The organism is Nodosilinea sp. FACHB-131 (genome assembly GCF_014695395.1).
Taxonomy (GTDB): domain Bacteria; phylum Cyanobacteriota; class Cyanobacteriia; order Phormidesmidales; family Phormidesmidaceae; genus Nodosilinea.
The window spans coordinates 169,344-279,676 of sequence record NZ_JACJOF010000007.1; the positions used below are offsets into that span (position 1 = coordinate 169,344).

The following is a 110,333-nucleotide window of genomic DNA, read 5'->3' on the forward strand; positions in this document are numbered from 1 at the left end:
ATCGCAAACAGCATAGTACGGCATGAATTCACCTAACTCGCCCAGGTTCAACCAGCTGCTCGAAACCGCCCGTCAACCCCAGTCGATAGCAGCGCTGTTGTCCTTGGGGTTTCACGTAGTGTTGTTTGCTGCTGGTCCCTCCTTTTCTAGCTTAAGTGCCACCGCTATGGGAGAAGGGGATTCAAGTTCAGAAGAGCGGCGGGTCCCGTTGATTGAGCTCACCCCCGAGGAGCAAAATCGTCTACCCGACTTTTCGACCCCCGCCTATTCTCTGGACGGTGGAGACGATTTACTGAGTTTGTTTCCTCCCTCAAGCAACAGCCTACCCCTTGAGCCTGGTTCAGACTTTGGTGCGTCCTTGGCGATCCCTGCCCCTAGGTTGCCCTCTAATCCTTTTCCTTCAGGTATCTCACCCTATACCTCCCCTGGTCGTTCCTCTATAACGCTGTCTCCCCGCCGTACCCCTTTCCCTGCTTCACCCAACAGGAGCGTGATCCGTCGCCCTGTTAGGCCTCCTGCTGGAGATGCACCCCAAGGCGCTTCGACGCCAACCACTACTTCTCCAGAAAATACCAGCGAAAATGGGGCTGCTGATTTAGAACCAAATCAGGCTAATGGACAAGGCACCGATGCCACCAGTGCTCCGCTAGACCCCACGAATCCTGCCGTTCCATCAGCAGGACAAGAGACCGAGCAAGCTAGTGAACTACTAGCCAGGGTGGAGTTTGACGATGCTCAAACCAGCGCCAATGAGGTTGAAATTGCTAAGGCAGCCTGGCTGCAATCCGTGCAAGAAAAATTAGGAGATGCGGTCACTGAGGCCTCTGAGCCTATTGTTCTTAAAGTTCCCTACAGTGGCCGGCTCTGCCTATCTCCTGAACCTGCCGATGGGCTACTGGGAGTAGTTGGCTTACCCGGTGAAACTAGCGACAGCCTTGAATTGCAGACTACAGTGCTCAAAAGCACCGGTTACCCGTTCTTAAACCAAGCTGCTGAACAGGCCCTTCAAGACCTTCAGCAACAAAACACGGATGACAGCACCTTGGCAGCGAATACTTTGTATCAGGTCAATGTAGAAATAGAGTATGACGACCAAAACTGTATCAGTCGTGAGGCTCTTCTACAATCGCGCACCGCTGCATCAGAAGAACCCAGTAACTCAACAGCTGAGTGAAAGCCTCTCAGAGGACTTCGACTGATTTTACAAAGCGATAAATGGTTAACTAGCTATTGATGGCCTTTCACCCCAGCGACTGAGCGCTGGGGTGAAAGGCCATCAATAAGCATCTGTTCAATCTCACCGATGGCCGACAGGCATGCACCTATTTTTGAGGTGCGAGTACAACATCAGCATAGGTTCCGGATCGGGCTACTGTACCTTTGTCGAGAACGTAGATGCGATCGCAGTGCTCAATCGTTGATAACCGGTGGGCAATGATAATTAGAGTTTTAGAGCCAGCTAAAGCCCTAATCGATTCACTAATTAGCCGTTCCGTTTCGTTATCTAAAGCAGAAGTTGCTTCGTCTAACACGAGAATTTCTCTTTGGTGGTAAAGTGCGCGGGCAATACCAATGCGCTGGCGTTGCCCGCCTGAGAGACGCACTCCACGCTCACCTACTGCAGTGTCAATACCGTTTGGCAAGTCTTGAACCAATTCCTCAAGCTGTGCTGCTTTGATTGCGTACCATAAACGCTCGTTGTCAATCTCAGCTTTTGGAACCCCGAAAGCAATATTCTTCTCAATAGTGTCGTCGGTCAAGAAGATAGACTGAGGTATATAGCCAACTAGCTTTCTCCAGTTCGGCAAATCACCATAAATTGATTTTCCGTCGAGAAAAATATCGCCACTCTGAGGAATCAGGAGGCTTAACATCACATCCACTAGAGTTGTTTTCCCTGCCCCAGATTGACCTATGAGCCCAATAGACTCTCCCCGCTTGATCTCCATTGAAACACCCACCAGAGAAGGTTTTGGAGAGCTAGGGTACTGATAAAAGATATCGGAAATCTTCAGGCTCTCAGAAAAGTTGGAAGGATGTTTATAGTCAGGAGTATAGGAAGAGCTTGCTAGCAATGAGGGATTTTCGTACTTGCTGAACTCATTGTTATCAATTTCCTTCAAATCTAGGTACATCATGTCTAGACTATGGGCTGAGTTCCGCAGCTTACCAATGCACTCTGCCAAGTTGCTAGCAGCTGGAATTAACCTCAAAGAAGCAACAGCAAATACACCCATACTAGCAATTGCGGCCTGAAAATCCTGCCCTATAAGGAGCTGGGAGACACAGACAAAACCAACAATAGCTGTTATTAAAAGAGTCTCAATCATTGTTCGCGGTACAAATTGAGCACTCTGAAAGAGAATTTCTACTCGAGCTTCCTCGTGTACATGCTCTTCTAATTCCTTACGGAAATAATTTTCGCAACCAAAGACTCGAGTTTCCTTGATACCTCCCAATCCATGATTGACAGCCTTGATGGTTTCTTCCCGGGCAATGGTCGATAGTTTGCCCCACTGTTTTAATCGCTTCACCAAGAAAGAGAAGACTACAAAAGCGGGAAAAAGCGCAGCTAGTGAAACAATTAACAATAAACTGTTAGTCTTCGCCATCAACACCAAAAGCGTAGCAATTACAATAGCATGGGAGACCGATTCCACCATAGGCAAAGAAACCATGAAGCAGAATCGATGCGTTTCGTTAGTTATTTTATTAATATAGTCCGCAGTATTTCTTGTTAAATGAAAATCGTAAGGAGCAAGCAAATAGGTATTAAAAAGACGTTCTTGAACAGCGGCCCTCTGATCAAAGAGAACTTTGTATGAGTAGCGCTTGCTCAAGAAGTAAATAGCTCCTTTTAGCAAAAAGATAACGATAATAAAAATTCCGAACCAAAGAACGAGCCTTTCAAAGCTGGTGAATCCAAAAACTTGATAGATCCAACTAAAGGTATCGCTTTGCTGAACAACTTTTTCTGCGTCACCTGCCAAATTCAGAAATGGGCCAATTAAGCCTATCCCAAAAGCCTCTAAAAGGGATGTGAGCAGAAAAATGCCAATTAGCCAAATTAATTGCCGCTGGTGCCCAGAAAAAACATAAAGGAATTTTTGAAAATAACTCACTACTTCTCCCTCAAAATAACTGCTAAATGCCCTAACTGAATTAGCCGAGCAAAAGTACTTGACAAACCCTCTGTACTAAGGACGTAGCAGAACAAACGATCTATCGTTTAGATGCCTATGATGTTTGACCCAACAATTATGCAATTGATTGTGACCTAAGCTATGGGCGGAAAAAACCTGCTAGATATCCCACTATCATAGTACCCAAATCTCGGTAAAGATAGATTGAGTAAGGCAAATTATTCATGCTGCTAGGAAAACACTTTAAAGAAGCTTCACAGCATCTTCCTGTTTATCCAGATCTATCCTCAGAAAGTTTCTCTTGCACTGATCTTCTGCCGGGAAGGGAAAGTTCATTATGCTAGCTTCTCATCGTACTTACAAAATGAGCTTTATGAATGAAAGCAATTGGTAAAGGAAGAACCTTGCCATAAAATCGTGTAATCTAGGCTCTTGTCAAGCCTTTCAACTATAAAATTTCATCAGATATTTATACTACACCTCGCCGTATAGGATATACCCAATAAAAGGCTAATGCTCATCCATATCTAATATAATTGTTTCTAAATAGATTTCAGAAAACGTTGTAGTGGAATAGCTACGTAAAACACCAAAATTTGTTCCCATATTGTTTGTTAAAGCACTTGACGCCATGCAAGCTCAAAAACTTACCCTTAACGGTAATACCGTAGTATCCGGAAAACAAATTGATTTTGCGGAGACATGCTTTGCAATTTTCTATCTTCTATTTTTTGCAGGCGCTTTTGGCTTTGGAGCAGATCTTGCCGCAGCTCCGGTTATTCCAACACCGATTATTACTTTAATTCGATACGCTGCCTATGCAGTTGTTTTGCTGCTATTGTCACTGCGCCCTATTGAAACACTGAAGACGGCTCTTAGTAACAAATGGGCATTGGGGCTGATTTTCATCACTTCCATCTCCTTTCTATGGTCCTATAATCCCTCAGTCACGATAGATTCTATCTGGAAAGAATTTGTTCCAATGTTTTTGTTGAGTCTTTATATTGCCTCTAGATTTACGCTAGAGCAGCAATTTAAGATAATTCTATGGGTTTTGGTCATAGTATTTCTGGAGAGCGTGGCTCTAGCGGTTGCTATGCCAGGAGTAGGCCGTCATATTGAAGGTCCTTTTATCGGCAGCTGGAAAGGAGTGTTTGCGCAGAAGAATCAGTTTGGTGCGCACTCAGCAATGACTTTAATAGCTCTCTTTATGCTAGCCAACTATGCCAAAGAGAAGCAGAGATGGGCGCTAATACTCCTTGGAGGATGTTTTGCGGCGTTACTTGTTAGTAGTTCTGTCACAGCATTAACTCTTTCTTTTGTAGGGCTGATGCTAACAGTTTTTTATCGTCGCTTTGCTTGGCTAGGCAAACGCTCAGTTCTACTAGGTGTTTTGTTTGTGCTAGTTTCAGTGAGTTTCTTTTATGTTTTGTTCTCTAATTGGGTAGATATTCTTGATTACTTTGATCGAGATCCTACACTATCCACACGAACGCTCATTTGGCATCTTGTTATTAGTGCAAAGATCCCAGGTAGCCCATACCTCGGATATGGAAGAGGCGTATTTTGGGATTCAGTCGGTTTAACAACTGGCTTCGAATCTTTCGCTTATCACGTTCCACCTCATGCGCACAACGGCTTTTTAGATCTTATTCTAGATGTTGGTTTTATTGGATTCTCGTTCTTTTGTGTTACATGGTTTATGACCTATGTTAGGGCAGCAAAGCTTGCCTATGACCGAAAAGAAGCAGCTTATCTATGGCCTCTTTTATTTCTGTCAATGCTTGTTTTGTTCAATACCTTTGAAAGCTATCTGGCTCGTCTAACCACCTTGTATTGGATCCTTTTTATTATCCTGGCTTTCTCTCTAACCCCAAAGGTTTTCGCATCAAAGGATTAGAGCATTTTTATATCGCTTTAAATTGATACTCTTTTGAGAGTATCAATGCTTAATTTGTCTCCTTTCCTTTGGATAGCCGATGGAAGAAATGCTCCAAAGGTTCTATGCGAACATCGAAACTGATGAAGTGTTATAGCGCTGACCGCTGTGCTTAGAACACAGATCATTGTTGCTGGCAAAAAGACGGCGCACTAGTGTAAAGCTATCGCGACCCAGAGCAACACAGAATGTCTTGGCTGGGCTGGCGGCTATATCAGATATACTCCAATATCGGACGTCAAAAAAGAACTCCTTGGTTAACCAAGGAGTTTAGTGTAGTAGAGTGATTTCTATTAGCTCACCAGTATTGATCCAGTAAAATCCTTGAATTTTAGGTAGGCCAATTACATAGAGTTAGCTCTCTTCAAGGTAACCTTGCTTTAACGCAGTTATTAGTCATCATTAAAGATGTTAAAGACATCTAGAATGTTAAAGATGCCACCTAAAGGAGCCAAAATTGGAGTTAGGGCTCGGTTTATGGTGTCAATACCGACTAGGTAACCTTTCTTAGGTACTAAAATCACATCTCCGTCCTGAACTTGATAGTTGTCTACCAAGCTGGAAAGGTCTACTCTTTGTTCTTCGACTTGTCCCGTTTCTGAAAGTCGAACAAGGCGGACTTCTCCTAAGGCTGCATCAGAATTAGGGCCACCAGCAGCAGCGATCGCGCCAGCTACCGAACTGTTTGGTTGTATCTGAACTTCCCCTGGTTGGACTACGCCATCGCCAATGACGCGCACTCGAACATTGTCTGGTGCAATGCTTGAACTCGCTACTAAAGATGGATCAATCTCAGCTCCGGGCTGTGCCTTAGGTACAAAGATAGAATCTCCGTCTCTGAGCACCAGGTTGTTGCCTTGACCACCACTGGAGATTGCATCCCATAGGTTCACAGAAAGATCCTGCGACTGACCATTTGATAGCTGTCGTCGGACAATAACTGATCGGATATCTGCTGTGCGACGTATTCCACCAGCAGCTACTAGGGCCGAAGATAGGGTTGGTGTTGTTGTCGCTGCTGTAATCCGGGCGTTTACGTCTAGCTGTGTTTCAGCTGAGGTTAAGCTACTCAGTTGTACAGGTCCAGGGCGATAAACCTCACCGGCTACATCTACAACTACTGGGCGCAGAGCCGTCAAGCTGACATTGACGACTGGGTTTACCAGATAGGCATTGAGCCCTTGAGTAATTTCTTGGGATAAGTTGTCGACAGTTTTTCCTGCTGCTTGAATAGATCCCAAAAATGGAAAAGGCATCGTGCCATCAGGTAAAACTACCCGCGAACCCGTGAACTCCTCGTACCCAAAGACTTCAATAGCAATCTGGTCACCTGCTCCTAAAATATAGTTTCCAGGAGCAGGTGAAGCTGGCAGCTCAATAGTTGGAGAATTAAACTCTGTTGATTGTTGAGCATTTACTGCCTCAATTGGAGAATCAAACTCTACCGATTGTTGAGCATTTGCTGCCTCTAAGCCCCACATGCAACTGTGAGCTAATGCTGCTGAGAGCGAAATTAGCGCAATAGAAAGTTTATCTAGTTTCATAATCTTAAGCAATAAATCTAACGAACCGTTGTTTGCATTTCTGATAGCGTTGTCTTTCCATACTCGCCAGCTTTAATGCGAGAGACATAATCGCCGTGCTCGTTATTGATATCTACTCCATTGGCAACTACGCCTAGGACGTTTGCCTGTGACCGTTCTAGGAAAGACTTGGCTGCTAAGGCATTTGCGGAGTCTACTTTGCGAGGTCTCAGCACTAGCAGAACGCCGTCAGACATACGCCCTAGCACAGCTGCATCTGCCGCCCCTAGGAGCGGTGGTGTATCAATTAGAATGTAGTCGTACTGCCGCTTCATCTGCTGGAGCAAATCTGCCATTCGCTCAGAATCCAGGATGGCTATAGGGTTAGGTGGAAGAGCACCAGCCGTCATGAGAGTTAAGTTCTCAGAAATTTGGTGGATAACGTCTTGCTGGGTTTCTTCTCTAATTAGTACTTGACTTAAACCAGCTCGGTTAATAACATCCCAAATGTGGTGCTGAGATGGAGAACGAAGGTCAGCATCAATCAGTAATACCTGTTTACCTGACTGAGCCAAAGTGGCAGCTAGATTGGCTGAAACTTCAGATTTACCCTCTTCAGCAACTGAACTGGTAATTGCGATGACGCGATGAGGGGTATCAGAGCTAGTAAATTTCAGATTTGCCTGAAGCATCTGAAAAGCTGCCGAGACCATGGGTTGATTCCTATCGAGGGCAGGAACGTAGGCGGCTCGGTCAAGTCTGCCAGCAAGGTAAGCTGTAGAGCCTTCGCTTTCAGATTTTGTACGAAACTTAGGAATTAACCCAAGTAGAGTGTAACCCAGCAACATCTCGCCATCCTTGGCAGTTTTAACTGATTTGTCGACCAAATCTAGGAAAAAGGCGCAAGCAATGCCGAGCAAACTACCCAGAAAGGTTCCGACGACAAGGGCTGGAACAAGTAGGCTACCAGCGTCTTCTGCAGGTTCGGCCCTTTCCAAAATTTCGGCGCTGCCGACAGTCTGGTTTTCAGCTAGCTGAGTTTGTTGAAAGGCTGCTAAAAGATTTTCATAGTTTAGCTGAGCTGACTGAAGGCGCTGAGTCAATTCCAACTGGCGCTTCTCAAGGGCTGGAAATGCCTGAATTCTCTCGGCATAACGATTTCGAGATTCAACTAAACTTTGCAGCTGACTAGCCAAGCTAGAACGGTTTACAACTGCTGTAGCTAACTCTGTTGTGAGCTGTTGATCTAGAGGGCTCATCTGTAGATTGCCGAGACCCGCAAGCTCAGTTGTTCCTACGATGTCTTCAACTCGTTCACTGAGCAGGCTTTGCAGTGATTCTACTCGGCGCTCTAAGTTGATAACCGTGGGGTGAGTCTCTCGATAGAGACTACGCTGACTTGCCAACTCTGCTTGGGCTAGCTGTAAATCTGCTAGTGCTTGCTGAACAGCCGTAGACTGGCTTAAGGTTTCGATCTGTTTAGCTTGCTCTAATGGGATTGCTAATTGTTCTTGTAACTTGCTTGCCTGAGTGTTAGCACTGGCAAGAGTAGAAGATACATCGCGAATTTGGGTGTCTAACTCAGCGATCGCAGTAACGGCTACAACGGCTTCGTCTTCAAGAACAACAATGCCGTTAGCATCCTTAAACTGCTGCAGTGCTGCGGCTGAACGGTCTAGGTCTGCTTCAGCAATAGGCAGTTGCCGCTCAATGAACTCTCTGGCTGTAGCCGCCTTTAAGCGGTTGCTGAGAATGTCTCGTTCCAGGTAGGCATCCATTACTGCGTTGACAACGGTAGCAGCCTCATTAGGATCGTCGGAGCTGTAGGAAATTTGTAAGATGTCTGCCTGTTCTGTAGACTCTACTTTGAGTTTGGCACTTAGATCCGCTGGCTTTAGAGGCAAGCCGTCATCGTCTGTAAGACCCAGATTGTCAATAACGGATTCCATAACTGCAGTTGAAAGCACAACAGAACTTTGGTTCTGCAGGTTGTTTACTGAGAGAGGGAGTTCTCTAATATCTGTCCCTACTCCAGTCAATGTTGGCGTAAGGTCCGGCCTAACCAGTATGCTGCCATCCGCGCTGTAAGACGGATCCCGTGTCAGGGCAAAGAGCACTGAACCTGCCATACAGGTGCCTAGCACAAGAGTCGCTGGCAACCAGCGCCGTTTCAACACTAGCCAGTAGCGTTGTAGGTCAATTTCTTCAACGTAATCTTGGTAGGTCTTGTTAGTCATAGACGAATAGAAGTGAGATACGCCTGAAAACAATCTGGTTACTTACGCAAGGCGGTAAGCTACTGCCCCATTCCACCTAGACAACTCGATTGCTTAGACTACAGGTTTTGACTTGCAGTCGACCACATTAAGTGGATATGTCTAAGTCGCCTTAGAGGTGAACGCTGGTAGGTTTGAATAATGAGTCAAAGACTCGTATAACTACCTATCTAATTTAAATAGATGCTTAAACCCTTTACGCAAGCATATCCTATGGAAGCAGTTGCGGGGGAAGGGGCATTGAGCTGTCTAGCACTGTCTTAACAATGATGACGATTCTATGATGCCCAAGGCTCATCAGGAACTTGATTCAGGAATTCTGCTCACTCAAGTACTGAGTTAGGCTGCTTATTTACTTAACACTCTCGTAGTCCTGCAAGGCCCAAGCAAATTCGGTGAACAAGACCCATCTACAGAAAATAGCCTGATGACTAAGACATCAGGCTATTTCTTAAGACCTAAGAGCTGCGCCTATAGGAGACTAGTAACTTGCTCAATAACACCGCCTACAGAGATGTTGCTTAGCCTGGCTCCCAGGCATAGCTGAAAGTTGTGCAAGAGGTTTACGGATTGGTAGTGACAGCTTTCTTGTAATCGCTTCACAGAAGCAAACCTTATGCTAGACCCTCAATAGGCATCCTGAAGCTCATAGAAGTCAGGAGAAATATAGTCTTTACGAAGTGGCCAGCCAACCCAGTCCTCAGGCATGAGTAGCCGTTTTAGGTTGGGATGACCTTCGTAAAGGATGCCATACATATCATAGCTTTCTCGCTCTTGCCAATCGGCTGCCTTCCAAATCCAATACACCGAAGGTACTCGAGGATTGCCACGAGGCAAAAATACCTTAACTCTGACTTCTTCGGGATTGTCGATGTTGTCGTCCAGTTTTACCAAATGGTAAAAACTCACCAATTCCTTGCCCGGACCATCATCGTAGGCTCCTTGGCACTGGAGATAATTAAAACCATAGGCATATAGAGCAGTACAAATTGGAATGAGAAACTGCGGTTCTACCGTAATTATCTCTATTCCTAGATGATCGCGGGGCATTAACCTATGGTCAAACCCGTTTTCGGTTAGCCAACTGGATACAGCACCCGCCTCTACTAGAGGTGCTGCCGATGCTTCACCAGTGGGCTCCGGCTGCGGAGATGATGCTTGGGAGTCTTCTTCAGCCATTTAAATCTCCTTATCCTCGGGAGTCAGCTCCGCCACAGTCTCAGCCATGGGCATCCCCATAGCTTCCATGAGCTCCTTGGGCGGCACGGTATGGGCACCTGTCTGTAAGTACTGACCGGTTAAGATTGCAGGCACTGCTTTAAGCTGATGGCTGCGCTCGTAAAAACGATGGGTTTGCAGGGTATAAGCACGGTCCTGCATAGATTCCGTAGCTACTTTCTTCCTGAGTTTAATGATGGCATCGATAATTGCCTCAGGTCTGGGAGGGCAGCCAGGGATATAAACATCGACAGGAATTAGCTTGTCAACCCCACGCACCGCCGAGGTAGAGTCGCTGCTGAACATGCCGCCAGTGATAGTACAGGCTCCCATAGCAATAACGTACTTGGGATCGGGCATTTGCTCGTAGAGCCGTACAAGGGCAGGGGCCATCTTCATGTTGATGGTGCCAGCGGTAATAATCAGGTCGGCTTGACGGGGACTAGCTCTAGGCAACAACCCAAAGCGATCAAAGTCAAAGCGAGAGCCAATCAGCGCTGCAAACTCAATGAAGCAGCAGGCTGTGCCATAGAGCAAGGGAAACAGGCTGGATAGCCGACACCAGTTGTAAAGATCATCAACTGTAGTCAAAATGACGTTTTCAGACAGCCCATGGGTTACCGCAGGCGGTGCTGAAGGATTGGCAAGCCTTTCCCCTGGGGCCAGAGAAAGTGGATCGGCGGCTGAGGGGGGGGTCATGACCATTCCAAGGCTCCTTTACGCCAAGCGTACACAAGACCAACGACCAAAATAGCAATAAAGATCAGTGCTTCTACGAATGCTAACAAGCCCAGCTGGTTAAACGCTACCGCCCATGGATACAAAAAGACGGTTTCTACGTCGAAGATAACAAAGACCAGCGCAAACATATAGTAGCGAATGTTGAACTGAATCCACGCGCCACCAATAGGCTCCATACCCGACTCGTAGGTGGTTCTGCGGGCAGGACCTCGGCTGACAGGGCGCAACAGCTTGGAGGCTGTCAAGGCTGCCACTGGCACCAGACAAGATATGAGTAAGAAGACTAGGAAATATTCGTAACCAGATAAGACGAACACAGGTTCACCACCCTAGAAGGCTATTACACACAGTGCGGTCTGAGGACTTAGCAGTCCATGCGCTTCAGGTGTATTCTAAGGCATTTAGCTGAAAAACTAGGGTCAGAGTTGATTTGGCGATGGGAGATTGGCTGTGCGATCGCAAACTTAGCCTAGTGGTTAGCCAAAAATTTGGATGGCCCAATTGTGTCATAATTGTTTACAACGAGCATTTTTGCCCTGCACGTTGTCTGGCGAGCTTTTTCTGGTCACAAGGGACGGACCATGGAGGATTCTCGACCGCCTTGGTAACTCTTGATTGAATTTTAAGGTGCCTTAGTCCTATGAGTGTTGAGTCTGATCCTTCGGCTAATTCATCTGAATCTGTAGATCTGGCTGCTACTTCTGAAGGGGCTGACGGCCTTGAAGACAGCCCGGCTGAGGTGGTCGTCCTTTCTCCTGAGGAAATGGATTGCTATGAATGTCGGTCCTGCGGCTACTCCTATGAGCCAGTGAAGGGTGACAGTCGGGCTAAAATCCCTCAAGGCACTGCCTTTGAGGATTTACCCGTGAACTGGCGCTGTCCGGTGTGTAGTGCCCCGAAGAAGCGATTTGCCAACATTGGCCCAGTTAACTCTCCCTCTGGCTTTAAGGAAAATCTGAGCTACGGCTTGGGCGTGAATCGGTTGACTCCTGGCCAGAAAAATATTTTAATTTTTGGCGCTTTGGCCGTAGGGTTTCTATTTTTTATCAGTCTCTACGGTTTGAGGTAGTGCCGTAAGCGCTTCTTTGGAAGTGTCTCAAGGGTAAAGAGCTTGCTCTACGCTGATTTGACTTGAGTGTTGTTTAGGAAGTACGGGTTCAATTATCTATGCACGCTGCGTTCGACTGGTTAAAGCGAGGCCTAGTGATGCTGGTGGCGGTGTTGGTAGCAACCGGCTGCTCTAGTTATTTTTTGGCGGACGCAGATGTGCATCCTTGGGAAGTGATCCAGGTGCCGGTGAAGTCTACTCTGTCTGACATTGCGTTCACTCAAGATGCCGACCACGGCTGGATTGTGGGCAGCCGGAATACCTTGCTAGAAACCCAGGATGGCGGTAGCACCTGGCAAGTCCGTGAGTTGGCCTTGGAAGATCAGGCCTATACGTTTACCTCCATTGATTTTGCCGGTAATGAGGGATGGGTAGCGGGCCTCCCGTCGGTCCTCTTGCACACCGGTGACGGGGGGAAGACCTGGGAAAGCGTGCCTTTGAGCAAAGAACTGCCGGGTTCACCCTTTCTAGTCACGGCTATTGGCAACAAGTCGGCTGAGATGGCTACCGACATTGGTGCGATCTACCGCACAGAGGACGGCGGCCGTACCTGGAAGGCTTTGGTGCAGGGGGCTGTTGGGGTGGTGCGGAACATGGTCCGTTCTGACGACGGTCGGTATGTGGCGGTGTCGTCCCGAGGAAATTTTTACTCTACTTGGGCGCCGGGACAGGAGCAGTGGATTCCCCACAATCGCCAGAACTCAAGGCGTTTGCAAAACATGGGGTTTGACAGTGATGGCAAACTCTGGATTATTGCCCGCGGTGGCCAGGTGAGGTTTTCGAACTCTCGCTCCTCAGACGACTTCACCGAGGCGCTAAGCCCTGAGGCTGGAACGAGTTGGGGTCTGCTAGACATGGCTTTTCGCAACGCCAATGAGGTTTGGGTGACTGGTGGTGGTGGTAATCTGCTCTGTAGCTTTGACGGTGGCGAGACTTGGCTGAAAGACAAATCTGTTGGGGATGTGCCATCTAACTTTTATAGAGTGAAGTTCTTGGGACCGGAGAAGGGCTTCATCTTGGGTCAGGATGGGACCATTCTCAAATATCGGCCTGAGGTTGTCTAAGGAAAGTTGGGAGAACTTCGCTGAAATAGCTTGTTAGGGTTTCCGGGGTTCTCTATGATTAGGTTAGATTCTTCGTGTTCAGAGAGGAGACGTTGATATGGCAGGTTCTACAGGCGAGCGCCCCTTTGGCGACATCGTAACGAGTATTCGCTACTGGATTATCCATAGCATCACCATTCCCATGTTGTTTATTGCGGGCTGGCTCTTTGTGAGCACGGGTTTGGCGTACGATGCCTTTGGCACGCCTCGCCCCAACTCCTACTATCCCGACAACCAAATGCAGCTGCCGATTGTGAGCGATCGCTTTGATGCGAAAGATCAGATCGACATGTTCTCAAATCGATAACGTTTTAGTATTCCAACGTTTGATTGAACCTATGCAAAGCAATACTCCGAACGAGCCCATTTCTTACCCGATCTTCACCGTGCGCTGGCTAGCTGTGCATACCTTAGGGGTACCCAGCGTGTTTTTCCTAGGGGCGATCGCGGCAATGCAGTTTATTCAACGATAAGAGAAAACCATGGATCGTAGTCCAAACCCGAATAAGCAACCGGTAGAACTTAACCGCACATCCCTATATTTGGGGCTGCTGCTGGTTTTTGTGCTGGGTCTGTTGTTCTCTAGCTACTTCTTCAACTAGACCCGCAAACTTGCCTCAGATAGGCATGGCTGTGGTGCTCAGACTGTGTTGAGTTTCTGACCCGATTAGTAGGAGGTGGATATTATGCTTCAGAGTGGACGAATTCCGTTGTGGATCGTGGCGACTGTTGCCGGTACTGGTGTGCTGGTGGTGGTGGGTCTGTTTTTCTATGGTGCCTACGCTGGCGTAGGGTCTGCCATGTAGCTGCTTTGAGCAGGTTGAGATTAAAGGCTGGGACAAGTTGAGCTAGACTCGCTTGTCCCAGCCTTTTAAGTAGGTCTAGGGGAGATCTAAGGGCGATCGAGGGCGCTGACGTAGCGCTGCACGAGGTAATCAATGCCCGTAATCGCCGTGCCTACGACAACGGCATAGGCACCCAAATCAAGGGCTTGCTTGGCCTGGGCTGGGGAGGCAATGCCGCCTTCACAGATGACCGGCACAGGGCATTGCTTTACCAAGGCTTTGAGTAGGTCAAACCCAGGCGGGGTATCGGTTTGGGTCTCTGCGGTATAGCCAAACAGGGTAGTGCCGACGCAATCGGCTCCGGCATCGATAGCCTTTAGCGCGTTGTCGAGGGTATCAACATCGGCCATGACCGCGTAACCCAAACGCTGGTGAATTTGCTGAATCAGCTGATCTAAGGTCTCGCCGCCGGGGCGGCGGCGTTGAGTGGCATCAACGGCAATGATATCGCTGCCAGCCTGGGCTACGGCCTCGGCGTGGTGAAACTGAGGGGTGATGTAGACCTCTGAGGGCGGCATCACCTGCTTCCACAGGCCAATGATGGGGGAATTGCAGCGGGCCCGTACGGTTTGGATGTGGTTGGGGGTGTCGATGCGGACCCCGACGGCTCCACGGTTGAGGGCGGCTTCGGCCATAGCTGCGATCGCCGTCGCATTGTGTAGGGGCGAGTCAACAGGTGCCTGGCACGATACGATTAGCCCGCCCCGCAACGATTCCAAAATGTTCAAGGTAGGACGTACTCCACAACAGCGCTATCTAGTTTGATCTATGGCAACTCGGATTTCAAAAACCCTGCTGGTAGCCTCCATTGGTCTGCTGGTCTTGGTGATCGTGCTCAATAACCTGACGGACTACAACGCCAACTTTAGGTACATTCAGCACGTGCTGAGCATGGATACTGTGTTTGAAGATAGTCAGTTAACCTGGCGAGCTGTGACCTCATCCAGCCTGCAGAAAGTTGCCTATGGGGTGATTATAGGGATTGAGTCGGCGATCGCCGCTCTCTGTCTAGGCGGAGCCGTGCGCCTGTTGAAAGTTGTGAATTGCGATGGCATCACCTTTAACCGGGCTAAGGCTACGGCCACCTGCGGGCTGACCTTGGCGTTTCTATTTTGGTTTGTGGGCTTCATGGTAGTGGCTGGGGAGTGGTTCACCATGTGGCAGTCACTGGAGTGGAATGGACAACAGCCCGCCTTTCGCTTTATCGGCTGTGTGGGTTTTGTGCTGATCTATCTCAGCCTGACTGACGGTGATCTGCCTGAGTAGGTTGGGCTGGAATGGAGGACGGGCGATCGCATCTCCAACCGCACTTTGTACGCCTAGGCGAAGCCCCATTACACCTTAGCCAGCGTCACCTGTTCCGCTTGGTCTTGATACTTGCCGCGACGGGTTTCGTAACTGACCTGGCAGGGCTCACCTTCAAAGAAAATCAGCTGCACCACTCCCTCGCTGGCGTAGATGCGACAGTCGGCACTAGAAGAATTGGAAAACTCTAGGGTCAGGTGACCACGCCACCCGGCTTCAGCTGGGGTTAAGTTAGCAATGATGCCACAGCGAGCGTAGGTCGACTTGCCAATACAGATCACGCTGATGTTATTCGGGACAGAAATTTTCTCCAGGGCTACTCCCAACCCGTAGGAGTGGGCCGGCAAAATGAAGTAGCTACCGCTCTCATCAGTTTTAAGGGCAGTGGGTTCTAAATTGGCAGGGCTAAAATTCTTGGGATCAACTACCGTACCCGGAACATGGCGAAAGATCCTAAATTCGGCAGGAGATAGCCGAATGTCGTATCCGTAGGACGACAGCCCATAGCTAATAACCGGCTGCCCTAAGGGATTGTCAGCGTTCTCCAGCTGCCGCACCAGGGAAGGCTGAAACGGCTGAATCATGCCATCCTTGGCCATTTTGTCGATCCAGGCGTCGTTTTTAATCATGGGAAAAAGTTACGGCTAGGGCAAGAAGTTACGGCGAAATTCGGTCACCTGGTCGGCTACCGTGAGTAGCGGATCTGGCATGTCGGGGCCGGTGAGGATGACATCGACTTGAGGAGGGCGCTGCTTGAGAAAGTCTACAACGTCCTGGGTAGGAATCAGACCGTAGTTCACGGCTAGGCTAAGTTCATCAAGCACGATAAGCCCATAGCGACCTCGGGCGACCACCGCTTTGGTGTGAGACCACAGGTCTTGAATAGCCTGCTGCTCGCTGGAGCTCACCACTGGGTCGTGAATACAGCGCGGCATATCGGCGCGAATCCAGTCTAGATTTTGGCCAAACTGCATGGATTGATCAGGCCCCTGATGAATGCCTCCCTTAAGAAACTGCACGATCAGCACAGCCTTGCCCTGGTCAGCGATGCGCAGAGCCTGCACCATAACATTGGTAAAAAAGTTGCGGTGTACGGCGGTGAAGACCTGTACGGTGCCCTCTACCGTCTGTAAAAGCGGATGGCGAACGAGCGAGGTAGGGGACGGCGCTAGGGAAAGAGGTTTGATCTGAGAGACCATGGGCTAGTCCAGCGGGGGCAAGAAATGGCAGTTGTCCATTAACCACACCAGCAGCAACGTAGGTTACGTTCCTGAGCTGGGTTAGTTGGATAGTAGGGCTAAATATAGCGTGATTCCCCCAATGTGAATAGACAAATTACTCTATATGCATCCATAAAGTGCGTATGTACTGTGGTTTGGCCGTGATGGCTCAGCCCGATGATTATCCTCTGGAACCTGCGCTTGAGGAGGTGAAAAACCCGCTTACTCTAGGGGAGTCTGCTGTATTCTAGGGAGGGCATTGGGGGCACCTTGTATGGCTTGGCAACGTCCAGATGGTCGGCAACCTCACGAGCTGAGGCCAGTGAGTTTTGAACGCCAATTTACGAAATTTTCAGCGGGCTCTGTACTCACCCGCTGTGGCCACACCCAGGTGCTCTGCACCGTGTCTGTGGAAGAAGGGGTGCCGCGGTTTTTGCAGGGATCAGGTCGGGGCTGGCTGTCGGCTGAGTACCGCATGTTGCCAGGGGCTACCCCCCAGCGGCAGGCTCGCGAGCTCATGAAGCTGTCGGGCCGCACCCAGGAGATTCAGCGTCTGATTGGGCGTAGCCTGCGATCGGCTCTTGATTTTGAGCTGCTGGGGGAACGCACTCTTCTGGTAGACGCCGACGTGCTTCAGGCCGATGCAGGAACCCGTACGGCGTCGATTACCGGAGGGTATGTGGCCCTAGCCGATGCAGTGCAGGGCCTAGTCGCGCAGGGATTGCTGGCGCGATCGCCCCTAGTGCACGGCGTTGCAGCTGTCTCTGTTGGCTTGATTGAAGACAACGTCTTGCTCGATTTGCAGTACGACGAAGACGTGGCGGCAGCCGTAGACTTCAATCTGGTGCTCAACGAGGATCTCAACATCGTTGAGGTTCAGGGTACGGCCGAAGAGGGTAGTTTTAGCCGTCAGCAGATGAACCAGATTCTAGAGGTGGGTGAGCTGGGTATTAAGCAGCTCTTGGCGGCTCAGCAGGCAGCATTGCTGTAGGTACCCCACTTGAGTCAATAGCGGTTTTATCTAGTGCTGCCCTGCTGAAACTGGGCGGTGCTCAGAGTTGCGATCGCCAAGGGGCATTTCCTTCCTAGAGCGAGAGAGTAAAACGAGTTCCTATCGTTAAGAAACGCATCAAGACTATCGGCTGAATTTTGCCCTTGGGCAGTCTGTAGTTAGGCCACAGTCTGGAATCGTTTTTTCTCGTGCAGGAAGGTTTGCCATGACATCTATAGATGCGTTTTCGATTAAAGAAATCACGGTGAGTCGGCAATCTCCGGGAGAAGAGCGCCAGGCAGCCCTACACCAAATCTATGCACAGGTGCTCGAACGCCAGCCCTACGGATTTGAGCGCAAACAGCTCGCCAAAATTGAGGCAGAGTTCTTGCGAAATAAGATTGGCGTCAAGCGATTTCTGCGTGAGCTAGGCCATTCTGAGGTGTATCTCAATGAGTTTTACTACAATTCTTCTAACCTAAAATTTATTGAGCTGTGCTTCAAGCACTTTATTGGTCGTGCCCCTAGTGGACAGGTAGAAATGCATCGCTACTGCGACACTTTGATGCGTCAGGGTGTCAAGGCGATGATCACTGCTCTGCTCGACTCGGAAGATTACAGTAAGCATTTCGGCTGCTTTACCGTGCCCCATGCCTGGGCTGAGGACAGCTATCCGTCTCCTAGAACGTTTTGGGAAACCGAAGTGCTGCTGCATGAGCTGCACGGTCGGCGCGGCTGGATTGTGCCTACCATGACCTGGCACAACCTTCAGCTCAACTGCGACGGCGGCAGCTGTAGTTTGCCGGGGACATCAACCCATTCAGGCCAGACTCTGCGGTCAACCGCGGGGGCTACAAGGGCCGTGTCAGGAGCAGAGGCGCTGCACCAGGTGCTAAGCACGATGGGTCCTCAAGATTTGGAAGCCTTTGCCGCCACCCTCTCTGCCACTGAGCGCGACAAGCTGCGCCACCTGCTGATGCAGACTACTCGCTAGGTAGACGCGGTGCCCCGATCGCTGGGCTGCATGTCGCCATACTGGTGGTTCGAAGCTCCAGTATGGCACTAGTGCTCTAGCCTGCGAATCCTTTCTAAATTCGCGCGGGTGTTTTACTTAAACTGGCGTTGGGTGCTGCCAGACGACGCAGGATGCGGCAGCCTGATAAGGTCCAAGGGAACATCCTCCAGCTTGCCACCGCCGCCTAGCAGCGCTGTCTTTCATTAGTTGCTAACCAGCGTGGCGGTAGCTCTCAGCTGTCTAAACAAAAGGGCGGGTTCGCCCCGGGTCATTTAGGGTGTTAGTCGAGCAAACTTTTTCTTGCCCACCTGCACCACTTTGCCGATCAGTTCAGCGGGGCTAACAAACTCCTGGTTAGGGTCGGTCATCTTCTCGCCGTCGAGCTTCACGGCACCTCCCTGAATCTGGCGGCGGGCCTCGCTACTGCTGGCGCACAGCGGTGTAGACCCTACCAAATAGAACAGTTTGGCCGGAAAATTGATTTCGGCCAGGGAAAACTCGGGCACCCCAGCCGCAGGTTCACCGGTGCCTTGAACGAGGCTGATAGCGGCCTGCTGCGCCTGCTGCGCCGCTGTTTCGCCGTGGAATTGGCGGGTGATCTCTAGGGCCAGCAGCTTTTGGCGATCGCGCGGATTCTCGGGCAGGGTATCAAGTGCGAAGGGCGTCAGCAGCTCAAAGTAGTCTCGAATCAGCGCATCGGGCACCTTTTCGAGCTTGGAGTACATGCTCAGGGGATCCTCCTGTAGCCCCACATAGTTGCCCAGGGATTTCGACATTTTTTGGATGCCGTCGGTGCCCAACAGCAGCGGCACGAGCAGGCCAAATTGGGGCAGCAGGCCAAAGTGGCGCTGCAAATCGCGCCCGACGGCAATATTGAATTTTTGGTCGGTACCGCCTAGTTCCACATCGGACTGCACCGCTACTGAGTCATAACCCTGCATCAGCGGGTAGAGAAACTCATGGAGAAACACCGGATCGCCCTTGCCGTAGCGCTCGGAGAACCCTTCCTTGGCCAACATCTGCCCTACGGTCATGGTGCTGAGCAACTCAAGAATTTTGCCTAGGTCAAGGGAAGACAGCCATTCAGAGTTGTAGCGCACCTCCAGCCGACCGGGTGTGTCGAAATCGAGAATGGGGCGCACCTGCTCCAGGTAGGTCTCGGCATTGGTCTTCACATCTGCTTCTGTGAGCTGGCGACGCACCTCCGACTTGCCAGTGGGGTCGCCGATGCGGGCGGTGAAGTCACCAATAATCAACACGGCGGTGTGGCCAGCATCCTGAAAGGCGCGCAGCTTGCGGACCGGAATGCTATGGCCTAGGTGAATTTCGGCGCCGGTGGGGTCAATGCCCAGCTTGACCCGCAGGGGGCGATCGCACTTCAGCAACCGCTGCGTCAGGTTTTGCTCTGGGTCGCTAGAGTCGGGCTGGTGGGGAAAGACCTCGCTGATACCCCGATAAATGCTCTCAAATTCAACCGGGGAGGAGCTGGGGTTAGCCTGGGTCATAGTGAAAACTGAGTTTATGGAATAGGGACGGCGGGCTGGTATTGCCCAGGGGCCAGAGAAAACAGGTTTAGGGACCAAGGCCACTGACTTATAAATTGTGGCAAAAGTGGCCCTTAGCTTCTCCTTATAACCATCTGTAAGGCTAGGATAGGCGTGCCTGCGATCGCCCTCAAGCAGTCTTTAGGGCCACTGCTGACGCTCACTTACCTAGAGGGTCATTATAATGGCCTAACCGTCACCTACCGACGGCCATCTACACCCTACAAAATAGCCCTCCATCGCTACGCCGCACCGTCGTTCTGTAAGCAGCCTTTAAGAGCCAACGTGTCAACCAACACCATCCGCCGCAAAAGCCGATCCCAGCCTCAGCCCCTGCGCCGAGCACCCAACGCGCTGAAGTATGTTCAAGACGTAGGGCAGGTAGCGGCGGCAGCCCTGCTCGGCACCACCATGATTGCCAGTTCGGTACTGGCGGGCGGACTGGTGGGCCTGGCTATCAGCTTTCGCAATTTGCCTGACGTGCGGGTACTGCGCAACTACGTGCCCAGCGAGACCAGCTATATCTACGACATCAACGGCACCCTATTACACAGCCTCCACGACGAAGCGAATCGCGAAGTCATCGACCTCGACGAGATGTCGCCGCACCTCAAACGGGCTGTGCTAGCGGTAGAAGACAGCTATTTTTACTCCCACAACGGCATCAACCCCAGCAGCGTGGGCCGGGCCTTATTAGCCAACGTAGAAGCCGGAGGGACGGTAGAAGGCGGCTCGACCATCACCATGCAGCTGGTGAAAAACCTGTTTCTCACCCCCGAGCGGGCCGTCAGCCGCAAAGTGGCGGAGGCCGTGCTGGCCCTGCGCCTAGAGCAAATCTTCAGCAAAGACGAAATTCTGGAGATGTATCTCAACCAGGTCTACTGGGGCCACAACAACTATGGGGTTGAAACCGCTGCCCAGAGCTACTTTAACAAGTCAGCGAGAGACCTCACCCTGTCCGAAGCAGCTGTGATGGCGGGCCTGATTCAGGCTCCAGAAAGCTACAGCCCCTTCCAAAACTACGAAGCCACCAAGGAGCGCCAGGCCGTCGTGCTTAACCGCATGCGCCAGCTGGGCTGGATCTCCCCAGACGAAGAGGTAGCTGCCAGGGATACGCCCCTGCTGGTGGGCGAAGTGAAATCATTCCGCACCAGTATTTCTCCCTACGTTACCGAAGCAGCGGTTCAGGAGTTGAAGCAGCGCTTTGGCAACGAAGCGGTGGTGAAGGGCGGCATGCGAGTGCAAACCACCGTCGATCTCAACATGCAGCGCATGGCCGAGGCCACGGTGCAGCGACACAATGCCCGCATTAGCCACATCGCTGATCAGATGGCTCTAGTGTCTATCGACCCTCGTACCCATTTTGTGAAGGCTATGGTGGGCGGGGTCGACTATCAAACCAGCCAGTTCAACCGGGCGATTCAGGCGTACCGCCAGCCGGGCTCAGCGTTTAAGCCGTTTGTGTACTATGTGGCCTTTGCCACGGGGCGCTATACCCCGGCTAGCAGCATTGCCGATACGCCGGTCAGCTATCCCGATGGCTATCGCTACTACAGCCCCAAGAACTATGACAGCAGTTTTATGGGGAATATTCCCATTCGCACGGCGCTAGAAACCTCGCGCAACGTGCCAGCGGTGAAGCTGGGCCAGGCGGTGGGAGTGAACCAAATTATTGAGCTGTGCCGCACCCTTGGGATTGACAGTCCGATGCAGCCGGTCACCTCGCTGCCCCTAGGTGCCGTAGATCTCACCCCCATGGAAATGGCCGGAGCCTATGCCACCTTTGCCAGTAATGGCTGGCACTCTGAGCCGACCTTTATCGTGCAGGTGAGCGACAGCAGCGGCAATGTGCTACTGGACAACACCCCCCAGCCTCAGCTGGTGCTTGACCCCTGGGCAGCTGCGTCGCTAACCGATGTCTTGCAGGGAGTAATTGCTCGGGGAACCGGTAAAGCGGCTCAGATTGGGCGACCAGCAGCGGGCAAAACCGGCACCACCGACTCCCAACGAGATGTGTGGTTTGTGGGCTATGTTCCCCAACTCTCGACCGCCGTGTGGATTGGCAACGATAACTACTCGCCGATGCGCTCTGGTACTACGGGTGGCACCTATGCTGCGCCAGTGTGGCGGGACTTTATGCAGCAGGCTCTAGCCAACACGCCGGCCGAAAACTTCAAGCGACCTTCGGAATTTGTGCAACCCTAAGAACAGTTAGAGATTGGCTTCGTCGATTTGGGCGAGAACGCGATCGCGAAATTCCGGGTCGCTGTTGGCGAGCCCCAGCAGTTCCCAGTAGGCAGAGAGGGTGAGCCCATTGGCCTGAATCAGATCGAGGGCTGCGGCCTGAATCTCCTGCTGCATCTGGCGCGATTCGGTGTCGGTCTCGGCTCGCTGCAAGCCAAGTTCGCGTGATTCAATCAGCTTGACAACGGCCATGTAGGCATTAACAAAGCGGCTAACAGTTTCTGAGGGAATATCGTTGGCGTCGGGCTGGGTAGGGGAGACTGCTGGCGCTGGTACGTCTGCCATTGGTAATGAGGAGACAGCCAGAGCGGGGGTACCCATACCCAGCAGCAGCAGGATGACTGCGCCCACATACACCACCCGCTGCATCAGGCATTGGCTTTGCCTCCCTGTTTTGCCCCGCTGTTTTAGACAACGAACGCAGGGCTCAACAGCAGCAGTCATCCACTCAAAACCCATAGACCGACGGCTCAGAACGCGTTTCACCAGCCTACCCGAAACCAGATGGCCTATAGTGGTACTAAGCCTAAGCATAAATACATAATGACGAAGGAAACGGACTGCCATGGCAAGCGATGATACGGCTCCAGTGCCTGGTCAAGGGAGTCTCTCTGACCGAGAGCTACAGATCGTTGAGCTAGTGGCATCGGGGCTAACTAACCAAGAAATCTCAGAGAAACTGGAGATCAGCAAACGCACGGTCGACAACCACATCAGCAATATTTTGACCAAGACCGCCACGGGCAACCGGGTGGCTCTGTTTCGCTGGGCGCTCCAGTCGGGCAAGGTCTGCATCGACGAAGTTAACTGTTGCCTACTGCCTGAAGTCAAGGCCGAGAGTCAGGAGGCTTAGGCACCGCCACCGGCCAACCTCAGGCTATGATGGGTGTTCTGTATTGCCCATTGAGAGCGCCTGCCCCGTTATGGAGTCGATTCAATCGCTGCCCGGAACCGAAGACATTTTGCCCAAGGCGCAGTTTGTCGGCCAAGACCTAAAGGTGGCCGACATTCATACCTGGCAGCGGGTAGAGGCGACGGCGAGAGAAATTTTGGGCCGAGCTGCCTACCGCGAAATTCGCACCCCGACATTTGAAGCCACTGCTTTGTTTGAGCGGGGCATTGGCGAAGCTACCGATGTGGTGGGCAAGGAGATGTACAGCTTTAAGGACAAGGGCGATCGCGGTTGCACCCTGCGCCCTGAAGGTACCGCTGGGGTCGTGCGAGCCTACGTGCAGCACAGTCTCTATGCTCAGGGCGGGGTACAGCGCCTCTGGTATACCGGCCCCATGTTTCGCTACGAGCGTCCGCAAAAAGGTCGCCAGCGTCAGTTTCACCAGGTGGGAGTCGAGGTGCTGGGCAGCGCCGACCCCCGCGCTGATGTAGAAGTGATTGCCCTGGCTACAGATATCTTGCAGGCTTTGGGCCTTAAGAATCTGACGTTTTACTTAAACTCGGTGGGCGACAGGAGCGATCGCACCCGCTACCGCGAGGCTCTGGTTACCTATCTCACCCCCTATGCGGCAGATTTGGATGAGGATTCGCGCGATCGCCTCACCCGCAACCCCCTGCGCATTCTCGACAGCAAAGACGAAAAAACCCAGGCCATTACCCAGGCGGCCCCCAGCATTTTGGACTACCTGGGCCCTGACTCTAAGCGCCACTTTGATCAGGTGCTGGCCCAGCTCAATGCCCTGGGCATTGTCTACGAACTCAACCCACGTCTAGTCCGAGGACTCGACTACTACACCCACACCGCCTTTGAAATTCAGTCAAGCGATCTAGGGTCTCAGGCCACGGTGTGCGGCGGTGGCCGCTACGACGGGTTGGTGGAAGAACTGGGTGGGCCGTCTACCCCGGCGGTGGGTTGGGCAATTGGGCTAGAGCGTCTTACTCTGCTGCTCGAAGCCCTGGAGCAGGGTAAGGCCACGGCTCCAGATATCTATTTAGTCTCTCGCGGTGAGCATGCCGAAGCCAACGCCCTACAGCTGGCCCAAAAACTACGCCATCGAGGAATAGCGGTAGAGCTAGATCTCAGCGGTGCGGCCTTTGGCAAACAGTTTAAGCGGGCCGATCGCAGCGGGGCCGCTGCCTGCCTAATCATCGGTGACGACGAGGCGGCCCAGGGCACTGTACAGATTAAGTGGCTGACATCAGGCGATCAAACCAGTCTTTCTCAGGCAGCGTTACTTAGCGATACCGACGGTTTTTTGCGGCAGCTTCAAAGTCGAACATAGGAACATTGGAGGCCAGATCAGTCTGGCTCCTCTCGGAAAGGTGGGGTTTTCCGTCGCTTGGAAGACCCCACCTTTCTGAGAAATTCGTTACGATTATTCACATTGGTATTTTCTGCCCAACACCTAATTTATTTGCTGGTTGTATGCCTGACACCATCACAAAATTGGCCTACCAAGCCTTTCAACAGGGTAAGAGCTACTTTGGGCTAGCCCACAAAGCCGTTAGCACTCAGGTTATGCAGACGGTCAGTCCGCCCAAAGATCTGCAAACTACGCCCTTAGACCTGAAATCTCTGCAACTCCTGCAGCAGCGCATGGGTGAACTGCTAGAGCGCGACTGGCAAGATGCAGAGGCCGGAGTTTATCCCAAAGAGCTGCTGTTTGATAATCCCTGGGATGCCTTCTTTCGGTTTTATCCTTTAGTTTGCCTCGACCTACCCCAGATCTGGGAGCGGCTGAACAAGCGCGACCATCACAGTTTTTCTGACGACATCGACACAGCCGGGTATCCCAAGTACTACCTGCAAAACTTTCACCACCAGACCGACGGCTACCTGAGCGATATGTCGGCTAACCTGTACGACCTCCAGGTAGAGATTCTCTTCAACGGCACCGCTGATCCCATGCGCCGTCGCATTCTCGCTCCTCTGAAGCAGGGCCTAGCGGCGGCTGGCGTTGAGAACGGGGCTAAGGTTTTGGATGTGGCCTGTGGCACGGGTCGCACCCTCGGCATGATTCGCGATGCTCTGCCCAAAACGTCGCTCTATGGGGTTGACCTGTCGCCCGCCTACCTGCGTAAGGCCAACGAAAATCTGTTGACTAAGCCAGGAGTATTGCCGCAGCTTGTGCAGGCCAATGGTGAAAACCTGCCGTTTGTGGATAACTACTTTGATGGCGTCGTGAGCGTCTTCTTGTTCCATGAATTGCCGGCAGTGGCGCGGCAGAATGTAATCAACGAGATTTATCGGGTGGTGAAACCCGGCGGCACTGTGGTGCTGTGTGACTCGATTCAGCGGCTTGACTCCCCTGAGTTTGAGGCGGCAATGGAGAATTTCCCGGCCATGTTCCATGAGCCTTACTATCGGCACTACACCACCGATGACCTCAATCTGCGCCTGACTGACGCAGGGTTTGAATCGGTCAGCAACCAGGTGCACTTTATGAGCAAGTACTGGGTATGCCGCAAGCCAGTGACGGCCTAGGCACGGAGCCAACTGAATAAGGCTCGCCAAGGCTTCGGAGCCCTCGATTATTCGGGGGCTTTTTTATCGGGAATGCGCCACAGATAAAGCACCGAATCTTCTTCGGAGGGTTGTAAGTGCAGGGTGCGGTGGGGTGCCCAGTCGCCCATATCAAACATGTGGGTGACGATGCGGCTGCCAGGTCGCAGCTGGGCCTGGAGCCGAGGCCGCAGGCGCAGGTTGAGGTGAGGCAGTAGATAGATGAAGACCACCGTGGCGTTGCGGAGATCGGTTGCAAACAGGTTTTCCTGCTGGAAGGTGAGGCGATCGCCTACTCCCTCTTGCTCAGCCCTGGCCTGAGCCTGTTGCAGCAACGCCGCATCCACATCGATGCCAACCCCCCGAACGCCGTAGTCTGCAGCCGCCCGAATTAGCAGCCGCCCATCGCCACAGCCCAAGTCGTAGACCACATCGCTGGGGCTCAAGTCGGCTAGCTTGAGCATGGCCACCGTGGCATCGACGGGGGTGGGTATAAAACCAATGTCGGGACGGGACGCTGTCATCAGGCAGGGTTAAGGGTGGCCCAGTGGGTCTGGATATCCTGGATGGTGAACAGAGCCTTGAAGGGTAGACCGTGACTTTGATAAAGTTCAGCCCCGCCCTGCTGGCGATCGACTAGGGCAAGAATTTGATTAACTCGATACCCAGCTGCCTGGAGGCGATCGACGGCTTTAAGGGCTGATTGGCCGGTGGTAACGACGTCTTCAAGCACGGTGACAGGGCTGCCCAAAGGTAGCTCAAGCCCCTCAATGTAGGCGCGGGTGCCGTGTCCCTTGGCCTCTTTGCGAATGATCAGCGGGAAGAGGGTGGGTTGGCCCGAGGGGGCTGGGTGGCCATTGCCATAGACACTCACCAGACTCACCGCCGTGACCAAGGGATCAGCGCCTAGGGTGAGCCCGGCCACCGCTACGGTTTCTGGCGGTACGAGGTCGAGCAGGAGGCGGCCGACCATCAGTGCCCCTTGGGGGTGCAGCGTCACCAGCTTGCCGTTGATGTAATAGGTGCTGCGCTGGCCTGAGCTGAGCACGAAGTCACCCTCTTGGTAGGCACCGCGGCAAAATAGGTCGAGCAGGGGCGATCGCAGCTCATCGGTCTTGAGGCTGAGGAGGGTGGCGATGGGCACATCAATCAAAAGCTGATCCATGGGTGAGTAATTCCTTTAAAAATGCTCCGGTTTTTTGCGATCGCGCTATAAAGGACATGCACTGGGTGATCGGTGCGGCTGAGTTTCGCGTGATCGGAGGGCCTTGGGGCTCTAGATAGTGCGAGGCTTGGGGTTTGAGCACCACCAGAATCGCACCAATCCAACGAGTTGAGGAGGCTTGGCCATGGGCATTCAATTAAATCATATTTCTGGGCTGACGCTGGCGCTGCTAGCCGCTGCCGTTGTTGTGGCTCCGGCAGGGCAGAGCCAGGAGACCCCCCAAACCATTCCCGAGGCGATGGACGAGCTGACCACAACCTACTCAGGCGATTTCTTTAGAAATCGAGGCATCACCCGTCAGGCCAAACGGCTATTTGGCCTTGACTTTCCCGATCGATCCCTCGACTGGGATGGGAATGCCACGGCGGCGGCGGTAAGAGACATTTTGCTGTTGCAAAACACCTCCGATCCCACCATTCGAGTGCCCGACTTGGCGAGCCCTTACACGACAACTCTGCTCACCCAGCCCAGCAGCACCGTGCCCTACGTTGGGTCTGAGTTTATTTTTGAGGATTTTTAATCGCTGAGCGGGCGTTTCCCGCTAGGCAGGTTCAGCGTCTAACTGCCTCCGAAAGGTACTTCGATAACGAGTGCTAATCCAGGGTGCAGGAGTTGAACCTGCCTAACGCGAATTATGAGTTCGCTGCCTAATCCGCTCGGCCAACCCTGGGATTTATGACCTTACCCGATGGTAAAACATGTCCTATTGTAGGGCTTGAGCCCAAAATCAGATCTTAAAATTTTGTTTGAGGCTCAAACCCTATAATTAAGGTGCGTCTAAGTCTGGTTCAGACTAGCTTTGTAAAGTATTTTTGTTTTAAGGTTTTACCCTGCCCCTGCCATGAACCCTGCCGTAGCGTTTACGTTGATCTTGCTCTCGCTGATGCTTGGCTCTGGGGTGGTGAGCGCGTCTTGGGGGTTTACCTTAGGGCGACAGGCGCTAACCGGTGTGCGTCAGCCAGAAACTCGACCGACTAGTGGTTCTCCTGTAGCCCGCGAGGCGGGTGCAGCAAGCCACGGAAATGTGGTTTTAATCAACGAGGCTGAGGTTTTGGAGCAGGTAAAGGCTCGCGTTAATGGCGGTGGCCAGTAGCGTTTAGGCGCTGGAGCATGGGCGTTTTACCTCATTTATCAACCGTCTTTATCCCTGAGCAGCTGCCTGCTGCTGCGATCGCGTCTCGACTGCTGGCGGTGTTGCTGCTAATTAGCATCAACGCCTTTTTTGTGGCGGCAGAGTTCTCGATGGTGTCGGTACGGCGATCGCGCATCAGCCAGCTGGTCTCCCAGGGGGATGTGCAAGCGAAGACGGTGCAGCAACTCCAGCGCAGCCTCGATCGCCTGCTGTCGACGACTCAGCTGGGTATTACCCTATCAAGTCTGGCCCTAGGGTGGGTGGGCGAAAGCACGATGGCTGTCACCCTGGCCTTTTGGATTACTCAAACTCCCCTGAGCGCTGACCAGAGTGAGGCTCTGGCCCACGCGCTGGCGATCCCGGTGGCCTTTTTCCTGGTTGCCTATCTGCAAATCGTGCTGGGAGAGCTCTGCCCCAAGTCGGTAGCGATGCTCTATCCCGAGCAAGTAGCCCGGTTTTTAGGCCCTCCCAGCCTGACCATTGCGCGGTTGTTCAACCCCTTCATCTGGATCTTGAACCAGTCGACCCGGCTGCTGCTGCGGCTGGTCAATATTCAGTACAGCGACCAGGTAACCTACAGCCGCCTCACTCCCGAAGAGCTTCAGCTAATTATTCGCACCACGGCCGAAACCCCAGGTTTAGAAGCCGAAGAGCGCGTGATCCTTAACAACGTGTTTGAGTTCCGCGACGTCACGGCTGGGGAAATCATGGTGCCCCGCACCCAGATCAATGCCATTCCTCTAGCGGCGACCTTTGGTGAGCTGATCGAGGTGGTAGCTGACACCGAGCATTCTCGCTACCCAGTGATGGGTGACTCCCTAGACGACATCCAGGGCATGGTCGAGCTGAAGCAGTTTTTGCAGCCTCTGGCTCACCAGCAAATCAACGCTGACACCCTCATCCGGCCCTGGGTCAAGCCCGCCCGCTTTGTGCCCGAGTACACGTCCCTGCATGAGTTGCTGGCCACGATGCAGCGCACCGGCGAGGAGCTGGTCGTGGTGGTCGATGAATTTGGTGGCACCGCTGGCCTGCTCACCCTGCGTGATTTGACCACTGAAATTATTGGCGAAATCCACGAGCCCGACAGTGATACTGAGCAGCCCGTGCAGCTGCTCGAAGACCAGTCGTACCGTGTTAAAGCCCATACCGATCTTGAGGAGGTCAATACGCTGCTTAACCTCACGCTACCCTACTCAGACGACTACCAAACCCTGGGAGGGTTCTTGATCTATCAGATGCAAAAAATTCCCCATGCGGGCGATCGCCTGGTGTTTGCCGATCGCGAATGGGTGGTTTTGTCGACCGATGGCCCCCGCCTCGGCGATATTTTGGTGCGATCGCTCGATCTGCCCCCTCCGTCTGGACGCGGGCCTAATGCTTCAGCAACGGCTGCCACCGACTCCGATGGCTTTCTCCTCAGCTAACCTCACCTAGACAGCTTAAGAACTGCCACAGCTTACTGAGCACCCTGGCTCAGTCTCGGTATGGTGAATGGAACGGCGAGAAAATCAAGAAACGGTCTGCTAGACCGCGATCGCGCTATAAATCCGTGGTTCTCCATCAAAGAATGTCGCTATTCTTTACAGTGTGAAGCATTGTGATAGTATCTGAGTAATTTTACCTGGCCGTCTCAGTTCTCCACTCGCTCTGACGTTCGCACTAGATCAACTGTCGGCGTATCTTTGTCTCCTAGAGGAAGGACAGGCGTGCAAAACCCCATATTGTCATCTGCCTTGAACATGCACCTATCGCGAAATTTGCCCGATCCCATCCGCGTTGGCGTTATTGGTGTAGGTAATATGGGCCAGCACCACACCCGCGTGCTGAGCCGCTTCAAAGATGTCGAATTGGTGGGTGTGTCTGATGTCAACGTAGAGCGAGGCCTTGACACCGCTGGCAAGTATAGAGTGCGGTTTTTTGAAGACTACCAAGAGCTGCTCAAGCACGTCGATGCCGTATGCGTGGCCGTACCCACCCGACTGCATCACACCGTGGGTATGGCCTGTTTGCAGGCCGGGGTCCATGTCTTGATCGAAAAACCCATTGCCGCCAGCATTGCTGAGGCAGAATCGCTGGTGAACGCGGCCGCCGCCGCTAACTGCATTTTGCAAGTGGGGCACATCGAGCGATTTAATCCCGCCTTCCAAGAGCTCCATAAGGTACTCAAAACCGAAGAACTGCTGGCCCTAGAGGCCCGCCGGATGAGCCCTTATTCCCAGCGGGCCAACGATGTGTCGGTCGTGCTTGATCTCATGATCCACGACATCGACCTGCTGCTGGAGTTGGCAGGCTCTACGGTTTCTACCCTAACCGCCAGCGGCAGTCGCGCCTCTAATTCGGGTTACCTCGACTACGTCACCGCCACCCTGGGCTTTAGCAACGGCATTGTGGCCACGCTGACCTCCAGCAAAGTGACCCACCGCAAGATTCGCAGCATTACAGCCCACTGCAAAAACTCCCTTACCGACGCCGACTTTCTCAACAACGAGATTTTGATTCACCGGCAAACTACCGCCGACTGCTCCACCGACTACGGGCAGGTGCTCTACCGCCAGGATGGCCTGATTGAAAAGGTCTACACCAGCAATATTGAACCTCTCCACGCCGAGCTGGAGCACTTTGTGAACTGCGTGCGCGGCGGCGAAAAGCCCTCGGTCGGTGGCGAGCAGGCCCTCAAGGCGCTGCGCTTAGCCAGCCTGATTGAGCAGATGGCCCTAGACGGCAAGCCCTGGCATCATTTTGACCCCACTGCCCTCGGCAAAGAACTGACGGTAGCTGTATAGGTTCTAGCGTGACTCAACTAAGGCACTACTTTAATGGGAGTGCCCACTTTGACATGGCTATACAAGGTGTTGATGTCGGCTTCGAGCATGCGCACGCAGCCGTGGGAAACGGCCTCGCCGATTAGGGTTTCCTGGTTCGTGCCGTGGATGCCGATGTGATACTGCCCCTCCACCAAGAAGCCAATCCATCGGGAACCGAGGGGATTGCTAGGCCCAGGACCAATGGCTTCTTTGGTAATCGGGTGTTGCCACACCGGGTTGGTGCGCATGTCGCGGATCGCAAATTCACCCGCTGGGGTTTCCCAGTCGTCTTGGCCAATGGCTACCAAAAACTCGCCCCGCACTTCGTCGTTTTGATAAAGGGTGAGCCGTCGCCGACTGAGGCTGATGACCACGCGAGTGTTAGCGGTCATGAGGGTGTCTGGGGCCTGGGTAATGACCGTGGTGAGTCGCACTAAGCGGGTGCTGGCGAAGGGTTCTTCAAACTGCCAGCGAGAGCTAACCTGGTCTTGCCAGGCCCCAGCAGCCAGCAACCCTGCTGCGCCGTAGCACAGCACCATGAGACAGTGATTTAGGGGAGAGGGCGCATCCATCGGGTTGGTGTAGTCTCCCGGTACTCTTTTCCAGCATAACGCCATCACCTAGGGGCAGAGTGCAGTCCCGACAAGTGATGCTGAGGGTTGATATGATGAAAGCGCAAACACAAGGTCGGGGTTGGAGACGGTGGCGGTAAAACCAGAGTGGCTACGGGTTAAAGCGCCTCAGTGGGAACGGGTGGGCGAGGTCAAGGCAATTTTGCAAGACCTCGGTCTCAACACCGTCTGTGAAGAGGCTTCGTGCCCCAACATCGGCGAGTGTTTTAAGGCCGGTACGGCCACATTTCTGATTATGGGACCGGCCTGCACTCGCGCCTGTCCCTACTGCGACATAGATTTTGAGAAAAAGCCCCAGGCGCTTGACCCCACCGAGCCCCTGCGCCTGGCTGAATCAGTGCGGCGCATGAAACTCAACCATGTGGTCATCACCTCGGTCAACCGCGACGATCTGGCCGATGGTGGAGCCAGCCAGTTTGTGGCCTGCATTGAGGCGGTCAAGCACACGACCCCAGACACCACTATTGAGGTGCTGATCCCTGACCTGTGCGGCAACTGGCAAGCGCTGGAGACGATCCTGGCGTCTCGGCCCCATGTGCTAAACCACAACACTGAGACGGTGCCTCGACTCTATCGGCGAGTGCGGCCCCAGGGGGACTATGGGCGATCGCTCGAACTGCTGCGCCGCAGCCGCGAACTAGCCCCCTGGGTCTACACCAAATCGGGGTTAATGGCGGGTCTGGGTGAAACCGACGCCGAGGTGCAGCAGGTGATGGATGACCTGCGGGCTGTAGACTGCGACATTTTGACCCTGGGGCAGTATCTCTCACCGGGGCCAAAGCACCTGCCCGTGGCAGAGTTTGTCACCCCGGCCCAGTTTGACGCTTGGCGACAGGTGGGTGAGGCTAAGGGGTTTTTGCAAGTGGTATCGTCGCCGTTGACGCGCAGCTCATACCACGCCGAAGACGTACAGCGGCTGATGGCTCAGAATCCCCGTTAGATCTGCGATCGCTGCTGAGATTCTAATTGGCCTGTGGCATTAGACCTGGGCATCTTAGGTGAATCGAATGGAACCGCGAATTCTGCGCTGCCGTCAAAGGGATGGCAGGGTCGTCTATCGCCGTTAAGCATTCACCTCAGGAGATACCCATGCACCGATGGAAACAGGTTTTAGGCACTAGCTCGACGAGCATTGCCCTACTGGCGGCGGTAGGGGCAGGATTGCTGCCGGTGGCAATAGGGCCAGCGGCGATCGCCCAACGCCCGCCGGTCACAGTAGCCCAGGCCGATGTGACGATCGCCCAGGAGATTTTGCGCCTGGTCAACGTCGAACGCCAGCGGGTCAATGCGCCGCCCCTGGTGCTCAACGACAAGCTCACCACCGCCGCCCAGCGCCACGCTCAAGATATGGCCACCAGCCGCCGCATGAGCCACACCGGATCTGACGGCTCAACCATGCGATCGCGCATTGACGCCACTCAGTACAACTGGTCAACCATCGGCGAGAACGTCGCTATGGGGCAACCTACCGCCGCCGCCGTCATGGCTGCGTGGATGAGTAGCCCGGGCCACCGCCAGAACATTCTCAATCCTGCCTTTACTGAGCTAGGGGTAGGCTATGCCACGGGGGCAAATCGCCCCTACTGGGCTCAAGTGTTTGCCAGACCGCGCTAGGCCTCACCTAAGGAATGTCTTTGAGGGTAGGCTAATGCCAACCTAGACCAGTGGCCAGGATGAGTGTTCTACATGCAATAGCATCGTTATCGCTTGAGTACTCATCCAGCCAGAGCCGCTTTTGAACAGGCTTCAACGGTATACCAGGCTACAATGTTGCGCCATATGAACAAAGGTTAAGGATGCTTATTAACTGCTTCGCTCCCTTTTGTTGGGGTTGCACTATGTAGTTGGGATGGTAAGTAGATATCCTTATTGCCATCCAACCATTGGAGGGCTATTCCATGACCACTACAGCATCTAATTCGACCCTGACTCGGCATTACACCTTAGACGACATTCGCGATGAGGCTAAGCAGCTCGTAGAGTGCGGCACACTAGATCGTTGTCAGCCCATTTGTGCACTGTGTGGCTACATTGCCGCCCGAGAGTGGCCGTTTATTGAGGCTGAACTGGAAAATCACGACTACGGTCTGCGCGATCGCATCGGCGATCTGATCCCCCACGAAACCTGGAGCAATGACTAACGACCTCTGGAACCATAGAGGGTAGTTGGGCGCTTTCCAGGGCGATCGCTGCGCGAATCGCTGGGGCTATGCACTAGCCAGTGCTCACCCACCTGGTTAAGGGCTGCCATAATGGGCTGCACTTCCCGCCCTTTGGGGGTCAATGAGTACTCGACCCGTGGGGGAACCTCAGGAAACACCGTTCGCTTGACCAAGCCGTAGCTTTCTAGCTCCCGCAGCCGAGCCGTAAGGGTTTTGGTACTAATGCCAGGCAGGGCCGACAAAAACTCGTTAGTGCGGCGGCTGCCTTGAAACAGCTCTTGCAGGATGAGAATGGCCCACTTGCCGCCAATATATGACAACACCAGATGAACCGGACAATCGAGCTTCGTACCGTTAAATGTGTGAGGCATAGGCATCACTCCGGTATGGGTGTCATTTTCCATTGTGAAGGATTATTCCGGGGATGTTGGTTACTCTGGCACTGAATGCCAAGAATTTAAGCTTCTTTTTAGATCGATCCCCAAGCCGCTTAGACAAAGCTGCAATCAACCCCTGGGGACTTGGCTAAAGCAATTCTGGCTGCACCTAGGCTAGTAAGAAAGTAGCTAAGCTCTTGGTCAATAACGGTCTGAGGGCCTAGGGCTTTTGTCCCTCCTGAGCTTGCCCGTTCAGATCAGTACCTAGGCAGTCAGCCTGCAAAAATTAGGGATGATAAGGTAGTCGTACGCCGTGCTAGCCTAGGCTTTCTGCTTAATTTTTTGGTTTCTAACTCCTACCAGGTGTGGCCATGTCGTCCCAAAAGCCTTTCCGCAACCCCAATCGTTCTTCTGGGTCGGAGCCTCGCCAAAATGCTGAGGGTTACCGAGGTGGCAGACCCCGCCAAGGTGGCGAGGGTAAGCCCCGTTATGACAGCGATAAACCTCGCTATGACAGCGGCAAGCCCCGTTCTAAGGATGACAAACCTCGCTACGGTGAGGGCAAACCCCGCTACGGCGACGAAAAGCCCCGCTATGACAGCGATAAACCCCGCTTCAAAGACGACAAGCCTCGCTACGAAGGTGGGAAGCCCCGGCAAGGGGGCGACAAGCCCCGTTATGGGGATGAGAAACCCCGCTATGCTGGCGACAAGCCCCGCTTCAAAGACGACAAACCTCGTTATGACAGCGGTAAACCCCGCTTTAAGGACGACAAGCCTCGCTACGAAGGTGGGAAGCCCCGGCAAGGGGATGACAAGCCCCGCTATGACAGTGGCAAGCCTCGCTTCAAAGACGATAAACCTCGCTATAGGGGCGACAAGCCTCGTTACGAGGGCGACAAACCTCGCTATGGCAGCGATAAGCCTCGTTATGAAGGCGGCAAGCCCCGCTATGACGAAGGTAAGTCTCGCTATAAGGGCGTTGACCGTGCTGCCGCTGCTCCACGCTCGTTTGGAGTTGGCAGCCAGGGGGCGGGGGATGGCGACGATGTGCAGGACGAAACCGATTTGATCTACGGTCGTCACGCTGTGGAAGCCGCTCTCCAAACTCAACGGCCCCTAAATCGCGTGTGGGTTAACGATCGCATCCGCTACGATCCCCGGTTTTTACCGCTGATCGATGAGGCCAAGGCCAACGGCGCAGTGATTGATGAAGTAGACACGATACGGCTCAACCAGATCACCGGCGGCGCTAACCATCAGGGGATCGCTGCCCAGGCCGCTGCTCACACCTACCACGATCTCGACGAGATGATCGAAACCGCCCTAGGAGCGGCTAAGGTGCCGGTGATTATTGCCGCCGACAGCATTACCGATCCCCACAATTTAGGAGCGATTATTCGCACTGCCGAAGCTCTGGGGGCTCAAGGGATCGTGATCCCCCAGCGGCGAGCGGTAGGGGTAACATCAACCGTGGCTAAAGTGGCTGCTGGCGCTCTCGAAAGTCTGCCCGTGGCGCGGGTCATTAACCTAAAGCGCGCCCTCGATGCCCTCAAGGAAAAGGGATTTTGGATCTATGGGCTGTCCTCAGAAGCGAGTCAGCCGGCGCACCGCACCACTTTTGACCGCCCAACGGTAATTGTGGTCGGGTCTGAGGGCAGCGGTCTCAGCCTCACTGTGCAGCAGAGCTGTGACACGCTGGTATCAATTCCATTACGAGGAATGGTTCCTAGCTTAAATGCATCGGTGGCTACAGGCATGGCTCTCTATGAGATCTATCGTCATCAATGGGTGGCCCAGGAGCAAATATCCTCTTTGCAAAATCAAAAGCAAGGCAGTATAACCAAAAATGGTGCGGCGTTGCCTAAGAATGGTCTAGAGCCGTAGCTATCCCTTGAGAGACATTTGAAACTAGGCAGATAGGCAGAAGCTATGAACAACCTTTTAGGTCGCATTTTTAGTAGCATTTTAGGCCCGAGCAAAGCCTGGTGGGTCGAAATTAAGACCAGTCAGCCCGCTTGCACCTACTACTTTGGCCCCTTTGATAGCGAGTCTGAGGCCCACAGTGCCAAGGGCGGCTACGTCGAAGACTTGGAGCAGGAAGGGGCGCAAAACATTCAACTGGTAGTTTTGCTGTGCAGCCGCCCCAAGCAGCTCACGATCACCGAGGAGTGGGATACTCCCGTAGAAGAATTTTCGACCCCTGCCCTTAGCGGTCAGCCCTAGGAAACTGTAGTCATCGCCAAATCGGTGAGGACATTCTGCCTAACCCCTTGAGTCATTGCTATAGGTCAATACGCCGCCCCAGTTCTTGCCAGTGGTAATGACTCGTGTGCAAAACGCAGTGGCTAACGCTATGAATCAGTCGCTTAGAGTTTTCCTCCAAAAACGTTATAGGGCAGAACGCATACTCATTTTCTAAGCCTGTTGTGCTTAAGCTCTAGACAGCTATGGCATTTGAGCGGGCTTATCTCGATTGGCTGTCAGTGTTTCGCAGCGTTAGCTCAGCTTCGTGCCGTTCTAACCAGATGTCAATATCGGCTAGCAATTGATCTGGAATTTCCCAGGGCAGCAGGTGGGCCGTGTTGGGGTAGCAGTGGCTTTCTGCCCTAGGCAGATGGTCAGCGGTTTCGAGGCTGGCCTGGGCAGTGATGTGGCAGTCGTCTGCTCCACAGAGCACTAGGCAGGGCACGGCGATCGCCCCTAGATCGGGTAGACGGTTATAGCGGCGGCCTAGGGCGCGGTTGAGGGCACGGTTCGCCAGGGGCGAAGTGCTTAAGTAAGCCCAAAAGCCTTCCTTTGCCAGACGGTGGTAAGCGTGGGGGGTATGCTGCCGCAGCAGGTATCGGTAGAGCGATCGCGGCCCCAGCCCATAGCGCACCAGCCCATTGCCAGGAGCGATCACATTCAGGATTGATCCCAGACCGGTGTTGACCAGCTCCAGCCAGGTGGTGGGTGGGTGGGCACCCACGGGGCGGGCGGCCGTGGCAATGAGAATCAGCCCCGCCACCCGTTGAGGGTAGCGCAGTGCCAACTCCATCGCCAAAATGCCTCCCAGCGACCAGCCCAGCACCAGGCAGCGATCAATGCCCTGGGCATCGAGCAGCTCTACTAGATCTGTGAGGCTGTCGTCGAGGTCGAAGGGCGATCGCGTTTGGCTAGCGCCGTAGCCCCGCAGGTCAGGGGCTATGGTCTGGTAGCGATCGCTCAACCGTTCTATAAACACTCCCATGGTTTTGGCCGATCCCGGGTGCCCATGCAGGCAAAGAATAGGAAAGCCCTTGCCCTGGATGGCGCAATGAAGTTTCATGATGTCTGGCGATCCCCGCTGTAGCGCACCCAATTCACCATAGCCCGGCTAGGCGGGATGCTGCTAAATAACCTTGAGTTGGCGCTTAGCAAGCCGGCTTTAGTCTAGGGCTTTAGTCTTGGGCGGCAGGAGCGGTGGTAGCTAGCTCCGGGGTGGAAGCGGGCCGGCCCATGCAGAGTTCAGCGGCATCGTCTTTGCTTAGAGTGCCTAGATCAAGGCTGGGGTCATTCGGGCTAGAGGGGCTGAACTTTGGCAGTGATGCTAGCGAGCCCTGAGCTTCAGCCGCAGTGGGCAAGAACTGACCACTAGGCGATAGGCAGTAGGCGATCGGCAATCCCTTGGCGGGAGTATTGGCTGTCGGAATCAGGTGAACTGTTTCGGGATCAACCTGGCTTTGGTGATGTAGGACTGGCGCTGCACCGTCCCTCAAGGCAGTGGCTTCAAGCTGAGCGGTTGGGTTGGGGAGAATGTCTGCCGGGTCAGCCTGTGAGGGCGCGATCGCCGCTTCTTCCGCCAGCGTGACCCTTGGGGTAGAGCTGACCTCAGCTGCCGATGGGGTCGGTTGAGGAGAAACGAGCTGAGGCTGAGGGGGGGCCGCGTTGAGGGGTAGGCTCTCGGGAAGGGCTCCGGAGGGAACCGCTGTGCCAGTTGCCGCCCCTGAGCGGACCGACTCCCACAGCACGGGCGACTGACCGGCTGGGCCAGGGTTGACCGCCGCTGACGCCACCTGGCTCTGGTGGTCGGCGGTGCCTGTCTGGCTAACTGGGCCTGGGGTAGGGGTCAGGGCTACGTTGCCGCTGGATTGATGGGCAACAGACTGGGCGGTCTGGGCTGGGGATGCTGTTCGCAGAGCATTGACGGGTGCCGGGTTGCTGATAGCAGCGGCATTAGGCGGGCTGCTAGGCTCAGAAGGTACGGCATTCTGACGGACAGCAACCTGAGGAGTTGTGGTTGCTCCAGGGATAGGGTCTGCTGGCCGGGATGCCACAGTTCCTCCGTGAAGCCTAGTGGTAGCGCTAGAGGTCTCTGCTTCGGCCTGGGCTACGGTCAACACGGGAGCCTGCTGTTGGGGTCGGGCGCTATAGCCCTGGTGCCCGAGTGGGGCAATGGGATAGGTGCGGGCTACGCTGGCCGACTGTGCTGGGGCCAAAGCGGCGCTGCTGAAACTAGGAGTATTGACGGGGGAAGGGTTTGCCTCGGGGGCAATGGGTGTAGGCCGAGAGGGTGCGGGCAGAGGGGTGATCCCCTGTGTGTTAAAGGTGTTGCCCTGGGTAACGTTAAAGGCTGGATTTTCCGCAGCTGCTGTTGGCTGAGAGAGATTGGGACGGGCTAAGGCTGCCGGTTGGGGAGCGGTCGCCAGCGGGGTTGACGACGATAGGCGAGCACCCTGCTGGCCCCGCAGGCGCTGTAGCCGATCGCGCAGGGCTGCCGCCTGAGGGATGTCGCCATTGTTCCTAGCTGTGGTAGAAGCCGCGCCCACAGCCGGGTTAAGACGATAGCTGCCTTGAATGACCTGACGAGGGCGCACTTCGGGGCGGGCCATGGGGCTAGAAGCTGTGGCTGTGAGCCCTGGTTGAGCCTTGATTTCGGCGGCGTCCCCATCGGGGGGAGCCGTGCTCGGGTTAGGAGAGCTGGATTGTTCGGCACTACAGGCCGCCAAAGCCAGTAGCCCGCTGCATGATGCTAGAGCCCAGACACGCATAACTCAGATTTTCCTAGGATTGGTCAGACTGTCTTGGTTCTCTCTACGGCGATCGCCCCCTCGATCAGCACATTCCTGGGGCAGAAGTGTAAAGATTCTGTTGCATTCCGCTATGGTGACATTACGCAAAATTTAAACGTTGTAAAGCAGGTCTTACCTAGTTATGCGAGGTGAACTAGCGGCCCTAACGGCGGCCTTTCTGTGGGCGGTTGCCACGGTGGTGTTTGGGCAGCTAGGCAAGGCGCTGTCGCCGCTGGTGCTCAACTTGGCCAAGGGGGCGATCGCCCTGGTGCTGCTCTCCCTCACCCTGGTGCTGATTGGCCAGAGTGCGGCAGGCCTGGATCGTCAAGCTGTAAGCATTCTGGCCCTCAGTGGCGTGATTGGCATTGGCTTGGGCGATACGGCTTACTTTGCCGCCATCAACCACCTCGGTCCTCGGCGGGCGCTGCTGCTCGAAACCTTGGCTCCGCCCCTGGCCGCCCTGCTGGCCCTGGTGTTTTTGCAGGAAACCCTTAGCGGTCGCGCCTGGCTGGGCATGGGCCTCACCCTGACCGGAGTGGTTTGGGTCATTGCTGAGCGCGTGCCGGGGGCAGCCTCTGTCCGAGCCGATTACCAAGGCGTGCTGTATGGGGTGCTGGCGGCTCTGGGGCAAGCCACCGGGGCGGTGATGTCGCGGGCCGTGCTGGCCGGTACTGAGGTTGCCCCCATGTGGAGCTCACTACTGCGGCTGGGGGGTGGCTTCGTTATCATTGTGGGAATTTTGCGATCGCAGGGGCCAGTAGTGGGGCAGCTCAGGCCCCTGCGATCGCCCAAATTGCTAGCCGGGGTAGCGCTGGCGGCGGGCTTCGGCACCTACCTGGCGATTTACCTGCAGCAGATGGCGCTGAAATATGCCGCTACTGGTGTCGCCCAGGCGCTAACCTCTACCAGCCCGCTGTTTGTGCTGCCCCTGGCGGCGGCCCTGGGCGATCGCGTCAGCCTACGGGCAGTGGTGGGGGCAGTGGTGGCCCTACTGGGCATCGGCATTCTAGTGAATGGCTAGGCAAAACGCTTAAGCCAGGGCGTTATCGGGGCCGGTTTGGGGTGGGCCGATTAGCTGGCTCAAATTCTCAGGGTCAACGGCGTAGGCAGCCCCAAACCCCATCACAAACCGCCCCGCCTGGGGGCTGAGGCAAAAAATTTGAAAGTCATCGAGCGACCGCAGCATGGGGATAATGTCTCCAAAGCGCTGCTCAAAGCGATCGGCCACCGCGTCCCACGTGGCGGTACCTCGGGGCAGCAAGCTGGCCTGGCAGTCGTAGGCAATGCGCTGCCGGGCAAACGCCTGAGGGGCAACTGCCTCATCTTCGATCAGCAGAATGCTCGCTAAACCACTGGTTTGCAGGTTCGCTGTGTGGGCCGACAGGCCACTGGTGAAGATATAGATTTGGTAGTCTGCGTCCATCACATAGGGCGCGTAGCTGGCGTGGGGCAGCCCAGCGCTGTTGACGGTGCTCAGCATCAAGCTGTGTACCCGGGCGGGCAAGTCTTGGTAGGCCGCTAAAACCGCTGCAAAACTAGGCATTGGCGAATGGCAGTAAGCTATAGAAACAACGGATTGGGGCTGTGCCGCAGCGGCGGCTTAGCGCTACAGTAATTGAGTTTTGGCACTCTGGATATTATGTCGCGTTTATCTCGTCAAGTTCAGCCCGCTGAAGCCTACCTAGGCAAACTGACCCCGGCTGATTGGGCGACGCTAGCCAAACGCGATGTGTTGGTGAAGGGCGGCAAGGGCCAGTACGGAATCATGGCGGCGACCCCCGTGTCCCACGCCATGGCTTGGAACGTGCTGACCGACTACGATAACTTCTACCAATTTTTGCCAACGGTGGTGAAAAGCCGCGTAGTTGAAACTGACGGCGATCGCACCGTGGTCGAGCAGCTCGATCGCCGCCGCATTTTGCTCTCCACTATGGAATCAACGGTGCTGACCGAAAATTTGGAGCTAGACGGTCAGCAGATCAGCTTCCGACTGCTCAAGGGCAACTTGGAGTACATGTACGGGCACTGGCGCATCGATACCGCCACCCTAGCGCCGGGCACTGAGCCGGTGCGGTTACTCTCGCAACAGGTGCGAGCCGAAGCGGATGTCGGTCCTTTTAAGTCAATGTTCTATAACCTGTTTGAGGCTGGCTTAGTTGACACCATCAAGGCTCTGCGTGGCGAGATGGAGCGCAGAGCCGCTTCGCCTAATCTTTAGGAAACATAAAGTCTTAGGCATTTTTACGCAGATCAGAGCAAAAAGGTCGACGGCCGCCGCAACTTGTTCGATACTTAAAAGCAATGATCCCCAACGCTTTGCGATATAAGCGTTAGGGTAGTCTTATCAGAGCCTAAGCCAAACTCAAGGCTGACTCCTTACAGTTTGTAATGTTTATCCGGATGCAATTGTTCCGGGAATCCTACGAAGTGATTGTAAGGAATTCATAAAGACCCCTTAGATTGTGACCCTAGCTATGGGTACTCTCAAGGAAGGTGAAGGTGCTGCTGCCGGCTAATCGTTCTTCTGGTCGTTTGATTCTGGTCTTTGGGACATGCAAACTCCGCTTTCCACTAACCTCAGCCGCTACGCCCCAGCCGTCGATCATTTGCTGTTCTACAAGATCGTCCCCGATGCCGACGGCATCCGGTTGCGCATTTGGGAAAGTGCCACTGACCTAGATCAAAGCCCATCTCCCTACCTCTACATCCTCAATCTGCGGGTAGAGTCCATGGCAGAGGCTAAGAAGCGCTTAAAGGCTCACTTGGCGCTCAACGGGGGAACTCTATCCGTTGGTCAAGAGCTGCCTCAAAAAGGCAAAGTCAAACTTCTGCCCTATCCCACTTGGGATGGCACTGAAGGCATGGAAGACAGCTACTAACGTACTCCGGCGGACCAAGAGACGAATCTATCTTTGGTTATAGATCGCTAGGTCTATAGACCTAGGCCGGTTAGCTGTTCCAGTTAACTGGCTATTCCTGGCGCACCTTGAAGGAGCGACCGCTCCACACCTGCTGCGCTGGATAGTAGCTGGCTACTAGGGCGATCGCCATCCACCACAGCGTACTGATTTGAGGCCGATACATTACTGTGTCGGCGATGCCCTGGCCGAGGATGCCGGTGATCGAGGCGATCGCCCCCATCAGCCAGTAGCCCTGCTGATCCTGCGTGGCCCTCAGTCGCTGAAGCTGCACCCAGCCCTGATGGAAAATCAGCAGCAGCAGCCATAGAAACGCCGTCAACCCAATGATGCCCCCCTCGACCAGCACCTCTAAAAAGACTGAGTAGGCACTCAAAGCGGTGTAGCGAGGCCGCTGAAAGAGGGGATAGATTGCATTAAAGGCGTCATTGCCGGGGCCGATGCCCAAAATAGGGCGGGCGTAAATCATGTCGATGACGGCAGCCCATACATTCATCCGGAAGTTATTGCTGCTGTCGGCTCGACCGACAAAGATACTCAACACCCGCGCCCGCAGCGAATCAACCGAAATTACCCCTGCTATGACTACCGCCGCTGCTCCACCCAGCAATAGCGGCAGCGCCCAACGCTTCCAGAAAGGCGAAAACCAAATACTCCAGTACTGCACCACCAGCGTCATCAGCACAAAGCCCGCGATCAAAAAGCCAATCCAGCCGCCGCGGCTGAGGGTCAAAATCAGGCATAGCGTGTTCACTAGGGTGGCCAAAATGGCTAGCCCCTTTGGCACCCAACGAGGCCAGGCAAACACGGCCGCAGCACTCAACATCACCCCTGGAATGAGGTAGCCTGCCAACAGGTTAGGGTTGCCCAGAAAGCTGTACACCCGCGTCACATCGGCCACTGCCGAGTTGCTGTCTACCCAGGTAGCCAGGGCGGTCGCCCCAAAAAAATATTGCCGCAGGCCGTATATCGCTACGGGTAAGGTGGTCAGAATATAGGCCAAAATCAGTAGGCCCCGGGCCTGAGGCCGCCGCGCCACCCGCGCAATTAGCAAAAACAGCAAGATATTGAGCGTCAGCTTGATCAGCCCGCTGACGGCTGCCCCCCGCACCGGCGAAAAAGCCGTGGCCAGCACCATCACTCCCCAGTAGACCGCCACCGTCAGGTGAACCGGCGACAAGCCCGCCCCGGCTTCATCGGTGAGGGTGAGCAAGGTCCACAGGGCTGCCGCCTCCAGCAGCAGCACCCCAATTAGCGTGGTCGAGACGTAGGGAGCCAGGGCAAACAGCAGCACCACAATAGCCAGGCCAATCCAGTCGCCCCAGCGCAGCAGCCAGCTGCCCTGCCGCCACCGCCGCAGCGGGGCCAGCAGCCGGTGGATCAGGCTGGCATCGCGCCACTGTTCTAGGGCAAAACCAGAGAGGGTGAGCTGTTGCCAAAAGTCAGTCAGCATCGGATATAGGAGGGGCGATCGCCGATAAAATCCCTCCCATCATGCCAAGCTTTGACCGAGTTGACGCACTTGATTAATTTCTATCGGCAGCGAAAATTTGGGTGTAGGGTGCAAGGTATAGGGTTCAAGGCGGCGCCCTAGACCCTATACCTCGCGCTCTGAACCATTAAGAAACCGTTAGGAATAGGGGATCGTTTAGGGGACACACAATGTTTTGTAACTGCCCTGTAGCTTTAACTAAGGGTTAATGCCCGGCTCAGAATCCCCTGCTTACAATGGGGATAACACCAGAAATCCCCTTTTGCCCCCAAATTTCAGGAGAAACCCATGGCCAGCCTCTTAGAGCAGCTTCGGCAGATGACCGTTGTTGTCGCCGACACCGGCGACATTCAAGCCATTGAGAAATTTACCCCTCGCGACGCCACCACCAACCCTTCACTGATTACGGCGGCGGCGCAGATGCCCCAGTACCAGGCCATTGTTGATGACACTCTGCTCAAGGCTAAGGCCGATGCCGGGGAGGGAGCGTCGGATAAAGACGTGGCTAACCTGGCCTTTAATCGCTTGGCGGTCGCCTTTGGTCACAAAATTTTGGGCATTATCCCCGGCCGGGTTTCTACCGAGGTCGATGCTCGGCTCTCCTACGACACCGAAGCCACGGTGTCCACCGCCCGCGATATCATCGCCCAATACGACAAGCTGGGTATTACCCCTGAGCGAGTGCTGATCAAGATTGCCTCCACATGGGAGGGCATCAAAGCCGCTGAGATTTTGGAGAAAGAGGGCATCCACTGTAACCTGACCCTGCTGTTTGGTATTCACCAGGCGATCGCCTGTGCCGAAGCGGGCACTACCCTGATTTCTCCGTTTGTGGGTCGCATCCTTGACTGGTACAAAAAAGACACCGGTCGCGAAGAGTACCCTGCCCCCGAAGATCCCGGCGTGCTCTCGGTAACCGAGATCTACAACTATTACAAGAAATTTGGCTACAAGACTGAGGTGATGGGAGCCAGCTTTCGCAATGTGGGCGAAATCACCGAGCTGGCGGGCTGTGACCTGCTGACCATCTCACCCCAGCTGCTAGCCAAGCTCGACGAGACCCAGGCCGACCTGCCCCGCAAGCTTGACCCTGCCAAGGCCGCGTCGCTAGATATTGAGCAAATCTCCATCGATGAAGCAACTTTCCGGTCGATGCATGAGAGCGATCGCATGGCCACCGAAAAGCTCGACGAAGGCATTAAAGGGTTTAGTAAGGCCCTCGAAACCCTAGAGGGCTTGCTCGCTAACCGTTTGACCCAGCTCACCGAGAGCAATAGCACGACCGCTACCGCTCGGGATGACCAGTTTGACCTATTTAGAGCCTATGACTTAGACGGTGACGGCTTTATTACTCGGGAAGAATGGCTCGGCACCGATGCCGCCTTTGATGCCCTTGACCTTGACCACGACGGCAAGCTTTCTTCCTCAGAGATTGTGGCCGGACTGGGGCCTGCCTTTGAGGTTGCTTCGGTCTAACTTTTGGGGATTGAAATAATCCAGACCTCTGAGAATCCGAGGTTTTCTCGTCGTCGATACGGGCATGAGAAAATCTGAGCTGGTTAGCGATCGCCAGCTGAACCCTAATGCAGGGTTCGGCTGGCGATTACTTTTACTTTGACCAGTTGCCTAGCCCAATATTGCCAGGCTGGGAGTGGCTCTGCCAGGGTGTTTCCGCAAAACCGTATTGAACGCTACAGCTTGCCGCGCCCCTACCCCAGTATTGGTTAGAGCTACTGGGCTGCTTTCTATCCCTGAGAGAAGGCCCTGCCCCATTCCTATTGCTGTGCTGACTGGCCACCCAGGCACCCTGTAGAGATGACCCCCAACCCTGGATTTTTAGGAGGCCCCTGGTGCTATTTGACGCCTACGACCCCGGCGACTTTTTTGACGAACTGTTTTTAAGCCAGGGCCAGCCTCGCCCCGAAGCCGAGCTGCTGGTGCGGCGAGTCAACGTCATGTCGTTGGTAGAGCTACAGCAGCGGCAAAAAGCGGTGCAAAATGCTTTATTTAAGCTAGGTGTCACCTTTAATGTCTACAGCGACAACCAGGGCACCGAGCGCATCTTTCCCTTCGATGTAATTCCGCGCATCGTGCCGGGACACGAATGGGAATGGATCGAAAAGGGTCTCAAGCAGCGGATCTACGCGATCAACTGCTTTATCCACGACGTTTACAACGATCAGAAAATTTTGAACGATGGCGTGATTCCGCGCCATGTAGTGGAGTCGGCTCCCGGGTTTCTCAAACCCTGCATGGGCCTCAACCCGCCCAACAACATCTGGTGCCACATCACCGGCACTGACCTGGTGCGCGACAAAGAGGGCACCTGGTACGTGCTCGAAGACAATATGCGCTGCCCGTCGGGGGTCTCCTACGTGCTCGAGAACCGGCGGGTGATGAAAAATACTTTTCCCCACCTGTTTGCGGCCATGGATATTGCAGCGGTGGATGACTACGCTAGCCAGCTGCTGGAAACCCTGCTGAACCTGGTGCCCGAGACGCTGATTAACCCTCGGGTAGCGGTGCTCACCCCCGGCATGTATAACTCGGCCTACTTTGAGCATTCCTTTTTGGCCCAGCAGATTGGCGCTGAACTGGTGGAAGGGCGCGATCTGGTGGTCTCAGACGGCTACCTCAAAATGCGCACCACCAAGGGTCTGGAGCGGGTCGACGTGGTGTATCGCCGCATCGATGATGACTTTATAGATCCCCTGGCCTTTCGGTCCGACTCGCTGCTGGGAGTGCCGGGGCTGATGGAGGTGTATCGGGCTGGGCGGGTGGCGATCGCCAACGCCTTGGGCACCGGCGTCGCCGACGACAAGCTGATCTATGCCTACGTGCCACAGATGATTCGCTACTACCTCGACGAAGATCAGCTGATCCCCAACGTGCCGACCTACCTGTGCGAAGACGCCACCCAGCAGGCCCACGTGCTCGACCACTTAGACCAGCTGGTGGTCAAGGCCACCAATGCCTCCGGCGGCTACGGCATGCTGGTCGGTCCCCACGCCACCGCAGAGGAGCGGGCAGAATTTGGCGATCGCATCCGCGCCAACCCCCGCGGCTATATCGCCCAGCCCACCCTCTGCCTCTCGCGGGTGCCCACTCTGATCGACGGCAGCTTCGAGGGCTGCCATGTCGATCTCCGGCCCTACATTCTCTACGGCCAGGATGTCTACGTGAACCCCGGCGGCCTCACCCGAGTTGCCCTCCAGCGCGGCTCTCTGGTAGTAAATTCCTCCCAAGGCGGCGGCAGCAAAGACACCTGGGTCGTGAAATCCATCGATCCCAACGCCAAATTGCCCATTCAGTTTGGCGGAGTGTCTGTATAGGCGAGTGAAGGCCCAAAAGAACCTTGTCACTCCTAACCCCACCTACCCCCTACCCTCCGACTCCCTACCCTCCAACTCTCTACCCCCTCACCCCCATGCTGAGCCGCGTCGCCGATTCGATCTACTGGCTAAACCGCTACGTGGAGCGGGCCGAAAACGTGGCCCGCTTTGTGGACGTAAATCTGAACTTGCTGCTGGATGCCCCTCCCGGCATGGAGCAACAGTGGGAGCCTCTGGTCAGAACTACCGGCGATCAGGCGCTGTTTAAGGCCCGCTATGAAGATGCCTCGGCGGAGAATATTCTAAGATTTCTCACTTTCGATCGCGAGTACCCCAACTCGATCATCTCCTGCCTCAGGTCGGCTAGAGAGAATGCGCGATCGGTGCGGGAGATCATTTCTTCAGAAATGTGGGAGCAGGTAAATTCGTTTTACCTAATGGTGAATGAGGCCGCCGATGGCGGGCTGCTGTCAGAGCTGCACAACTTTTTCCCGGAAGTCAAGATGGCCAGTCACCTGTTTGCTGGGGTGATGGATGCCACCATGGCCCACACCGAGGGCTGGCACTTTGGCCAGCTGGGGCGACTGCTGGAGCGGGCCGACAAAACCGCCCGCATTCTCGATGTGAAGTACTACATTTTGCTGCCTTCGGTAACCGACGTGGGCTCGCCCCTAGACGACTTGCAGTGGATTGCCCTGCTCAAGTCGGCCAGCGCCTACGAGATGTATCGCAAGTGCCAGTACCGCATTACCCCGCGCGGGGTGACGGAATTTTTGATTCTCAACCGGGAGTTTCCCCGCTCCATTCAGTTTTGTCTGATCGAGGCGGAGCGATCGCTCCATCAGATCTCTGGCACCTCAATGGGCACCTGGCGAACGGGTAGCGATCGCGCCCTTGGTCGCCTGCGCTCTGAACTCGACTACCTCACCATCGACGAAATCACCCAGCGGGGCCTGCATGAATTTCTCGACGATCTGCAAACCCGGCTCAACACCGTCGGCAAGCAAGTATTCTCTGACTTTTTTGCCCTAGAGCCAGCTTCACTGCCCTAGCGCACCAGCACCAGCAGCAGGCTCAGCAACAGTAGCCCACCCAGTGCCATTAGCCCCGGATGATTGCGCAGCCAAAACCTTATTTGCTGACCAAACGCAGGGGTGGGCAGCGCCAGATCTTCAGCCGGCTTGACCGAGCGATAGAGGGTGCAGGTTGTGGCCTTAGGGCGCTGGGGGAAGTTGCAGGTGTCGTCGGCGTCGTAGAGGCAGGTAGTGCAGAGAGCCTCATCCCCCTGGGTGCGGTGCAGCGTCATGCCGGGGTGGCCGTGGGCCTTGAGGGTCAGCTGGCAACGGGGGCACTGAATTGTGGTGGGTTCGATCGGGGCTTGGCAGCGGGGGCACGAAAGCATAGCAACGGGGGCAGCGTCATACCGTCAACAACTATGGCCGTATGCTAGCGCAGGCCAACCCCTACTAGACGGCGAAACAGCCGGTACCCAACCCGCACCCAGTCCAACATAAAGTAGGGCATCCGCAAGCCCAGGGGGCGAAAAAAAGGCCGATAAAGCCACCAATAGGCACGTTTTACGTCCTGCCAAGCCCGGTCGGGCGCTGAATTTAGGAAATCGGACACATCAACTACCACCCCACGCCCTTCGTGCTGCATGACGTTGCGCCCGTGGACATCGTGGGGAAACAGCCCCCGCTGGCGGGCGTAGGCCAGGGCGGCATCAATGTCTCGAATTACCTGGGGCGGAATGTCAAGGCCCCGGTGCAGCGAGTCGTATAGGTTCACTCCGGCCAGGCGCCTCAAGATTAAAAAGGGAGTTTCACTGAAGTAGCACTGCGAAAAAGCGGGATGCTCGCCCAGGCGGCGATAGACCTCCACCTCGGCCTCAATGCCCGGTCGGCCCGGAGCGTAGACTTTGACGACCTGCTCGGGATAGTCGGGGTGCGCAAAAACGGCAGCATAGTTGCCAGTCCCTAGGCAGCTCCAGGGCGTTGGCAGCCGATACACTACGACTGGATCGCAGGGGTCGATACTCTCGAGGTGTAGGTTTGGCAGTAGCTCTTCGCGAACGCGTTTTACTAGCGCCTGAATCGGATCCAGCATGGGGTGAAATGAATTTGCCGGTTAGGGAGAAGGGTAGCGCCGCACCTGGTATTCGCGGGCATCGATCATGCGGTAGGAAAAATTCACGACGGCGTCAAACTGCTTTTCGATCGCCTCTAAATCGGCTTGAGGAATGGCCTTCCACTGCTCGCGAGTTTGCCAGCGCACGACATACACCACCTGGTCGAGCAAATCGGGCGAAATCCACACTTCCTTGGAGATAAAGCCGGGATACTGGCTCAGAGCGGCTGTCCAGATCTCGTTATCGACGCGAACAAAGGTTTCACGGTTTTCAGGATCGACCGCAAAGGTGAGCCATTCAATCACCACTAGGATGCTTCCTCCATCAGACGCGCAATCCGTTCTTCAAAGTAAGCCTGCTGGGCACCGAGCACCCGCGCCAGCACCAGTCCTTCTCGATAGGCAGCCAGGGCCGATGGGGTGGCCCCTAGCTGCTCGTGCACCTGGCCTAGCTGGTCGTAGGCGGCCATCATGCCGTAGGCGCTGTGGGCCTGCTGCTCTACCAGCAGGAGCTGTTCATAGAGGTAGCCCACATCGGCCCAGCGGCCAAGGGTTTTGTAGATCTCGGCCAGGTCGTTAATGGCGATCGCGGCAACTTCGAGCTGCTGCTGCTCGATCGCATTGGTGTAAGCAATTTGGTACTGGCGGGAGGCGGTGTCGAGATCGCCTAGGGTGCGGTAGTTGTTGGCCACCCGGTGCTGAAGGGGCGCAATTTGCGGCCAGAGGGTTTCGTTGCTTTGGTATAGGGTGAGCAGGCGCTGCTGTAGGGCGATCGCTCCAGCAAAATCCTGGGCCTGCTCCAGATTCTCGGCCTGGAGTCCCAGGTAGCGAATCTCGTCTTCCAGATCACTGTTAGCCTGGGCCAGCGCTACCAGCTCGCCGTAGACCTGGGCCGCTTCAGGAAAGTAAAACCAGTCAGCCCGCAGCACCGCCAGAGCATCGAGCTGGCGGCGCTGCTCAGCGCCATTGCCTCCAACCAGAGCAGCATCGACCAGGTCGCGGCGAATTTCGGCGGCGGCATCGACATCCCCTAGTACTTCGTAGGTGGCGGCCATACCCTCTAGCCGCTCGCCATCGTCCGGCAGCGTGAGGTCGGCGCGAATTTCGTCGAGGCGCAGGGCGTAGAGCTGTAGATCGGGGGTGGCGTTGCGATCGCGCAGTACCTGTCCGACCCGCTCAATAGCGGCGAGCTCGGCGTCAATACCCAGCAGGCGGCGCAGACGAATCTCCCGCCGCCAGAGCAGGCGAGCCGCCTCTAACTCTCCCGCTGCGTCTAGGGCGACGGCCTCTAGGGCCAGCTGGTCAAGCTCTTGCTCTAGGGCGTAAAGCTCTAGCGGGCTGAGGGGGCGAGGCACCGTCTGTCTCGGCGGCAGCAGCGGGTCGAGGGGGTTGTCTTGCAGGGGGTCGGACAAAAAGGGAAAGCGAATTTCCGGGCGCAGGGCCTGGGCTAGCGCCAGCGGGGTAGTGCTGAGGGTGAGGGCGATCGCCACAGAAAGACTGCCCAATAGGCGAGTGAGCGGCCTATTTGTCGGTAAAAAACGAGGTGCAAAAAACTGGCGAGGCAACGGTTTTTCCCAAGCTGCTCACCCATCATAAACGCCGTCAACCCCCTAATGTGACAACCCCGTAACATCTCTGGAAGGCTCACCCTAGAGGGAGCCGCATCCTGTAATCTGAAGATTCGGTAGCGATTTAACCGCCCTACCCGTAGCGCTGCCCAAACGGCTGAAAACCGGTTGCCTCGTCCGTTGATCGGGATGGCCGTTTGGCTCACAACTGCCTAGGCCGATCTCCCCAGGATCCTGACGTAAATGGCGGTTGTCGTAGCGCCGTTACTAACCCTTTGCAAGCTTGTTTCAGACTATGCAATCCACCGCATCCCCCACTGTTTCGACTTCCCGGCGCACCGTTCGCATCGTGTCTCGCAAGAGCCAGCTGGCGCTGATTCAAACCCACTGGGTGCGGGATGAGTTGCAGCGGCACTTCCCCGATCTCGCTTTTGAAATTGTCACCATGGAGACCCAGGGTGACAAGGTGCTCGACGTGTCGCTCTCCAAAATTGGCGATAAGGGCCTGTTTACCCAAGAGCTGGAAGACACCATGCTGCGGGGCGACAGCGACTTTGCCGTGCACTCCCTCAAAGACTTGCCTACCCGTCTGCCCGAGGGGCTAATGCTGGGCTGCGTCACCCACCGCGAAGACCCCGCCGATGCCCTAGTCGTCCACGAGAAGAATAAGGACAAAACCCTGGCCACCCTGCCCGAGGGCGCGGTGATTGGCACCTCGTCTCTGCGGCGGCTGGCTCAGCTGCGCCACCACTATCCCCACCTCACCTTCAAAGACATTCGCGGCAACCTCAACACTCGCCTGCGCAAGCTCGATGAGGGCGGCTACGACGGCATTATTCTAGCGGTGGCCGGTCTACAGCGCATGGATATGGGCGATCGCATCCACGAAATTCTTCCCGCCGAGATCTCTCTCCACGCTGTGGGGCAGGGTGCCCTGGGCATCGAGTGCCGCACTGGTGATGAGGAAATCCTCAAACTGCTGAGTGTGCTCTCCCACGCACCTACCACCGCCCGCTGCCTGGCCGAACGCGCCTTTTTGCGCGAGCTAGAGGGGGGCTGTCAGGTGCCCATTGGCGTCAACACAGACCTGGTGGGCGATACTCTGACCCTTACCGGGCTCGTAGCCAGCCTCGATGGCCAGCGGGTGATTAAGAACGTTGTGCAGGGGCCTGCGACTGAGGCTGAAGCTCTCGGTGAACAGCTGGCTCAGCATCTGCGGGCTGAGGGGGCTCAGGCCATTTTGGACGAAATCAACGCCACCAACCGCTCTTAGTAAGCTGCGATCGCACCCCAGGACTAAAGTCTGACCATCGTGGTTTGCCAACTTGCTCAGGGACTAAATGCTTAGTCGGCTGGCATCAGCTTGGGGTACCTAGGGGGCCAATTTGAAAAGCGGCCCCATTTACCCAGCAGAACTAAAGAAAAGCCTAAAATCTCCACAAAGCGGCCTCTGCATCTGGCCAAAGAGATAAATCATCGGTCACAATAAGCTCAAGATTGGCCGGATGCGTGCCCCCGACTCGTCTTCCCTCCGTGTCCAGGCTGGTATTAACACGATGTCAATTCCCTCCTTCCCTCGGCTCCTGTCTCTGGTGCAGCCCTCTACCCTAGCCTTTGTTCCCCTTGCGTTTGCCGCTGTGGCCGCTGAGGCAACCTTGGCCGCTACACCGCTAACTGAGTTTGAAGACAGCCCTAAGGTTGTTATTGATGAAGCCTGGCAAATCATCAATCGCGAGTACGTAGACGACAGCTTTAACCAGGTTGATTGGCAAGCCCTGCGCCAAGACCTGCTCGGGCGGGAATACACCTCTAAAGAGGCGGCCTATGGCGCATTGCGGGCTGCTTTGCAGCAGCTCGATGACCCCTACACCCGGTTCCTCTCGCCAACAGAATACGCTGACCTCACCGAGCAGACCTCTGGCGAAGCCTCGGGAATTGGCGTGCGGCTAGAGCGCAACAGCCAGACCGGGGCAGTGGCAGTGACGAGTGTGGCCCCAGGTTCGCCAGCCGAGCTGTCTGGGATTGTTGCGGGCGATCGCATTTTGCTAGTCGATGGTCAAAGCACCGAGCGGCTCACCGCCGAGGGCGTGCTGCAACAGCTGCGGGGCAACGAGGGCTCCCAGGTAACCCTCACCGTCTCTAGCGCCGGCGGCGCTCCCCGCACCGTAATCATGACCCGCGCTCGGATGGATCTGCCCACCGTTGAATACTCCCAAAAAACGGTCGGCGGGCGCCCCATTGGCTACATTCGGCTGATTGAGTTCAACGCCAACGCCGCTACGCAGATGGCCGACGCAATTGGCAGCCTGACCGAGGCTGGGGTCGAAGGGTTTGTGCTTGACCTGCGCGGTAACCCTGGCGGACTGCTAATGGCTAGCGTTGACATCAGCCGCATGTGGCTGCAGCACGGTCAAATTGTGCGCACCCTCGATCGCCAGGGCAATGACGAAGCAATTTCGGCCAATCGCACCGCCCTCACCGATCTACCGTTGACCGTACTGGTCGATAGCCGTTCGGCCAGCTCCAGCGAAATCCTGACCGGAGCCCTGCGCGACAACGACCGGGCCACGGTGGTGGGCAACACCACCTACGGCAAAGCCCTGGTGCAGTCGCTCCACGGGCTCACCGATGGCTCTGGCCTGACCGTGACCGTAGCTCACTACTACACTCCCGATGGCACCGACATCAGCAGCCGGGGCATTACCCCCGATGTCGAGGTGGGCTTGAGCGATCGCCAGCGCCGCGAGCTGTTTAGCAACCCCGCCCTGCTCGGTACCGATGCCGATGCTCAGTACCTCCGTGCTGCCGAGGTGCTAGAGCAAACCATTCTCGCCAGCCAGACGCGACCGACCACTGGCGCTAGCCGTCTGGGCCTCATTAACCCGACTGAGTAACGGCCAAGTTAACTGTTCAGGACGGGAGGGTGCAGAATATGCTCCCTCCCGTCCTCATTTAGAGTCGGCTTAGAGACGCTCGGCGTAGGTGGTCACCGGCTCTTTGATAAAGCGAACGTAGAGGTGCTTGAAGGTGGACTTCACCACCCGAGGCAGGCCAAAGTCGATGGGCATGACTTCGGTGGGCAGCTGCCAGTCGGTCACCCGCAGATCATCCGGGGTGAGTAGCGGGAAAGCCAATTCCTCCCAATCGGGACAGACTCCTAGGCGCATCGACTGGGCCACCGTGGGCACCGCCAGCGGATCGGCCCCTAGCACGGTGACCATGGCGCGATCGAGGGCAAACACGTTAGCAGATGCCCCTAGCACGCCTAAATTTCTGGGCTCCCCGCCGCTGGGGCCATTGCCCTCGTGGCCCACAATGCCATCCACAATGGTCAGCTCAGGATCGATCAGCCGCGCCGTCTCTACCAGCATGGTGCCAAAGCGCTGCACGTCTTTGCCCGCCTCCATGTGCCACCAGGCCTTCATTTTGCCGGGCACGCAGCCAAATAGGTTTTTGACCCCCAATGTGAGGGTGAGCTGCACGTGGGACTTAACCTTGGGCAGGTTGATCACCACGTCGGCCTCCATCACTTCTTTGGAGAGACGCAGATGGTCAAATTCAGGGTTGTCAGTGGGGTAGCGATCGCCGTGCAGCTCTACGATCGGCAGCCCGAGTTCCTGAGCCAGGGGCAGCAGACCGTTGGCCTTGGCCACCCCCCGAGCGCTGCCAAAGGCGGGGCTGTCACCCAAAAAGGGCTGACCGCCAGCGGCTATGACCTGCTGAGCTACGGCGTAGATCAGCTCAGGCCGGGTAGTGCATTCTTTAGTGGGGCGAGCGCTAGTCAGCAGGTTGGGCTTGAGCAGCACACGATCGCCCGATTTGACAAAGGCCCCCATGCCACCGAGGGGCGCGAGTAGCTGAGTGAGCGACCGCTCCAGTTCATCTCTCCGGTAAGACTGAGCGCGCATCAAACTGACTGGCACCACCATGGCACTCTCCCGGAATAAATGGTCTGATTGGAGAATAACGCGGAACCGAAGCACCGCGCATCTACTGTCTGCCCCACCATCCCCTGTGAGGACTTTACTATGCTCAGCCTGTGGGCCAAAACCAGCGGCACCTGGATTAACGTCGCCACCATTCTGCTGGGCACAACGGTGGGACTCATGCTGCGCAGCCGCTTGCCCAAATCGATGCAGCAGATCATCACCCAGGCCGTGGGGCTGATGACCCTGGTCATGGGGGTCTCCATGGCCAGTAATCTGTCTGATATCGACGCTGGCCCCATCGACGGCATCATTCTGGCGCTGCTGGTGATGGCGATGGGGGGGATGCTGGGCGAATGGTGGCAGATTGAGAAACGCCTCTCGGTATTGGGCGACTGGCTCAAGGCCAGGGTGCGAGGCGGAGGCCGCTTCACTGAAGGGTTTGTGGCGGCCAGCCTGTTGTTTTGCATTGGCCCTATGGCCATTGTCGGCAGCCTCAACAACGGCCTGTCAGGCGACAATGCTCTGCTCACGTTGAAGTCTACGATGGATGGGCTGGCGGCGATCGCCCTCACCGGCACCTACGGCGTTGGCGTGGGCTTTTCAGCCCTCAGCGTGCTGGGGGTGCAGGGGGCTCTGTCGCTGCTGTCCAGCCTGTTAGGGTCTGTTCTGGCCGACCCAACCACGAGTCCTCAAGTTTTGCTAATCACTGGGACTGGTGGGCTGATGATTTTAGGTATTGGTCTGAATCTGCTCGAAATTGGCCAAGTCAGGGTGGCCTCGTTTTTGCCAGCGCTGCTGCTGTGCCCGGTGGCGATCGCCCTGGCTCAGCATCTATAGCAGCCGTTGAATAAATCGGCTCCAACAACAATGCCGGGCTGTATCGCTACAACCCGGCATTGTTGAATCAATCCATGGGAATTTGATGCGGATGGCGAGACTCGAACTCGCACAGCATAAGCCACACGCCCCTCAAGCGTGCGTGTCTACCAATTCCACCACATCCGCTGGTGATGTTCTGAACCGTACCAATTGGGCTCTGAGGGAATGTCACCCAAGCACCGGCTCAGATATATAAGAGTAAACCATAATGGCCCCCTTGTTAGAGCACATTTACAGCAATATTTGTCGCACTGGCTGCGTGATAGAATCAGCGACCGTCGTCATCGTATGATGCTGAGGATGGTCGGTTGCGGCAGTGGGCTGGGGTTGCTTAGCTGGGCTGCTACCCCACAACTCAATGGTCTGTTGCTATTTGCCCTACGTACATGCGCTTTTCCAAGATTTTGATTGCTAACCGGGGAGAAATCGCGCTGCGCATCCTCCGCACCTGCGAAGAAATGGGCATAGCCACCGTTGCGGTTCACTCCACCGTCGATCGCCACGCTCTCCACGTGCAGCTAGCCGATGAAGCGGTGTGCATTGGCGAGGCCCCTAGCCAAAAAAGCTACCTCAACATTCCCAACATTATTGCCGCCGCCCTGACTCGCAACGCCAGCGCCATTCACCCTGGCTATGGCTTTCTAGCCGAAAATGCCCGCTTTGCCGAAATTTGCGCCGACCACCAGATTGTCTTTGTTGGCCCCTCCCCTGACTCAATCCGGCGGATGGGCGACAAATCGACCGCGAAAGACACCATGCAAAAGGTGGGTGTGCCTACGGTGCCCGGCAGCGGTGGCTTGCTGACCGACGAAGCCGAAGCCTATGCTGTCGCCAGCGAAATTGGGTACCCGGTGATGATCAAAGCCACCGCCGGGGGCGGCGGGCGCGGTATGCGCCTGGTGAACAACGAGTCCGAGCTGGTCAAGGCCTTTATGGCCGCCCAGGGTGAGGCCCAAGCTGCCTTTGGCAACTCCGGCGTGTACATGGAAAAGTTTATCGATCGCCCTCGGCACATCGAGTTTCAGATTTTGGCCGATAGCTACGGCAACGTGGTGCACCTGGGCGAACGCGACTGCTCCATTCAGCGGCGGCACCAAAAGCTGCTTGAAGAGGCCCCTAGCCCTCGCCTCACAGCAGATCAGCGCGAAAAAATGGGGGCAGCGGCGGTGCTGGCAGCCCAGTCGATCAACTACGTCGGGGCAGGCACGGTCGAGTTTCTGGTCGATAGCCAGGGCAATTTCTACTTCATGGAAATGAATACCCGCATTCAGGTTGAGCATCCCGTCACCGAGATGATTACCGGCATTGACCTGATTGCCGCTCAGCTCACCATTGCCCAGGGCGAGAAGCTACCCTTTACCCAGTCAGAGATTCAAATTCGCGGCCATGCGATCGAGTGCCGCATCAATGCCGAAGACCCCGACCACAACTTTCGCCCGAACCCCGGGCGCATCAGCGGCTATCTCGCTCCCGGCGGCATGGGTGTGCGGATGGATTCCCACGTGTATACCGACTACGAAATTCCGCCCTACTACGATTCGCTAGTGGGCAAGCTAATTGTCTGGGGGCCAGACCGCCCCACCGCCATTCGCCGCATGCGCCGCGCCCTGCGGGAGTGCGCTATCACTGGCCTGCCCACTACCATCGGATTCCACCAAAAGGTGCTAGAGAACGCCAACTTTCTCAGCGGTGATGTGTACACCAACTTTGTCGCCGAAATGATGGCAATCAAGTAGCTCAAGCTGAGGAACTTTGGCCCAGACCATTCATGACGGGCCAGAGGCCCATCTCACAAGAGAGTAGTCATTTTTCTTGGGGCTCTGGAGAAAGCCTTGTGGGATAGCCGTCCTGGCTGTCCACTCTCGGCGCACCGCCTATCACATTAAGCGACAGAACCTCTAACCGAGCATTCTTAACAAGCCCTGTTGCCCAACTAAAATTTCCCGCAGCAGGGTGACGATACCCACCCAAATGACTGGGGCAATATCGACGCCACCAATGGGCTGAACCAGCTTGCGCATGGGCACCAGCAAGGGCTCCGTGGGCCAAGCGATGAGCGAAAAGGGCAGCTTAGACAGGTCGGCCTGGGGATACCAGGTCAGCACAATGCGAAAGATAAACAGCAGGGTCATGAGGCCCAATAGCAGGCTCACGCCTATATTCAGCACCTGTGTGGTGGCCATGGGTTCCTCCAAAATACGCTGTTGTTGTAGATGTCATTCTAAAGCCTTCCTCGGCTGATTCTCTAGGCCCTGACGGCTTTGCTAGGGTGCTGGAGTCGTGGCTGCTGGCGAGGCGATCGCGTTTGTCGGCCAGAGCGTTGGTGAGGTGAGTGTGGTTGAGCAATAATGATCAATAATGGTCAATAACAATTCGGTTTCAATCGTTAATCGGGATCAAGAGATATGACATCATCTTTAGCCAACTTCTTGCTGAGCCTGCTTGCTGGGGCTGTGATTATTGTTATACCGGCTAGCGCTTTCCTGTTTTTTGTTAGCCAGCGCGACAAGATTCAGCGCCAGTAGTCTTAAAGGGCTGTGCCCGCTGGCCTAGGTCGGAGGGCACAACCTGGTAGTCTTGCGGTCGGGGACCCTGTGGGCGTTCCCGATTTTTTCGTTAAGTCGGCTAGAATTAACGTGTCCGGTTGGCAGAGGCGATCGCCTAAGAGGAATTTGACGTGAATTTTGGTACCCCCGTCCCCCTGCTGCTGGGCATCTTTCTGGTGATCAGTGGTGTAGCGCTATTCTTCTTAGACCGGCTCAAGCCCGGTTACGAGCGCGACTCTGATAAGGTCTATGCCATTCTGTTTTTGCTGTCAGGGGTATTTCTGCTCGGCAACCTAGGCATGGACGTCATCTCCTCCTTTCAGCAAATGCTGATGGCGGGCATGCTGGTGTCGCTGATGATTCAGAATATCAACTCCAGAACGCCGCTGGTCAAAACCGGCTTTCCGGGTGACGGCGGCGATTTTGGTGGCGGTGGCGGCTACCGTCCACCCCGAGGCAATCGCCCTCCGGCTTACGCTCCTGACAACCGAGCAAACCTTCGTGCCGAGCTAGATCGCCGCGACTATGGCCCCGCCGATCCCTACAATCGTCCTCGGCCTATGCTTGAGGGGCGCGGTGAGCCAACTGGTCGCCCTCCCTACACCCCTGACGTGTATGGCGATGGTCGCCCCATGCGCCGCGAAGATATTCCCATGAATGGGCCTGGCGATCGCCCCGTAGATGGTCGTATGGATCGGCCTAACGATCGCCCCGTAGACGGTCGCTTAATGGGCGATCGCCCCATGGATGGCCCCGATGGCCAGCCCTACTACGACAATAATTCTCGCCCTGGCGACGATCGCGTGCGTCGTCGTCGCCCTCCCAAAAACCGCAGCGAATACAACGATCGCTACCGCATTGACCCCGGCCCGCAGCCCCCTCGGCCCGACTACCGCCCCGACCGCGACTCGCTCTAGACGCGGTGAAAGCCTTCGACTTCGGCTAATGCTTTGGCCCCGCTCCGGTGACTGCTTTGTCGTCTTTGCCCGTTGATTTCGATACCGCTACCATTGCTGGCACTGCTCTGTGGGCGATCGCGTTGTATTGGGGCTTTTCGCCCTTAGCTGACCGGGTGATTTCAACGTTTGAGGGCTGGCTAGGTGCGGACGCGCCCGTGGCATCGCTATTGAGCGTCTTGCCATTTTTGGCAGTGGGTGGTTTAGTGCACTACGGTCTTACGCTGTCGCTGGGCAGCAGCTGGGCAGTCAGTTTGGGGGTACTTTCTGCGATCGGCTGCGGTGTGTACGAGCTAGGCCGACGAGACGGTAAGGCGTCCGAATAGAGCTCACTGTTGACCCACAGCGCATGATTTCTGTGGATCTAGCTACTTGGTTATAGGCCAAGGTTTTTCCTGTCTATTCTTCAAAAATTTACGTTGGTAAAGTCTTGCGCGATGCGTCTTTATAGAGCTGAGCAGACGGAACTAAAATTGACCACAGAGGGTCAACCCAGTAAGCGATGCAGGGTATTCTACCGACAAGACACATCGCCCTAAAGAGTTTCTAAAACGAACGATTCCTAAATTTATGAGTAACTCTGACTCTGCCCCCGAAACGAACAGCTTGAAGTCACTGCTGCTTAAAGGGTTGGTCGGTACCGTCGCTTTGGTTGGTACTACTGCTATTCCAATCGTGGTACAGCGTTCTTTGCAAGCCCCACCTGCGTCTCCAGCTGACTCGGCCGCAACAGTTCCGGTTGCTCCAGCCCAGATCTCTCCACTGCCCGACTCGTCTCAGGTAAACTCGGCTACAACCCTGCCAGTCGTTGATGAAGATGCAAAAGGGGATTCGTCTAATGAGAAAGGCAAAAAGAAGCGCGGTGACGACTAGAAACCCAACGCTCGCCGGTTAGGGGAAGACTTTTAGGAGAAAACATTGTGAGCCATCTATCGCCTGGTTTGGGCAGTTTGAGGCTGACCTGTTTTCTCTGTTACCATCGCTGAGCCCAATCAGGAGCCTCCATCGGCTCCGGCTGCAGTGCAGACAAATCGGCCTCAAAAATGACCTTAAAGGAACGCTTCTGCAACTCGCGAACTTGCAGTTTGCCACTGCGAGTAGCGACCAGCAGTTGCCCTTGGGCAGCCCAGTCAGCCCACTGCACATCATTTAGAATAGCGATGTCTTGCTCAGATTCAAGGGCATAGACTACTCGCAGGCCGTCTACTGCCTGGTCAACACCAAACTCTCCGCCGGCCCGGCCTAGGCTCTCTAGCCGCAGCAAGTAGCGGCCTCCTGGCTGCGGCTTTTGCAAGCGAGCATTGCGGTTTTCATCCCAGGGACCACCAGCGCTACGGGGTGGTGAATCGGGAGCTTCTAGCCAGCCCCGCCGCCGTTCGTTAGCGAACTGCTCAACCGGAATGAACGTGAGATCGTAGGGAATGGGTAGGGTGGTAGCTTTTGAGTTTTCATGGCTGCCACCCGTCGTGAAGTAGTAACCCCGAGTCCAGGTGCCGCAGGTAGCAAAGGCATGGAGGGCTGTCAGCCAGGGCAGCTTAGATACGGCGACATAGGCTTCTCCGTATTCCCAGCGAGCTTTGGGATTGTGGGCAAAGTAGCACAGCCAGCGCCCATCAGGAGAAATGTCTGAGCGCCGGGGGAAAATGCGCCCCCGTAGCCAGCCCCCCGGCTCATAGCAGTTCTGAGCTAAATCCCAGCGACCGACGTGGGCCCACTGACTAGGCCCACGCCGAAATACCGCTACCACTGGAGCGTCAGTAGCTGGGAGGCAGTAAATGCGGGGTGGAGACGACGGCATAGGGATAGGGCGAACGAAATCAAGGATGGACTTATCACCGTTACTCGAAGCCTAACTTAGCCCAATGGACATTCTTGGTCGGCCGTTAAGTGAGTTTAAAGAACTCAGGTTTTAGCCCTTTGACCTCGATGATGAAGGTAGGGATGAACAGCGGGTACAAGATATTGCCATTCTATGAAAACTAAGCAATTTATCCTACTAGGGGCTCCTGGCGTGGGGCTAAAGGCCCAGGCGGCGGCGCTAGCCGAACGCTGGCAGGTTCCCCATGTGGCTATGGGGGAACTGGTTCGTGGGGCGATCGCTGCCGAGACCGCGATCGGCGTAGAGGCTCGCCCCTACGTAGATGCAGGCCAGCTGATTCCCGATGCGTTGGCAATGAAGCTGATCCGCAAGCGGTTCGAGCAGCCCGATACGATGCTCAAAGGCTGGGTTTTAGAAGGGTTTCCGCGCACGCTAGCGCAAGCCCAAGCGTTTGATGAGTGGTGGACCGCGGTGGGCCAGCCACCGGCAACGGTGGCCTATCTCAAAGCGCCACCCGAGTTTTTGATCATTCGGCTCTTAAACGAAAGCAGCGAAAAGCCGCCAATTTCAGCTATTCGAGAGCATTTAGAGAGTTTTCAGCAGTCGTTAGAGCCGTTGCTTGAGCACTATCAGCAGCGATCGCAGCTCGCCACTATCAATGCCAGCCTATCGTCTGCGGAGGTGGCCAGTGCCCTGGCCCAGCTCGGTCAAGAAGACACGGGTGCCGCTAAACTGATTCGCGATGAAGCCGAACTCGATACGCTGCTGGCCAGTGAACCCTTGCTAGTGGTCGATTGTATGGCGTCTTGGTGTGGCTCTTGCAAACAAGTAATGCCGTCGATCGATAAGCTGGCCGAGGCCTATGGCGATTCTGTCAGGGTGATGAAGATCGACTTTGATGCTAATCGGCAGATCACCAAGCGATTTGAACTGAAGGGAATCCCTGCGGTGATGTTCTTTAAAGACGGTGAGCGGTTAGAAACCCTAACTGGCGTCAAGTCGTACCAGGAATACAGTGCAGCGATAACTCGTCTATTAGCCTGAAGCTAAACCGAGAGAAACTGAGCTTTGCTGCTGCATGGGCATGAGTCAAGAATTCCTGCATAGCACCGTTCAGGGTTGCTTTCGCCTGCTCTGAAAATGGGCGTTGGTCTCCGTTAGCAGTTCGACTCATGCTTTAGGTTCTAGAAGCCTGGTATGAATCTAGGCGATCGCACCCTTCACAACACGTTACTAAATGGTGTGGTCATTTTACTAAACGGTTTAGTAAATTAGTGGCAGAGCAACGTAACCTCTTCCGAAGGTAATCGCTATGACATCAGACTCATCAAACGTTCTCCACACAGACTGCTGCATTGTAGGCGCTGGCCCTGCGGGTGCCGTTTTGGCGCTGTTACTAGCCAGGCAAGGTATTTCGGTCACACTGCTAGAAGCGCACAAGGACTTCGATCGCGATTTTCGGGGAGATACGCTTCAGCCCTCAGTGCTGACCCTAATGGAAGAACTGGGCTTAAGTGAACAACTGCTGCAAATCCCTCACAGCAGGGCTCATCAACCGCACATGCACACGGAACAGGGTGATTTCACGTTCATCGATTACAGTCACCTCAATACCCACTTTCCATTTCTGACTGTCATGCCACAGGTGCGTTTTCTGGAATTCATTGTTGAGCAAGCTAAGCAGTACCCAAATTTTCAGCTAATCATGGGTGCAAATGCTCAAGAATTGGTTGAATCAGCAGGAACGATTCAAGGGGTGCGCTACCGAGGACAGGGCGGATGGCATGAAATTCGCGCAATGCTGACGATTGGCGCAGATGGGCGACACTCCCGCGTTCGACAAATGGCGGGGCTGACGTTCCCTAAATCCAATGCCTCCCCTCTAAATGTTTTGTGGTTCCGCTTGCCCCGCTATCCCAATGAACCCGACGAACTCACGGCTTTGGTTGGGCACGGTCAGTTTATTGCACTGATGAACCGCGATACCCAGTGGCAAGTGGGCTGTGTGATTGCCAAAGGAGCTTACCAAACGTTGCGGAGTCAGGGATTGGAGGCTTTTCGGCAATCCGTTGTCAAGGCAGTGCCTCAGTTTAGCGATCGCATTGAGCAGCTACAAAACTGGTCTCAAATTGCTTACCTTTCGGTAGAAACGGGCTGCCTCAAACGCTGGTATCGGCCTGGGCTGCTGCTGATTGGCGATGCGGCCCACGTTATGGCTCCCTTTGGCGGGGTTGGCATTAACTATGCGATCGCTGATGCCGTGGTTGCGGCCAACATCCTGACTGAACCTCTGAGGGCCAAACAAGTTAACTGCCAAGATTTGCTGAAAGTACAGCGTCGTCGAGCCCTGCCCACCTGGCTAATCCAAACGTTTCAATCGATCATTCAACGGCAACTGTTTTTGCCAGGTTTAGATCCCACACAGCCTTTTCAGGCTCCTGCACTGATGCGTCTGCCATTTGTTCCAAGGCTACTGGCAAGATTTCTTGGCTTTGAACTCATCCCTGTTCACGTCGCGCCAGCCGCCCAACAACCCGCTTTCACATCGGTTGTATAGAGTTGACTGATGAAGTTTGCGGAACCTTAAGCCAATTCTCGATGGCGGAAACAGTCTGTGGTGTGGTCGTTGACCATGCCTGCCGCCTGCATGTAGGCGTAGCAAATAGTGGTGCCCACAAACTTAAAGCCGCGCTGCTTGAGGTCTTTGCTCATGGCATCGGAGGCGGCGGTGCGAGTCGGGGCATCAGCTAGGGTCGGCCAGGCATTTTGTACGGTTTCGCCATCGACAAACTGCCAGATGTAGCGATCGAAGCTGCCGAAGGTTTCTTGCACTTTTAGAAACGCCTGGGCGTTGAGGGTGGCGGCGGCAATTTTGAGTCGGTTGCGCACAATTCCGGCATTGCCTAGAAGTTCCTGATGCTTGGCCTCGTCGTAGCCAGCGACGACCTGAGGGTCAAAGCCAGCAAAAGCGGCTCGGAAGTTTTCGCGCTTGCGCAGAATGGTGATCCAGCTCAGCCCGGCCTGGAAGCCGTCGAGAATAATGAACTCGAAGTGTTTGGTGTCGTCGTGCAGCGGCACCCCCCACTCGGTATCGTGGTAGGCAACCTCAAGCGGGTCGTTATGATGCACCCAGCTGCAGCGGGGTAGGGCGTCGGAGGTGAGGGTCATGGCCGTTGCCGAGAGCGAAATCAATGCAATTGTACTGTTTTGGGCAGCGCGATAGTCAAAGACTGGTCGGGGCCATACTTCCTTACCTAAACAATCCCAACCCTGACTGCCACGACTCCAGATTCATCGCTAGTATGGAAAATGTCCTTGCGTTCAGAGAGCACCCATGTCTACCGCTGCGCCTCCCATCCAGCCCCAGGCCATGGATGACATCAAACACGGTCTGCCCGTCACTATCATTACCGGCTTTTTGGGCAGCGGCAAAACCACACTGCTCAACCACATTTTGGCCAACCAGGAAGGGCTCAAAACCGCCGTGCTGGTAAATGAGTTTGGCGAAATCGGCATCGACAACGACCTGCTGATTGCCACCGAAAACAACGACGACACCATGGTCGAACTCAGCAACGGCTGCATCTGCTGCACCATCAACAACGACCTGATGGAAGCGGTGTATAAAGTGCTGGAGCGCCAGGACAAAATTGACTACTTAGTAGTAGAAACCACGGGGCTGGCCGATCCCCTGCCCATTGCCCTGACCTTTTTGGGCACTGAGCTGCGCGATATGACCCGGCTCGACTCCATCGTCACCGTGGTCGACGCCGAAAACTACAGCCTGGACCTCTTCAACAGCCAGGCGGCCCACAACCAGATTGCCTATGGCGACATTATTCTGCTCAATAAGGCTGACCTGGTCGATGACGCCGATCTCGACCTACTGGAAGTCAAAATTCGCGACGTCAAAGAGGGCGCCAGGATTCTCCGTACCACTAAATCGCAGGTGCCCCTGCCGCTGATTCTCAGTGTGGGACTATTTGAGTCGGACAAATACTTTGGCAGCGACAGCGCTGAGTCCGACCACGACCATCACGGCCATGATCACCATGACCATGAGGCCCACGATCACGCCAATTGCGACCACGACCACGGCCACTGTGAGCACGACCACGACGATCACGGTCATGCCCACGACCATACCCACGGGCGTCACTCTGACCACTTAGCCATTGATGGGTTTACGTCGCTGTCCTTTGCCAGCGATCGCCCCTTTGCCATTCGCAAGTTTCAGCACTTTCTCGACAATCTGCTGCCTGAGTCGGTGTTTCGGGCCAAGGGCATTCTCTGGTTTGACGAAAGCCCCAAGCGCCACATCTTTCACCTCAGCGGCAAGCGCTTTTCGCTAGATGATGACCAGTGGAAGGGCGAACCCAAAAATCAGCTGGTGCTGATTGGCCAGGGGCTAGACCACGATACTCTGCGCGAACAGCTCAACGCCTGCTTAGGAATTCCTTCGCCAAAGCGCGGTCAGGGTTTTGGCAAATAGAGGAAAACAGAGCCTATGAAGCGTCGAGAGTTTAACAATCTGCTGGCGTTGGGGCTGCTGGCGACCTCGCTGCCGGTGGCGATCGCAGCCTGTCAGTCTGACTCCACCTCTGAGGCAGGTTCAGGAGCCGAGGGTGAGTTTATTCCCCTCGGCTCCGTAGCTGACCTAGATGCTCAGGGCAGCCTTGCCAATGAGAATTTGCAGGGCAAAAATCTGGCAGTCATCCGCGATCCCAACGCTCCAGATGCTCTGATTGCCGTGAGTGCGGTCTGCACCCACGCTGGCTGTACCGTGACTTGGAATGGCGATCAAAACCTGTTTGCATGCCCCTGTCACGCCAGCAACTTTAAGCCAGACGGCACCGTTGACTCTGGCCCGGCGCGGCAGCCTCTAGCAACCTTTGAGGCCAAGGTTGAGGGCGACCAGGTGTTGGTCAAGGTTTAGGGTGTCTGGTTTAGGGTTTAAGGGCTAGCCCAAGTTTTGTACCTTTACCGTCTTTTTTCCGTTGCCTCGTCGTCCCCCCGTCAGCAGGAGGCTTAGGCTATGACCGACAAAGGAACGCAACTGCATATCGATTGTCTCGCCTGCCAGATGTTGGCGGGCGCTCAATCGGCCCCCGGTGGCATCATCGTCGAAAACCCCTGGTGGGTCGCTGACCACTGCGTTGGCCCCTACGGTCTGGGCTCGGTGGTGCTCAAAACCCGAACCCACCGCGAAAACCTGTGGGATCTGTCGATGGCTGAGTCGGCATCGCTGGGGCCGTTTTTGCAGCAGATGTCAGAGGCGATCGCCTTGGCTATGGCCGCCGAGCGGGTCTACGTCAGCCTCTGGGTTGACCAGCCGCCCTACCACGTTCACTTTGTGCTGCAACCCCGCTACCCTGACCACCACAATCCTCAGGAGCTGGGCCTAAAGGGGCTAGAGCTTCAGGTGTTTCGCACCCTGGGCCAGCCACCCAAAGCCGCTGAGATGGCTGAGGCGGCCGATCGCATTCGGAGGGTGTGGCAGCAAAAATTTACTTCCCAAGCACCGTGCGAGTCGTAGTGCAGCGGGTGACGGCCTCCAGCGTCACCGTAGACAGCGAAATTGTTGGCAAAATCGGACCAGGGCTGAACCTGCTGGTGGGCATTGCGCCGACCGACACCGCTGCTGAACTGACTTGGATGGCGCGCAAATGCTTGGATTTGCGGCTGTTTCCATCACCGGGTAGCAGTCGCTGGGATCTCTCGGTTCAAGATATTCGAGGCGAGATTTTGGTGGTGAGCCAGTTCACCCTCTACGGCGATTGCCGCAAGGGACGCCGGCCCTCCTTCGATGGAGCCGCCCCACCGGCCCAGGCAGAAGCGCTGTACAACGACTTTGTCACCCTGCTGCGCACCAGTGACCTGCGGGTAGAAACGGGTAAATTTGGCGCAATGATGCAGGTTGAAATCTACAACGACGGCCCTGTAACCCTGATCTTGGAACGGGATGCCTCTGGGTAACAAACCCAAGGATACAGCGTTGGCCACTGCGCCTAGGGCACAATTCACTTCACCAATGTTGAACCAGTGCAATTCGGTTCAAGGTTCTGACCCGTCGGGTTAGGCTTTAATCTCGCCGAGACGGCCATCAGCTCGCTGGCAGCTGAAAGGCGCGGTGGGCGCCCTGCTCTACCAGGTCTCGATGCATGAGTCCCCGTGCTGGGCCTGCCCGTCAATCAGAGGGGGTGAGGTCTAGGCAAGGGTGTCGGTTAGCCTAAGCCCGCCCCAGGGCGCTGTATCTCCAGAGGAAATAGCATTCGTAGATTAAATCAAAGGGGCTGGTGCGCTCCAGCCTGGCGTGCAGAACGGGGTGGCGGGTAGCCACCTACTTGCGCTGGCCAGGCTGCCCTTGGGCACAGGCGGCAGCTGGTGCAGGGGAACCCCGGCCAGGTCGATGGGGCGGAACACCAACCCGCATCGCAAATAGCTCCACCGTTGTCTCTTGTGACGCAGAGCGCGAATCCCTTCCTGCACATGGATAGAGCAGATCTTTTGACCCAATACTGGAATGCGCCAACCGGCGCAGACACAGGCAACCGTGAGACCCTTCTCATGAACAAAAAGACCAACTTCCTCAAGTTAGAGCAGTGGTCATTTTGAGCTGGGGTTTGCTAAAGTAAACATGCTTTGATTTTTGTAAAGAAACTATTAATAAAACCAATGTCGGATTGTACTTAACGCGCATTCGCCAACAGCGGTGAGGAGTTTCTGGAGTCTATGTCTGCGATCACCATCTTTTGCGATTTTGACGGCCCTATCGCCGATGTCTCTGAGCGCTACTACGCTACCTACCGCCAGGGTTTGGAGTGGGCCCAGGCCAATGCTCAGGCCCAGGGCAACCCAGTCACCGTGCGTTATTTATCAAAATCACAGTTTTGGACTTTCAAGCAAAACCGAGTGCCCGATCGGCAGATAGCCCACTGGTCTGGGCTAGACGGGGCGAACATCGACGCCTTTTTGGCGCAGGTGAGCCGAATCGTCAACCAAACTGCTCTGCTCGATCGCGACCAGGTGCAACCCCAGGCGCGGGCAGGCTTAGATCTTCTGCGTCAGTTCCAGGTACGGGTGGTGCTCGTGACTCTGCGACCTCCCGATCAGGTTATGGACTTTCTAGACCAGCACGATCTCCGCTGGGCCATTAGCGATCTCTACGGCATGCCCCAGGTTGACGCCGCCTACATCAACCAGGCGAGCCACAAGGTAGAGCGGCTGCGGGCGGCGATCGCTACCCAGCAACGCCAGGGCTACGACCTCCGTCAAAGCTGGATGGTTGGTGATACCGAAGCCGATATCATGGCCGGCCAGACCCTTGGACTAGAGACAGTTGCGGTTACCTGTGGCATTCGCAGCAGCAGCTACCTCCAAGGGTTTCGTCCTACCCATCTGCTGCCCAATCTATGGACGGCTTGCCAAAAACTCCAGCAGCGAGTCACCCTAGGCGAGTGCGCTTAAGCAAGTTCATCTAGGAACCTGTCCGCGCTAGGTTTTAAGGCAGTTATTTGAACAGGATGGGGCTCAGGAATGCGATCGCCCACTGCCCACCCAGCCAAACCTTAAGGCTCAGCAGCGTAGCGTTCCCACCAGTGGTTGAGGGGATAGTACAGCGCTGGAGCCCACAGACTGCTCAAAATAGCCGAGCTTAGTGCTACCCGCTGGTGATATATCCAGATTCTGCCCAGGGGCGGGTAAAGCGAATTGGCCGATACAAGCTGGTCAAAACTAATTTGCAGCGCCAGCACTGTTTCTGCAATCACTGCCATTGCAAACACAATTAGCGCCACCGAGACAATGTCTTCCTGGAGGTAGCGCTGCTTTTGCAGCCTTGCCGTTAGTACCCCAACCACAATCAAGCTGAGGGTATGGGTTGGGTTAGGGGATGTCATTGCATCCTGCAGCAGGCCCAGCACCAGCCCGGCTACAGCGGCCTCCCACTGGGTGCGTTTAATGCTCCATGCCACGACCCAAATTAGCAACCAGTGAGGGGCTACCCCCAGCAGTTCCATCCCCGGTATGCGGCTGGGCAGCAGGAGCAGGCAGACCAGCACTGACGCCGCTGTGGCTAGGCTGTTAATCACCCAGGGCTGACGCCATAAAGGCAATGATGATGCTCTTACCCCTAAGCTCATGGCCGGGCTCCGTCGCCGCTTTCGGGGACAAGACCATTTTCAGGCGTTGCCCCTGGCAGCACGGGCAAATCCACCGTTTCCTGCGGTTCAAAGGGATGAATGATAGCCCACTCTAGGATCGATAGAGGCGATGATACCTGAATGACTGCTTCTGGAGCCGGACTCTTGGTTAAATCGATGGATTCGATGCGTCCAATGGGAATGTCCTGGGGAAACAGGCGGCTGTAGGAAGAGGTAACAATCACATCACCGGCTTTAACGTCGGGGAGTTTTTCGAAAAACTCCATGACCACTCGGTTGTTAGATTGCCCTCTCACCACTCCCATGGCCCGGCTGCGGCTGACCTTAGCCCCTACCCGGCTTGTGGGGTCACTGATTAATAACACCCGTGAAGTGCTAGGAGAAACCGCTACTACCCGGCCAATCAACCCGCCTGGGCCGGTCACTACATGCCCGGTTGCCACATCGTTGCGGCTGCCCCGGTTAAGAACAATGTGCTGCCACCAGTGGTCGGCTCCGCGCCCGATCACTGTCGCCCGCACCCCATCTAAGGGATTGGCGGCTTCGTAATCGTTCAGGGTTTGCAGAGACCGGTTTTGGTTCTCTAACTCTACAATGCGCTGCTGGAGCTCAAGAATATAGCTGTTTTCGAACTGCTGCTCGCGGCTCATGCCCGGCTGTAGAGGCCGAGTTAACCAGTGATAGGTTTCGTAAATAACGGCACCATCATTGGCCCGCATAAGCCAAGCGGAGGAAATGGCCAGGGTAACCATTCCCGCTTTGAGGGCATGACGTGTCCACCAGCGGCGTAGGGCAAACATAGGTTCTAGGTAGATGATGACTCTGGGGTTGCCCTACAGGCTCGATCGCCCGCTGAAAACTCGGCCCATCTGGCTAAAGTTCTCTAGTACTCGCCCAGTGCCCAGCACCACACAACTCAGCGGATCGGCCGCCACATGCACCAATATGCCGGTTTCGTGGCTGATCAGGGTGTCTAAGCCCTTGAGCAATGCTCCACCGCCGGCCAGCATGATGCCGCGATCGATGATGTCAGCCGCAAGTTCAGGCGGAGTGCGCTCCAGAGTGCGCTTAACCGCCTCAACGATGACCGAAAGCGGCTCGGCCATGCTCTCGCGAATTTCGGCACTCTTGACCGTCACGGTGCGAGGCAGACCAGACAGCAGGTGCAGACCCCGCACATCCATAGCAATTTCGTGGTCATCGGGGTTGGGGTAGGCCGACCCGATGGTGATTTTAATTTCCTCGGCGGTGCGTTCCCCGACTACGAGGTTGTGCACCTTTTTCATATAGCTGGAGATGGCTTCGCTAAGTTCGTCTCCAGCTACGCGCACCGACTCGCTCAGCACAGTGCCCTGCAAGCTCAGCACGGCTACTTCCGTGGTGCCGCCGCCAATATCCACAATCATGTTGCCAGTGGGTTCGGCGACGGGCAGGCCTGCCCCTATGGCGGCGGCCACCGGCTCATCGATCAGGTATACAGTGCGGGCTCCGGCCTGCTGGGCGGCATCCATAACCGCGCGCCGTTCAACACCTGTCACCCCGCTGGGAATGCCGATGACAATGCGCGGCGATACCAGGGTGCGGCCCTCGTGCACCTGACGAATGAAGTGCTTAAGCATGAGCTCGGCGGTGTCGAAGTCGGCGATGACGCCGTCTCTCAGCGGGCGCAAAGCCACGACGTTGCCAGGGGTACGACCCAGCATGCGCTTAGCCTCTTCTCCGACTGCCAGGGGTTTCTTTTCGACCTGGTCAATGGCCACTACGGAAGGCTCTTGCAGTACGACCCCTTTGCCGGAGACGTACACCAGAGTATTGGCCGTACCGAGGTCAATACCCATATCGCGAGAAAATCTGTCGAAGAAAGCCACAGGCAATAACGCCCCTACATCAAGAAAAAACAGTGAACCAATGCTAAGGCACGCCCCTAGGGACTCACGTTTACATCGAAGTGGATTCTATTACGTTTCGTATCAGTGCGTCTAGTAATCAAATATTTATCGGTAAGGGGAAAAGCCAGAGGAGATTTCTGAAAGCTGCAAACTAACTGGAGCAGCAGGCTTTGGGCTTTAAGGGCGGCTTTCCTACTATACAAAGGTGCATAGCCTTCTCCAGGACGGGTTTGACCGTCACAGTGTTCCTGACGGATGTTTGAGGTTTCGCCTACAATGCTGGAACAAGTGTTGGGCAATCAGCGATGACGATCAATGTGGTAACTCTGGTAGGCCGCGTGGGCACTGACCCAGAGGTGAAATATTTTGAGTCGGGTACGGTGGTGTGCAACCTGACCCTAGCGGTGCGGCGACGGTCGAGCCGAGACGATAAGCCTGACTGGTTTAACCTCGAACTATGGGGTAAAAATGCCGAGGTGGCAGCTAACTATGTGCGCAAGGGCAGTTTGATTGGTATAAGCGGTGCCCTGAAGCTAGACCATTGGCAGGATCGCTCTAGCGGTACGGCGCGTTCGAAGCCGGTAGTGCGAGTAGATCGATTAGACTTGCTGGGCTCTCGCCGGGATAACGAGTCATCAATGAACTACAGCGACGATGAATTTTAGGGGGTTAACTCCTGTTTCAGATAAATACCCAGAGCCTATGGAGTAGCGGGGCCGACTTCCTCGAGCCAGTCAAAGATTTGGCTGAGCTGATCGGTGCTGACTAAGCCGTATTGCCACAGCGCCATAGGCAAGAGGTTTGTGGCTTGCCCTGCCTTGCGCAATCCCATGGCGATCGCCTCAGAGGACACCGCTAGTTCGGTCTGAAGAAACTCAATGAGCTGATTTTGGCGTTGGGATGGCATGACAATCGGGGCAGATGCTGGTAGTTAGCCCTTACTATAGCGGCTCTGACTGAATACTGCCTCTGCCCTGAGAAATCCCGCTCTCGGGGGCGTGCTCTACCGCCCGGGGCGGCTTTCGAGATAGTTGGTGAGCCGAGTCAAGGTGTCGTTGAGCTTTTCTTCGATGGTGGGCTCTGCTGCTGCCTCAGCGTCATCTTTCCGCTTTAATTTCTCGAAGGCGCGGATCATCAAGAAGATCACAAACGAAATCACCACAAAGTTGATGACAGCGGCGAGAAATAGGCCGTACTTGATGCCGTTGGCAGAAAGATTGGCAATATCCTCTACCCCTGCTGCCTGTAACGCCGGATTTAGCAGAACAGGAGTGATGATATCTTCGATAAACGAGGTGACCACAGCATTGAAAGCTGCGCCGATGATTACCGCGACAGCTAGGTCAATGACATTGCCGCGCATGAGAAACTCCTTGAAGTCTCTCGCAAAGCCACCTGCGGAATTCACCGCCCGATCTCGAGTTTGTCTGTTAGCCATGTCTCCTCAATCCTTATTTTTAATTACGACCATATGGTATGCGACTAAAACAATATCAGCGTTTCAAAGGCTCTATTTATGTTTGGAATGCTGAGACGGCAAAAACAGAGATTTAAAGTGTGGTTAACCTCCCAAGATGACTGAGCTATAGAATGGCGGCAGCCATGGGGGAACTGCTGCACCCTGGTAGAATCCAACCAGAGCGAGAGCAGGGCACTGATTTGAGGACGACCCCTGGGAGCGAAGCGAACCCATGCTGAAACCGATTCAAGTTGTTGAGCTGTTGATGACGACCCCTAGCCATCAAGACTTTGAGGCCGGAGACACAATCTTTGAGGCGGGTGCCTTAGGAAATTGCATGTACGGCATCATTCAGGGAGAGGTCGATCTGTGGGTTAGTGGCCGCGTGTTTGAAACCATTTCTGCTGGCGACGTGTTTGGTGAAGGGGCGCTGGTGCAAATTCCCCATGTGCGGGCCTCTACGGCAGTGGCTAAAACCGACTGTCGGCTAGCTCTAGTGGATGAGGCTCACTTTAAGTTTTTAGTACAAGAGACGCCGCTGTTTGCCCTAGAGGTAATTCGTAGCCTCTCAAGCCGTCTACGGGCGGCCAAGGCGGTGGTTAGGAGTGATGGATAGGGCGATCGCCTTCATGGTGCCTTGCCGAGACCAAGCTGTATGTTTAGCCACCCTTTTTGTAGCGGTGGCCGTCCTATCCTAAACTGCACCTCAGGACGTTAGTGAATACGGTTTAGACCGAGGAGTGACAGGATGGATGCAGCCGCCCTTTGGCAACGCTATAAAGACTGGCTCTACTACCACGAAGGTCTGGGCTTTTACCTAGATGTCAGCCGCATGGGTTTTGACGATGCCTTTGTCGCTGATATGCAACCCCGCTTTGCTAAAGCCTTTGCCGATATGGCCGCGCTGGAAGCTGGGGCGATCGCCAACCCCGACGAAAACCGCATGGTGGGTCATTACTGGTTGCGCGATGCCAGCCTAGCCCCCACCTCCGAGCTCAAACAAGACATTCTCGACACCCTGACCAGCATTGAGCAGTTCGCCAGCCAGGTGCGCACAGGCGGTATCTACCCCCCTGGTCAAGAACGTTTCACCGAGGTCCTCTCCATTGGCATTGGTGGCTCAGCTTTGGGGCCGCAGTTTGTGGCCCAGGCCCTCGGGCCTGACTTTCCACCCCTGGCGATTCACTTCATCGATAACACTGACCCCGAGGGCATCGATCGCATTCTTGCCCGCCTGGAAGACAAACTGCCTACCACTCTAGTAATCGTTACCTCTAAATCGGGAGGCACCGCCGAAACCCGCAACGGCATGGTCGAAGTGCGCACCCGGTTTGAGCAACGGGGGCTGAACTTTCCCAAACAGGCCGTTGCCATCACCGGCCGGGGCAGCAAGCTCGAAAACCAGGCCCTCAGCGAAGGCTGGCTGGCTACTTTCCCCATGCGCGACTGGGTAGGTGGCCGCACCTCTGAGCTATCGGCGGTAGGGCTGCTGCCCGCTGCCCTGCAAAACATCAGCATTCGCTCCATTCTCGGCGGTGCGAGAGAGATGGACGCAGCTACCCGCGTGCCCGATCTGCGCCGCAACCCCGCCGCCCTAATCGCTCTGGCCTGGTATTACGCGGGCAACGGCAAGGGCGAAAAAGACATGGTGGTGCTGCCTTACAAAGACAGCCTGCTGCTGTTTAGCCGCTACCTGCAACAGCTGGTGATGGAGTCGCTGGGCAAGGAGAAAGACCTAGACGGCAACCTGGTTTACCAGGGCATTGCTGTCTATGGCAACAAAGGCTCTACCGACCAGCATGCCTACGTGCAGCAGCTGCGCGAGGGCGTGGCCAGCTTCTTCGTCACCTTCATTGAAGTACTGAAAGACCGAGCCGGCGACTCGGTGGAGATGGAGCCCGGTGCCACCAGCGGCGATTTTCTCTTTGGCTTTTTGCAGGGCACCCGCAAAGCCCTTTACGAAAATCAGCGGCAGTCCATCACCTTGACCATTCCTGAAGTCAATGCTCACACCGTGGGGGCATTGATTGCGCTGTATGAGCGGGCGGTGGGCTTCTACGCGTCGCTGGTGAATATCAACGCCTACCACCAACCGGGTGTTGAGGCGGGTAAACTGGCCGCCTCAGGGGTGCTCGACCTGCAACAGGCCGTGGTCAATGCCCTGGCTCAAAGCTCAGGGCCGTTAACCCTAAGTGAACTGGCTGCCGCAGCGGGAGCGCCTGACCAAGTGGAGACGATCTATGCGATCGCTCGCCACCTCCACGCCAACCAACGCAGTCTGGTCATCCACGGCAACCCCGGACATCCCGATGCGATCAAGATTGTGGCCCTGCGGTGAGAGGGGGTGGATGGGTGGATGGGAGTTTTGAACGGTGAAGGTTGAGTTTTGAGTTTCTGATATACAAACAGGACTCAAAACTCAAAACTAAGCGCTCAAAACTTCCTCTCTCCCCACCCATCCCGAACCCACCGCTGCTTTAGTCCGGAATCCACACGTAGGGGCTGCCCGACACCGTAATGCCCTCAGTCTTAGAGAAGCGGATCACCACCAGCCGCGAGCTGTCGCGACCTAGGTCGAGGTAGCCGCTGGCCCAAACCTCAGACCGCACCACGCCAGTGATCTCAAGGCGATAGCCGCCAGGGGGCAGGTAGAGGGTTTCTTGGCGATCAAAATTGTGGGGGCGATAGACCAGGCGGTTGTTTAAGTAAACTGCGCCCCAATCGTCACCGCGGGCATCAAACTCGATCCTGACCTGCTCGCTCTCTGGCTCAGGGCGGGGGTAGGGCAGAATAATGATCGATGGGCGAAAAATGTTTGGCGACTGCCGAATGATCACTCGTCGGTTCGAGCGAATAATGCGGTCTGACTCAGCGGTGGTGCCCTCTTGGGCCTGGGCGATCGGCGCGCAGGGTAGGGCGATCGCCGCCGCTACCCCCCAAAGAAGCCGCCACCAGTGCTGGGTTGATTTCCTCGGAGCGGTCTTTGACCCCAGCGCTTTAAGAGACTTACTTTCATCTGCCTCCACCACCATCCCACCACTCCTTGACTCGCAGCCTCCAGTCCGATGGTAGTCGCCCCTGTTCTTAATCTAGAGAAGTCTGTGACTCTTAGCCAACCGGCGGTCGATTGACGGGTAGATATCCACACCCCAGGGCTGCTCACCCAATTCAGTAAAGTTGACTAAGATTTAGATAAGGAAAACCGGTTTGCCCAAACTTAGCGGCTAAGCTAGCTCTGAAGTCTGATTCAGCTTGTGCGATGGTCAAAGACCGGCTCAGGAGGGCGATCGCCCTAACCGGGCACCTAAATCTATTTTGCCAAATCTATTTCGTCGTAGAGGATAGGGCTTTGAGTAACACCAGCAATTTTCGTGAAGCGATTAGTAAGGCCAAGGGACAAACCCTGATCGGCCCCAATGTGATTAAGAATGCCCTGCCCTATGTGGGCGGCGGCCTGATTCTAACCGCCCTAGGTTCCTTTGGCGGCCTGAGCGTGATGGCCAGCAACCCGGCCATCTTTATGCCCACCTTTTGGGTGGCGTTCGTTGCCCAAATCGTGCTTTTCTTTGTGGCAATGAACGTAGCCTCTAAGGGCAACAACAGCACTGCTCTCCCCCTACTCGCCACCTACAGTCTGCTAACGGGCTACACCCTCAGCGGCCTACTTTATGTAGCTCTGGGTACTACGGGGGTCGGCGTGACCGGCATTGGTGCCTCGGCTTTAGCCTGTGGGGTGGTCTTTATCGCCGCCCGCCAGATTGGCTCTAATCTGTCTGAAGAAGATGGCTTCGCTCTCACTAAAACCATCGGTATCGGCGTAATCGCTATCCTAATTGCGGTAGTGGGTCAATTTATTTTCGCCATGTTTGGCGGCCCCATTCCCCAGTTTCTCGACATTGCCATCTCTGCCTTTGGCGTGTTGGTGTTCTGCGGTGCTTCGGTAGTCGATTTCTTCATTCTGCCCCGCACCTACAAAGATGAGCAGTATCTATCGGCCGCGCTGTCGATGTACCTCACCTACATCAACCTGTTTGTCTTCATTCTGCGTCTGCTGATCGCTATTAACCGCGACTAGCACGCTGCTAGGGTTTACCTCCCCTATTAAATTGAAGTCCCGGAGTCCATGCGGTTCCGGGACTTTTGTATTGATGGCATTTGCTCAAACATGCACCCCGCTGAACTGTGCGCTAGCAAAGGCTAGGTTGCCCACCCGCACGGTCTGGGTAGATGGCAGTTGCTAGGCGCGATCGCCCTTACCGTTAGCCAACTTCCCGCTGCAAATCTACCCCCGGCAATCGCTACCCCATCGAATACGGGGGGGTAGCGATTGAAATCTTCTGCTAAGACAGTCCCGTCTCGTTCAATTGGTTAAGCCATAGGCTTTAGAGCCTTCACCAACCTTGCTCAACTAAAAACTGCGTTTCGCGCCCCATCCTTCCTATACTGATACCTTGGTGTCCGTTACCCTTAGTCGCCCCGGATCAGTTTTAAGGAGTCCCATGTCTGTCATCCGCGCTCTGCATCAACAGTTGGTCAGCAAAGAACGCTCTGCGGTGGAGATTACCCAGAGCTACCTCGACCAAATTGCAGCCCTGGAACCCACAATTCGCAGCTACCTGACCGTGACTGGCGATCAAGCCCTGGCCCAGGCGGCCCAGGTGGATGACCGCATTGCTGCCGGGGAAGACATTGGCCTGCTAACCGGCATTCCTATTGCCTTGAAGGACAACCTCTGCACCCAGGGAGTACGTACCACCTGCGGCTCGAAGATTCTCGAAAACTTTGTGCCACCCTACGAGTCAACAGTGACTGGAAAATTGCGGGATGCGGGGGCGATCGCCCTGGGCAAAACTAACCTCGATGAGTTTGCTATGGGCAGCTCCACCGAAAACTCCGCCTACCAGATCACTGGCAACCCCTGGGATGTGACTCGGGTACCGGGCGGTTCCTCAGGTGGCTCTGCCGCCGCCGTAGCCGCTGGGGAATGCGCTGTGGCGCTGGGCTCAGATACTGGGGGTTCTATCCGCCAGCCCGCTTCGTTTTGCGGCGTGGTTGGGCTGAAACCCACCTATGGGCTGGTCTCGCGGTTTGGCTTAGTAGCCTATGCCTCGTCGCTCGATCAGATCGGCCCGCTGTCCCGCACGGTGGAAGATGCGGCGCTGCTGCTCCAGGGCATTGCCGGTCACGATCCCAAAGACTCCACCAGTCTGGATGTGAAGGTGCCCGACTACACCCAGTCCCTCAAGACCGACCTCAAGGGTCGCAAGGTCGGCATCATCACCGAAACCTTTGCCGCCGAGGGCATTGACCCCGCTGTTAGAACGGCTACCGAGAAGGCCATTCAGCAGCTCAAGGAGCTTGGGGCTGAGATTCAAGAGATCTCCTGCCCTCGCTTTCCCTACGGTCTGCCCACCTACTACATCATCGCTCCGTCGGAAGCATCCTCGAACCTAGCCCGCTATGACGGGGTTAAGTATGGTGTTCGCAACAACAACGACAGCCTAATGTCGATGTATACCAAAACCCGCGCTGAGGGCTTTGGCACCGAGGTGAAGCGGCGCATCATGATCGGCACCTACGCCCTGTCGGCGGGCTACTACGACGCCTACTATCTTAAGGCCCAAAAGGTGCGCACCCTGATCAAGCAAGACTTTGAGGCCGCCTTTGGCCAGGTCGACGTGCTGGTGTGTCCCACGGCCCCCACCACCGCTTTCAAAGCGGGTGAAAAGGTAGACGACCCCCTCAGCATGTATTTGTCTGACCTAATGACGATTCCGGTGAACTTGGCAGGGCTGCCGGGGCTCAGCTTGCCCTGCGGCTTTGACGACCAAGGGTTGCCCATTGGTCTACAGCTGATTGGCAATGCCCTGCGAGAAGATCTGCTGTTTGAGGTGGGCTATGCCTACGAGCAGGCTACGGAGTGGCACCAGCGGGTGCCGTAGCCTACTGTGTGAAATTGGGCGCAACCTGCGTTGATTTGAGTGAGTAGCTCCCCTGGTCTGGTGCTTTTGACAACCGCGTTTTGAGAAAGCCTGGGCTAATCCGGTTAGCTACTAAAAAATCGTCACAGAGGAGTATGGGGAAGCGGGACAAATACCCCATAATAGGCAGCAAGCAAGGGCTAAAGTTCCGTTAACCGTCACTGGTTCTTAACGCCTATCCGCTTACTCACCTACTTCCTTCCTTCATTCCATGCCCATTGTCAAATTTCTTTTCGGCGTTCTGGGCATTGCAGGAGTCATCTATGTTTCGCTGTGCGGCTGGCTGTGGTTTGCCCAGCGGCGGCTGATGTATTTGCCCTGTCCGGCTATGGGCGTGACTCCGGATGCGTTTGGCGTAGTCTACGAAGATGTTTGGATACCAACTGATGGGAGCGGGCAGCTGCACGGCTGGTGGCTGCCAGCGAACTCGGGTAATGACCTGACCATTTTGTATCTCCACGGCAATGCCGGCAACGTCTCTAGCAATTTGGGCAAAGCGTTGCAGCTGCGATCGCTAGGCGCCTCTGTACTGACCATCGACTACCGTGGCTATGGCCAGAGTTCTGGTCCCTTCCCCACTGAGCAGCGGCTCTACGAAGACGCTCTGGCGGCCTGGCGATTTTTGCAGGTTGAGCAAGGCGTCATGCCTCAACAATTAGTGATCTATGGCCATTCCCTCGGCGGGGCGATCGGCATTGAGCTAGCTAGCCATGTGCCCCAGCTGGCAGGACTAGTGGTTGAAGCGTCGTTCACCTCCATGGCCGATATGGCGACCCTCTCGCAGTACAATCGCTGGTTTCCGGTACGTCAGCTGCTCACCCAGCGGTTTGAGTCGATCGCCAAGGTCAATCGCCTTAAGATGCCCACCCTTTACCTGCATGGCCTAGCGGATGCCTCAGTTCCGGCAGTGATGAGTGAGGCGCTCTACCAGGCTACGGGTGGGCCAAAATCTCTATGGTTGGTGCCCAATGCCGACCACAACGATCTGCCTGACTGGGCGGGCGACGAGTTTGATCAACGTTTACGCCAGTTTTTGCAAGATTATGTGTTGGTCAAGCACTGACGGCTGCTCTGCAAAGCTCGCGTGAATCCCGTTGTGAGGGCTGCAAGCGCCCGCACTGAGTTTGCTATCGTTAGCGCTAACTGAGCGATCGCCTAGGGTCAAGGCGATCGCTTTTAAATTATCCAGGGCTGCTTGCCAAGCTGGCGCAGGCCCACAGCTCCGCTAGCTCATACCTAAATTCTGCTCCTATTCATTACGCTATAAAACGCTTTATGGCTCGCCTTTCTACAGAACTTACCCGCTATTTTTTTAAAGAGGTCAGCACTCCCCAGGTCACCCTTAAAGAAATCTTGACCCTGGCCGGAGAACGCACCTTTGGGTTCTTGTTTGTGGTGTTGGCTTTGCCCTCGGCTCTGCCGCTGCCAGCCCCTGGCTACTCAACCCCCTTCGGCATCGTGATGTTTTTGCTAGCGGTGCAGCTCATTGCCGGGCGCACTCAACCCTGGATGCCCGCAAACTGGAACCACAAGCAATTTGATTTGGGGTCAGTGCAAAAAATTGTCAAGGCGGGCACCCCCTGGCTACGGCGGCTAGAGGCGGTTTCGCGACCTCGCTTGACGCCTGTTTGCGCCAGCCTGCCAGGACGCACGGTTTTGGGCATTGCGATCGCGCTCATGTCTATTTCCATGATGATCCCAATTCCGGGCACCAATACCCTGCCTGCCATGGGCATTTTTGTGACTGGCTTTGGCCTGCTCGACGACGACGGTGCCATTAGTCTCGGTGGGCTGGTGCTGTGCTTAATGGGCGGTATTCTCACCACGTTGATCTTGACCTTTGGCTATGAAGCCGTCAAAGCTGGTATAGATTTCATCCGCAGCGGCTTCTAACTCCGAGCCTAGCCCACTCTCATCGACCCATCTAGGGCCTTACCCATTCACTGCCAGGGTTAGCGTCCAGCTCAGCAGCCTGCCGGTAGCCCCTGGGGCATGATCAACCGCGCGCAGCCGCCAGGTTCCTTGAGCTGGCTGGCTTAGGAGCCGCATGAGCACCGGCGTTGTTTGCAGCGTGTAGGTGGTGTGCAGTTTTGTTTGGCGCCCCAGAGTACGGCCTTGAATTAGAACCGTAGTGCCGTTGGGGGCGATCAGGGACAGGCTGATATCTCCCAAAAAGGGATGGTCAAGGCGGACCTCGACCTGCACATCGGCTACGATTCCAGTGACAGCTACGGTCACGCTGCTCTCCACTCCACTGGGCTGGTTGTCGGGTATGCCCTGGGCGGTTTGGTTTTGCTGCTGCACGACCCGGCCCACCTGCCGCCCCGCCAAAGCCCGCCGCTGGGCCTCGCGCACTGCTGCCGCCGCATTGACCTTGCCGTAGCCAAACCACTGGGAGTGACCGTTGGCGTTATAGATGCCGTATTGAAGGCCGAGCTGGGGATCGGGGGTGCGATCGACAATCTTGTCGGCGGTGGCCTGCAAAATTTCGCGCACTTGCCGAGCTGTCAGACTGGGGTTAACCGAGAGCATCAGCCCCGCTACCCCCGCCACCACCGGGCAGGAGCTAGAGGTGCCGCCAAAGGTATTGGTGTAATCTTCGCCAGAGTAGCCGGCAGCTTGGGTGCGATCGCTCGTCACCATGCCCCGTCCCGGCTGGTGGCCGAGGGGCGGCCCGGTCTGCACATTCCCCACCTGGGGCAGGGCCATACTGGGCGGCGCGTTGTTGCTGGGAGCCGCTACGGCAATGTGTTCACCCCAGTTGCTGTAGGCGGCCTTGGTACCCAGGCTGGTCGAGGCCGACACCGCAATTACATCAGGGTGAATGGCAAACCCACTCAGCCACCGTGTGGGGCCACTGAGAGCGTTTTTAGGCCACTGGGTTTCGTTGATGGTGCCGCTGACGGGGCGGTTGGCATTGCCCGCGGAAAATACAATGACGCAGCCCTTGCCATTGCGCCCGGTGGTAGCGGCTCGAGTTAGCGCATGGGTCTGCCGCAGGGTGAGGGGAAAGTAGTTTGATGCCGGCGACCAGCTACAGACGATCACGGCAGCCCCCCGGCGCGCCGCCTCGTTAAACAGCTGCTCGATCGCCCCGTCGTCGATGAAGCCAGTGGTGCGAATGGGCAAAAAGGCGCAGCCAGGAGCTACCCCAACGATGCCAGTGGTATTTTCTTCGCCAATGGCCAACCCAGCGACGGCGGTGCCGTGGTTTTCGTTCTGCTTGGCGGGTAGGGGCAGAGCGTCTTTGTCTTGCAGATCTAGCGGTGCTACCAGCTTGCCAACCCCCTGAAGATCAGGATGGTTGAGATCAAATCCGTCATCGCTGACGGCAATCACCACCGATCGCGACCCCCGGGTAATATCCCAAGCCGCCTCCGCTGAGATGTGCGACCCCGCCGCTAAGCTCGGGCCACCGTTGTGAAACAGGTGCCACTGCTGGGGGTAGCGATCGTCCGTGGGGCGATAGAGGCTGCCGGTTTCTATAGATAAATTAGGCTCCGCCGCCAGCACTATCTCCAAAGCCATCAGTCGGTTGGCAATTTTGATCGGATTTTCGGTCGCTGCTGGAGTAACCCGCACCACAAAGGTGTTGGGCATGCCCTCCAGAGGGTTGTCGATGGTGATGCCTAAGCTCCCCAAGATAGCGTCAGTGGTGTCAGTGGTCGTATCGGGGGCAAACTGCACCGTGAGCTGGTCGGTCAGATAGACCCAGGTTCGAGGACTATCGACCAAGCGATACACATGGCTAGCAAAGCGAACGGTCGGGTCTTGGCGGGCAATGGTTAGGGCTGCTTCGAGACTATTTTCAGCCATCTGCCACTCCACCAGTTGCCCTCCAGCCACCGCTCGCACCGCCAAGGGGTGCAGGCGCTGTTGCAGCGGTTCCAATGCCGTGGCTGCTGTGAGACGAGTGGTGAAACGGGTAGGCACTTTTTCCAGCAGCAGCTCTTCGCCGCCGCGCTGCAAAATCTCTCCTCGAAAATCGCTGCGGGGGCCACTGTGGGGCAAACGAGCATCAGAGGAAAATCCGGTCATTGATTTAATGGGCTCCGACGGGAACTTTTGGTCTCTAGAGAAGTCTGTGACCTGGCTGTGGCGACTAATTTCTAGCCCTAGGTAGGTGTCTGGCTGAACCAAAAGTCGGTACTGCGCCATACCGAGATGATAAGATACCCCAGTGTTTTTCTGTTTAGTTGTCTCGCCCTGCTCGTTGTCCCTCACTACGTTTTACTCTATGGTCGTTTTCACCCGTTTGCTGCGTCAGTCTTGGGGCGGTTGTGCCGCCGCTGCCCTATCTATTGCCCTGGTTGCAGGGGGATCTGGGGTGGCCCTGGCCCAGGAGGCTGGTGGCTCTGACCCAGCGCGGCCTCTGAACCAGGCCAGCAGCGCTCTCAGCATTGCTTCGGGGCAACAACTAATGACTGAAGCCAGCGCCGCGATCGCCGACCAAAACTTCCCTCTGGCCGAAGAAAAGCTCAAGGCGGCGAGAGATAGCTTCAACCAAATTTCGACCTACTACCAAGAGCTGGCGCAAATGTTTGTCGGCGTCGATACCCAGATCAACCGCAGCAACCGAGAAAAAGCGCTTGAAACTGCTCAGCTGCGCGACCAGGCTACCTACCAGCTGGCGCTGGTCTACCGATCGCAAAACAAGACCAACGACGCAGTGCCCCTGCTGATGGAGATTCTACGCAGCCAGCAGCCCACTCGCGATTTGGGCCAGCGAGCCTATCAGCAGCTGTTTGAACTGGGCTTTGTCGATGAACCCTACAACGGTCGGGCCGCTACTACCCCTGTTGAGCCGGCTGAGTCAGCCGAGCCAGCTGAGTCAGCCGAGCCGACCGAACCGGCCGAGTAGGCGATCGCAGCGGCGGTTTTATCAGTTGCCCATCGCTAGATTAAATGCCCCTGGGTTAGCGATCGAGGGTTACCCCTGGCACTATGGTTCTAGGGGATTTGAGTACCCCAGCTACCCATCCCACAAGGAAACTGTTCATGATTACTCCCGATCAGGTTAGCGCCATGATCAAGACTGGCCTTCCCGACGCCGATGTGCAGGTGCAAGATTTGACCGGCGGCGGCGATCATTATCAAGTGGTTGTGATTTCGTCACAGTTTGCGGGGCGCAGCCTAGTGCAGCAGCATCAGCTGGTTTATGGAGCGGTGCGCGAGGCCATGTCCTCCGAGGCTATTCATGCGCTAGCCTTAAAGACATATACCCCAGAAGATTGGGCCGCTCAAAGCGCCTGAGCCTGGGCATCGATTTGCCTTAATTGTTTACTCCGTTCTGCAAGGGTATTGACGCTATGGATTCGGCAACTAAAGAAAGGCTCGATCAGCTGGTTCAAAACAACACCATCGTGGTGTTCATGAAGGGCAACAAGCTCATGCCCCAGTGCGGCTTCTCCAACAACGTTGTGCAAATTCTCAACGTGCTGGGTGCCCCTTTCGAAACGGTCGATGTGCTGGCTGACCCAGACATTCGTCAGGGTATCAAGGAATATTCCAACTGGCCCACCATTCCCCAGGTGTACATTAACGGTGAGTTTGTTGGTGGCTCTGACATTCTCATTGAGCTGTACCAAAACGGCAAGCTCCAGGAGATGGTTGAGATTGCCCTGGCTTCTTAAGGATTGGGGGCAGGGTTAGGGGCTCAGTTTACCTGGCTCATGCTAAGCGAAATGCTCTGATGGAGGCAAATATTATTGTCTCTTGAAGTACCAGCATGACTACGCTAAAGCACCAGCCGTTGCTCTAGCAGGGTGGCGGCAATGGGGCGATTGGTTACGTCATAGCCAAAAGCAACGAGCTACAAAAACGAATGCAGTGCATCCCAGGCTGATTCCGCAAACGGTTGTCCCTTGGGATAGATTTGCCGGTCGCCACAGGGTGGACTGAGAATCTTTCAGCCAGCGATCGCAAACTCAAGAGTGTGCCGACTGAAGCTAGTAATACAGCCCTATACGCTGTTGTTCTTCAAGGACGGTGCTACGGCAGGGCACGTTTGCTAGTCAAGTTGCTGAGCTGACCTTGAAACGTTGGTCCACTTGAGCGCATGAACTCTACCGATCGCGTTTGTTACCGACCCGTGCAAACTTAGGTCATTTAGGATGGCTAGGGTAAACTCAGACCCTCGATCGCGCTATGCCCCCAGCCACTCTACCGACTGCCTTTCAGCAGCGCCTCGATCAATCTGCTATCACGCGCCCGATGGTGCGGCTGTGGCTACTGGCTGCCAGCCTCATTGCCCTAGACGGGTTCGACTTTTTTATCATTGGCGTCGCTCTACCGTTTTTGCAGCGTGACTTAGACTTGGGGCCAGCGGCGGTTGGGGCCGTGGCGGCGGCAGCGGTGGCTGGGTCGCTGCTGGGCTCACTGTTTCTCGGGCCGCTTACCGATAAGCTGGGCCGTCAGCCTATGCTGATTGCCGACGTCATTCTATTTGTAGTGGCTACTGCTGGCACCGCCCTGGCCTGGAACCTGACTTCGCTACTGGTCTTTCGGGTCTTGGTTGGGGTGGCCATCGGGGCCGACTACCCCATCAGCGTGGCCTACATTGTCGAAAACGTGCCCACGCGCCACCGCGATCAGCTAGTGATTGGAGCGTTCTCGTTTCAGGCGGTGGGGGCGCTGCTGGGGGCGCTAGTGGGCATCGCCATCCTATACGGCTTTACTGCGGTCTATCCAGGTGACGAGCAGATGGCTGTTCACTATGCCTGGCGCTGGATGCTGGGCGTGGGAGTGATTTTAGCGCTGGGGGTGGCTCTGGCACGCCTAGCCGTCTCCTTAGAAAGCCCGGCTTACCTGTTGGCCAAAGGGAATTATGAAGGAGCTGCCACCATGGCCTCTGAGCTGTTGGGAGAGACCATCACCCTAAAGCCTGATAGCCCTTCGCCAGTCTTTGACCACGGCATGTCACCAGACGGCCAGCCCCAACTCCGTTATCGAGACCTGTTTGGGCTGACCTACCGCCGCCAAACACTGCTGGCTTCGGTGCCCTGGTTCTTGCAGGATATTGCTACCTACGGGGTGGGCATTTTTACCCCAGTTATTTTGGGCGTTTTGGTCTTTGGCGGCGCTTCTGATCTGATGACGCAGACCCTGGCAGCTGCCAAGGGCTCGGCACTGGTCGACATCTTCTTAATCCTAGGCTTTCTGCTGGCGGTGCTGCTGGTAAAGCGGCTGGGGCCGATTATGCTGCAAATCGTTGGGTTTTTAGGCATGGCTTTGGGGTTAGGGCTGCTGGCGGCCTCGACGGGGCTGCCACCTGAAAGTCACACGGCTCTCGGGCTGATTTTTGGCGGCTTTCTGCTGTTTAACCTGTTGATGAATGCCGGCCCCAATGCCACGACCTTTCTACTTTCGGGGGCGGTGTTTCCGGCTGCGATTCGAGCCAGTGGGGCCGGGTTGGCGGCGGCCTTCGCTAAAGCCGGGGCGGTGTTGGGCACCTTTGGGCTACCGGTTTTACAGCAGGCTCTAGGCTTAGCCTCAACGCTGGAGTTGTTGGCCGCGCTGTGCGGGGTAGCCGCATTGGTGACCTTTGCCTATCGTCAGGAAGCCTCACCAATGCGGCTGTTGAACGATGGGGCGATCGCTAGCTCCCCGCCTGAGTGATTTACTCTCTGATGGCGGTGGGGTGGCCCTGAGCAGTGCCGATGCTTCGGCAGCAGGCATGGGCTTGGCCCAGTAGTAGCCCTGGCCAAACTCACAGCCCAGCGATCGCAGCGCCAACCCCTGCTCCTGGGTTTCGATGCCCTCGGCAATCAGGTCCATTCCCAGCGTATGGCCCAGACCAATGATGGTGCGCACGATCTCGTGGTCTTCGCGACTGTCCCCCATATTGCGGATGAATGACTGATCGACCTTCAGCGTATCTATAGGGAATCGTCGCAGATAGCTCAGCGACGAGTAGCCGGTGCCGAAGTCATCCATCCCCAGTTTGCAACCCAGGGCCTTGAGCCCCAGCATCAGATCAATGGCGGTGTCAACATCGCCCATCACCATACTCTCAGTAATTTCAAGCTTGAGGCTGCGCCCGTCCAGGTTTGTCTCCTGCAAGATCTGTCCCAGCTGGTCGGCTAGATGGGGCTGCTCAAACTGCCGCCCCGATAGGTTGATGCTGACGATTAAGGGGTGATCAGGAAAATCTTGCTGCCACTGACGGGCTTGGCGGCAGGCGGTGCGGCAGATCCACTCGCCTAGGGACAAAATCAGCCCCGTCTCTTCTGCTAGCGGAATAAACCGCACTGGCGATACGAACCCATGGCGGGGGTGGTGCCAGCGGATCAAAGCTTCAAACCCGGCTATGTGCTCCGTTTCTAACTCAACAATTGGCTGGTAGTAGAGCACAAACTCCTGGTGGGCGATACCGTGGCGCATCTCGGTTTCAAGGGTGAACTGATCGGCGGCGCTGACCATGCTGGCGGCAAACACCTGGTAGCGGGCCTGGCCGTTGCGCTGGGCGCGATACATAGCGGTTTGAGCATCGCGCAGCAAATTTTCGGAGGTGTGAACCTGTTGAGGTTGCGGTATGACGATCCCGATGCTGGCAGTCATGGCAATGTCTTGGCCGTTGAGGCTAAAAGGCTCGCCTAGCGCCTGCTGAATGCCGTTGGCGAGGCTGGTCAAAAATTCCTGGTCGCTCTGTTGGAGAGCCAGGGCAAAGTCATCGCCATTCACCCGGCCCAGCTGAGCCGTGCGGGGAATGACCTGTCTCAGACGACTAACTATCATTAGCAGCAGGCGATCGCCTGTGGTCTGTCCCAGACTCGCGTTGACCTGCTTAAAGCGATCAAACCCCACCACCATAATGCCCGGTGTGCTGAGGTGTTGCCGCCCAGACAGAGGCGATAGGCGTTGGTTCAAAGAGTTGAGCCAGGCTCGACGGTTGAGCAGCCCTGTGAGCAGATCGCGGCTGTGGGTATAAAACAGCCGATGGGCCATGGTTCCTCCCAGGGCAAGGGAGAACCCAATCGAGGGTTCCACCACTGGAATCCAGAGCGTGTGAAGAAAGAGCCCCCAGCCGGAGGCGTAGAGTAAACCGAGGGCGGCCAAACTGCTTAAACCCAGCCCCAAAGGATGGCTAAACTGCCAGGCCAATATTCCCCCAACGACCGTCCAGCCCCACAGCCATAGCATTTCTCCCCAGAGGGGCCAGAAGCTAAAGGCTGAGCGCTGTTGTAGGGCGATGTCTAGTAAGTGGCTAATAATTTGGGCATGGACAACTACTCCGGGGGCGTTGAAGGTTGCAATGTTGTTGCTGTAGGTGCTGTAGGGGGTGTACAGCATGTCTTTGAGGCTAGGCGCGACGGTGCCGATGAGCACAATGCGATCGCGAATCTGGGCTGGGTCTACCGCCCCCTCCATTAGCTGGCTCCAGGTAGCTACGGGAGCCGGGCTAAGGCGGCTGCGGTAGTTGAGCAGCGTTTGATAGCCGTCAGTATCAGCCTGCTGGTAGCCCCCATGGCTAGCCTCTAAGGGCACAATTGGCACCTGTTCCAGCCACAGTGACTCCGTATCGTAGCGAAATGCCTTACCCATAGGCGCTAGATAGCGCAGGCTGGCCCGTAGCGCAAAGGAGTAGTAAGGCTGGTTGTCTCCGGCCACAAACAGCAAACTGCGCCGCAACACCCCATCCTCGTCGAGGATAAAGTCATTGAAGCCGATGCGTTCGGGGGGCACCTCCGGCGGCGCGGCAATGCCGTCAATGACATTGGTTATGGCTACCAAGTTTTCGGCTTGAAGCGCCGACTTTAGGGCTGCGTCTCCCGGTGGGTGAGATAAATCGCGGTAGAGATCTAGGCCAATGACCCGAGGGCTGTGCCGTTGAAGCTGGGACAGCCCCTCGGCCAAGACCTGATCGCTGAGCGGCCAGCCGTAGCGATGGAGATCGGCCTCATCAATACTGACAATCAGCAGGCGGCTATCGGCAGCAAGGTCAGCCCGCCGCTGCATAAATTGATCAAAGACCTTGAGTTCCAGTGGCTCTACCCAGCCAAGAAACTGCAGGCCCAGCAGCAGTGTTGTGGTTAAAATGCTGGTCAATAGAATTGATCGCCCCGCCGCGCGCAGGCGATTGGGCATTGGGTAGAGCAGCGGCCAGCGGCAAATCCCCATGGCCAGTGGCTACTGCACAACGTTGGCGAGATCGAGGGCCTCTAAAAGGCGGCTCCACTGGGTCTGGACAGCTTGGTTGTCGGGATGAGCCTGGCGCAGCTCTACCATCAGGGCGATCGCATCGCTCCACAGCCCCTGGGCCTGATAGCTTTCAACCAAACTAAGCTGATTGTTTACCAGGGTCGTATTGGTAGGCGCGGGGGTGAGGGGCACCCGGCGCAGCCAGCCCTCTAGCACTACGTTCTGCGAAAGATCGCGGGGGTTGCAGGCGACCACAAAGTACCAGTGATAATCCTGGTCGGCGGTAACTAAATCGGCGGGGAGGTGTACCCCAACTAGCGGTTCATCACCAGCTACCACAGTGGTCTCGTACAGCCGATTCTCTTCGGCATCGTGAAGAATAAATTGACCGTGGTAGGGAGCTGCTGCTGTTGGTATAGAAAAATAGAGCGAGGGGCGATCGCTGGCCGTTACTCCTAAGTTGCTGGCGGGGTTTAGCGCGGCTAGCGAACGGCTGTCAATGGCGCAGTCGCCGCGGGTGCCGCCACCCACCCGACGGCCTGGAAAGGCACCGCGATCGCTGCCGTTAGACTGCGCTAGCCCCGGCGACTCCACAAACACAGCCAGCCCTAGCGCAATAGCCAATGCCAGTAAGAATCTTGATCGCGTGACGATGCCCATGGTGAGAAACTCTGATTTAGTCGTAACTGTCTTCAAAGTAGTGATGTTTGATCGGGGAAAGAACCGTGATACTACCGGGGGCAAAACCAGGGGCTTTAAGTTTTGGTGAATGCTGGTCAAGCGCTCATTAAATCCCTCGCCCCTACCACGGGCTGCTGATTAAGCTGAACCCAGCCCAGTAGTAAGGGGAAGATAGATCGGCTCCGGTGCTGGTTTGTAAATCAGTGGGTACTGATACAGCCCCTCGCGATAGCAGCAGGCGATCGCCCTCAAACCGGGCCTCACCCCGCAGCATAGCCAGCTGGGCCTGACGCAGGGCTTCGGCCTTGGTGGTGGTTCGACCTAAGTTGGCGTAAAACTCATTCATGAGTGCCAGGGTGCCGGCGTCATCCACATTCCACAGGCTGGCCAGGGCCGACTTCACTCCCGACTGTAGGGCCAGTCCTGCAAAGCCCAGCTCGGCCTCATCGTCGCCAATAGCAGTCCGGCAAGCGCTGAGTACGAGTAGCTCTAGCGCGGGCGAGTTCCAGTTGATCTGGCGCATATCCTCCAGGCTCAGCTGGCGATCCCAAAGCTGAATATAGGAGTTGCTGGGAGCGCCGGGCTCAAACACCGCATGGGTGGCTAAGTGCACCACTGTGGGGGCTTGGGCTCGTAGCCACAGGCGCAGGTTAGGCAGGGTAAAGCCCTGATTGAGAAACGATCGCCCCTGCCAACTTTCCCCTTCCGGCCTCGCCTGGCGCAGTTCCAGCAAAATACTGGAGAGTTCGGTGGGTACCGCTGGGAGCGGTGCTTGAGTATCAAACTCAGAGGCTCCCATGGCCAAAATGTTGCCGGGACGCAGCGCGGTGTAGTCGGTCTCAATCAGATTAAACGCGGGAATGCGGGTCAGGCTATATTTCTCAATCAGAAACTGCTCACCGTCGTGAAGCGCTGCTAGGGGCAGTCCCCGCACCCCATCACCTAGGCAAAAGAGCAGCGTATCAATGCCCTCTGCAGTCAAGAACTCGGCTTCGTAGGGTTCGATGATCCACTGGTGGAGTTTTTGAGCCGCAGGCCGATTGCGGCGGGGCACTACACTGCTAGTTTCGAGCGCAAAGTCGTTGACCGCCGCGCGCAGGATGTCGTCAGGCACATCGTGGAGATCGCGCACAATGGGCTGCCCCTTGGCCGTGAGCAGCACCAGATGGAGATGATCGCCCCGAGGTATGACCCATAGCACAGCGGGATTGGTGCCGGTTTCTGCCCCTAAGCGGGCCAGGGTTGCGGCGATCTGGTCAGGCCCTTGGGTGACTATCATCGGGTCGTCACCAAAATGATCGGCAAAGTCTTGCTCTAGACCCTGCTCCATAGCTAGCACCTTTTCGTTTAAGGTCTGGGCATGGGCGGGTAGGGTGCTAAGGGTCGCGATCGCCAGCGCTATTCCCCAGGCGGCTGTCTGAGGCCATCTTTTCTGCTTACATAAAGTGGCTTGAGGCGATCGCTGACAAAAACTCACAAACACAGGAGTACCCTCAATGCACGATTGGTTAGCGCAGATCGCTATGGCCAAGAGTGCCCACGGTTAGAGAGGTAATTCCATCCTAATTAAGTGAGTTAGCAAACAATTTATACCAAGCTGCTTTGGAAGAGGCCTCAGCTCGCTGTCATGGCTGAAGCGGGTGCTTCTTCACTCTCAGGGGCGACTTCTTCAAAACGAATCACATCCTGACGAGGGCTAGCATGGCTAACCCGCACCTGAAACTGCTCCCCTAGAGCAACGGCCCGGTTGAAGCGCATGGCCAGCTCTAGGCCCAGATCTTCTACCATAATTAGCCCTAATCCCTCGTCTTCCCGCAGCCAGCGCAGCAGCATCACGTCCCACACCCGGTCTTGATGCCGGCGTAGGTATTCCAAGGACCAGTAGCGCTTGGTTTGGCGCTCGACCAGGGTAGCTTCGTAGGCCGCAGAACTGGCCCCGATGGCCAACTCTGTCACTTCTGTGGAGGAAAAGGGCAGCGGCTCGCCCCGCAGGTGAGCTTTGAGCTGAAAGTGGGTCACTAAATCGAGGTAGCGGCGAATGGGGGAGGTGACCTGACTATAGCTGTCTAGTCCTAGGGTGGCATGGCGGCTAGGGGTAATACCTACTTCGCTGCGGGTCATACAGCGGCGAATAGCCGAGTCGCGCACCCAACCCGTAGGCAGCTGGATGAGTTCTTCATCCGAGGGCAGCTCAGGCTGGGGCTGGCTGCGAAAGGGAATCGCCAGGGCATGGATTTGCCCATAGCGAGCGGCTACCTCTCCCGCTAAAATCATCATTTCAGCTACCATTTGCCGGGCGGTGGAGTCGTTGAAAACCTCGATAACAATGTCATCTTCGGCCTCAGACACCTTGATGCTCGACTCGGGCATGTTGATGCTGATCGCCCCTTGGGTAAGCCGCCACTGGCCTCGCACCTTTGCCCAGTCGGCTAGCCCCTGGAGCTCGGGTTCGGCAGTGATGCCCAACTCCAGCATTTCGTCAACGTCGTCGTAGGTCAGCCGGTAGGTAGGACGAATCAGAGTGGGGTGAATTTGATAATTCTGAATATCGCCGCTGGCGGTGAGGGTGATGCCAAAGCTGAGGGCACAGCAAGTCTGGCCCTGAATCAGACTCATCGCCCCAGTTGCCAGCTCGATCGGGAACATGGGAATCATGCCGGTGGGCAGATAAACTGTGGTGCAGCGACGGCGGGCCTCTAAATCTAAATCGTCCCCCGGCATGAGCCAGCGGGTAGGATCAGCGATGTGAATCCAGATGCATTGGGTGCCATCGCTTAGAGTCTCTAAGCTCAGGCCATCGTCGATCTCTTGGGTGCTAGCGTCATCTATGGTGTAGGCCTTGAGGTGGGTGAGGTCTACCCGGTGAGTATCGGGGTCAGGCGGCGGAGACTGAAGACGCTGCTGCGCCATAGTAAGGGTTTCCTCAGAAAAGTGACCGGGAATTTGGCTGCGTCTGAGAGCCAGGTTTTCATGGACGCTCCACAGTCCCAGTGCCACTAGGGTATCAAATGCACCCGCCGCTGTTGGGTTAGTACCCAGAGCATTAAGAATTTCTACGGCCTGAGTGCGCTGGCTCGACTCATCGCCAAACAGCGCCAGGCGCTCGAGGATTTCGAGGCGAGGCCGATCGCTCTTCTCCCACCCAACAGTCTCTCCCGCTATGCCCTGGCGGGCCTTAGTGATAAACGATTCCCACTCGTGCTGGCGCTGGGCCTCGCGCTCGAGTTGCAGCCGCAGCTCGTCAACTTGGGCAGCAGGGCGAGGTTCGTAGCGATCGCCCTTTTGCTTGAAGAAAATTTTGTCCTCTACTAGCAGCCGGTGGGCTGCGTAGCAGAAGGTCGGACTCTGGTCAGAAAACAGTAGCTCTGCCAAAGTGGCTGGGTCGGCGGATTCCCCAGATTCAGTTAGAAACTCCCAGGCAATCTCTAGGCTGGAAGGATCGATATATGACTCGGCCTCCGCCGCGAAGGGGCCAATATCGGTGGATTTATAAGTATTGCCGCTGACCTCATAGGTGAGATCGCGGGGATGGAGGGTGTAGGCCTGACCCCGCTCGTCGATCACTACCCAGTTTTTTTTGCCCTCGGGACGATCAACAACCCCTAAACGGGGCTGCCCCTGGTGCTTAAATTCGACTAGCGTTCCTTTGTCAACCAAGCCAACACCCTAGCGATCGCCATCCCTAGCCTAGCCTAGCCTTCCCCATTCACATAGGGCAGCAGGGCGATAATCCGCGCCCGCTTGATAGCTGTGGTGAGTGCCCGCTGTTGTTTAGCGGTCAAGCCAGTGATGCGGCGGGGCAAAATTTTGCCGCGCTCGGTGATGAACTTACGAAGCAGATCGACATCTTTGTAGTCGATCGGGTCTTCGGGCTTGATTGGAGATACTCGACGACGAAAATAGGCCATGGGTGCTAGTTACTTGATTTCTTTGTGGATAGAGTGCTTGTTGCAGTGAGTGCAGAACTTTTTGAGTTCGATGCGGTTGGTCGTGTTACGACGGTTTTTTTGGGTGGTGTAACGAGATACACCGTTGGAGCGCTTATCCGGGTTGGTTCGGCACTCGGTGCACTCTAGGGTGATGACGAGGCGGACGCCTTTAGCCATGACGGTTTACCTGAAAATAGGGCTGGCAGAAATAATACACAGTCTTTCATTATTTCACAGGCTGCTCAGATATGACAAATTTGATTTTGTAAAACCGTTAGTTAAATAGAGTTGAACACCGTAGGGTGCATTCGCGAAGCAATGCACCCTCTAGAGTCTGACTGCTAGGGGCTTGGGTGTTGCGGCGCACACTCTGAGCTGAAGCCAGATCCGCTGCCGGGGCCATTTCGCTGGCCCCAGACCCCCGGCTCCGCGCGTCCTTGGCCTACGAGAAAGGCGTTCCGCCGCCCTTCACCCCACGGAAAGGACTAACCGATCATCGGTTTAAACCCCTCTTCTGCCAATCAACCTGTGAGCAACATTCACCCTCTCTCACCCATCCACCCATCCACCCATCTACTCTCCTACCCATCCACCTTCTGCTCCACACCAAACCCGACCAGTGCCAGGCTATCCAGCGCCTCTCCCTGAGCAGGGCGATGGTAATTGAGGATGCGGCGAATGCGCATGTTGGGGTTGACTAGCAGAATGGAGTCGACTGAGACCACGCGGGTATAGGGGGTGGTCATGAGCAGTTCGCGGTTGCTCTGGTCGTAGGTGAAGGTGGAGATGATCGGGCGGTCTTCTTCGTAGGCGCGATCGCGCAGATAGTCTCCCGCTAGCACGGTCCCCGACTGCTGCTTGGGCACAAACAGGGCTCGCAGCTCCTGGGAGACCTCTTCACCTTTGTCGGAGATGGTGTGAAAGGCCAGTTGAAAGCCGGGCAGCTGATCGATGTTGTCGACTGAGTCGTAGCCGTTATCGGTCAGCACCTTGCGCCGCAGCTCAGGGGTGATGGCATCGACGCGAAAGTCGGTGTGCGATCGCTCTATTTCTTGCTGGGCGAGGTAGTGGTAGGTGCGCTCGATCGACCATTGGCCAATGCAGCAGTCGAAAAAGTAGGTGATGTCGGCTAAATCCATTGCGTTAGCCCTAAAGGAGGTGCGTTACCTCCTACGGTAACAGGGTTTGCGAGGCTCTCATCAACCGCCTCTAGCCCCACTCTTAGGATTCCCTAGCGTTAAGTATTAATGCTTACAGAATCTCCCACGAGACTGCGTAGGATGGGCGGCAAGCTGGGTAAAATCACCCACTAGGGTCATTGTCGGATGCCTGCCCGCTCATTATGATAAAAACTAAGGTTAAGAAGTTTAACAATCCTACTTCTATGGATTGACTTTTGCTACTCCGTGTCCTTTCTTTGGATGGCTAACTATGCCCCTCTCCACTGATGTTGCCCGTCTTTTAGCCGAACCGTTGGTGCAAGCCTTTTTTCAAGAAACTGCCGGAGACTGGCGATCGGAGCGTCGCTACTACACCCTCAAAAGCGGCGAAACTCAGGAAGTAGTGAGCCAAATCACGATCGAGTTTCTAGAAGCTGGTGCAGACCAGCTCTTGGAGCTCGCCGATTTGCACCAGCTCGACCCTCAAAAGCCATTGATCTGCGGCACCACCGTTACCTGGGAGAGTGAGTATCTGGGTACCGGCAAAAAGCCTGTGGCGGGCAGCACCATCTTTGGGGTGCGAGGAACGACCTTGTATCGCGATCGCGGCTTTGCCACCTCTAACCCTGTCACCGCTCAGTACCACTTCACCGATAGCCGCACCCTGGTACTCAAAACCCAGTACAACGACTCCTCTTTTGAGGAGGAGCTGCGGTTGATCGGCCAGCGCTACCGCACCCGCCAAACGGTTATTTCCCGCGCTGGAGAACAGATTATGATTGGGCAATACCTAGAAACTCGCCTTTGAGGCCAACTTTGGGGCCTAGAGGCTGTTAGGTAAGGGCTCTCCCGGTTTAGCATTCTGGTATAGCCGTTGCTAAAGAAAAGAGAATGCTGATCGATCTGAGCCATACCGTAGAGCACGGCATGATTACCTACGAAGGTATTCCTGGCCCCATCATTTGCGATTTTCTCAGCCGGGAAGCCTCGCAGGCCCACTATGCCAAAGGCACCACTTTCCACATTGGCAAAATCGAAATGGCGGCCAACACTGGCACGTACATCGATTCGCCCTTTCATCGCTATGCTGACGGCAAAGATTTATCAGAACTGCCTCTAGAATCTATCGCCGACATTGACGGGCTATTGTTCCGAGCTGACCCAGCGCAACGGGCGATCGGCCCAGAGTTGTTCGCAGGGGTAGCGGTTCAAGGCAAAGCCATACTCGTACATACCGGGTGGTCTCAGCACTGGCGGACAGCTCAGTATTTCAAGGGGCATCCCTTTCTAACCGCAGCAGCGGCAGAGTGGCTCCAAGGCGCTGGCGCTCGATTGGTGGGCATTGACTCGCTCAATATTGACGACACCAGCGATGGCCACCGCCCTGTGCATTCGACCTTGCTGGGTGCAGATATTCCCATCGTTGAGCATATGTGCAACCTCGAAAGTCTTCCCGAGTCGGGTTTTAAGCTCCATGCCGTGCCTGTTAAGGTGCAGAGCTTTGGCACGTTTCCCGTGCGCGTTTACGCGGTTACTCAACCCTAGATTGGCTAGTCGCCACTAGAGTTTCGTCAGGCTCAGTCAAATTTAATCAGCTTTCCCTAGCTTGAGCTTGAACCGTGAGCCATGAAGCTTGACCTACCTATAGCGCTATTCCTTAGACACAGTGCCCTGTCAGAATGGCTTTGGGTAGGTGAGCGGTTCGTCAGAGTGCAACGGGGCACAGAGATTGATAAAGGTTAAGCACTGCCTGACGCTACCCTGCGAATATTGCGACTTCTACTTCACTAGCGGGTTTGGACGACGGTAGGGCTCACTAAGCCCCAGTGAGGGTTGCCGTCTCCTGTAGTGAGGCTGACCCAGCCCAGTCCTTCGCTGGTGCCCACCCAGATCTTGTTGCCTGTGTTGGGCGACAGCGAAAGAATTCGCCCAGAGGGCAGGGAGGGCACTTGGCCTAGCAATTCGCCACTGTCGGGCTTGATCTTAAATAGACCTGTGGTGGTGCCTACCCAAACATTGCCGGCCTGGTCAAATTCGACCGTTTGCACATTTTTATCGCGCATTGTTCCCACCGATCGCACCAGTTCAGACCGCACCGGGTCTACGACCAAAAGGCTGCTGGCTGTACCAACCCAAAGATTTCCCTCGGGGCCAAGGGTGAGCGACTGCACTGCGCCGCCGGGCAGGTCGCCGACTTCGCGAACTGGAAACGCATTGGCCGTATTGATCTGTACCAGGCCGCTGAGGGTGCCAACCCAGAGGTTGTTGTTGCCGTCGAGGGCGAGGGCGTTGGCGCTGACCCCCGGCAGGCGCTGCACGGTGGTCATGAGCAGGCCGCGATCGGGGCTGATCATCACTAGGCCGCGATCGGTACCGGCCCAGAGAAAGCCGCGGCTGTCTATCAACATTGACAGCACCCGGTTAGAAGGCAGGGTGAAATTTTGAGCGGTAATGACGTTAGTGCGCGGGTCAACCCGTACTAGGCCGTCATAGGTGCCCACCCAGATCCGCCCGACCCGATCTTGGGCTAGAGATTCTAGGGTGCGGCTGGGCATTCTGACGCGTTGCAGTACTTGCCCGGTCTCGGGGTTGATGCGAGATAGTCCTGCCCAGGAGCCGACCCAGAGGTCGCCAGTAAAGTCGGGCTGTAGGGCGGTGACGCGATAGTTGCTGGTGAGGGGAGCCTGGGCGATCGCAGGGGCAGGAGCGCGCTGAGCGTCAAGGGCGAGGGGTGATAGACGCGGAGCGGCTTCCCCAAGGGTAAGGGATGGCTGATGAAAACTTCCCGGTGACAGCGTTAGCGACGATAGAACCAGCAGGCTTAACATGATCTCTCCCCACGGTTTGCGGTGGCGTGCAATAGCCCCTAATGAATGACTATCAAGGGTTTGGGCACCTCAAGCGTTACAGTATATCGACAATTTCAGAGAGCGGAGTCTTTGGGGAAATTTTACCTGCCAGCACTGTCGGGGACTAGAACACGGCTTGCTTCAAAGAACTTGAGAAACCCACACCTTGGTTCATCTGGATTCATAGTTTTTAGTTATGAATGTATACAGATCTTCCAAAATTAAACTTATCCAATCGCTGATAGTATGCTAACCATACGGTAATTAAAAATACTAAAAGCATTTGCAGGGTTAGCCGTTTTGAGGGCCGGCTTTGAGGGTGCTTTGGTATTTCTACTCGTCTCAAATTAGCGTGGACTGACCGGGGCTTGGGCTGAGCAGAGGCTTCCTTAACTGAGGAAGCTTGTTTGTGTGTGGCTGGGCTGCAGGGGTTCGCTTGAGGGATTTCTTAGATTCACAGGAAGGGAGACATGTCTTACTCTCAGACGACGACTCAATCAAAAGCTGGATACAGCGCCGGGGTTAAGGACTACAAACTGACCTACTACACCCCGGATTACACGCCTAAGGATACCGACATCCTGGCGGCGTTCCGGATGACTCCCCAGCCCGGCGTGCCGCCCGAAGAGTGCGCTGCTGCTGTGGCTGCTGAATCTTCCACCGGTACCTGGACTACGGTGTGGACCGACCTACTGACCGACATGGATCGGTACAAAGGTCGCTGCTACGACATCGAGCCCGTGCCCGGTGAAGACAACCAGTACATCTGCTACGTGGCTTACCCCCTCGACCTGTTTGAGGAAGGCTCGGTCACCAACCTGCTGACCTCCCTGGTGGGCAACGTGTTTGGTTTCAAAGCCCTGCGTGCCCTGCGTCTCGAAGACCTGCGCATTCCCGTGGCCTATCTGAAGACCTTCCAAGGTCCTCCCCACGGTATTCAGGTAGAGCGCGATCGCCTCAACAAGTATGGTCGTCCCCTGCTGGGCTGCACCATTAAGCCCAAGCTGGGTCTGTCGGCGAAGAACTACGGCCGCGCCGTGTATGAGTGCCTGCGCGGTGGTCTCGACTTCACCAAAGATGACGAGAACATCAACTCCCAGCCCTTCCAGCGCTGGCGCGATCGCTTCTTGTTTGTGGCTGACGCCATTCACAAGTCCCAAGCTGAAACCGGCGAGATCAAGGGTCACTACCTGAACGTCACCGCCGCCACCTGCGAAGAGATGATCAAGCGGGCCGAGTACGCCAAAGAACTCGACATGCCTATCATCATGCACGACTTCTTGACGGGTGGTTTTACCGCCAACACTAGCCTGGCTCACTGGTGCCGCGACAACGGCGTGCTGCTGCACATTCACCGCGCCATGCACGCTGTGATCGACCGTCAAAAGAACCACGGTATCCACTTCCGCGTGCTGGCCAAGTGTCTGCGCATGTCTGGTGGTGACCACATCCACACCGGTACCGTTGTGGGCAAACTGGAGGGCGATCGTGCCGGTACTCTGGGCTTCGTTGACCTGCTGCGCGAAAACTACATCGAGCAAGACAAGTCTCGCGGTATCTACTTCACCCAAGACTGGGCTTCCATGGGCGGCGTCATGGCTGTGGCCTCCGGTGGTATCCACGTATGGCACATGCCTGCGCTAGTGGAAATCTTCGGTGACGACTCCGTGCTGCAGTTTGGTGGTGGTACTCTGGGCCACCCCTGGGGTAATGCGCCGGGTGCTACCGCTAACCGCGTAGCTCTAGAAGCCTGCGTTCAGGCCCGTAACGAAGGCCGTGACCTAGCCCGCGAAGGTGGCGACATCATCCGCGAAGCCTGCAAGTGGTCGCCCGAACTGGCTGCCGCCTGCGAACTGTGGAAGGAAATCAAGTTCGAGTTCGACACCGTTGACACCATCTAAATGACAGGTGGGTACTGCGGTACCTACTGTGGGGCGGCGTAGGGCGCGTTGGCAGGCCACCGATTCGCAGAGTCTCAAAATTCTTTGGGAATGCTGCACAAGTTACCGAATCTGAAAACTATTCGGGCTTAGATTCAGGGCTACCAACCGCCCCGATGGTGGGGTCTACGTCAATCGTTTGAGAGACACCGATGGACCTTAAGCAAACGGCTAAAGACACCGCTAAGGTGCTCACTAGCTACTTGACGTTTCAGGCTGTGAAAACAGTGCTGAACCAGCTCAAGGAAACCAACCCCGCCCGCGCCTATTGGCTCAATGCGTTTTCGACCAAAGAAGCGCTTCAGGATGGCGAAGCCTACCTAAGTACCTTGCTGGAAGAGAGCGCAGACCTGGCGATTCGAGTGATGACCGTGCGGCAGCACATTGCAGAGGGTATCTGCGAGTTTTTGCCGGAAATGGTCGTTACCAGTATCCAGCAGGCCAATATGGAACACCGCCGTCAGCATTTAGAGCGCATTACTCAGCTCGGAGATGCTGAACACACCGTCGATTCAGAATTTGTTGAGGACGCCGATGTCCCGCAAGAATCTGCGGCTGACGCTGACCCCTCCCCTGAGTAGGCGATTAGTCTCAACTCTGTTGCTCATTTGTTTAATTTACGGCGTCAGCCGATCGCACCCTAGTTAACCTAACGAGGACCTATGAAAACTCTGCCCAAAGAGCGTCGTTTTGAAACGATGTCCTACCTACCCCCGCTCACCGATGCCCAGATCGAGCGGCAAATTGCCTACATCCTCAAGCAGGGCTATTTCCCCGCTGTGGAATTCAACGAAGCCTCGAACCCCGAGGAGTATTACTGGACCATGTGGAAGCTGCCCCTGTTCAACGCCAATTCTACCCAAGAAGTGCTGAGCGAAGTGCAGGCCTGCCGTTCTGAGTACTCCAACTGCTACATTCGCGTGGTGGGCTTTGACAACGTCAAGCAGTGCCAGATCGCTAGCTTCATCGTGCACAAGCCCGGTGCTACCAACAGCGGCTACCGCTACTAAAGTCTGACCTGTAAGGGGTTTAGACAACGAGACAAAGGGCAGCGAGGAAATCCTCGCCGCCCTTTGTGTTTTAGAGTTTTGCTGAGTTGAGTTAGGCCTTTAAACCGGCTAACACCATAGCGATCGCCGATTCAGTAAAGCGTTCAATCGCCTCTGGCGTAAACCATTCGAATTCGGGCTGTACGTTGCGCATATTGGCCTGAGCGTTGAAATAAAATGTGCAAATTCCCATCGTGTGGTTGACCGCTAACCAAGGGTCTACCGGGCGAAAGATGCCCGCTTGAATGCCTCGCTCTATCACTGCGATCACGCGATTGATTGGGTTAACCCAGCCGGTTAGCTTAAAGTATTGGCCCTGATTCTGCATCGCTTCGTGCAGCAGCACTCGACCGTAATGGGGATGGCTGATCTCGTGGGCGATCGCCACTTTGATCACCGTTTTTACCGCTTCCTCAGGCGGCATGGTCTCTAACTCCAGATCGCCAAAGGCATTGACGAAATCTTCGGCGGGGCGCTGGATGACGGCTTTGTAGAGTTCTTCCTTGCTGCCAAAGTGGTAGTAAATCATAGCTTTGGTCACGCCGGTCTTGGCCGCAATCGCCTCGGTTTTAGCCCCGTTAAAGCCAAATTTGGCAAATTCTTCCTCCGCAGCATCTAAGATTTTAGCCTTCGTGGCTTCGGCATCGCGGGTTTGCCGGGGCGGAGTTCGATTAACTTTCGTGGCCAAGAGTATCCAGGGGTTACACCAATCTACCCACCCAGCATACAGCGCCAAACTGGGGTGCAACCACGGGCCTTAGTAGCAAGCTTACCAGAGAATTTTGTTAACTAACAAGTTAGTTAATTGTTGACACAAGCCAATGCGGACGCTAAGCTAACTAACAAGTTAGTCAGTAAAAGATTTCCGACTAACTCGTCTCAAATAGTGTTATTTCAGGCTAGATGCAGGTGCTTCTGTTTCAGAAGGCGCCGTAATCTGTAGCACGCTTGATTGGGGCCATTCTTGCTGTTTTTTGCGTTTTGAATACTATGACGACTACCTTGCAGCGGCGCGAACGCGCCAGTCTGTGGGAGCAGTTTTGCAACTGGGTCGTCAGCACCGAGAACCGACTGTATGTGGGTTGGTTTGGCGTGCTGATGCTGCCTACTCTGCTGGCTGCAACCACCTGTTTTGTGATTGCCTTTATTGCCGCTCCCCCTGTGGATATTGACGGCATTCGGGAGCCCGTAGCGGGTTCTTTGCTCTATGGCAACAACATCATTTCTGGTGCTGTAGTGCCGTCCTCTAACGCCATCGGCCTACATTTTTACCCCATCTGGGAAGCCGCTTCCCTAGACGAGTGGCTGTATAACGGCGGCCCCTACCAGCTAGTAATTTTTCACTTTTTGATTGGGGTGTTTTGCTACATGGGCCGTGAGTGGGAGTTGAGCTACCGCCTGGGCATGCGCCCTTGGATCTGCGTCGCTTATTCTGCCCCCGTAGCTGCCGCAACCGCCGTATTTTTGATCTACCCCATCGGTCAAGGGTCATTCTCGGATGGGATGCCTCTGGGCATTTCGGGCACCTTCAACTTCATGCTGGTGTTTCAGGCAGAGCACAATATTTTGATGCATCCGTTCCACATGCTGGGGGTCGCTGGGGTATTTGGCGGGGCGCTAATCTCTGCCATGCACGGCTCGCTGGTGACCTCTACCCTAGTGCGAGAAACCACCGAAAACGAATCTCAAAACTATGGCTACCGCTTTGGCCAGGAAGAGGAGACCTACAACATTGTGGCTGCCCACGGCTACTTTGGCCGCCTAGTAGGGCGTACCAATGAAATTCTGCTTGGGGTAAATGCCAACAGCCGCAGCCTGCACTTCTTCATGGCCGCCTGGCCGGTAGTAGGTATCTGGTTTACGGCTCTGGGCGTTAGCACCATGGCGTTTAACCTCAACGGGTTTAACTTTAACCAGTCAATTCTCGACGCCCAGGGTCGAGTGATTGGCACCTGGGCCGATGTGATCAACCGGGCCAACTTAGGGATGGAAGTGATGCACGAGCGCAATGCCCACAACTTTCCACTCGATTTGGCGGCAGAGGGTGAGGCGACTCCAGTGGCTCTAGTCTCCTCTGATTTGGTCAGTTAGAGCGTTTGTCCTTGGTATTTAACAGTGAAGCCGCTGCGGTCACTCGCAGCGGCTTTTTTCAGCTATGTTTGCCGACTACTGGTTGACGCAGGTAGCCAGCAGCTGCCGGTCCAGCTCAGAGAGAGTGGCGATCGCATGCAGGCCCTCTAGCTCAGTTACCCCGGCCCCACCGCTGCTGCTGGCGATATTGGCATTGGCCACCATCGCTACCGAATAGTTAAATTCGCTTTGGTCGTAGGCATCTGTGATTACCAGGTCGAGGGCACCGTTGCCCACCGTGCCACGCACACAGTCAAAGGACGACGAGGGCTGATAGAGAGCCCCATTCAGGCGACCTTCCTGAGCTTCAAACACAAAGTAGACGGCTCCTACCGTATCGGCAACCGGCGACTCGCCGTAGAGATAGGTGCCGTTGGGAATACCGGGGGTGCTGCCCGATGCGCCACCGGCCATGGCTGAGAGCGCGACCACGGCAGCGGCAGCGGTAGCTAAACGACGCAGGTTGGTCTGGACGCGATCGCCCCCATTGAGGAGTTCGGTTTGGGTAGAAAGAGTGGGGGCAGCCATAACGGGGGAATTTCAAGCGACATAAGTAATATCCCTCGAAAGGCCGATGCCTATGGTGATAGCCCCCCTTCCCCCAGGTGACGTTAGTAAGGTGAGGCTGTGATCTAGATCAGTCTTAGTTGCTATCGTCAAACGCCTGACGCATCAACCGCCGCAAATCGCCTAATCCTGGGCCTATTTTGACCTGCTAGCACTCGTGATAGAGAGGGTGCGCCTTGGTCAAACTGCGGTTCTCGACCCAACAAAACTAGCTCTTAAGGTACCCGCCTCAATGGCACCGAGCTTGATCTAGGACTAGAAACGCTTTATCAGTCCACTACTGTTTGGCCGCACCTTCAGCAATCCAGTGGGTAACTTCTATGGGGTGCTGTACCCCGCCCTGAATGTGCATTGAGGAGGTATGAGGACAAACAAGGCAATAAAAAAGGAAGGAGCATAACTCCTTCCTCAGCTTTTGAATTGTTGGGGTTTAGCTTAAGACAAGCTTAGACTTCCTCAAGGCGAGCGTAGAAAACGCCCTGCACCTTGATGTCTACCGGCTCAGCAGTGCCCATGTCGGTATCAGAGGGCTGCTCTGCTTCAAAAGTGCCGCCAATCTCGCCAGTGGCGCTGTCAATCTTAGACACCCGCAGGGACATGTGGCCCTGACCGACGTCAAAGGATTTCACATTTTCCTTCTCATACTCTTCGCTGTCGCCGCTGCCGGGTAGCGCTACGGCGCTGTCATAGCCAGTAGCCAGACCGCGGCCCTTGGGGTCGAGAAAGTTAGAGGTGCGGTAGGAGGGCACTGAATAGTCACCCTCAAAGTCGATGGAGCTGTTTAGAGCGCTTTGCCCCGGTTGGGACTTGGCAGTCAAACCCTTGACGGTAAACAGGAAAGGCTCTTGCTGACCACCGGGAAGCTGAACAGTAATGGCTTGGAAGTCCATGCCGCCGGTCTCAGAGAACAGCAGACTACCGTCAGAATCTACGGTCAGATCGCCGCGTACCTGGTCTAGGCTCGAGGTGTAGCGGGTTAGCACCTTACCGGGCACATAGGTCGCCTCTTGGCGCTTGGAGGCTTCTTCCTTCACAAAATAGGCGGTGGGCTCAATGCACATGCCTACGAGTTCATAGGTTTTGCCACTATCGAGGGCAATGCTGCCCCGGGTCATTTCTGAAAGCTGGGGGCACTTGTTGGCCAGGCCAGTGTTACGAATTTGGTCATAGGTTAGCGGCACACTACTGGTGGCACTGGGCGCTTCGCTACAGGCTGTCAGTACACTCAGGCAGATGGCCAAGAACGCAACTAAGAGGGCGCGATACCTCATGGTCTACCTCAAAATTTAGTATGTAAAAGGCGCTGTCAAACTACTCAAATAATGCGACAGCCGTCAGCTCTGGGCTGCTATGGCGCTGGCCAGTTAGCCCTGGCACGAAACCATAGCGAACAACTTAAATTTTGCTCGCTAGCCCGGCAACAACGCTGGGCCTGCCCTCAGCCAGTAAAGCCTCAAGTAAGCATTCTACATGGCTCTGGGACTCTTTCCTAGAATATCGAGCCGGTACTGTCGAGGTGCTGGTATCTTGGGGTAAACCCAGTTGGGCTAAGGGTTTCAGAGTTAAGGCTAAATCAGAGCTTTACCCGTGCTGATGTTGGTTTTGACGACCCGACCGCTAACGTTAAGCTATCTAACAAAATCCCTAGCTAGACCCATGACTGACTACCCGCCCAGCGATCGCAGCGACAGTCTACCCAAAGATTTGAGCCAGCTGTCTGACCTCATCGATCAGGCTGCCCTAGTTCGCAAGGGCAACAGTACCGATTTGCTGGCCCTGCTGCGGCTTCTAGAGCGGTGCCACCGCGACATCTGCGAAACGCTCTTTTATGAGGCGCTACCCGACAACCGCCAGCATCTCTACGCGCTGCTAAGGAATATTGAGATCAACGGCGGCTGGCCCTACATTCAGCGGATGAAGCTTCAGGCGCTGTTAGCCAACTTGCCCGACTTCGATTTTGATACTTTCTCCCCCTCAATGGTGCTTCCCTTGGAGGAAGATCGGTTTCCGGGGGAAGAAAAGTAAACGGCCGCTGCCTCGGCATTCAGGTGTTGTGGGCGAGGAGAGGACGTGCAGTCCGACAAGAAGCCTTCTGCTGAGTTAGCTAATCTAGTGTCTCTGCCTGGGCCGTCTACCACAACTAGTGGTAAGCTGAGCCAATTTCGGTATTATGGCCGGCGTTGGGGTGCCCAGAGGGCACGGGCCTAAACTGACTACTCCCCACGGTCATTTTGTGGTTTAAACGCTACCTTAGCTCTCGGCACAATTCCCTCTTCGTCGCACCTATGGCCAGTCATTCTTTTACAGCTAGGCTCCGTAGTTCGCTGCAGCGGTTAACTAAACCACTGCTGGTGCCGAGCCTGGCCCTAGCCGCTGGATTGGCCAGTTTGGGATTGCTGCCGGGTAGCGGTGTGGAGCGAGCGCTGGCGCTCAACGCCTATTGCCAAGTGACTCAAGAGGCTGCCCTAGCCAAAGAAAATTTGCGCAAAGCTGCCCTGGAGGGCGACGGTGCAGCCCAGCAGCAGTACGAGGCCATGGTGCGCCAGCACACTGAGGATCTGCGCCAATGCCGCAGCCGCACCTGGCCCCAGCGCCAGGCGGTGTGGGTGCGCCTTTACCCCTGCGACCTGCAGCCCGGCATTCTCGATGCCCTATTCGATCGCATCGTCAATCTTGGCTATAACGAGGTCTACGTAGAAGCCTTCTATGGGGGGCAGGTGCTGCTACCTCAGGGCGACAATCCTACCGTGTGGCCCTCGGTGGTGCAGTCCCCCGGCTACGAGCGCCGCGACCTGCTGGCTGAATCGATTGAAACAGGCCGCCAGCGTGGACTGCGAGTCGATGCCTGGGTATTTGCCCTTAATTTTGGCTATTCCTACGGGTTGCGTAGCGATCGCGAGCAGGTGCTGGCCCTCAACGGTCGCGGCCAAACCACCTATACCTATGCCAAGGCGGGAGACTCTAGCAACCCCGACGAAGTCTTTGTCGATCCCTACAATTCTCAGGCCCAGGCTGATTACAGCCGGCTGCTGGGGGCTATCCTGCGGCGAGAGCCCGACGGCGTGTTATTTGACTATGTGCGCTACCCTCGGGGTGTTGGTGCCAACTCCGTAGCCGACAGCGTTGACGACCTCTGGATCTACGGTCAGGCCTCGCGAGATGCGCTGTTTCGTCGAGCGGTGAACCAGCAGGGGCAAGAACTGATTCGCCGCTACATCAGCCGAGGAAGCTTGGTCGATCGCGACATTCAAGAAGTGCGCGACCTCTATCCCAACGAGGCCGAACCGCTGTGGCAGAGCCGCACCCCATCCCCACCGCTGCAAGCGGGCCAGGCGCCGCCTACCCCGGCCAGTCTGCGACCCCAGCTAAATGCGGAGCTGTGGCAGTTGAGTGTGGCCCACGCGGTGCAAGGGGTGGTGGATTTTGTGAAAGTTGCTGGAGAGCAGGTGCAGCGCAGCGGCATTGAAGCCGGAGCGGTGTTTTTCCCAGAGGGCAACCAAACGGTGGGTACCGGCGGCTATGATTCGCGCCTGCAATATTGGGAGCGCTTTCCCACCTGGATGACCTGGCACCCAATGGCCTATGCGGTATGCGGCCACACGGGCTGCATTTTAGATGGGGTACGCCGAGTGCAGACGATGATTCCTAGCGGCACGGCCCCTACCGTTACCCCAGCATTAGCCGGTATTTGGGGGCAGGCTACCTATAATCGCCCAGCTTTAGAAACTCAGATGGAAGCTCTGCGGCGATCGAATCCTGAAATTACCTCGGTGAGCCACTTTGCCTACTCCTGGCAAGACCCTGAGTTCGATCGCGTGAGAAAGTTCTGTTCGCTCCAGTGAACTGAGCCTTGAACTGATGTAGCGTAATTGCGCGGCAGACCGGTGTTGAAAGCTTGGTGGACGGTTGTTTGTCCGAAGCGACGACAGGTTTGACGGGGAATAGCGGAAACCCTGGGCTTTCTGTATTCTTGAGGTTTCTTTGACTGATCGACCTCGCCCCATGGAAGAGCCTCAGCCGCAATCGGGCCCAGTTACTCTGGTGATCTCAGAGTTGGTTGAACCCAGCAAAGTAGATGACTACGAGGCTTGGACAAGGGGGATTAACCGCGATGCTAGACAGTTCGAGGGCTTTTTAGGGGTTGAGGTTATTCGCCCCCGCGACCATGCCCACCCCGAGTACGTAGTAATTATCAAGTTTGAGAGTTACGATCGCCTGCGCCGCTGGTTGATATCGCCCACCTACCGCGCCTGGATGGATCAGTCCTATGGGCTGATTGCGGCGCGATCGCAACAGCAGCTCCCCAGCGGTCTAGAGCTATGGTTTACGCTGCCCAATGCGCGCCTAGGCACGACAGCAACCTTGCCCTCGCCGCCTTACTACAAGCAGGTAGTGCTCGGTGTCTTAGCGGTTTACCCGCTAATTTTGCTGGCCAATCGACTGCTGGGGCCGCTGCTAAGCGGACTGCCATCACTGCTGGGCCTGTTTATTTCGGTGATTTTTGTCTCTGCTTTGTTGACCTATCCCGTGATGCCGTTGCTGAGTAAGGGTCTAGAATTTTGGCTGTACCCCACGGGTCGAAGGTAGGTGAGAGATTCTTTGACTCAGTTTACTCCCGCTGCAACACGAAGAAGAACGGGCATTCCATACCCTTCAAATCCATTAGGCCTAGCACTGTCCGGTCATCCACTTTGCGAAAGATATCGTTGATCGGAAGGCTGTCATAAATCATCGTTGCAGTCTCTTTACCTCGGTAGATGACCGAGCGAAGCCGCGCACAGGATTGATTGGTAGAAAACAAAAAAAGACTAGCTTGAAAGATGTTTCCCATCGCCTCTGACTTTGGAATTGGCAGCCGATCAATCCAGCTAACTAGTGGCAACGTCCAAAGTGGATTGACGCTAGCTGTGCTGCCATCCATGGTTTTAAAGATCAGCGGATGAACGTGCTCTGGGGTGTCAAACCGCTTGCCGTGCCAGTGATAGGCTTCGAGGGCCCCGTCAAGGGGATGATCGGTCGGAAAACTTGACCCTCGCCATGGGCCAATCATGTCACTGACAGCGACGGTTTCAAGACTGTCGAAAATATCTAGGGCCTCAGCAGTAGTTGCTTTGCCAATGGCAACAGCTTCAGAAAATGTCTTCACGGCGTCGATTCTTATTAGGGGCGCGGACGGTTGGGCAACGAATACTTTATTTAAACGTGGATACGTACCCAATGCCATTGCAATCAGGGTACATATCTGTCCATTAGCGGAGTGCCCCCACAGAATGATGCGCTTAAAGCTGACGTCGCTATTAGTGAGGGAACCTGCCAGCATTTAGAACAGGATAGTACTGTCCTTGAACTAAGATTACGTGAAAAGTTCAGCTAGGCCTTACGGCTTGGTCGTTACCCATTGCTTTAATTCTGCCGCTGATTGGATAGATGGGGAGGCAGTGTCGCGTCTTGCAAAAGCGGCTGCAATCCTTCAGCAATGCGATTTGCTAAGATCCGTTGTCCAGCCTGGTTGGGATGAATCTGATCGTATAGATAACGCGGATCGTTTAGGCCTTCTAAAACCCCAGGAATGAGATGGGCCTGGGTATCGTTTGCTACTCGCTGATATAACCCTTCGTAGTTGCTACTAAAGGGGCTGATATCCATACCTAATATGACTACAATCGCCCCCGCCCGTTGGAGGCGGGTCACAATTTGTCGCAGGTTTGCTTCGGTTTGGGCGGGTGGAACTTGCCTGAGATAGTCATTGCCGCCTAACCCAACAATGACTAACCAAGGATCAGCTTCTATAACATCTTGCTGTAAACGATTTAGCGCTGCTTCCGTAGTGTCGCCACTTCTGCCCTGGTTGACAATGGGCAAGCCTAGGGTCTGACTGAGCAGGTTTGGGAAGGCGGCCTCAGGACCAATACCGAACCCTGCTGTGATGCTATCGCCCAGTGCGATGATTTGCTCTCCGCTGCCTCGGCGTAGGTTGTTGACATCTTTGCTCAAAGTTTCACTGGTTTCGCTGAGGGTATTGGTGTCGGGCTGGTCAATAGCCGATGATTGAGGGTCATTGCACGCTGTCAAAAGCAGCAACCCGCTAAAGGTTAGACTCATCAACCTAGCTTTGAACGTCTTGCTCATCGAGAAAGTTGAGGTTGTTTGAGTACACCATAAATGCTCTTTGAGAGTTTGTGGGGGCAGCAGCGATCGCGCCAAACAGCTCTTTTTCTGACGTCATTATCGCTGCTAGCCGTGATGCTGCTCTATACCAAAGGGTCAATTTTGCTTAGTGGGCTAGGGCTTACGCTTCCCCAGCCTGTATAGGAGTGCGACAGATAGAAACAGGGCCGCGATCGCTGTGCCCGTAATCTTGCCAAGATTTGCTAGGCCTAAGATGGGGCTGCTACATCGTCTCTAAAGCATCAGCTTGCTCCTGATTCGTGACAATACTACCCGGTGGAACTATAGTGCCGTCTGCTAAGGTCACATCGACTACAATCGCCTTATTGCCGATGGTGACGTCATTTCCAACCGTTGAGCGAAAGAGGATAGCGTCATCGCCAATGGTTAGCCTATTGCCGACTTCTAAGGGACCGTGAAAAACAACGTTGATAGTATTTCCCATCGAATTAGGGCTGAATAACCCTAGGCAAAGCCCTATTATTTGAGCTTGGGGAACCACTTTAGCCACTACTGGTTTGTAGCGATTGGGTGCGCTTTGAACCCAAATCTAATTTGTGATAGAAGCAAATTTCTCTTTAGTAACCTTGTGCAGTTAGATAAGAGACAGCTCATCTAATTTCTTCGAGAGAGAAAATACTGGCAAAAGGCTTGATTACCACGATTTCTGTCCGAGCTTTCAAAAGCTCAGGCTGCGATTTTTAGATAGCTTCATGCCTGAACTCGGCGAAGGCAAAAGAGTCTCAGCCCGTCTTTGCCATCGCTTGCCCAGCGAGCCAGCCCGTAGTCCAGGCATTTTGAAAGTTGAAGCCACCGGTGATGCCGTCAACATTGAGAATTTCTCCCGCCAGGTACAGCCCTGGGCAGCGGCGGCTCTCCAGAGTTTTGAAGTTGACCTCGGGCAGGGAAATGCCGCCACAGGTGACAAATTCGTCTTTGAAAACGCCTTTGCCAGCGATCGCATATTCTCCCCACGTCAGCTCCGTCACCAGCACTTGCACCTGCCCCTTGGATAGGTCAGCCCAGTTTAGCTGCGTCAACTTCGCCCGGTGCTGCACCAAATACTGCCACAGCCGCCGTGACAGTTCTGGAAACGGCGAAAACGCTGCGACCTGCCGTTTCCCCTGCTCTTGCTTGAGGCTGGTTAGCTTTTGCCGCACCTGGTCTTGCTTAAGGGCTGGCAACCAGTTTACGGTCAGCGTCGCTCGGTAGCGCTGGCTGTGTAGCCCCACCGCCCCGTAGGCCGAGAGCTTGAGCACTGCCGGGCCACTGATGCCCCAGTGGGTGATCAGCAGCGGACCGCTCTGAGTTAGGGTGAGGGACTCGGGGAGGGCTAGTTGAAGCTGCACGGTCTCTACCGAAACCCCAGCTAGGTCGTGCAGGGCCGGGTCAGGAACATTGAAGGTGAATAGCGAGGGCACGGGCGGCACCAGGTCGTGGCCGAGTTTGAGGGCTAGGCGATAGCCGCCAGGGCTGCTGCCCGTAGCCAGCAGCAGGCGATCGCAGTGCCAGTCGGCTCCAGCACGGGTGGTGAGCCAGAACCCAGCCTCGTCGTGGTGAATTTGGGCAATCGCCTGACTGGTATGAATCTGAATGCCCAGCCGCCGAGCTTCTCCCAGCAGGCAATCGA

Annotated in this window: 113 protein-coding genes, 2 tRNA genes and 1 pseudogene (1 of these 116 only partly in view); 65 read left to right on the forward strand and 51 right to left on the reverse strand. The window is 55.5% G+C overall.

Going from position 1 to position 110,333, the window contains the following annotated elements; all coding sequences use genetic code 11:
- Positions 1-22: 22 nt before the first annotated feature.
- Positions 23-1,174 carry a hypothetical protein gene (locus tag H6F75_RS03830; RefSeq protein ID WP_190749390.1) on the forward strand — a complete coding sequence of 384 codons (1,152 nt, stop codon included), beginning with the start codon at positions 23-25 and terminating at the stop codon, positions 1,172-1,174.
- Between the two features lie 148 nt (positions 1,175-1,322).
- On the opposite strand, the gene H6F75_RS03835 is transcribed toward H6F75_RS03830, so the two are convergent.
- Positions 1,323-3,122, reverse strand: a complete 1,800-nt coding sequence (locus tag H6F75_RS03835) for an ATP-binding cassette domain-containing protein (RefSeq protein ID WP_190749392.1) — start codon at positions 3,120-3,122, stop codon at positions 1,323-1,325.
- A gap of 652 nt (positions 3,123-3,774) precedes the next feature.
- Here H6F75_RS03835 and H6F75_RS03840 point away from each other — a divergent pair.
- Complete coding sequence (locus tag H6F75_RS03840) at positions 3,775-5,043, forward strand: O-antigen ligase family protein (protein WP_190749394.1); 1,269 nt, start codon at positions 3,775-3,777, stop codon at positions 5,041-5,043.
- A 431-nt stretch (positions 5,044-5,474) separates the two neighbouring features.
- Here the strand turns inward: H6F75_RS03840 and H6F75_RS03845 are convergent, their stop codons facing one another.
- The 5 genes from H6F75_RS03845 to ndhC all read right to left on the reverse strand — a co-directional run bounded on the left by H6F75_RS03845 (position 5,475) and on the right by ndhC (position 11,157).
- A complete protein-coding gene (locus H6F75_RS03845; RefSeq protein ID WP_190749396.1) occupies positions 5,475-6,626 on the reverse strand; it encodes a polysaccharide biosynthesis/export family protein in 1,152 nt (383 codons plus the stop codon).
- A gap of 17 nt (positions 6,627-6,643) precedes the next feature.
- The gene (locus H6F75_RS03850) at positions 6,644-8,842 is read right to left on the reverse strand and encodes a polysaccharide biosynthesis tyrosine autokinase (RefSeq protein ID WP_190749398.1); all 2,199 of its coding nucleotides are present in this window, start codon (positions 8,840-8,842) and stop codon (positions 6,644-6,646) included.
- Between the two features lie 666 nt (positions 8,843-9,508).
- Complete coding sequence (locus tag H6F75_RS03855) at positions 9,509-10,060, reverse strand: NAD(P)H-quinone oxidoreductase subunit J (protein ID WP_190749400.1); 552 nt, start codon at positions 10,058-10,060, stop codon at positions 9,509-9,511.
- The gene (locus H6F75_RS03860; protein ID WP_242019643.1) at positions 10,061-10,804 is read right to left on the reverse strand and encodes an NADH dehydrogenase subunit K; all 744 of its coding nucleotides are present in this window, start codon (positions 10,802-10,804) and stop codon (positions 10,061-10,063) included.
- On the reverse strand, positions 10,795-11,157 hold the full coding sequence (ndhC, locus tag H6F75_RS03865; protein WP_073607322.1) for a photosynthetic/respiratory NAD(P)H-quinone oxidoreductase subunit C: 363 nt from the start codon (positions 11,155-11,157) through the stop codon (positions 10,795-10,797). The genes H6F75_RS03860 and ndhC overlap by 10 nt, the downstream gene beginning before the upstream one ends.
- A gap of 446 nt (positions 11,158-11,603) precedes the next feature.
- Here ndhC and H6F75_RS03870 point away from each other — a divergent pair, with 446 nt between their 5' ends.
- From H6F75_RS03870 to H6F75_RS03895, 6 genes are all read left to right on the forward strand, one after another.
- A complete protein-coding gene (locus tag H6F75_RS03870) occupies positions 11,604-11,909 on the forward strand; it encodes a rubredoxin (RefSeq protein WP_279308280.1) in 306 nt (101 codons plus the stop codon).
- A 98-nt stretch (positions 11,910-12,007) separates the two neighbouring features.
- A complete protein-coding gene (locus H6F75_RS03875; RefSeq protein ID WP_190749406.1) occupies positions 12,008-13,012 on the forward strand; it encodes a photosynthesis system II assembly factor Ycf48 in 1,005 nt (334 codons plus the stop codon).
- A gap of 97 nt (positions 13,013-13,109) precedes the next feature.
- Positions 13,110-13,358, forward strand: coding sequence for a cytochrome b559 subunit alpha (psbE, locus tag H6F75_RS03880; RefSeq protein ID WP_190749408.1), 249 nt, complete (start codon positions 13,110-13,112; stop codon positions 13,356-13,358).
- Positions 13,359-13,389: 31 nt separating this feature from the next.
- Positions 13,390-13,524, forward strand: coding sequence for a cytochrome b559 subunit beta (gene psbF / locus H6F75_RS03885; protein ID WP_190749410.1), 135 nt, complete (start codon positions 13,390-13,392; stop codon positions 13,522-13,524).
- A gap of 9 nt (positions 13,525-13,533) precedes the next feature.
- Complete coding sequence (locus H6F75_RS03890) at positions 13,534-13,653, forward strand: photosystem II reaction center protein L (RefSeq protein WP_190519956.1); 120 nt, start codon at positions 13,534-13,536, stop codon at positions 13,651-13,653.
- 84 nt (positions 13,654-13,737) lie between these two features.
- Positions 13,738-13,857, forward strand: coding sequence for a photosystem II reaction center protein J (locus H6F75_RS03895; protein WP_071527210.1), 120 nt, complete (start codon positions 13,738-13,740; stop codon positions 13,855-13,857).
- 86 nt (positions 13,858-13,943) lie between these two features.
- On the opposite strand, the gene H6F75_RS03900 is transcribed toward H6F75_RS03895, so the two are convergent.
- Entirely contained in the window at positions 13,944-14,624 is a 681-nt protein-coding gene (locus tag H6F75_RS03900; protein ID WP_190749412.1) for an N-acetylmannosamine-6-phosphate 2-epimerase, read from the reverse strand.
- A gap of 40 nt (positions 14,625-14,664) precedes the next feature.
- Between H6F75_RS03900 and H6F75_RS03905 the strand changes: the two genes are divergently transcribed.
- Positions 14,665-15,162, forward strand: a complete 498-nt coding sequence (locus H6F75_RS03905; RefSeq protein ID WP_190749414.1) for a DUF2165 domain-containing protein — start codon at positions 14,665-14,667, stop codon at positions 15,160-15,162.
- Positions 15,163-15,230: 68 nt separating this feature from the next.
- Here H6F75_RS03905 and dcd read toward each other — a convergent pair whose 3' ends face one another.
- Positions 15,231-15,830 carry a dCTP deaminase gene (dcd, locus tag H6F75_RS03910; RefSeq protein WP_190749416.1) on the reverse strand — a complete coding sequence of 200 codons (600 nt, stop codon included), beginning with the start codon at positions 15,828-15,830 and terminating at the stop codon, positions 15,231-15,233.
- A gap of 15 nt (positions 15,831-15,845) precedes the next feature.
- Positions 15,846-16,400, reverse strand: a complete 555-nt coding sequence (locus tag H6F75_RS03915; RefSeq protein ID WP_190749418.1) for a P-loop NTPase family protein — start codon at positions 16,398-16,400, stop codon at positions 15,846-15,848.
- A gap of 295 nt (positions 16,401-16,695) precedes the next feature.
- On the opposite strand from H6F75_RS03915, the gene rph reads away from it, so the two are divergent.
- Together rph and H6F75_RS03925 are read left to right on the forward strand one after the other, a co-directional pair.
- Positions 16,696-17,412 carry a ribonuclease PH gene (rph, locus tag H6F75_RS03920; RefSeq protein WP_190749420.1) on the forward strand — a complete coding sequence of 239 codons (717 nt, stop codon included), beginning with the start codon at positions 16,696-16,698 and terminating at the stop codon, positions 17,410-17,412.
- A 226-nt stretch (positions 17,413-17,638) separates the two neighbouring features.
- Positions 17,639-18,406 (forward strand): phycobilisome rod-core linker polypeptide, encoded by a 768-nt coding sequence (locus H6F75_RS03925; protein ID WP_190749422.1) that lies wholly within the window; start codon positions 17,639-17,641, stop codon positions 18,404-18,406.
- A 293-nt stretch (positions 18,407-18,699) separates the two neighbouring features.
- Here the strand turns inward: H6F75_RS03925 and tyrS are convergent, their stop codons facing one another.
- A complete protein-coding gene (gene tyrS / locus H6F75_RS03930; protein WP_190749424.1) occupies positions 18,700-19,932 on the reverse strand; it encodes a tyrosine--tRNA ligase in 1,233 nt (410 codons plus the stop codon).
- A 324-nt stretch (positions 19,933-20,256) separates the two neighbouring features.
- Here tyrS and H6F75_RS03935 point away from each other — a divergent pair, with 324 nt between their 5' ends.
- Positions 20,257-22,176, forward strand: a complete 1,920-nt coding sequence (locus H6F75_RS03935; protein ID WP_190749701.1) for a PBP1A family penicillin-binding protein — start codon at positions 20,257-20,259, stop codon at positions 22,174-22,176.
- Between the two features lie 6 nt (positions 22,177-22,182).
- Here the strand turns inward: H6F75_RS03935 and H6F75_RS28960 are convergent, their stop codons facing one another.
- Positions 22,183-22,701 carry a DUF4168 domain-containing protein gene (locus H6F75_RS28960; RefSeq protein WP_199303729.1) on the reverse strand — a complete coding sequence of 173 codons (519 nt, stop codon included), beginning with the start codon at positions 22,699-22,701 and terminating at the stop codon, positions 22,183-22,185.
- 79 nt (positions 22,702-22,780) lie between these two features.
- On the opposite strand from H6F75_RS28960, the gene H6F75_RS03945 reads away from it, so the two are divergent.
- The 3 genes from H6F75_RS03945 to H6F75_RS03955 all read left to right on the forward strand — a co-directional run bounded on the left by H6F75_RS03945 (position 22,781) and on the right by H6F75_RS03955 (position 25,651).
- Positions 22,781-23,068, forward strand: a complete 288-nt coding sequence (locus H6F75_RS03945) for a helix-turn-helix transcriptional regulator (protein WP_073607309.1) — start codon at positions 22,781-22,783, stop codon at positions 23,066-23,068.
- A 70-nt stretch (positions 23,069-23,138) separates the two neighbouring features.
- A complete protein-coding gene (hisS, locus tag H6F75_RS03950) occupies positions 23,139-24,449 on the forward strand; it encodes a histidine--tRNA ligase (RefSeq protein ID WP_190749425.1) in 1,311 nt (436 codons plus the stop codon).
- Between the two features lie 143 nt (positions 24,450-24,592).
- Positions 24,593-25,651 carry a class I SAM-dependent methyltransferase gene (locus H6F75_RS03955; RefSeq protein ID WP_190749427.1) on the forward strand — a complete coding sequence of 353 codons (1,059 nt, stop codon included), beginning with the start codon at positions 24,593-24,595 and terminating at the stop codon, positions 25,649-25,651.
- 47 nt (positions 25,652-25,698) lie between these two features.
- On the opposite strand, the gene H6F75_RS03960 is transcribed toward H6F75_RS03955, so the two are convergent.
- Together H6F75_RS03960 and pyrE are read right to left on the reverse strand one after the other, a co-directional pair.
- On the reverse strand, positions 25,699-26,193 hold the full coding sequence (locus H6F75_RS03960) for a class I SAM-dependent methyltransferase (protein ID WP_190749429.1): 495 nt from the start codon (positions 26,191-26,193) through the stop codon (positions 25,699-25,701).
- Positions 26,193-26,834 carry an orotate phosphoribosyltransferase gene (gene pyrE / locus H6F75_RS03965; protein ID WP_190749431.1) on the reverse strand — a complete coding sequence of 214 codons (642 nt, stop codon included), beginning with the start codon at positions 26,832-26,834 and terminating at the stop codon, positions 26,193-26,195. Before pyrE ends, H6F75_RS03960 begins: the two co-directional genes overlap by 1 nt.
- 184 nt (positions 26,835-27,018) lie before the next feature.
- Between pyrE and H6F75_RS03970 the strand changes: the two genes are divergently transcribed.
- The gene (locus tag H6F75_RS03970) at positions 27,019-27,414 is read left to right on the forward strand and encodes a hypothetical protein (RefSeq protein WP_190749433.1); all 396 of its coding nucleotides are present in this window, start codon (positions 27,019-27,021) and stop codon (positions 27,412-27,414) included.
- A 77-nt stretch (positions 27,415-27,491) separates the two neighbouring features.
- Here H6F75_RS03970 and H6F75_RS03975 read toward each other — a convergent pair.
- Positions 27,492-27,564, reverse strand: a tRNA-Ile gene (locus tag H6F75_RS03975).
- 171 nt (positions 27,565-27,735) lie between these two features.
- Between H6F75_RS03975 and H6F75_RS03980 the strand changes: the two genes are divergently transcribed.
- The 3 genes from H6F75_RS03980 to H6F75_RS03990 all read left to right on the forward strand — a co-directional run bounded on the left by H6F75_RS03980 (position 27,736) and on the right by H6F75_RS03990 (position 30,809).
- A complete protein-coding gene (locus H6F75_RS03980; protein WP_073607303.1) occupies positions 27,736-27,987 on the forward strand; it encodes a hypothetical protein in 252 nt (83 codons plus the stop codon).
- A 17-nt stretch (positions 27,988-28,004) separates the two neighbouring features.
- Positions 28,005-29,450 (forward strand): hemolysin family protein, encoded by a 1,446-nt coding sequence (locus H6F75_RS03985; protein WP_190749435.1) that lies wholly within the window; start codon positions 28,005-28,007, stop codon positions 29,448-29,450.
- A gap of 315 nt (positions 29,451-29,765) precedes the next feature.
- The gene (locus tag H6F75_RS03990) at positions 29,766-30,809 is read left to right on the forward strand and encodes a Gfo/Idh/MocA family oxidoreductase (protein ID WP_073607301.1); all 1,044 of its coding nucleotides are present in this window, start codon (positions 29,766-29,768) and stop codon (positions 30,807-30,809) included.
- 17 nt (positions 30,810-30,826) lie between these two features.
- On the opposite strand, the gene H6F75_RS03995 is transcribed toward H6F75_RS03990, so the two are convergent.
- On the reverse strand, positions 30,827-31,447 hold the full coding sequence (locus H6F75_RS03995) for a L,D-transpeptidase (RefSeq protein WP_242019645.1): 621 nt from the start codon (positions 31,445-31,447) through the stop codon (positions 30,827-30,829).
- Positions 31,448-31,517: 70 nt separating this feature from the next.
- On the opposite strand from H6F75_RS03995, the pseudogene lipA reads away from it, so the two are divergent.
- The 3 genes and pseudogenes from lipA to H6F75_RS04010 all read left to right on the forward strand — a co-directional run.
- Positions 31,518-32,402 (forward strand): annotated as a pseudogene (gene lipA / locus H6F75_RS04000) (lipoyl synthase); the annotation flags it as partial.
- A gap of 149 nt (positions 32,403-32,551) precedes the next feature.
- Positions 32,552-33,076 carry a CAP domain-containing protein gene (locus tag H6F75_RS04005; RefSeq protein ID WP_190749439.1) on the forward strand — a complete coding sequence of 175 codons (525 nt, stop codon included), beginning with the start codon at positions 32,552-32,554 and terminating at the stop codon, positions 33,074-33,076.
- A gap of 284 nt (positions 33,077-33,360) precedes the next feature.
- The gene (locus tag H6F75_RS04010; protein ID WP_190749441.1) at positions 33,361-33,603 is read left to right on the forward strand and encodes a DUF4327 family protein; all 243 of its coding nucleotides are present in this window, start codon (positions 33,361-33,363) and stop codon (positions 33,601-33,603) included.
- On the opposite strand, the gene H6F75_RS04015 is transcribed toward H6F75_RS04010, so the two are convergent.
- Entirely contained in the window at positions 33,600-33,995 is a 396-nt protein-coding gene (locus tag H6F75_RS04015) for a helix-turn-helix domain-containing protein (RefSeq protein ID WP_242019647.1), read from the reverse strand. The genes H6F75_RS04010 and H6F75_RS04015 overlap by 4 nt on opposite strands.
- A 377-nt stretch (positions 33,996-34,372) precedes the next feature.
- Between H6F75_RS04015 and rlmB the strand changes: the two genes are divergently transcribed.
- On the forward strand, positions 34,373-35,887 hold the full coding sequence (gene rlmB, locus H6F75_RS04020) for a 23S rRNA (guanosine(2251)-2'-O)-methyltransferase RlmB (RefSeq protein ID WP_190749443.1): 1,515 nt from the start codon (positions 34,373-34,375) through the stop codon (positions 35,885-35,887).
- A gap of 45 nt (positions 35,888-35,932) precedes the next feature.
- Positions 35,933-36,226, forward strand: a complete 294-nt coding sequence (locus tag H6F75_RS04025) for a DUF1816 domain-containing protein (RefSeq protein WP_190749445.1) — start codon at positions 35,933-35,935, stop codon at positions 36,224-36,226.
- A gap of 241 nt (positions 36,227-36,467) precedes the next feature.
- Here the strand turns inward: H6F75_RS04025 and H6F75_RS04030 are convergent, their stop codons facing one another.
- Both H6F75_RS04030 and H6F75_RS04035 read right to left on the reverse strand, forming a co-directional pair.
- Positions 36,468-37,310, reverse strand: coding sequence for an alpha/beta hydrolase (locus tag H6F75_RS04030; RefSeq protein ID WP_190749447.1), 843 nt, complete (start codon positions 37,308-37,310; stop codon positions 36,468-36,470).
- Between the two features lie 112 nt (positions 37,311-37,422).
- Complete coding sequence (locus H6F75_RS04035; protein ID WP_190749449.1) at positions 37,423-39,012, reverse strand: hypothetical protein; 1,590 nt, start codon at positions 39,010-39,012, stop codon at positions 37,423-37,425.
- Between the two features lie 163 nt (positions 39,013-39,175).
- Here H6F75_RS04035 and H6F75_RS04040 point away from each other — a divergent pair, with 163 nt between their 5' ends.
- A complete protein-coding gene (locus H6F75_RS04040) occupies positions 39,176-40,054 on the forward strand; it encodes a DMT family transporter (RefSeq protein ID WP_190749451.1) in 879 nt (292 codons plus the stop codon).
- 9 nt (positions 40,055-40,063) lie between these two features.
- On the opposite strand, the gene H6F75_RS04045 is transcribed toward H6F75_RS04040, so the two are convergent.
- Positions 40,064-40,576 carry a pyridoxamine 5'-phosphate oxidase family protein gene (locus tag H6F75_RS04045; RefSeq protein ID WP_190749453.1) on the reverse strand — a complete coding sequence of 171 codons (513 nt, stop codon included), beginning with the start codon at positions 40,574-40,576 and terminating at the stop codon, positions 40,064-40,066.
- A 96-nt stretch (positions 40,577-40,672) separates the two neighbouring features.
- Between H6F75_RS04045 and H6F75_RS04050 the strand changes: the two genes are divergently transcribed.
- On the forward strand, positions 40,673-41,251 hold the full coding sequence (locus H6F75_RS04050) for an SRPBCC family protein (RefSeq protein WP_190749455.1): 579 nt from the start codon (positions 40,673-40,675) through the stop codon (positions 41,249-41,251).
- Positions 41,252-41,585: 334 nt separating this feature from the next.
- Complete coding sequence (locus H6F75_RS04055; protein ID WP_190749457.1) at positions 41,586-41,912, forward strand: hypothetical protein; 327 nt, start codon at positions 41,586-41,588, stop codon at positions 41,910-41,912.
- 91 nt (positions 41,913-42,003) lie between these two features.
- Here the strand turns inward: H6F75_RS04055 and H6F75_RS04060 are convergent, their stop codons facing one another.
- Positions 42,004-43,404, reverse strand: coding sequence for an IctB family putative bicarbonate transporter (locus H6F75_RS04060; protein ID WP_190749459.1), 1,401 nt, complete (start codon positions 43,402-43,404; stop codon positions 42,004-42,006).
- Between the two features lie 327 nt (positions 43,405-43,731).
- Between H6F75_RS04060 and H6F75_RS04065 the strand changes: the two genes are divergently transcribed.
- From H6F75_RS04065 to H6F75_RS04075, 3 genes are all read left to right on the forward strand, one after another.
- Entirely contained in the window at positions 43,732-44,919 is a 1,188-nt protein-coding gene (locus tag H6F75_RS04065) for a transaldolase (RefSeq protein WP_190749461.1), read from the forward strand.
- Between the two features lie 374 nt (positions 44,920-45,293).
- Positions 45,294-46,775 (forward strand): circularly permuted type 2 ATP-grasp protein, encoded by a 1,482-nt coding sequence (locus tag H6F75_RS04070; protein ID WP_190749464.1) that lies wholly within the window; start codon positions 45,294-45,296, stop codon positions 46,773-46,775.
- A 95-nt stretch (positions 46,776-46,870) separates the two neighbouring features.
- A complete protein-coding gene (locus H6F75_RS04075; RefSeq protein WP_190749466.1) occupies positions 46,871-47,827 on the forward strand; it encodes an alpha-E domain-containing protein in 957 nt (318 codons plus the stop codon).
- On the opposite strand, the gene H6F75_RS04080 is transcribed toward H6F75_RS04075, so the two are convergent.
- From H6F75_RS04080 to H6F75_RS04095, 4 genes are read right to left on the reverse strand one after another with little or no spacing between them, the layout of a single operon-like run.
- On the reverse strand, positions 47,824-48,177 hold the full coding sequence (locus H6F75_RS04080; RefSeq protein ID WP_190749468.1) for a hypothetical protein: 354 nt from the start codon (positions 48,175-48,177) through the stop codon (positions 47,824-47,826). The two genes, H6F75_RS04075 and H6F75_RS04080, sit on opposite strands and share 4 nt — an antisense overlap.
- Before the next feature lie 44 nt (positions 48,178-48,221).
- The gene (locus H6F75_RS04085; protein ID WP_190749471.1) at positions 48,222-48,881 is read right to left on the reverse strand and encodes a serine/threonine protein kinase; all 660 of its coding nucleotides are present in this window, start codon (positions 48,879-48,881) and stop codon (positions 48,222-48,224) included.
- A 21-nt stretch (positions 48,882-48,902) separates the two neighbouring features.
- Entirely contained in the window at positions 48,903-49,211 is a 309-nt protein-coding gene (locus tag H6F75_RS04090) for a TIGR03792 family protein (protein WP_190749473.1), read from the reverse strand.
- Complete coding sequence (locus H6F75_RS04095; RefSeq protein WP_190749475.1) at positions 49,211-50,407, reverse strand: hypothetical protein; 1,197 nt, start codon at positions 50,405-50,407, stop codon at positions 49,211-49,213. The genes H6F75_RS04090 and H6F75_RS04095 overlap by 1 nt, the downstream gene beginning before the upstream one ends.
- A gap of 358 nt (positions 50,408-50,765) precedes the next feature.
- Between H6F75_RS04095 and hemC the strand changes: the two genes are divergently transcribed.
- Both hemC and H6F75_RS04105 read left to right on the forward strand, forming a co-directional pair.
- Positions 50,766-51,743, forward strand: coding sequence for a hydroxymethylbilane synthase (gene hemC / locus H6F75_RS04100; RefSeq protein WP_190749477.1), 978 nt, complete (start codon positions 50,766-50,768; stop codon positions 51,741-51,743).
- A gap of 283 nt (positions 51,744-52,026) precedes the next feature.
- Positions 52,027-53,364, forward strand: a complete 1,338-nt coding sequence (locus H6F75_RS04105; protein ID WP_190749479.1) for a S41 family peptidase — start codon at positions 52,027-52,029, stop codon at positions 53,362-53,364.
- Between the two features lie 69 nt (positions 53,365-53,433).
- On the opposite strand, the gene H6F75_RS04110 is transcribed toward H6F75_RS04105, so the two are convergent.
- Positions 53,434-54,399, reverse strand: a complete 966-nt coding sequence (locus tag H6F75_RS04110) for a DUF362 domain-containing protein (protein ID WP_190749481.1) — start codon at positions 54,397-54,399, stop codon at positions 53,434-53,436.
- A gap of 99 nt (positions 54,400-54,498) precedes the next feature.
- Between H6F75_RS04110 and H6F75_RS04115 the strand changes: the two genes are divergently transcribed.
- The gene (locus H6F75_RS04115) at positions 54,499-55,236 is read left to right on the forward strand and encodes a DUF554 domain-containing protein (protein ID WP_190749483.1); all 738 of its coding nucleotides are present in this window, start codon (positions 54,499-54,501) and stop codon (positions 55,234-55,236) included.
- Positions 55,237-55,322: 86 nt separating this feature from the next.
- On the opposite strand, the gene H6F75_RS04120 is transcribed toward H6F75_RS04115, so the two are convergent.
- A tRNA-Leu gene (locus tag H6F75_RS04120) sits at positions 55,323-55,404 on the reverse strand.
- A 260-nt stretch (positions 55,405-55,664) separates the two neighbouring features.
- Between H6F75_RS04120 and accC the strand changes: the two genes are divergently transcribed.
- On the forward strand, positions 55,665-57,014 hold the full coding sequence (accC, locus tag H6F75_RS04125) for an acetyl-CoA carboxylase biotin carboxylase subunit (RefSeq protein ID WP_190749485.1): 1,350 nt from the start codon (positions 55,665-55,667) through the stop codon (positions 57,012-57,014).
- Positions 57,015-57,176: 162 nt separating this feature from the next.
- Here the strand turns inward: accC and H6F75_RS04130 are convergent, their stop codons facing one another.
- A complete protein-coding gene (locus H6F75_RS04130) occupies positions 57,177-57,461 on the reverse strand; it encodes a YggT family protein (RefSeq protein WP_073607277.1) in 285 nt (94 codons plus the stop codon).
- A 222-nt stretch (positions 57,462-57,683) separates the two neighbouring features.
- Between H6F75_RS04130 and H6F75_RS04135 the strand changes: the two genes are divergently transcribed.
- The 4 genes from H6F75_RS04135 (at position 57,684) to H6F75_RS04150 (ending at position 59,653) form a co-directional block, all read left to right on the forward strand.
- On the forward strand, positions 57,684-57,803 hold the full coding sequence (locus H6F75_RS04135) for a photosystem II reaction center X protein (RefSeq protein ID WP_190749486.1): 120 nt from the start codon (positions 57,684-57,686) through the stop codon (positions 57,801-57,803).
- A gap of 152 nt (positions 57,804-57,955) precedes the next feature.
- Entirely contained in the window at positions 57,956-58,741 is a 786-nt protein-coding gene (locus H6F75_RS04140; protein ID WP_190749488.1) for a Ycf66 family protein, read from the forward strand.
- 65 nt (positions 58,742-58,806) lie between these two features.
- Positions 58,807-59,106 carry a hypothetical protein gene (locus tag H6F75_RS04145; RefSeq protein ID WP_190749707.1) on the forward strand — a complete coding sequence of 100 codons (300 nt, stop codon included), beginning with the start codon at positions 58,807-58,809 and terminating at the stop codon, positions 59,104-59,106.
- Between the two features lie 244 nt (positions 59,107-59,350).
- Positions 59,351-59,653: a hypothetical protein gene (locus H6F75_RS04150; RefSeq protein ID WP_190749490.1), complete on the forward strand. Its 303-nt coding sequence runs from the start codon at positions 59,351-59,353 to the stop codon at positions 59,651-59,653.
- Positions 59,654-59,753: 100 nt separating this feature from the next.
- On the opposite strand, the gene H6F75_RS04155 is transcribed toward H6F75_RS04150, so the two are convergent.
- Entirely contained in the window at positions 59,754-60,578 is an 825-nt protein-coding gene (locus H6F75_RS04155) for a hypothetical protein (RefSeq protein WP_190749492.1), read from the reverse strand.
- 174 nt (positions 60,579-60,752) lie between these two features.
- Here H6F75_RS04155 and H6F75_RS04160 point away from each other — a divergent pair, with 174 nt between their 5' ends.
- On the forward strand, positions 60,753-61,643 hold the full coding sequence (locus tag H6F75_RS04160) for a nucleoside monophosphate kinase (RefSeq protein WP_190749494.1): 891 nt from the start codon (positions 60,753-60,755) through the stop codon (positions 61,641-61,643).
- A gap of 268 nt (positions 61,644-61,911) precedes the next feature.
- The gene (locus tag H6F75_RS04165; protein WP_190749496.1) at positions 61,912-63,156 is read left to right on the forward strand and encodes an FAD-dependent oxidoreductase; all 1,245 of its coding nucleotides are present in this window, start codon (positions 61,912-61,914) and stop codon (positions 63,154-63,156) included.
- Positions 63,157-63,182: 26 nt separating this feature from the next.
- On the opposite strand, the gene H6F75_RS04170 is transcribed toward H6F75_RS04165, so the two are convergent.
- Complete coding sequence (locus H6F75_RS04170; protein WP_190749498.1) at positions 63,183-63,767, reverse strand: DNA-3-methyladenine glycosylase I; 585 nt, start codon at positions 63,765-63,767, stop codon at positions 63,183-63,185.
- Between the two features lie 166 nt (positions 63,768-63,933).
- Between H6F75_RS04170 and H6F75_RS04175 the strand changes: the two genes are divergently transcribed.
- From H6F75_RS04175 to H6F75_RS04195, 5 genes are all read left to right on the forward strand, one after another.
- Complete coding sequence (locus H6F75_RS04175; RefSeq protein ID WP_242019649.1) at positions 63,934-65,091, forward strand: GTP-binding protein; 1,158 nt, start codon at positions 63,934-63,936, stop codon at positions 65,089-65,091.
- A 15-nt stretch (positions 65,092-65,106) separates the two neighbouring features.
- Positions 65,107-65,535, forward strand: coding sequence for a Rieske 2Fe-2S domain-containing protein (locus H6F75_RS04180; protein ID WP_190749500.1), 429 nt, complete (start codon positions 65,107-65,109; stop codon positions 65,533-65,535).
- Positions 65,536-65,634: 99 nt separating this feature from the next.
- Positions 65,635-66,135, forward strand: a complete 501-nt coding sequence (locus H6F75_RS04185) for a diadenosine tetraphosphate hydrolase (protein WP_190749503.1) — start codon at positions 65,635-65,637, stop codon at positions 66,133-66,135.
- On the forward strand, positions 66,123-66,575 hold the full coding sequence (dtd, locus tag H6F75_RS04190) for a D-aminoacyl-tRNA deacylase (RefSeq protein ID WP_190749711.1): 453 nt from the start codon (positions 66,123-66,125) through the stop codon (positions 66,573-66,575). The genes H6F75_RS04185 and dtd overlap by 13 nt, the downstream gene beginning before the upstream one ends.
- A gap of 756 nt (positions 66,576-67,331) precedes the next feature.
- On the forward strand, positions 67,332-68,066 hold the full coding sequence (locus H6F75_RS04195; RefSeq protein ID WP_190749505.1) for an HAD hydrolase-like protein: 735 nt from the start codon (positions 67,332-67,334) through the stop codon (positions 68,064-68,066).
- Positions 68,067-68,167: 101 nt separating this feature from the next.
- Here the strand turns inward: H6F75_RS04195 and mreD are convergent, their stop codons facing one another.
- Genes mreD through H6F75_RS04210 form a run of 3 tightly spaced genes read right to left on the reverse strand, consistent with a single transcriptional unit; the run spans position 68,168 to position 70,629 of the window.
- Positions 68,168-68,740, reverse strand: a complete 573-nt coding sequence (gene mreD, locus H6F75_RS04200; protein ID WP_190749507.1) for a rod shape-determining protein MreD — start codon at positions 68,738-68,740, stop codon at positions 68,168-68,170.
- The gene (gene mreC, locus H6F75_RS04205; RefSeq protein ID WP_190749509.1) at positions 68,737-69,561 is read right to left on the reverse strand and encodes a rod shape-determining protein MreC; all 825 of its coding nucleotides are present in this window, start codon (positions 69,559-69,561) and stop codon (positions 68,737-68,739) included. Before mreC ends, mreD begins: the two co-directional genes overlap by 4 nt.
- 33 nt (positions 69,562-69,594) lie before the next feature.
- Positions 69,595-70,629: a rod shape-determining protein gene (locus tag H6F75_RS04210; protein WP_190519847.1), complete on the reverse strand. Its 1,035-nt coding sequence runs from the start codon at positions 70,627-70,629 to the stop codon at positions 69,595-69,597.
- A gap of 326 nt (positions 70,630-70,955) precedes the next feature.
- On the opposite strand from H6F75_RS04210, the gene H6F75_RS04215 reads away from it, so the two are divergent.
- A complete protein-coding gene (locus H6F75_RS04215; RefSeq protein WP_190749511.1) occupies positions 70,956-71,315 on the forward strand; it encodes a single-stranded DNA-binding protein in 360 nt (119 codons plus the stop codon).
- A gap of 35 nt (positions 71,316-71,350) precedes the next feature.
- On the opposite strand, the gene H6F75_RS04220 is transcribed toward H6F75_RS04215, so the two are convergent.
- Both H6F75_RS04220 and mscL read right to left on the reverse strand, forming a co-directional pair.
- Positions 71,351-71,557 carry a DUF2949 domain-containing protein gene (locus tag H6F75_RS04220; RefSeq protein ID WP_190749513.1) on the reverse strand — a complete coding sequence of 69 codons (207 nt, stop codon included), beginning with the start codon at positions 71,555-71,557 and terminating at the stop codon, positions 71,351-71,353.
- Positions 71,558-71,653: 96 nt separating this feature from the next.
- The gene (gene mscL, locus H6F75_RS04225; protein ID WP_190749515.1) at positions 71,654-72,088 is read right to left on the reverse strand and encodes a large conductance mechanosensitive channel protein MscL; all 435 of its coding nucleotides are present in this window, start codon (positions 72,086-72,088) and stop codon (positions 71,654-71,656) included.
- A 253-nt stretch (positions 72,089-72,341) separates the two neighbouring features.
- Between mscL and H6F75_RS04230 the strand changes: the two genes are divergently transcribed.
- Positions 72,342-72,725 carry a cyclic nucleotide-binding domain-containing protein gene (locus H6F75_RS04230; protein ID WP_190749517.1) on the forward strand — a complete coding sequence of 128 codons (384 nt, stop codon included), beginning with the start codon at positions 72,342-72,344 and terminating at the stop codon, positions 72,723-72,725.
- Between the two features lie 132 nt (positions 72,726-72,857).
- On the forward strand, positions 72,858-74,447 hold the full coding sequence (locus H6F75_RS04235) for a glucose-6-phosphate isomerase (RefSeq protein ID WP_190749519.1): 1,590 nt from the start codon (positions 72,858-72,860) through the stop codon (positions 74,445-74,447).
- A 139-nt stretch (positions 74,448-74,586) separates the two neighbouring features.
- On the opposite strand, the gene H6F75_RS04240 is transcribed toward H6F75_RS04235, so the two are convergent.
- Positions 74,587-75,141, reverse strand: coding sequence for a hypothetical protein (locus tag H6F75_RS04240; RefSeq protein ID WP_190749521.1), 555 nt, complete (start codon positions 75,139-75,141; stop codon positions 74,587-74,589).
- 317 nt (positions 75,142-75,458) lie between these two features.
- Between H6F75_RS04240 and H6F75_RS04245 the strand changes: the two genes are divergently transcribed.
- The 4 genes from H6F75_RS04245 (at position 75,459) to H6F75_RS04260 (ending at position 79,983) form a co-directional block, all read left to right on the forward strand.
- Positions 75,459-76,184: a Bax inhibitor-1 family protein gene (locus H6F75_RS04245; protein ID WP_190749522.1), complete on the forward strand. Its 726-nt coding sequence runs from the start codon at positions 75,459-75,461 to the stop codon at positions 76,182-76,184.
- 424 nt (positions 76,185-76,608) lie between these two features.
- Positions 76,609-78,051, forward strand: coding sequence for an Asp-tRNA(Asn)/Glu-tRNA(Gln) amidotransferase subunit GatA (gene gatA / locus H6F75_RS04250; RefSeq protein WP_190749524.1), 1,443 nt, complete (start codon positions 76,609-76,611; stop codon positions 78,049-78,051).
- A gap of 250 nt (positions 78,052-78,301) precedes the next feature.
- Positions 78,302-79,153 carry an alpha/beta fold hydrolase gene (locus H6F75_RS04255; protein WP_242019651.1) on the forward strand — a complete coding sequence of 284 codons (852 nt, stop codon included), beginning with the start codon at positions 78,302-78,304 and terminating at the stop codon, positions 79,151-79,153.
- Positions 79,154-79,365: 212 nt separating this feature from the next.
- A complete protein-coding gene (locus tag H6F75_RS04260) occupies positions 79,366-79,983 on the forward strand; it encodes an exopolysaccharide biosynthesis protein (RefSeq protein ID WP_190749527.1) in 618 nt (205 codons plus the stop codon).
- 39 nt (positions 79,984-80,022) lie between these two features.
- Here H6F75_RS04260 and H6F75_RS28405 read toward each other — a convergent pair whose 3' ends face one another.
- A complete protein-coding gene (locus H6F75_RS28405; protein WP_277874228.1) occupies positions 80,023-82,248 on the reverse strand; it encodes a S8 family serine peptidase in 2,226 nt (741 codons plus the stop codon).
- A gap of 79 nt (positions 82,249-82,327) precedes the next feature.
- Between H6F75_RS28405 and H6F75_RS04270 the strand changes: the two genes are divergently transcribed.
- The 4 genes from H6F75_RS04270 to H6F75_RS04285 all read left to right on the forward strand — a co-directional run bounded on the left by H6F75_RS04270 (position 82,328) and on the right by H6F75_RS04285 (position 85,707).
- A complete protein-coding gene (locus H6F75_RS04270; RefSeq protein ID WP_190749529.1) occupies positions 82,328-82,951 on the forward strand; it encodes a hypothetical protein in 624 nt (207 codons plus the stop codon).
- A gap of 137 nt (positions 82,952-83,088) precedes the next feature.
- Positions 83,089-83,343: a BolA family transcriptional regulator gene (locus H6F75_RS04275; RefSeq protein WP_190749531.1), complete on the forward strand. Its 255-nt coding sequence runs from the start codon at positions 83,089-83,091 to the stop codon at positions 83,341-83,343.
- A gap of 56 nt (positions 83,344-83,399) precedes the next feature.
- A complete protein-coding gene (gene grxD / locus H6F75_RS04280; protein WP_190519821.1) occupies positions 83,400-83,723 on the forward strand; it encodes a Grx4 family monothiol glutaredoxin in 324 nt (107 codons plus the stop codon).
- 514 nt (positions 83,724-84,237) lie between these two features.
- Positions 84,238-85,707, forward strand: a complete 1,470-nt coding sequence (locus H6F75_RS04285) for an MFS transporter (protein WP_190749533.1) — start codon at positions 84,238-84,240, stop codon at positions 85,705-85,707.
- Here the strand turns inward: H6F75_RS04285 and H6F75_RS04290 are convergent.
- The 7 genes from H6F75_RS04290 to H6F75_RS04320 all read right to left on the reverse strand — a co-directional run bounded on the left by H6F75_RS04290 (position 85,654) and on the right by H6F75_RS04320 (position 93,979).
- Positions 85,654-88,209, reverse strand: coding sequence for an EAL domain-containing protein (locus H6F75_RS04290; RefSeq protein WP_190749535.1), 2,556 nt, complete (start codon positions 88,207-88,209; stop codon positions 85,654-85,656). The two genes, H6F75_RS04285 and H6F75_RS04290, sit on opposite strands and share 54 nt — an antisense overlap.
- A gap of 9 nt (positions 88,210-88,218) precedes the next feature.
- Complete coding sequence (locus H6F75_RS04295) at positions 88,219-88,926, reverse strand: DUF928 domain-containing protein (protein ID WP_206754668.1); 708 nt, start codon at positions 88,924-88,926, stop codon at positions 88,219-88,221.
- Between the two features lie 106 nt (positions 88,927-89,032).
- Complete coding sequence (locus H6F75_RS04300; RefSeq protein ID WP_190749539.1) at positions 89,033-90,394, reverse strand: CHAT domain-containing protein; 1,362 nt, start codon at positions 90,392-90,394, stop codon at positions 89,033-89,035.
- 131 nt (positions 90,395-90,525) lie between these two features.
- The gene (locus H6F75_RS04305; protein ID WP_190749541.1) at positions 90,526-92,568 is read right to left on the reverse strand and encodes a ribonuclease R family protein; all 2,043 of its coding nucleotides are present in this window, start codon (positions 92,566-92,568) and stop codon (positions 90,526-90,528) included.
- A 35-nt stretch (positions 92,569-92,603) separates the two neighbouring features.
- A complete protein-coding gene (rpsR, locus tag H6F75_RS04310) occupies positions 92,604-92,819 on the reverse strand; it encodes a 30S ribosomal protein S18 (RefSeq protein WP_073610307.1) in 216 nt (71 codons plus the stop codon).
- A 9-nt stretch (positions 92,820-92,828) separates the two neighbouring features.
- Positions 92,829-93,017 carry a 50S ribosomal protein L33 gene (gene rpmG, locus H6F75_RS04315; protein WP_190625605.1) on the reverse strand — a complete coding sequence of 63 codons (189 nt, stop codon included), beginning with the start codon at positions 93,015-93,017 and terminating at the stop codon, positions 92,829-92,831.
- A 404-nt stretch (positions 93,018-93,421) separates the two neighbouring features.
- Positions 93,422-93,979: a phycobiliprotein lyase gene (locus tag H6F75_RS04320; RefSeq protein WP_190749543.1), complete on the reverse strand. Its 558-nt coding sequence runs from the start codon at positions 93,977-93,979 to the stop codon at positions 93,422-93,424.
- A gap of 292 nt (positions 93,980-94,271) precedes the next feature.
- On the opposite strand from H6F75_RS04320, the gene H6F75_RS04325 reads away from it, so the two are divergent.
- Together H6F75_RS04325 and H6F75_RS04330 are read left to right on the forward strand one after the other, a co-directional pair.
- Positions 94,272-94,808: a phycobiliprotein lyase gene (locus tag H6F75_RS04325; RefSeq protein ID WP_190749545.1), complete on the forward strand. Its 537-nt coding sequence runs from the start codon at positions 94,272-94,274 to the stop codon at positions 94,806-94,808.
- A gap of 83 nt (positions 94,809-94,891) precedes the next feature.
- A complete protein-coding gene (locus H6F75_RS04330; protein WP_190749547.1) occupies positions 94,892-95,545 on the forward strand; it encodes a cyclase family protein in 654 nt (217 codons plus the stop codon).
- A gap of 242 nt (positions 95,546-95,787) precedes the next feature.
- On the opposite strand, the gene H6F75_RS04335 is transcribed toward H6F75_RS04330, so the two are convergent.
- Complete coding sequence (locus H6F75_RS04335; RefSeq protein WP_242019652.1) at positions 95,788-96,828, reverse strand: two-component regulator propeller domain-containing protein; 1,041 nt, start codon at positions 96,826-96,828, stop codon at positions 95,788-95,790.
- Between the two features lie 491 nt (positions 96,829-97,319).
- Between H6F75_RS04335 and H6F75_RS04340 the strand changes: the two genes are divergently transcribed.
- From H6F75_RS04340 to H6F75_RS04350, 3 genes are all read left to right on the forward strand, one after another.
- A complete protein-coding gene (locus H6F75_RS04340; RefSeq protein WP_026072509.1) occupies positions 97,320-98,750 on the forward strand; it encodes a form I ribulose bisphosphate carboxylase large subunit in 1,431 nt (476 codons plus the stop codon).
- A 191-nt stretch (positions 98,751-98,941) separates the two neighbouring features.
- Entirely contained in the window at positions 98,942-99,370 is a 429-nt protein-coding gene (locus H6F75_RS04345; protein WP_190749549.1) for a chaperonin family protein RbcX, read from the forward strand.
- Between the two features lie 81 nt (positions 99,371-99,451).
- On the forward strand, positions 99,452-99,799 hold the full coding sequence (locus H6F75_RS04350) for a ribulose bisphosphate carboxylase small subunit (RefSeq protein WP_190749552.1): 348 nt from the start codon (positions 99,452-99,454) through the stop codon (positions 99,797-99,799).
- A gap of 91 nt (positions 99,800-99,890) precedes the next feature.
- Here the strand turns inward: H6F75_RS04350 and H6F75_RS04355 are convergent, their stop codons facing one another.
- On the reverse strand, positions 99,891-100,526 hold the full coding sequence (locus tag H6F75_RS04355) for a TetR/AcrR family transcriptional regulator (RefSeq protein ID WP_199303731.1): 636 nt from the start codon (positions 100,524-100,526) through the stop codon (positions 99,891-99,893).
- A gap of 302 nt (positions 100,527-100,828) precedes the next feature.
- Here H6F75_RS04355 and psbA point away from each other — a divergent pair, with 302 nt between their 5' ends.
- Positions 100,829-101,929, forward strand: coding sequence for a photosystem II q(b) protein (gene psbA, locus H6F75_RS04360; protein WP_190749554.1), 1,101 nt, complete (start codon positions 100,829-100,831; stop codon positions 101,927-101,929).
- A 75-nt stretch (positions 101,930-102,004) separates the two neighbouring features.
- On the opposite strand, the gene H6F75_RS04365 is transcribed toward psbA, so the two are convergent.
- Positions 102,005-102,496, reverse strand: coding sequence for a hypothetical protein (locus tag H6F75_RS04365; RefSeq protein ID WP_190749556.1), 492 nt, complete (start codon positions 102,494-102,496; stop codon positions 102,005-102,007).
- Between the two features lie 485 nt (positions 102,497-102,981).
- Positions 102,982-103,806, reverse strand: a complete 825-nt coding sequence (locus tag H6F75_RS04370; protein WP_190749558.1) for a photosystem II manganese-stabilizing polypeptide — start codon at positions 103,804-103,806, stop codon at positions 102,982-102,984.
- Positions 103,807-104,191: 385 nt separating this feature from the next.
- Between H6F75_RS04370 and H6F75_RS04375 the strand changes: the two genes are divergently transcribed.
- The 3 genes from H6F75_RS04375 (at position 104,192) to H6F75_RS04385 (ending at position 107,122) form a co-directional block, all read left to right on the forward strand.
- On the forward strand, positions 104,192-104,560 hold the full coding sequence (locus H6F75_RS04375; protein ID WP_242019657.1) for a hypothetical protein: 369 nt from the start codon (positions 104,192-104,194) through the stop codon (positions 104,558-104,560).
- Between the two features lie 260 nt (positions 104,561-104,820).
- The gene (locus tag H6F75_RS04380; RefSeq protein ID WP_190749561.1) at positions 104,821-106,377 is read left to right on the forward strand and encodes a hypothetical protein; all 1,557 of its coding nucleotides are present in this window, start codon (positions 104,821-104,823) and stop codon (positions 106,375-106,377) included.
- Positions 106,378-106,516: 139 nt separating this feature from the next.
- Complete coding sequence (locus tag H6F75_RS04385) at positions 106,517-107,122, forward strand: antibiotic biosynthesis monooxygenase (protein ID WP_242019661.1); 606 nt, start codon at positions 106,517-106,519, stop codon at positions 107,120-107,122.
- 22 nt (positions 107,123-107,144) lie between these two features.
- Here the strand turns inward: H6F75_RS04385 and H6F75_RS04390 are convergent, their stop codons facing one another.
- From H6F75_RS04390 to H6F75_RS04405, 4 genes are all read right to left on the reverse strand, one after another.
- On the reverse strand, positions 107,145-107,759 hold the full coding sequence (locus H6F75_RS04390; RefSeq protein WP_190749724.1) for a DUF4334 domain-containing protein: 615 nt from the start codon (positions 107,757-107,759) through the stop codon (positions 107,145-107,147).
- A gap of 179 nt (positions 107,760-107,938) precedes the next feature.
- Positions 107,939-108,637, reverse strand: coding sequence for a GDSL-type esterase/lipase family protein (locus H6F75_RS04395; protein ID WP_190749563.1), 699 nt, complete (start codon positions 108,635-108,637; stop codon positions 107,939-107,941).
- A gap of 289 nt (positions 108,638-108,926) precedes the next feature.
- Positions 108,927-109,148, reverse strand: coding sequence for a hypothetical protein (locus H6F75_RS04400; RefSeq protein ID WP_190749565.1), 222 nt, complete (start codon positions 109,146-109,148; stop codon positions 108,927-108,929).
- A 298-nt stretch (positions 109,149-109,446) separates the two neighbouring features.
- Positions 109,447-110,333, reverse strand: partial view of an NAD(P)/FAD-dependent oxidoreductase gene (locus H6F75_RS04405; RefSeq protein ID WP_190749567.1) — the 3' portion only. The gene runs 361 nt beyond the window's last position; the window shows 887 of its 1,248 coding nt (coding positions 362-1,248); its start codon lies beyond the right edge, outside the window; it ends in the stop codon at positions 109,447-109,449.

What these genes read in the sequence shown, in the direction of transcription:
- H6F75_RS04035 (WP_190749449.1), bottom strand. Translation starts at nt 39,012, where the DNA reads ATGCGTGTCTGGGCTCTAGCATCATGCAGCGGGCTACTGGCTTTGGCG.
- H6F75_RS04025 (WP_190749445.1), top strand. Translation starts at nt 35,933, where the DNA reads ATGAACAACCTTTTAGGTCGCATTTTTAGTAGCATTTTAGGCCCGAGC.
- H6F75_RS03855 (WP_190749400.1), bottom strand. Translation starts at nt 10,060, where the DNA reads ATGGCTGAAGAAGACTCCCAAGCATCATCTCCGCAGCCGGAGCCCACT.
- psbA (WP_190749554.1), top strand. Translation starts at nt 100,829, where the DNA reads ATGACGACTACCTTGCAGCGGCGCGAACGCGCCAGTCTGTGGGAGCAG.
- H6F75_RS04290 (WP_190749535.1), bottom strand. Translation starts at nt 88,209, where the DNA reads ATGGGGATTTGCCGCTGGCCGCTGCTCTACCCAATGCCCAATCGCCTG.
- H6F75_RS03830 (WP_190749390.1), top strand. Translation starts at nt 23, where the DNA reads ATGAATTCACCTAACTCGCCCAGGTTCAACCAGCTGCTCGAAACCGCC.
- H6F75_RS03945 (WP_073607309.1), top strand. Translation starts at nt 22,781, where the DNA reads ATGGCAAGCGATGATACGGCTCCAGTGCCTGGTCAAGGGAGTCTCTCT.
- H6F75_RS04055 (WP_190749457.1), top strand. Translation starts at nt 41,586, where the DNA reads ATGCAAACTCCGCTTTCCACTAACCTCAGCCGCTACGCCCCAGCCGTC.
- H6F75_RS04255 (WP_242019651.1), top strand. Translation starts at nt 78,302, where the DNA reads ATGCCCATTGTCAAATTTCTTTTCGGCGTTCTGGGCATTGCAGGAGTC.
- H6F75_RS03925 (WP_190749422.1), top strand. Translation starts at nt 17,639, where the DNA reads ATGACATCTATAGATGCGTTTTCGATTAAAGAAATCACGGTGAGTCGG.
- H6F75_RS04365 (WP_190749556.1), bottom strand. Translation starts at nt 102,496, where the DNA reads ATGGCTGCCCCCACTCTTTCTACCCAAACCGAACTCCTCAATGGGGGC.
- H6F75_RS03870 (WP_279308280.1), top strand. Translation starts at nt 11,604, where the DNA reads ATGGATTGCTATGAATGTCGGTCCTGCGGCTACTCCTATGAGCCAGTG.
- H6F75_RS04180 (WP_190749500.1), top strand. Translation starts at nt 65,107, where the DNA reads ATGAAGCGTCGAGAGTTTAACAATCTGCTGGCGTTGGGGCTGCTGGCG.
- H6F75_RS03850 (WP_190749398.1), bottom strand. Translation starts at nt 8,842, where the DNA reads ATGACTAACAAGACCTACCAAGATTACGTTGAAGAAATTGACCTACAA.
- H6F75_RS04240 (WP_190749521.1), bottom strand. Translation starts at nt 75,141, where the DNA reads ATGGTGGTGGAGGCAGATGAAAGTAAGTCTCTTAAAGCGCTGGGGTCA.
- H6F75_RS04220 (WP_190749513.1), bottom strand. Translation starts at nt 71,557, where the DNA reads ATGCCATCCCAACGCCAAAATCAGCTCATTGAGTTTCTTCAGACCGAA.
- hemC (WP_190749477.1), top strand. Translation starts at nt 50,766, where the DNA reads ATGCAATCCACCGCATCCCCCACTGTTTCGACTTCCCGGCGCACCGTT.
- H6F75_RS03985 (WP_190749435.1), top strand. Translation starts at nt 28,005, where the DNA reads ATGGGCGTTTTACCTCATTTATCAACCGTCTTTATCCCTGAGCAGCTG.
- H6F75_RS04235 (WP_190749519.1), top strand. Translation starts at nt 72,858, where the DNA reads ATGGATGCAGCCGCCCTTTGGCAACGCTATAAAGACTGGCTCTACTAC.
- H6F75_RS04030 (WP_190749447.1), bottom strand. Translation starts at nt 37,310, where the DNA reads ATGAAACTTCATTGCGCCATCCAGGGCAAGGGCTTTCCTATTCTTTGC.
- H6F75_RS04105 (WP_190749479.1), top strand. Translation starts at nt 52,027, where the DNA reads ATGTCAATTCCCTCCTTCCCTCGGCTCCTGTCTCTGGTGCAGCCCTCT.
- hisS (WP_190749425.1), top strand. Translation starts at nt 23,139, where the DNA reads ATGGAGTCGATTCAATCGCTGCCCGGAACCGAAGACATTTTGCCCAAG.
- H6F75_RS04340 (WP_026072509.1), top strand. Translation starts at nt 97,320, where the DNA reads ATGTCTTACTCTCAGACGACGACTCAATCAAAAGCTGGATACAGCGCC.
- H6F75_RS03905 (WP_190749414.1), top strand. Translation starts at nt 14,665, where the DNA reads ATGGCAACTCGGATTTCAAAAACCCTGCTGGTAGCCTCCATTGGTCTG.
- H6F75_RS04045 (WP_190749453.1), bottom strand. Translation starts at nt 40,576, where the DNA reads ATGCCTAGTTTTGCAGCGGTTTTAGCGGCCTACCAAGACTTGCCCGCC.
- H6F75_RS03955 (WP_190749427.1), top strand. Translation starts at nt 24,593, where the DNA reads ATGCCTGACACCATCACAAAATTGGCCTACCAAGCCTTTCAACAGGGT.
- H6F75_RS04270 (WP_190749529.1), top strand. Translation starts at nt 82,328, where the DNA reads ATGGTCGTTTTCACCCGTTTGCTGCGTCAGTCTTGGGGCGGTTGTGCC.
- H6F75_RS04330 (WP_190749547.1), top strand. Translation starts at nt 94,892, where the DNA reads ATGCTGATCGATCTGAGCCATACCGTAGAGCACGGCATGATTACCTAC.
- H6F75_RS04060 (WP_190749459.1), bottom strand. Translation starts at nt 43,404, where the DNA reads ATGCTGACTGACTTTTGGCAACAGCTCACCCTCTCTGGTTTTGCCCTA.
- H6F75_RS04400 (WP_190749565.1), bottom strand. Translation starts at nt 109,148, where the DNA reads ATGGGAAATACTATCAACGTTGTTTTTCACGGTCCCTTAGAAGTCGGC.
- H6F75_RS04375 (WP_242019657.1), top strand. Translation starts at nt 104,192, where the DNA reads ATGACTGACTACCCGCCCAGCGATCGCAGCGACAGTCTACCCAAAGAT.
- rlmB (WP_190749443.1), top strand. Translation starts at nt 34,373, where the DNA reads ATGTCGTCCCAAAAGCCTTTCCGCAACCCCAATCGTTCTTCTGGGTCG.
- rpsR (WP_073610307.1), bottom strand. Translation starts at nt 92,819, where the DNA reads ATGGCCTATTTTCGTCGTCGAGTATCTCCAATCAAGCCCGAAGACCCG.
- H6F75_RS04015 (WP_242019647.1), bottom strand. Translation starts at nt 33,995, where the DNA reads ATGCCTCACACATTTAACGGTACGAAGCTCGATTGTCCGGTTCATCTG.
- H6F75_RS03875 (WP_190749406.1), top strand. Translation starts at nt 12,008, where the DNA reads ATGCACGCTGCGTTCGACTGGTTAAAGCGAGGCCTAGTGATGCTGGTG.
- H6F75_RS04370 (WP_190749558.1), bottom strand. Translation starts at nt 103,806, where the DNA reads ATGAGGTATCGCGCCCTCTTAGTTGCGTTCTTGGCCATCTGCCTGAGT.
- H6F75_RS04335 (WP_242019652.1), bottom strand. Translation starts at nt 96,828, where the DNA reads ATGTTAAGCCTGCTGGTTCTATCGTCGCTAACGCTGTCACCGGGAAGT.
- dcd (WP_190749416.1), bottom strand. Translation starts at nt 15,830, where the DNA reads ATGATTAAAAACGACGCCTGGATCGACAAAATGGCCAAGGATGGCATG.
- tyrS (WP_190749424.1), bottom strand. Translation starts at nt 19,932, where the DNA reads ATGACCCAGGCTAACCCCAGCTCCTCCCCGGTTGAATTTGAGAGCATT.
- H6F75_RS04080 (WP_190749468.1), bottom strand. Translation starts at nt 48,177, where the DNA reads ATGCTTTCGTGCCCCCGCTGCCAAGCCCCGATCGAACCCACCACAATT.
- H6F75_RS04380 (WP_190749561.1), top strand. Translation starts at nt 104,821, where the DNA reads ATGGCCAGTCATTCTTTTACAGCTAGGCTCCGTAGTTCGCTGCAGCGG.
- H6F75_RS04155 (WP_190749492.1), bottom strand. Translation starts at nt 60,578, where the DNA reads ATGCCGTCGTCTCCACCCCGCATTTACTGCCTCCCAGCTACTGACGCT.
- psbF (WP_190749410.1), top strand. Translation starts at nt 13,390, where the DNA reads ATGCAAAGCAATACTCCGAACGAGCCCATTTCTTACCCGATCTTCACC.
- H6F75_RS04010 (WP_190749441.1), top strand. Translation starts at nt 33,361, where the DNA reads ATGACCACTACAGCATCTAATTCGACCCTGACTCGGCATTACACCTTA.
- rpmG (WP_190625605.1), bottom strand. Translation starts at nt 93,017, where the DNA reads ATGGCTAAAGGCGTCCGCCTCGTCATCACCCTAGAGTGCACCGAGTGC.
- H6F75_RS04165 (WP_190749496.1), top strand. Translation starts at nt 61,912, where the DNA reads ATGACATCAGACTCATCAAACGTTCTCCACACAGACTGCTGCATTGTA.
- H6F75_RS03980 (WP_073607303.1), top strand. Translation starts at nt 27,736, where the DNA reads ATGAACCCTGCCGTAGCGTTTACGTTGATCTTGCTCTCGCTGATGCTT.
- H6F75_RS03990 (WP_073607301.1), top strand. Translation starts at nt 29,766, where the DNA reads ATGCACCTATCGCGAAATTTGCCCGATCCCATCCGCGTTGGCGTTATT.
- H6F75_RS28405 (WP_277874228.1), bottom strand. Translation starts at nt 82,248, where the DNA reads ATGGCGCAGTACCGACTTTTGGTTCAGCCAGACACCTACCTAGGGCTA.
- H6F75_RS04065 (WP_190749461.1), top strand. Translation starts at nt 43,732, where the DNA reads ATGGCCAGCCTCTTAGAGCAGCTTCGGCAGATGACCGTTGTTGTCGCC.
- H6F75_RS04345 (WP_190749549.1), top strand. Translation starts at nt 98,942, where the DNA reads ATGGACCTTAAGCAAACGGCTAAAGACACCGCTAAGGTGCTCACTAGC.
- H6F75_RS03915 (WP_190749418.1), bottom strand. Translation starts at nt 16,400, where the DNA reads ATGGTCTCTCAGATCAAACCTCTTTCCCTAGCGCCGTCCCCTACCTCG.
- H6F75_RS04320 (WP_190749543.1), bottom strand. Translation starts at nt 93,979, where the DNA reads ATGGATTTAGCCGACATCACCTACTTTTTCGACTGCTGCATTGGCCAA.
- H6F75_RS04135 (WP_190749486.1), top strand. Translation starts at nt 57,684, where the DNA reads ATGACATCATCTTTAGCCAACTTCTTGCTGAGCCTGCTTGCTGGGGCT.
- H6F75_RS04085 (WP_190749471.1), bottom strand. Translation starts at nt 48,881, where the DNA reads ATGCTGGATCCGATTCAGGCGCTAGTAAAACGCGTTCGCGAAGAGCTA.
- H6F75_RS04230 (WP_190749517.1), top strand. Translation starts at nt 72,342, where the DNA reads ATGCTGAAACCGATTCAAGTTGTTGAGCTGTTGATGACGACCCCTAGC.
- H6F75_RS03895 (WP_071527210.1), top strand. Translation starts at nt 13,738, where the DNA reads ATGCTTCAGAGTGGACGAATTCCGTTGTGGATCGTGGCGACTGTTGCC.
- H6F75_RS04260 (WP_190749527.1), top strand. Translation starts at nt 79,366, where the DNA reads ATGGCTCGCCTTTCTACAGAACTTACCCGCTATTTTTTTAAAGAGGTC.
- H6F75_RS04150 (WP_190749490.1), top strand. Translation starts at nt 59,351, where the DNA reads ATGAGTAACTCTGACTCTGCCCCCGAAACGAACAGCTTGAAGTCACTG.
- pyrE (WP_190749431.1), bottom strand. Translation starts at nt 26,834, where the DNA reads ATGGATCAGCTTTTGATTGATGTGCCCATCGCCACCCTCCTCAGCCTC.
- H6F75_RS03960 (WP_190749429.1), bottom strand. Translation starts at nt 26,193, where the DNA reads ATGACAGCGTCCCGTCCCGACATTGGTTTTATACCCACCCCCGTCGAT.
- H6F75_RS04350 (WP_190749552.1), top strand. Translation starts at nt 99,452, where the DNA reads ATGAAAACTCTGCCCAAAGAGCGTCGTTTTGAAACGATGTCCTACCTA.
- H6F75_RS04275 (WP_190749531.1), top strand. Translation starts at nt 83,089, where the DNA reads ATGATTACTCCCGATCAGGTTAGCGCCATGATCAAGACTGGCCTTCCC.
- mscL (WP_190749515.1), bottom strand. Translation starts at nt 72,088, where the DNA reads ATGGCTAACAGACAAACTCGAGATCGGGCGGTGAATTCCGCAGGTGGC.
- H6F75_RS04285 (WP_190749533.1), top strand. Translation starts at nt 84,238, where the DNA reads ATGCCCCCAGCCACTCTACCGACTGCCTTTCAGCAGCGCCTCGATCAA.
- H6F75_RS04325 (WP_190749545.1), top strand. Translation starts at nt 94,272, where the DNA reads ATGCCCCTCTCCACTGATGTTGCCCGTCTTTTAGCCGAACCGTTGGTG.
- H6F75_RS04390 (WP_190749724.1), bottom strand. Translation starts at nt 107,759, where the DNA reads ATGGCATTGGGTACGTATCCACGTTTAAATAAAGTATTCGTTGCCCAA.
- H6F75_RS04160 (WP_190749494.1), top strand. Translation starts at nt 60,753, where the DNA reads ATGAAAACTAAGCAATTTATCCTACTAGGGGCTCCTGGCGTGGGGCTA.
- psbE (WP_190749408.1), top strand. Translation starts at nt 13,110, where the DNA reads ATGGCAGGTTCTACAGGCGAGCGCCCCTTTGGCGACATCGTAACGAGT.
- H6F75_RS04185 (WP_190749503.1), top strand. Translation starts at nt 65,635, where the DNA reads ATGACCGACAAAGGAACGCAACTGCATATCGATTGTCTCGCCTGCCAG.
- mreD (WP_190749507.1), bottom strand. Translation starts at nt 68,740, where the DNA reads ATGAGCTTAGGGGTAAGAGCATCATCATTGCCTTTATGGCGTCAGCCC.
- rph (WP_190749420.1), top strand. Translation starts at nt 16,696, where the DNA reads ATGGCTTGGCAACGTCCAGATGGTCGGCAACCTCACGAGCTGAGGCCA.
- H6F75_RS03840 (WP_190749394.1), top strand. Translation starts at nt 3,775, where the DNA reads ATGCAAGCTCAAAAACTTACCCTTAACGGTAATACCGTAGTATCCGGA.
- H6F75_RS03845 (WP_190749396.1), bottom strand. Translation starts at nt 6,626, where the DNA reads ATGAAACTAGATAAACTTTCTATTGCGCTAATTTCGCTCTCAGCAGCA.
- grxD (WP_190519821.1), top strand. Translation starts at nt 83,400, where the DNA reads ATGGATTCGGCAACTAAAGAAAGGCTCGATCAGCTGGTTCAAAACAAC.
- H6F75_RS03995 (WP_242019645.1), bottom strand. Translation starts at nt 31,447, where the DNA reads ATGGCGTTATGCTGGAAAAGAGTACCGGGAGACTACACCAACCCGATG.
- H6F75_RS04115 (WP_190749483.1), top strand. Translation starts at nt 54,499, where the DNA reads ATGCTCAGCCTGTGGGCCAAAACCAGCGGCACCTGGATTAACGTCGCC.
- H6F75_RS04195 (WP_190749505.1), top strand. Translation starts at nt 67,332, where the DNA reads ATGTCTGCGATCACCATCTTTTGCGATTTTGACGGCCCTATCGCCGAT.
- H6F75_RS03860 (WP_242019643.1), bottom strand. Translation starts at nt 10,804, where the DNA reads ATGGTCATGACCCCCCCCTCAGCCGCCGATCCACTTTCTCTGGCCCCA.
- H6F75_RS04395 (WP_190749563.1), bottom strand. Translation starts at nt 108,637, where the DNA reads ATGAGTCTAACCTTTAGCGGGTTGCTGCTTTTGACAGCGTGCAATGAC.
- gatA (WP_190749524.1), top strand. Translation starts at nt 76,609, where the DNA reads ATGTCTGTCATCCGCGCTCTGCATCAACAGTTGGTCAGCAAAGAACGC.
- H6F75_RS04175 (WP_242019649.1), top strand. Translation starts at nt 63,934, where the DNA reads ATGTCTACCGCTGCGCCTCCCATCCAGCCCCAGGCCATGGATGACATC.
- mreC (WP_190749509.1), bottom strand. Translation starts at nt 69,561, where the DNA reads ATGTTTGCCCTACGCCGCTGGTGGACACGTCATGCCCTCAAAGCGGGA.
- H6F75_RS04040 (WP_190749451.1), top strand. Translation starts at nt 39,176, where the DNA reads ATGCGAGGTGAACTAGCGGCCCTAACGGCGGCCTTTCTGTGGGCGGTT.
- H6F75_RS04215 (WP_190749511.1), top strand. Translation starts at nt 70,956, where the DNA reads ATGACGATCAATGTGGTAACTCTGGTAGGCCGCGTGGGCACTGACCCA.
- H6F75_RS04075 (WP_190749466.1), top strand. Translation starts at nt 46,871, where the DNA reads ATGCTGAGCCGCGTCGCCGATTCGATCTACTGGCTAAACCGCTACGTG.
- H6F75_RS03970 (WP_190749433.1), top strand. Translation starts at nt 27,019, where the DNA reads ATGGGCATTCAATTAAATCATATTTCTGGGCTGACGCTGGCGCTGCTA.
- accC (WP_190749485.1), top strand. Translation starts at nt 55,665, where the DNA reads ATGCGCTTTTCCAAGATTTTGATTGCTAACCGGGGAGAAATCGCGCTG.
- H6F75_RS04050 (WP_190749455.1), top strand. Translation starts at nt 40,673, where the DNA reads ATGTCGCGTTTATCTCGTCAAGTTCAGCCCGCTGAAGCCTACCTAGGC.
- H6F75_RS04005 (WP_190749439.1), top strand. Translation starts at nt 32,552, where the DNA reads ATGCACCGATGGAAACAGGTTTTAGGCACTAGCTCGACGAGCATTGCC.
- H6F75_RS04130 (WP_073607277.1), bottom strand. Translation starts at nt 57,461, where the DNA reads ATGGCCACCACACAGGTGCTGAATATAGGCGTGAGCCTGCTATTGGGC.
- H6F75_RS03890 (WP_190519956.1), top strand. Translation starts at nt 13,534, where the DNA reads ATGGATCGTAGTCCAAACCCGAATAAGCAACCGGTAGAACTTAACCGC.
- H6F75_RS04170 (WP_190749498.1), bottom strand. Translation starts at nt 63,767, where the DNA reads ATGACCCTCACCTCCGACGCCCTACCCCGCTGCAGCTGGGTGCATCAT.
- H6F75_RS04110 (WP_190749481.1), bottom strand. Translation starts at nt 54,399, where the DNA reads ATGGTGGTGCCAGTCAGTTTGATGCGCGCTCAGTCTTACCGGAGAGAT.